The sequence below is a fragment of the Micrococcus sp. NPDC078436 genome (assembly GCF_040702705.1).
GTDB lineage: Bacteria > Actinomycetota > Actinomycetes > Actinomycetales > Micrococcaceae > Micrococcus.
In genome coordinates this window covers 1-113261 of the sequence record NZ_JBFBLX010000006.1, presented here as the reverse complement: position 1 = coordinate 113261, position 113261 = coordinate 1, and the positions used below count along the sequence as shown (strand labels likewise).

Sequence of the window (113261 nt, the reverse complement as noted above, 5' to 3'; positions counted from 1 at the left end):
CAGCCGCCCTCCACCAGCAGCCCCAGATAGGAGTTGTGGAAGAACATGGTCACGTTGTCCAGATCGACGACGGCGGTGGAGAGCCCCTGGCCGAAGAACGAGGTGTCGGCCACCTTCTCCGCGGACGCCTGCTGGATCTCGGCCCGGAACCAGTCCGTGCCGGTGCGGTCTCCGAAGATGCCGAGGTCGGCCAGGTTCTCCTCGGCCCAGCTGACGAACCAGCCCATGACGACCGCGAGTGCGATACGGAGGACCCGCCCCAGGTAGGGGCTCACGAGGATCCACACGACGGCGCAGAGCAGACCGGCCATCGAGGTCCGCGAGCCGGTGAGGAACGTCAGGGCGGAGCCGGCGCCCAGCACGAGGAGCTTGGGGCCCATGCGCTGCATGGTGGCCACGAGCAGCACGGGCAGGAGCGCGTAGAAGAGGCCGGAGACGTTCTTGTCCCCCAGGAACCCGGTGAGGTAGCCGCCGTAGGTGTCCGGGGCCAGGCCCGCGTAGAAGAGGGGCACGTTGATCAGTGCACCGGCCGTCATCCCGTAGAGGACGCCCTTGATGTCGATCCGCTCGCTGGCGATGGCGTAGATCAGCAGGATCAGGAGCGTGATCCTCGTGGCGCGACGCGTGGGGTCGAGGTCGTTGTGCACGGTCACCGCGACGAGATACGCCACCAGGGCCAGTGCGACGAGGGCCAGCACGCCGTAGTGGGACAGGTCCCGGCGGGGCTGCCGGAACGAGGCCAGGAGCAGCAGAAGGATGGCGGAGAACTCCGCGAACGGGATCGGCAGGCCGGGAGCGGTGAACGCATCCATCACCAGGCCGATGGCCAGCACGGCCTCGAACAGCCGCGGTGAGGCCGACGTGACCAGCGGGTTCCACGGGGAGCGCGTCCACGCGGCCTGACCGTCCGGGACGAGGCCGAACGAGGCGTGGCGCCTGGCAGTCCGGGCCTCGGGTGGCACCACGGCCCTCACAGCGCGGGCAGCCGTCCGGTCACGGGGCGTGCTCGAGCGCATGGTGCGGAACCTTTCATGGACGCCGGGCGATACTCGGCTCAGCGTAGCGCGGTGGCGTGCCTCGTCCTCGGGCCCGGCAGACCGCACGAGGGGTCTTGGTACCGTGGACCGCGCGTGCCTCGCCCACGACGGCCCGCGCATTCCCGTCCATGACCCCCGAGGTGCTCCGTGACGATCGTCGACTTCTTCCGCCTGCTGCGCGCCAACCTCCTCCTGCTGCTGGCGGCCGCCCTCGTGGGGGGTCTGCTGGGCTGGGGCTACTCCGCGCTGCAGCCCCGGATCTACGCGTCCGAATCTCAGGGGTTCCTCGCCGCGCGGGCTGCAGATCAGAGCCTCATCACCAGCAACCTGCCCGCCGAGAGCCGGGCTCAGGCCTACGTCGCCCTGATCAACAGCGAGGCCGTGCGTGAACGCGTGGCCCAGGACACGGGGCAGGACGGCGACGGTTCGCTCTCCGCGGTGCTCGTCCCCGAGTCCAGCATGATCAAGGTGACCGCCACCTCGACGGATCCCGAGACCGCCGCGCAGCTCGCGAACAGTGCTCTGCAGGCGACGGCGGACGTGGCGGCGGACGTGGACAAGAACAGCCCGTTGGAGGTCGTGCCGCTGTCCGACGCCCGCGTACCCTCTGCCCCCGTGAGCCCTGACACCCGGCGCAACGTCCTCTTGGGCGTCGTGGCCGGACTGGGTGCGGGACTCGCCATCGCCGTGCTCCGTCGTCTCCTGGACGTGAAGGTGCGCAGCCGCGCCGACGTGAAGGAGATCACCGGCGCCGGCGTGATCGGCGCCGTTCCAGAGAACGCGTCCCTGACTCGCACGGGCGAGGCGGCCGTGGACCTCGATCCCCGGGCCGGCGAGGCCATCCGGGCGCTGCGCACCAACCTCAAGTTCGTCTCCGTCGACGAGCCGCCCCGCGTCGTCTCGTTCACGAGCGCGGACCCCTCCGAGGGCAAGTCGACCGTCGCCTCGAATCTGGCCCGCGCCCTGGCCCTGGCAGGCGAACGGGTGCTCGTGGTGGACGCCGACCTTCGGCGCCCCCGGCAGCACGAGCTCTTCCAGGTGGCGGGCGACGTGGGCCTGTCCGAGGTGCTGGCCGGTGAGGTGCAGCCGGACGACGCCCTCGCGTCCACCGGAATCCCGAACCTCACACTGCTCCCCGCCGGCCGGACGCCCCCGAACCCGTCGGAGCTGCTGGGCTCGAAGCGCATGCGGGCCCTGTTGAAGCTGGCGTCGGAGGACTTCTTCGTCATCGTCGACTCCCCTCCCCTGCTGCCCGTCACGGACGGCTCCCTCCTGGCCACCGCCGTGGACGGGACGGTGCTCGTGGTGCGTCAGGGTCGGACCCGCAAGGACCACCTCGAGGCGGCTGTGGAAAATCTCGCCGCAGTGGATTCGCGTCTGCTGGGCATCGTCATGAACGGCATCACACGCTCCCAGCGCGGCGGCTCCGCCTATGGGTACGGGTACGAGAGCACGTACCACAAGTCCCACGAGAAGTACCTGCAGGGAACCGGCACGGCCGGCAAGAAGTCCCGTCGGGCCGCACGCGCGGACAGGAAGCGCACGAAGAAGGACTGACGCCAGTCCACGCCACGCAGTGGGGCCCCGCACCTTCCGGTGCGGGGCCCCACTACGCCTGTGCGCGCCGACGAGTGCTGGCGGCCACCTCGTCGATCACGGAACGTGCGCTCCCTCGCCTGGGCAACCCTGACAGGACAACACACGCGGGGACGGGGCGGGGCCCGGTTCAGCTGCTCCCCTGCTGCAGTTCTGCCGTGGCCTCGGCGTCCGGCGTGACCGCCATGCGCCCCTGAGCGCGGGGAACGTAGGGTCCGCTCGGCCCGTTGCGGCGTTCGAAGTTGAGAGTCTTCGGCTGCTGCGGCCCGGTAGGCCCGTCCGGGTCCACGACGATCTCCCGGTATGTCCAGTAATCCAGGGGCAGGCACGTGCGATTCTCAGACATGGAGAAGTCGGCGGCCTTCACATGGAAGGTCTCAAGGTAGAGCCGCCCGTCACTCTTGACGTTGGCCGGATTGATGGTGCCGGTGTACGTCCAGGTGTAGGGGGTGTACACGGCACCGTCGGCCTTGGTCTGCGCGGCACCCAGCACGGGACCTGACCACTGCGCGGAATGCCCCGTGGCCGCCTGCCAGGTGATCGGGTTCTGCGTCGCAGTGTGGGTGCCACGCACCCAGTAGACGAGCTTGGCGTTGCTGTAGACGCCCTGCGACGAGACATCGTAGAGGTAGAGCCCCCAGGGGGCCCCGTCGGGGGTGGCGCCACCGCCAGGGGGCGCCGAATTGACGTCGAGAGAATAGCGGCAACCGCCCAGAGCAGTCGGCGAGTTCAGCACCCAGCCGTTGATGCCGGGATCTTTGCGCAGCGAAACGGCGAAGGACGGTGCCGCCGAGACCATGGCGACGGCGGGGACGGACCAGGCCAGACCGGTGGCGACGGCGCGTCGACTCGGGCCTGACGCGGTGGTGTGGGCGGAGCGAGCGTTCATGACGGGGCCTTTCGGGGGGCGATGTATGCCAGATGTATTTTCTCTGAGCAGACGCGATTTCTGCAAGAGTATCAGCGTGTGCCACCCGTCATTTCTGACAGGTGGTCTCGCAGGCGTTCGCGCTGATCCGGTGCGGTGTAGCCGACGGCGGCCAGGGGCCCGAGGTCAAGGGCGCTGTTGGTCGGCCGCGGGGCCACGCCCTCCTTGCCGGCCATGTACTCGGCGGTGGTGGTGGCGGAGACGCGGGCGGCGTCGTGGCCGGTGTCCTCGAAGACCCACCGGGCGACGTCGTGCCAGGTGACCACGTCACCGCTGTTGGTCATGTGGAACGTGCCCGTGGGCGCGTCCGTGGTGACCAGGTGCAGCAGGGCGTCGGCGAGGTCGTCGGCGAAGGTGAGGCGGCCGTGCTGGTCGGCGACGACGGCCGGGTCGATCCCGCGTTCGGCGAGGGAGGCCATGGTGGCCACGAAGTTCTCCCCCTCCCCGATCACCCAGGAGGTGCGGACGATCCAGTGCCGCGGCACGGTGCGCACCGCGGCCTCACCGGCGGCCTTCGACTGGCCGTAGACGCCCAGCGGCGCGGGCGGATGGTCCACCGGGTGCTCCTGCCCCACGGGGAGGGTGCCGTCGAACACGTAGTCCGTGGAGACGTGCGCCAGGGGGACGCCGGCCTCGGTGCAGCGGCGGGCGAGCTCGGCGACGGCGGTCGCGTTGACGGCCCACGCCTGGGCCCTCCCCTCGGGCGTCTCGGCGGCGTCCACCGCAGTCATGGCGGACGCGTTGACCACGGCGCGCAGGCCGCGGAAGTGCTCCCGCGGCCAGGAGGCGGGGTCCGCCATGTCCCACGTGTCCCGGCCGTGGGCCTCGACCGGGATGCCCGCCGCCTCGGCCCGGGCCACGAGGGCGCGGCCGAGCTGGCCGCCGGCGCCGAGCACGAGGATCGGGGGGGGCGGCATGGGCGTGACGTCCGCGAGCATCGGGTGGGCGCGGTCCTTGTCCGAGAGCTCGGCGTCCTCGAGCGGGATGGGCCAGGCGATGGCCGCCGTCGGGTCCGCGAGGTTGAGGAACGTGTACCGGCCCTGCGCGTCGGCGGACCAGTGGTCATTCACCAGGTAGGTGTAGGCGGTGTCCGGCTCGAGCGTCTGGTAGGAGTTGCCCACCCCGCGCGGCACGAAGACGGCCTTCTCCGGGCCGAGCTCCACGGTGGCGACGGCGCCGAAGGACGGCCCTTCGCGCAGGTCCACCCAGGCGCCGAAGATCCGGCCGTGGGCGACGGCCACGTACTTGTCCCACGGTTCGGCGTGGATGCCGCGGGTGGTGCCGACGGCGTCGTTGAAGGAGATGTTGTTCTGCACCGGGGCGAGCGAGGCGAGGCGAGGGTGCTCGGCGGCGAGGGCGCGGATCTTCTCCCGCTGCCAGTTCTCCTTGAACCAGCCGCGGTTGTCCCCGTGGACGTCGAGGTCGAGGACGAGCAGGCCGGGGATGGCGGTCTCGGTGATGCGCATCAGCGGTTCTCCCTCACTGGCCCTGGGCGCGGTACGTGGCCTCGACGGCGTCCTTGGCCGGGCGCCACCAGGCCTCGTTCTCGCGGTACCAGCGGACCGTGTCCGCCAGACCGGCGCGGATGTCCGTGAACTGCGGCTCCCAACCGAGCTCGGTGCGCAGCGTGGTGTTGTCGATCGCGTAGCGCAGGTCGTGGCCGGGGCGGTCGGCCACGAGGTCGTAGTCGTCTGCGGGGCGGTCGAAGAGCTCGAGGAGGATCTCCACGATCTCCTTGTTGTTCCTCTCGCCGTCCGAGCCGATCAGGTACGTGCGGCCGATCTCGCCACGTTCGAGGATGCGCAGCACGGCCGAGGAGTGGTCCTCCGTGTGGATCCAGTCCCGGACGTTGACGCCCTGGCCGTAGAGGCGGGGGCGGACGCCGCCGATCAGGTTGGTGATCTGGCGCGGGATAAACTTCTCGATGTGCTGGTACGGGCCGTAGTTGTTGGAGCAGTTGCTCAGCGTGGCCTGCACGCCGAAGGAGCGCACCCACGCGCGCACCAGGTGGTCCGAGCCGGCCTTCGAGGCCGAGTAGGGGCTGGAGGGGTTGTACGGGGTGGTCTCGGTGAACTTCGCCGGGTCGTCGAGCTCGAGGTCGCCGTAGACCTCGTCCGTGGACACGTGGTGGAACCGCTTGCCGTGCTTGCGGGCCGCTTCGAGGAGGACGAAGGTTCCGACGATGTTCGTCTGGATGAACGGCGAGGGATCGTTCAGCGAATTGTCGTTGTGGGACTCCGCCGCGTAGTGCACGACGGCGTCCGACTCGGCGACCAGGCGGTCCACCAGGGCCGCGTCGCAGATGTCCCCCACCTCGAGGCGGACGCGGCTCTCCGGGAGGCCGGCGAGGTTCTCCCGGTTGCCGGCGTAGGTCAGCTTGTCCAGGACGACGACGTCGTGCCCGGTCTCGCGGACGACGTGGTGGACGAAGTTCGAGCCGATGAACCCGGCGCCGCCGGTGACGAGGATGCGCATGAGGTCAGGGTATAGGGAGCGCTTCAGCTCACCCACCGTCCTCTGGCCGGGTGAAACGGACACACCGCTGATTCGCAAAAATGCTGTCCTTCGCAGGGGCCACTAATCACGGGGCCAACTGAGCTCTGCACGGATGTCGAGGACAGACCAGGAAGCGGGCCAGATGGGCCCTTCTGAACGGCAGGCCTTCGCCCACTACGGAGGCGCCAGCCCGAGCAGCGGCTGAGTAGGGTGCGACGCATGGGCCTGACACACCCTGTCCGACCTAGGATGGGCGGGACGCCGACCACCTGACCGAGGAGTTGACTCACCCGTGGCTCTCCATGTCGGGCTCTACAGCCCCTGGAGCACCGACGATCCCCGGGCATGGTCCGGTGTCGTGGTGCCCATGGCAGCCGCGCTCCGTGAGCGCTTCGACGTCACCGTGTTCCCTCCGGTCACTCAGCCGGATGCAACCGGCGAACGGCTCCGCACCCGCCTCCGCGGCATGAGGGGGCAACGCAGCCTCCCCACGCACACCATGGCGACCGCTCGGCTTCGCAGCGCAGCTCTGGCGAATCAGATCCGCACCCACACCGGGAAATCCTTGGATGGCCTGGTGGCCATCGCCGCGTCGACCGATGTGCTCTCCCTCCCCCACGATCTGCCCCTCGTCCAGGTCACCGATGCCACCTTCCCCGCCATCTGCGGGTTCTACCCGATCGCGACCGGCCTCGGCCGTCGCAACGAGCAGGAGGGGCTGCGCGTCGAACAGGCCGGGGCCGCCGTGACGGATCACTTCCTGGTCGCTTCTGACTGGGCTGTCCGCAGTCTGATCGGGGACGCAGGCGTCTCACCCAGTCGGGTGACCGTCGCCCCCTTCGGCCCCGCCACCCCCACGTCGAATGCGCCCCGGCCACGGACGCCAGGTTCCCCGTTGCGAGTCCTGGCTGTCATCGCTGATTGGGAGCGCAAGCGTGGAGACGACGTCGTCCTCGCCGTGGAGCAGGCTCGACAGAGCCAGGAGATCAAGCTGACCATCGTCGGCCGCACCCCGGAAGGCCTCCCCCCGTGGGTGGACACGCCAGGCGTGGTGGACCGGTCGGTCCTCGCCGAGCTTTACAGGGATCACGATGTCCTCCTTGACCTCGCCCTGGCCAACGCGGCCGGCGTGGTCATGACCGACGCCCTGGTCTCGGGGCTGCCCGTCATCGCCACGCGCGTAGGGGGTGTGGAGACCATCGTCCAGGACGGATTCACCGGATGGCTCGTCGCCCCGGGCGAGGCCGTCGACCAGACCGCACGTCTACTCGGGGAGCTCTCGGAGGCAACCGTGGCGCGCGCCGCCGAGGCGGCAACCCGAGACGGCCAGGCGCGACTCAACTGGCAGGCATGGGCAAGCGCCGCGGAGCAGGCGGTCCATTCCGCCCTCGAAGCGCGCAGAAGTTCTGTCCCCTCCGCCTCGGCCAAGCGGAAAGCCGTCATGCTCACGCCCGTTCTCCCATCGTGGACCCGCCAGGAGTCAGCGGGCGAGCACCTGGTGCACGCCATTGCCGAGGTGTTAGGCGAGAGTGCCGAGCTGACGATGGTCACGACCGATGGCCCGGCCAACCGTCGCGCTCTCGCCCGCGGAGTCCCCTTCTCCCATCGGATCCTCTCCCCTGCGGCAGACCGCCGCGGCCGCCTAGAACGCCTGCTCGCAGTGTCCCCGTCGCTGAGCCGCGTCGCCCTCTCACGGGTTCGAGACCTGGTGGCAGAGGCCGATGTCATCGACCTGCAGTGGGAGGAGACCGCCATCCTGCTGGGAGCCATTCGCCGCATCAATCCCAACGCGCGCGTCGTCGTGACACTGCACGACGTCCTCTCCCAACGGTTCGGGCGGCAGCGAAAGCTCCAGACGAGCATCCCACGCCGAGCAGCCTGGGCGGTCCGGCGTGCCGCCGCCCTCCAACTCGAGGGTCGGATCGCTCGACACGCCGACGATGTCGTGGTCCTCAGCCAGAAGGACGCCGATCTGCTGCCCCGCCGAGGCACGCACGCACGGGTGCACGTGGTGCCCCCCGCGATCTCCGGCCACGTGCGCACTGAAGCCCCCTCCTCAACGAACCCCCTGCTCCTCTTCGTGGGCTACATGGCCCGTTGGGAGAACGAGGACGCGATGCACTGGTTCGTCACCGAGATCCTCCCCGAAGTGCGCAAAGCGCACCCGAACGCGCGGGTCGCCGTCGCGGGCGGCGGGCTCCGCGATCACGTCGTGGCAGAACTCGAAGCCAACGCCGTCGAGGTTCTGGGCTTCGTAGACGACCTCGAGCCTCTGTATGAAGAAGCCGCCGTGGTGGTGGTCCCCCTCCGCTACGGCGCCGGCGTGAAATTCAAGGTGGTGGAGGCACTCATCCGCGGAGTGCCCACGGTGACGACCACCGTGGGAAACGAGGGCATCCACCCCGCCGACGCCGCGTTCGTGGCCGATGACCCCCGGGCCTTCGCGGCATCCGTCAACCGGGTGCTCCGAGATCCTGACGCCGCCAATGACCATGCTCGCCGGACGGCCCATGCCGTGGCCGAGGAATACGGAGAACAGCGCTTCCGCACCCGCCTCCAGGAGGTCTACGGATGAGCAAAGCTGTCAGTGTGGTCATCCCCTGCCACAACGCCGCCGCCACAGTCAGCCGCCAGATCTCTGCTGTGCTGACCCAGCTGTGGCCGGACGACGAGCTAGTCCTAGTGGACAACCGCTCCACCGACGCCACACGGGCCGTGCTCGACGCCGCGGCGGCCCAGGACGGACGTGTGCGCGTCGTCTCGGCAGAGGAACGGGCCGGGGCGAACCACGCCCGCAACGCGGGCGCCGCCACCGCGCGCCACGACGTGATCCTCTTCTGCGACGCCGACGACGCGGTCCACCCCGGCTGGGTCGACGCGCTGCGCGCGGCCCTGGCCAACGGCGGCGTGGCCGGTGGCGCGGCGACCCCGGTCGACGCGACCGGCCGCCGCCTCGGGCCGGACCTGGGCCTACACGAGATTTTTGGCGGGCCGGCATACCCGCTGGGCGCGTCGATGGGCCTGCATCGCGACGTCCTGCGGGCGGTCGGCGGGTTCGACGAGTCCTTCGCAGGCGGGCACGATGAAACTGACCTGGCCTGGCGTGCCGACACGGCTGGCTGGCCAACCGTGTTCGTGCCCTTAGCCCGCATCGACTACGTCCAACGACCTGACGCGCGCACCGCCGTCCGGCAGCGGCGCTCCTACGCCCGCACTGCGATCCAGTTATGGACGCGTCACCCGGAGACGGTCGACCCCCACGGGGTGAGTCTGCGCGGAGCCGTGCGGAACCTTGCGCGCAACGTCCCCTCGGGGCTGCGCGTGCTCCTCCGGACAGCCACCACAGAGCAGGCCGCGGGCTGGGGCTGGAACGTCGGGCTGCTCGAGGGGCACCTGCGCTACCGCCTGTGGGGGACTCCCCCGCCGCCGGTGATCCCGCGGCTAGAATCCGACGCATGAAGGGCATCATCCTCGCCGGCGGCACCGGGTCCCGACTCCACCCCATCACGTACGGGATCTCGAAGCAGCTCGTACCCGTCTACGACAAGCCGATGATCTACTACCCGCTGTCCACCCTCATCCTGGCGGGGATCAGCGACATCCTGGTGATCACCACCCCGCACGACGCGCAGCAGTTCCAGCGGCTCCTGGGCGACGGCGCACAGTTCGGGATCACCCTGTCCTACGTCCAGCAGCCCTCCCCGGACGGGCTGGCCCAGGCGTTCATCCTCGGGGAGGACCACATCGGCGACGAGCATGTCGCGCTCGTCCTGGGGGACAACATCTTCTACGGCCCCGGCATGGGCCAGCAGCTGCGCCGTCACACCCAGGTCGACGGAGCCACCGTATTCGGCTATTGGGTGGCAGACCCCAGCGCCTATGGCGTGGTGGAGTTCGACGACGCCGGCAAGGCGGTCTCCCTTGAGGAAAAGCCTAAAGAGCCCAAGAGCAACTATGCGGTGCCGGGCCTGTACTTCTACGACAACGACGTCGTCGAGATTGCGAAAAGCCTCAAGCCGTCGGCTCGCGGTGAACTCGAGATCACCGACGTCAATCGCATCTACCTTGAGCGCGGGGCCCTCAACGTGGAGGTCCTCCCCCGGGGCACCGCCTGGCTGGACACCGGCACGTTCCACGACCTGAACGACGCCTCCAATTTCATCCGCACCATCGAGTCCCGCCAGGGCCTCAAGGTCGGCTCCCCCGAGGAGGTCGCCTGGCGCCAGGGCCTGCTCACCGACAACGAGCTGCGCGAGCGCGCCGAGCCTCTCGTGAAGTCGGGCTATGGGCGCTACCTGCTCCATCTTCTCGACGCTGGACGGTGACCGGCGGCGCGCCCCGGCCCCGTGCACAGCGCCAGGCCTGACTCCGAGGAGAGAACATGGACCATGCCGATGACGTCGCAGACGGATCCCTCACGTTCGTGATCCCCGTGCGCGACGCAGCGGGGGTTTCCGACTGGCTCGGTGCGATGGACCTGTTGCGAGTGACCATCGCCTCCTGCCTCGCCCAGGACGCGGGCGGGCACCCCCGTGTGGCGATCGGTGCGAGCCGGGACGATCCGCTACCCGAGATCCCGAGCGGGGTGGTCATTGGGTTTGTGGACCACCGCTGGGCTCCACTGCCGGACGAGCCGCAGGAGTGCATGGCGGCCACCCGGAGGGACAAGGGACTGCGGATGGCCGCGGCGCTGCGGGCCGCACAGCCGCGGGGACACGTCATGGTCGTCGATTGGGACGACCTGGTCTCGCCCCGCCTAGCCGCCTGGGTGTCCGCGCATCCTCGAGCGCACGGGTGGTACGGCGAGTCCGCCTACGTGTTCAACGAAGGCCCGCTCGCCCTGCGTATCCCGGCCGGCGCGCACAGGCTGTTCGGGTCGACGATCATCCAGCGGTGGGATCTGGCCCGGGCCCCGGCGCCGGACGGCGATGTTGACCCGGCCTGGGCTGACCAGGTGTACGGGTCGCACGTCATGTCCGTCGGGCTCCATGCCCAGTGCGGCACCCCGCTGGAGCCGTTGCCTTTCGATGTCGGCGCCTACCGCGTGGGGACCGGCCAGAACGTCTCCGGGTTCGACAGCCCCTTCCGAGTTGTGCGTGCCGCGCTGGGCGTCCCTCGTCGACGCTGGCCCCTCCTGGTACGTCCGCGCCGCCAGGTGCGACGGTTCGGACCCGCCAGATCGGGCGGGCGCGGTTGCCGTTCTTCCGGTCAGGGAAGACGCCGCGTGACCCTGTCGAGGATCAGCCGACGCAGTTCGTGACGAGCCACTCCGACTGGACCGCTGGCAGCGTCCCTGCGTACGGCATCGAGGACGCGCACCAGACCCTCCTGGGCGCGCGCCACGGCGGTCGCGTCGGCCGGGTACGCGGCGCGCCGGACGGAGCGCTCGTCCCTGAGGTCAGCCAGGTCGACACGACGGGCTCGCCACGCCGACACCACGGACTCGTGGTCACGGAACTTGAAGTCGCCCCCGATGAGCGGCGGGTCGGCGGTGGCCCAGGCCGCCGGAATCCCTAACGCGTCCGCGACGATGAGCCCGTGCAGGGACGTCGACACGACCGCGGAGCACCGCCCGATCTCTTCGATGACCCGCCCCGGCCGACGCCGAGCGTCGACGACGACACAGCGCTCCGACCCGATCCGCCGCACCAGCGTCCGGACAAAGGGTTCGTGAAGCTGGGAGACATGGGGCACGATGCCGATCGGTCCGGGCTGGCCGCGCTCCGCGAGGACGCCGGCGAGCAGCCCGGGGTCCCCGACGACAGTCCCTTCGGCTGGCACGCCGAGCATCTCCCGCGTCAGGTGCCCGCGCACCGCGAGGACGGTCGCGTGCGGGAAGGACTTTCCCTCCTCCGGCTCGATCAGGCCGGTCCCCCAGATGAACCCGGTGTAGTCTGATGGCACCCAGTTCAGCAGGGAGCCCACCCCTATGAGCCGCGCCTCGGCCTGAGGCACCGCCACCGGCGCGAGCCCGAACGGCACGAGCACGTGTTCCGTCAGGTCATCACCAAAGTTGTGCTGGCCAGGGAGCCAGAACGCAGGGACGATCTCAAGGGGGCGGTGCGCCGCAGCCCAGACGTACCCAACGGAGCGCGTGAGGTCTCCCCCCAACCGCCGGACCTTCTTCGCGTATCGACTGGCCTTGATCATGTCCTGCAGGCCTCCTTCTGAAGTAGCTACCGGTGTCCGTCCAGACGCGGTAAAAGCCGTGGGTCCTGGCGGACATGTTGCAAGTGCTTCAGCTGCAGCGGGTGAAATACGTCGCTGCCGATCTCAATCCATCGCAACGGGTATCCCGGCGCATCGCCCCAGGTGTCTCCGGGGGCGGCCATCAGTTCGGCGGAGTAGTAGTCGAGGCGCCGTTCAATCTCGCGCAGCCATTCGCGGGCGAAAGGCGTGCCAGGGCGCATGATGAACGCTCCGAAGCCCACCAAGCGGGGGAAGTTCCGGTGAATGTCGCGGCCCAGGCGCGTATGGTCGTCGCCTCCGCAGGACCGGGAGGACACCTCCGGGTAACCGGCGAGCCACACCTGCGGGTCGTCGAATGCATCCCACGCCCCGGACCAGTCCGACGTCGGTCGCTTGACGTCGGAGTACCCACCGCCGTAGTGCCACATGACGTACGCCCGGAGGTAGTCGGACCGGTGCACCGCGGACAGTGCGTCGTAAGCGGGGTGCAGCGGCGCGCCGGGGACGACCCAGTCAGCGAGGTTCTCCGGGGTGATGAGCGTGATGGGAACGCCGGTGCCCGCCTCCATCGCGTCAAGCGCCGCCCGGCGGCCTTTCGACATCGCGTTCTCGCCCGTCCAGAAGCAGAAAACCCGCCGCGGCGGCGCGGCCGTGGGCACGGGGCCCACGCCCGCGGGACGATGCAGGAAATACATCCGTGGGAACTCGCCGTAGACGTCCCGATGGTGCTCGGGGTCGAAGGCGTAGTCGCCGAGCGAGGCCCGTAAGCGCAACAGGGAGTCGACGGCCTGCGTGCGCGCCCGCCGCCCCCGCTTCACGGCGACGAAGCCGAGGTGCTTGGCGCGCCGGGCTGCCTGAAGGGCCCCGCTGAACGGCCTGCTCGACACTAGAACTCCCCTGTTGTTCGCGCGGCCGGCTCCGGGCGCGTCCGTCCCCTCGAGGATAGCGGCCCACGTACGCGTCTCCTCGGGGCCGCCATAGCGGCATCGGGTTGCGCTAACAGCGGCTCCAACAGGCCACGGACCCGCCGGCCGAACTCCACCTCGGAGAACCGCTCGGCGTGCGCCTGCATCGCCGCACGGTCCCAGTCATGGGCCAGCAGACGTTCCACCCCCTCGGCCACCGCATCCACCGTCGGGGCGTCCACGAACACCCCGTTGACGCCTTCCACGATGGTGTCCAGGTAACCGCCGGCCCGCAGCGCCACGGTGGGCACGCCCCACGCGCTCGCCTCGAGCGGCGTGATGCCGAAGTCCTCGTGGCTCGCAGCGATCAGTGCCGTCGCGTGTGCGTAGGCCCAGCGCAGCTGCGCGTCGGTGAGGTCCTGGCCGAACACCACGTCCTTCCCCGCCATCGCCCGCAGCTGTGCCTCCTCCGGGCCCTTGCCGATCACCACGAGCGGCCGCCCCGCGCGGGCCGCGGCCTCGATCGCCACATCCACGTGCTTGTACGGCATGAGGCGCGCGACCGACAGCAGGAAACCGTCCTCCGCCAGCCGCTCGGCTCCGGGGATCGGCTCCTGCGGGCCATCCGTGCTCACGGAGTGCGGCGGGAACACGTGGTCCACACCGTCAAGCCCGTAGACGTCTTCGATCCGCTCCTTCACCACCGTGGAGTTGGCCACATAGCGTGATCGACGCCGGACGGCCGCGCGGTCCCACCTGCGCAGACCCGGGCGAAGCACGCGGGCGATCCGGCCCTTGATGCTGTTCCGGCCTCCCTCGCCCAGGTAGTCCTCCAGCAGGTACACCCAGCGCGCCGGGGTGTGGCAGTAGACGAGCGTGGCGCCGTCGTAGCGGAATCCGTGCGCCCACCCGGACGTCGAGACGACGGCGATCGGCTCCTTCACGTGCATCAGTGAGGACGCCAGCGGCAGAAGCGGCAGGGCCCGCCGCGGGTCCTTCCGCAACACCCCCACCCGGTTGAGGGGTGAGGTGATGATGCGTGCGTCCTTGAACTCCGGGAAGGTCCCCTCGGGGTCGTAGAACGTCGTGTAGATGGGCGCGTCCGGCCACATCCGGTGCAGGGCGAGCACCACCCGTTCCGCCCCGCCCTTCTGGGTGAGGTAGTCGTGGGCGATGGCGATCTGGCCGCGCGTCGTGTCAGTCATGGTGCTCCCCTCAGAACTGCCGGCGGGCACGCCCCGGGCGGGTGCGTCCGGTCTCCGCGGCGGCTTCGACCTGCAACGCGATCAGCTTTCGTGCGATCGGGGCTGGCAACACGGCAGCGGCACGCTCGACGACGGCAGAGCTGTACTGGATCGTGCGCTCCGTGCTCAGAGCAGCCACCGCCCGCACGGCGGCGCCCCACGGCCCGCCCGGGGCGCGGTCCCCGCCGAGTGCGTCCGCCCCGTGCTTGGCGATGAAGATCTGCCGGGCGGACCCGGAATGCAGAGCCCGGCGCGCCTTGGTGTAGGTGGTGACCGCCGCCGCGTGGTGACGGGTCTCCAGCTCCGGCCGGATCTCCACCGGATACCCGGCGGCATGGAGCCGGTAGCCGAAGTCGACGTCCTCCCAGCCATAGCGGCGGTAGTCGGGGTCGTAGCCGCCGAGCTCCGCATGGAGGGTGCGGGGCACGGACACGTTGCCGGCCCAGTGCCGCCACTGCTGCTCTGCCGGAAGGGCGTAGGCATGGCGACGGTGCGCTTCGTCCTGGGCGTCACCGTAGACGCGCTGATAGGCGGAGTCCGGGAGGACATTGGCCGTCAATCCGATCGCTCCGCCGGGCTCCCCCGAGTGCGCGGCCACGTGGTCCCGGATGTAGTGAGGCCCGGGTTCCAGGTCGTCGTCGGCGCGGATGAGGATGCGACCGGACGTCGCGTCGGCACCTGCGTTGAGCGCGGCGACCCGTCCGCGGTTCTCGCCGAAGACGGTCCAGCTCAGGTCCAAGCTCGGGTGTTCCGCGGCCAACTGCGCGAGCACCGCTTCCGACCCGTCCACATCCCCGTCCACGACCACGTGGGCCTCGAACGGCGGGGCGTCCTCCTGCGCAGCGAGGGCGCCGATCAGGCGCGGCAACCTTTGAGCACCGCCCCGGCTGGGGACGATCACGCTGGCCTCGGGGGTCAGGGGCGTCTCGGTCATAAGTCCTCCGCAGGTGTCATAGGAACAGGTCATCCAGGAGCGCGGCGACGGCGGCGCGGCCAGCCTCAGGTGAGAACAGCGACGCCCAGCGGTGCCGCTGGGAGTGGGCCACCGCGCCCAGATCGACCGCACGCACGGCCCGCAGGCAGTCCGCGAGCGCGGCAGCGTCCCGCTGCGGAACAACGAAGGGGTGTTCGTTGCCGACCACCTCGGGAACGGCCCCGGCATCGGAGGCCACCACCGGAACGCCTGCGGCCATCGCCTCGGCCGTCACCAGGCCGAAGACCTCGGCCCACTGCGACGGCACGGCCAGCACGTCCACGGAGGACAGGAACTCGGCGGTGTCCTGCCAGCCGAGCACCTGGACGTCTTCGCCAGCCGCCTTCAGGGCGGTGGCGAGCCGCTCGGCTTCGTCATCCGCCACGAACCGGCTCTCCCCCGCGACGCGGAACACGAAAGCACCCGGGTCGGTCTTCCGCAGCAGCGCGGCGGCCTCCAGCAGGGTGACGATGCCCTTGTCCTCGGACAGTCGGCCGAGGAAGCCCACGGTCAGCGGCTCATCGGCACCGCGGGTCCGCCCTGTCTGCGGCGTCGTCGGACCCGGAACCCAGTTGTGGAGCACGCGGGCCCCGCGGATGCGGTCCGCCGCGAATCGGGAGGGCGCGAGGACCGCGAGTGCGCCGGGACGCGCCAGGGCGGAGAACACGCGCAGAACCGGCTTCTCGGGCACCTGGTGGAGGTGCACGATCCGGCGCGGCCGGCCTGCCAGGGCCGTGGCCGGCAGCAGCCCGTTGCACCAGGCGACGTCGTCGTCGCCGCGGCCACGGTCCCAGGCCCGGAGAGCGCGCATATACCCCAGTCGTCCGGGCCCACCCACGCGGACCACGTCGAAGCCGTCCGCGGCCAGGCGATCGGCGGTCTCAGCCGGGTGGGCGGGGGCCACGACGCCCACGTCCCGCCCCAGCTCGCGCAACGCCGTGGCGAGGTGGTGGAGCATCACCTCGCCGCCGCCCACCTCGCCCTGGTTCGCCAGGATCCAGATGCGTCCGGTCATCCCAGGGCCTTCCCAGGGGATCGAGAACCTCCGGTCCGCGCGTCCACGACGGAGCGGACGCGGGTCAGCCCCCGCTTGGCCGCGCGGCCGAGGTGCTCCTCCCCGTACTTCTGCAGGGCCCAGGCGAGCACGGAGACCACGGCCAAGGCCACGAGCATGGCCATGTTCCGGCCCACATACGGCCAGAGCGCGTGGATGAGGATGTATCCGGGGATGGCGTGGAGGATGTAGAGGGAGTAGCTGATCTTCCCGTACCACTGGATAGGCGGCAGGAGGAGCACAGACGTCCTCTTCCGCAGCATCACCGTGACTGCGAGGAGCACCACCACGAGGACCTCGAGGGCCAAGGGCATCCCCCGCATGACGAACGTGCTGCCCACCGCGGACACCGCGGCCGCCGCGACCCAGCCGCGGTGCCGACCCGTCTGCCGCGCGATGTACAAGGCCATCCCCAGCACGAACAACGGGGCGTACTCGGCCACGGTGGCGTTGTTGAGGAGCTTCACCCACAGGGGGTCCCGCTGAGGGTCCGAGCCCACGTTCGGCGCGGTGAACAACACCACGGCCCACGAGATCACCGACCACGCGAGGCTCCCCCACAGCACCACGCGGTCCGAAAGGCGGCAGCGCGTGAGATACAGGAGGATCAGGATGATCACGTAGAACTGCATCTCCACCGCGAGCGTCCAGTAGACGTCCACCACGTTGTCCACGCCGACCCACCGCTGGACCATCGTCAGGTTGACGAGGGCCTGGCCCCACGTGAAGGGGAAGCCGGGCACCGGATGCAGCAGGAGCAGCACCACGGCGAACACCAGGGAGATCCAGTACGGCGGATAGAGCCGGGCCGCCCGGGAGATGGCGAAGTCGCTCGGCCGGTTGGCCCGACGGGCGGACATGAAGATGACGAACCCGGAGATGATGAAGAACAGCTGCACGCCCGCGGCGCCCCAGGCCGCATCGTGGAACGCGGCGGGATCCTGCGGGTAGTGCGAATTGTGGGCGCCTGTGTAGTGCGAGAACACCACGGCCAGCGCCGCGATCCCCCGAAGACCGTCCAGCTCCCGGAACCGGGGGCCCGGAACACGCTTCTCGGCCGGGGCCACCGACGCCGATCCCGGCTCGTTCGGGCTCGCTGCGGTCATCGGGTACCCACCTTCCCCACCCGGCGCCCGAGCACCTCGAGGGTCGCCTCGGCGGTGGCTCGGGCCATCGTCTCCACATCGCCCACGCGCACCTCGCCCGGACCCTCGGCCGCGGCCCGCACGACGGCGTCGGCGATGGCCGCCGGAGTGGTCTCGTGGACCAGGCGCTCGGGCGGCAGGATCTCCCCGTTGCCGCCCACGTCCGTGGCGACGGCGGGCAGGCCGGCGGCCGCGGCGTCGAGCAGGGTGTAGCTGAGGTTCTCCCAGGCGGAGAGCTGCACCAGCACGTCGTGCTCGGCCATGGTGCCCCACGGCTCCACGAAGCCGGGCAGGTCCACCGCATCCGCGACACCGAGCGCCTCGGCCTGGGCGCGCAGCTGCCCCTCCAGGGGACCCGAGCCGGCCAGCGTCAACCGCGTCCCGGGGTCCCGGTCAAGCAAGGCGGGCAGTGCCGCGATCAGCCGGTCGAGGTTCTTCTCGGGCGCCAGCCGGGACAGGGAGAGGATCCGCAGCCCCTCCCCCGGTGTGCGCCGCTGCCCCGCGGCCGCGGCCCGCACCGCGGGCACATCCACCCCGTTGCGCACCACGGTGAGGGGCGCCCCCGCACCCCACTTGCGCCGGAGCACGTCCGCGGTGGACTGCGCCACCGCGATCACGAGGTCCGTGCCGCGCAGCCGGGCGCGGTGCGCGGCGTTCTTCACCCGGGCCGCGGCGGCGCGGTTGTACAGCTGGTCGTCCGGGGCGATCCCGTGCTCGGTGCTGAGCAGCCCCGGCGCACCGGCCCGCTGCCGGGCCCGTCCCGGGCCGAACGCGGCGAAGGCCGCGAGGTCGGCGTAGGCCAGGTGCGTGTGGATCGCGGCCGGACGCAGGGTGCGCACCGCCGTCCGGAGCGTCCGCACCGAGGCGGCCAGGCCGGCGTCGGGACCGACGTCCCCGGTGAACACCGCCGCACCCTGCTCGCGCAGCCGCTCGGCGAGCGGACCCTCGGGGCACAGCACCGCCAGACGCAGGCCGGGCAGGCCCACGCGCGCGACGTCGAGAACGTGCCGGGCCACGCCGCCGAGGTCGGCGACGGGCACCACCCAGAGCGTCAGCGGGGCCGGGGCGCTCGTCGCCGCAGCGGGGATCACAGCCACTGCTCCAAGCGGTCCAGGGCCGTCCAGAAACCCTCACCGTTGTTGATGTGGCCCTGCCAGATCTCCGGGATGAAGCTCACCCCGGGGGCCAGACGGTCCAGCTGCTCGCACAGCACGGGCCAGTCCACGTCACCCTCCCCGATCTGCGGTCCCTCCCCGTCCACACCGGTGGCATCCACGAGGTGCAGGTGGATGGTGTGCGGGGCCAGCTTCTCCACCATCTCCGAGAAGGGGATCCCCAGGAACGTGGCCGAGAGCTTGGAGTGGGAGATGTCCAGGCACAGGGGCACCCCCGTGGCCTTCACGAACGCCACGGTGTCGTCCGGGTCCATGAAGAGGTTGTGGTACTGCTGACCGCCCATCAGCCACGGGAACGGCGGCAGCGTCTGCGCGGCGATCCGGATGCCGGAGGTGTCCAGGCGCTGCACGGCTTCGGCGATGCGCTCGTACTTCGGCAGCCGCTCCTCCGGGCGGATGTGCCGGTCCAGGGTGAACCCGCCCATGGTGATGACCATGATGGGCTCCTCCTCGTTCGGGAACCAGCGCTTCAGGTCCCGGGTGATGTCGATCGTGCGCTGCACCTCGGCGATCGAGCGCTCCCACACGGCGTCGTCGTCGCTGGCCAGGTCCACGAGGAAGTCACCGGAGAAGATGTCCGGCAGGTGGGTGGTGAAGCCCCCCGGCATGGGCTTGCTGAACACCGAGTCGATGTCGATCTCGAGGTCCTTGTAGGAGAAGTGGAACTCCAGGAAGTCCGGGGTGCAGTCCTTCGTCAGCGCCTCGACGTCGTGATAGCGCACCGGCAGGCCCCAGGGGCGCCGGAACTCGAACTGGCGCCCGGTGGGCACCGTGTCCGTGAGGTCACCGGCGAAGAAGAAGTCGCCCTCGGCCATCTCGCGGTGCAGGGTGCGGCCCAGCAGACGCGGCAGCTCGTTGGGCTGCAGGCCGCGGCCCGGGGACTTCACGGTCACGTCCGCCTCGGTGATCGTGGCGCCCACCGCGATCGGCCGGGCGGCCACGAGGGACTTGGCCAGGTTGATGCGGTTCATCGCCTCGCCCGTGGAGACCACACGCTCGTTCCCGACGCCGATCGACTCCTCGATGTCCCGCGTCTGCCGGACCATCTGCGCGAACTCCTCCGGCAGGAGGGAGACCTTGTGGTCGTTGCCCTCGAGCCCCCGGTCCACGGTGAAGTGCTTCTCGATGATCGCGGCGCCCCGGGCCACCGCGGCCAGCGCCACGTGGAAACCGCGCTCGTGCCCCGAGTAGCCCACCGGCGTCTGCGCGATCTCCGCCAACCGGTCCAGGTAGGCCAGGTTCACGTCCTTGTAGGGGGCGGGGTACGTGGACTGGGCGTGCAGCATCGCAAAGGGGACGCCGAAGGAGCGCACCAGGGCCACCGACTCGCGGATCTCCTCCTCGCGGGACATGCCCGTGGAGAGCACCATCGGGATCCCGCGGGAGGCCGCGTCGCGCAGCAGGCCGTGGTTGGTGAGGTCCGCCGAGGCGATCTTCACCCCGTCCACGGGGTAGTCCGCCAGCACCTGCATCGAGGGGGCGTCCCACGGCGTGCACATCAGGGCGACCCCGGCGTCCCGGACGTGGTCGAACACCGTCACCATGTCCTCCGCCGAGAGGGAGAACTTGGTGAGCTCGTCCAGGGTGCGCTGCGCGCCGAGGTCCTCGCCCGCCGTCGCACCGCCGGCCTTCCGGTAGAGGGCGTCCATGTCCCGCAGCTGGAACTTCACGGCGTCCGCTCCGGCCTCCACGGCCAGGTCCACGAGACGGCGGGCCAGGTCCACTCTGCCCTGGTGGTTGTTGCCGATCTCCGCGATGAGGAACGCCGGGTGGCCCTCCCCGATCCGGTGGGAGCCGATGCGCAGCTCGGCCTCCCGGTTGATCGCGAGGGCGGCGAGGCGGCCGCGCTCGTCCAGCAGCGGCAGGTGCAGGGCGCCCTCGGGCAGGGCCGCGAGCACCTCCTGGGGCGTGGCGCCCAGCAGGCCCGTGGCGGGCGCGCGGTGGGCGGCCTCCACGGCGGCCACCTCGAGCGAGGCCCCGGGGCTGGCCAGGAGCCAGCGGCGGAAGTCGCCGTCGGTCAGCGAGCCCTGGAGGTAGCCGTGGGAGTCCACCACGAAGACGATCCGCTCGCGGTTGTCGGTCATCTTCTGCAGGGCGACGAGGAGCGAGTCCTCGGGGAAGACGAGGTAGGGGGTGAGGTGGCGTTCGATGATCACAGTGCTGCTCCTGCGCTCGGGGGGCCGGCGAGCGGCTCGGTGCTGAGGGGACGGGCGAGCTCGGGGTGCTTCTGCAGCACCTTGTGAACGGCCAGGTACTGGTCCATCTGCTGCTCTGCGAGGGCGAAGTCGAGCTCGGTGTCGATGTCCACGCCCTCGAGGTCGTCCAGCTCCAGCATGCCGATCCGGCCGCCGAGGCGGTTGTGGAGCTCGTCGTACACCCACGGCTTCGTGAGGTAGAGCGAGCCGTTCTCCCGGAAGCGCAGGTCCGTGCGCGTCATGTCCTGACGGCGCTTGCGGTGCGTGACGTCGAAGTCCGGGATGGGGTCCGCCGCCGGGTCCGGTGCATGGCGCCACACGAACGGGGAGACCGGCACGACGCCGACGAGGGAGTCCACGCCGGTGGCGCGGAACTGCGCGACGGCGCGGTCCAGCGTGCCGGGCAGGCGCAGCGGGCTGGTGGCCTGCAGCAGCATCACGGCCTCGGGCTCGACGCCGGCGGTGCGCTCCATGGCCAGGTGGTGCTCGATCACGGGTTCGGTGGGCGTCTCATCCTGCGCGAGCTCCGCAGGGCGCAGGCCGGGCACGTCCGCGCCGTAGCGCGTGGCGACCTCGGCGATCTCCTCGGAGTCCGTGGAGACCACCACGTGCAGGTCCGCCTCCGCCTCGAGCGCGGACTGGATGGTCCACGCCACGAGCGGGTGGCCGCCGAGCAGGCGGACGTTCTTGCCCGGCAGGCCGCGGGAGCCGCCGCGCACGGGGATGACGCACAGGATGCTCATGAGGCGCTCCTCCAGAGGTCGGCCGCGATGGCGGCGGCGGGGTCGGGCGTGGGCGAAGCCAGCGGCGGCGTGGGATCGGGCCGGTGGCCCGGCGTCCAGCGGCGCATGCCGTAGCGCTCCCAGAACCCCTCGAGCCACGCCGGCGGGTCGGGGTGCGTGACCCACGCGGGCCGGCCCGACTGCGCCGCCTCCAGCACGCCCGTGGAGAAGACCGAGACCACGGGGCCCGTGGTCTGCGTGAGCGGGACGTCGGAGCGGTCGACCGTGATGCCCTGCGCCTCCCAGCGGGCGTGCTGCGCACGGGAGAGTCGGTCCTTCTCGGCCGGATGCGGGCGGTACACGGCACCGGTGACGCGGATGTAGTCCTCCGCCGCCCGGGCGAAGTCAGCACGGGGCAGCTCGGCGCCGTGCAGCTGGCCGAGGAAGACGCCGGGGCCCGCGGCGTCGGGGCCGGCGGGCCGGTGCGCCGCGGTCCGCCGGGCGTCCTCCAGGAGGGCGGACCCGACCGCGCGGACGCGCACGTCGGCGCGGCCCTGTGTCCACCACGCGGCGTCCTCGGAGGTGAAGGCGTAGAGCGTGCTCTCGCGAGGCACCGGCGGGGTGGAGACGGCGAGCAGTCCGTGCTGCACCACCGCCACCTCGGCGCCGCGCTCGCGGGCCCAGCGCACGGCTGCGCAGCCAGAGGGCAGGTACTCCCCCGCCACCAGCACGCGGCGCAGCCCTGCGAGGCGGGGCAGCAGCAACGGCCCAGCGGCCGCAGGGATCGGCGTCAGGCGCACGCCCGGGGTCCGTGCCCCCGGCAACGCCGCGATCTGCTCCGCGGTGGCCTCCCCGGGGAGGACCCATCCGACGCCGGCGGCAGCCTCCGGCGGCAGGGCCGCGACGGGCGCGGCCAGCGCGGCGAGCTGCGTGGGGCCGAAGGACTCCAGCGCCACGAGCGAGTGAACCTCCCCCTCGGGGAGCATCAGCATCGGGCTCTCGGCGCCGGCCGCGGTGCCCCGGGCGGCACGGATGGCAGAGCGCGCGGCGTCCGCAGCGCGCCGCGAGGCCGGCCACTGGGCCCGTTGCCACCGCTGCCACCGGGGCAGGTCCTCGGGCCTCCAGAACAGGGGGGCGTCAGCGCCGCCGGCCATCAGGTCCACCAGTCCTGCGCGGCGGCGGCGCGGTGCGCGAAGGTGTGCTCCGCGTGGGAGCGGCGGCGGCCGGCGACGCGGATGCGCTCGCCCCACGCGGGCTCGCGCACCGCGCGGGAGCCCAGCTCCACGAGGTGCTCGGGGCTCTCGAACACGAGGACCTCCGCGCCGGGCTCGTAGAACTCCGCCACGTCCGCCCGGTCCACCAGTTGGAGCCCACCCATGCTGGGCACCTCGAAGGTGCGCATCGCATGGCCGGCCTGCAGGCCGTGGATGTTGATGGCGCCCGCGGCGGCCGCCTGCACGGCGTACGCCTCCTCGAGGGGGATGTCCCGTTCGGCCGGCAGGTCCGGCCGGGCCAGCTCCCACGTGCGCAGACGGTCCACCGGGTGGTGGCTCCACTGCCGGCCGTAGGCGCGCACGGGGACGCCCGCGGCGGCGAGGCGTTCGAGCAGCTCCACACGGTTGGGGTAGCGCGAGCCCACGAACACGAGCTCATCCCTCCGTTCGAGGGACGGCACCTCCAGGTCCGGGTCGAAGCCGTTGGGCAGATAGTGGGCGTCCACGCCGTCGGCCGTGAGCTCGTCCGCCTCGGAGCGGGCATAGCTCAGCACGGGACCCACGGTGCGCAGGAAGTCCAGGGAGTAGTCGTGACGGTGGAGGTCGTCGTAGAGCCACAGCATGCGGGGCACGCCGAGCGCTCGGACTTCGTCCCAGAACTGCTCGCCGAGGGAGTCGCCCTTGATGACGAGCACGCGGTCGGGCCTGGCCTCGCGCAGGGCGGCGACCGCCCGCTGGGTGTCCCACGCGACGCGGGCGGCCGTGCGGTCCATGCCGACCCTCTGCGGCAGCTCCAGGAGGGCCTTGTTGCGCAGCTTCATGGCAGGGGTGACGTACGCGTCGTAGCAGTGCACCGTGACGTCGAAGCCCTGCTGCGCCCACGCGCGGGCGATGGAGCGGTGATAGCCGTGGAAGGCGGGCGAGACGAGGAACAAGCGCTCGGTGCGGCGCCCTGCGGGCACGCCGACGCGGGCGGGAGTAGAGCCCAGGGGCGCGAGGACGGTGTAGGTGCGGGCGGTCATCGGCGGGTCCCCCGCCAGATCAGGCGCAGCTCGTCCTCCGCCACACGGCGCGCGTCCACGTCCGTGCCCCGGGCCTGCCGAAGGGCGTTGACGGCGAGGTTGGCACCCGTGGCCGCGGTGAGCGCGGCCCTGAGCGCGCGCGGCCGGCCGAACTTGCGGGCATAGCGGAACCGCGAGTCCACGAGCCACGCGCGACGCCGCAGCGGATCCGAGGAGCCGTGCAGGCCATGCGTGACGTGGATGGTGGGAATCACGATCGAGGGGATCCCCCGCCGGCGGAGCCGCTGCTGGAGGTCCACCTCCTCGGAGTTCATGAAGTAGGCCTCGTCGAAGCCCCCCACCGCGCGGACCTCGGCCATCGGCAGCAGCAGCACGGCGCCCATCACCCAGTCCACGGGCACGGGCTCGGTGGCCTCAGCCGCGTGCACGTCATGGCCCACGGCCTCGTGCAGCAGGGGCAGGTGGCGGAAGCGGGCGAGCGGAGTGAGCCACTCCACGGTCTGGTGCAGCACCGTGGGGAAGTGGCGCCCGGACCACTGCGGGGTGCCGTCCTCGTTGACCACCTGCGGGCTCACCACGGCCGGCTGGAACGGTGCCGCCGCGGCCACGAGCGCGTCGATCTGCTCACCTGTGATGAGCGCGTCCGAGTTGAGCACGAGGGCGTACTCCGTGCGGACCTCGGCCAGACCGGTGTTCACGTTCGCGCCGAAGCCCCCGTTGGCGGGACGACGCACCACGGTGAGGCGGGCGTCGTCGCTGCCCAGGTAGGGGACGGGCGAGGCGTCATCGGCGACGACGACGCCGGCCAGGCAGGTGGACCGGGCCTCCAGGAGGGAGGCAGCCAGTGCCGCCGTGGGAGCCGGGTCCCCGTAGTGCGGGATCACCACCGTGACGGACGGTTCGGGGACGATCTCAGGCATGGGGTCCTCCGGCAGGCAGACTCAGCGGCGCGAAGGGTGCACGCTGCGGCTCCAGTATAGGCGGCGGGGCGTCGGCGGGCGCCGGCCCCGGGCCCCGCAGGCACTCCGTAGACTGGACTCGCCTCTCGGGCCCGTGCCGGAGGGAGGCGGTCGCTCGCCGTGACCTTCGCCCCGCTGCCGAATGGGAGACCTCGATGCCCACCTCTGATGCCGGGACGCCCCGCTCCCTGCGCCTGACGGCAGGCCTGGACACCCTGACAGTGAGCGGCCTCGACGAGACCGCCAGCGAGACGCTGTGCCGTGACTGGTCCCGGTGCAGCCCCACCCCGATCCCCACCCCGGCCGCCGCCGACCTCGAACGGGCCGAGGGTCAGGACTGGGACGTCTTCCACGAGTCGATCGTGTACGCGGCCACGTCCGCGGCGATCGGCTCCTGCCGCGGCACCCACCTGATGTTCCACGGCGCCTGCCTCGCCGTCCCGGAGACGGGCGCCGCCGTCGTGCTGGCCGCCGCCTCCGGCACGGGGAAGACCACCGCGACACGACGCCTCGGCCCCCACTTCGCCTACCTCACGGACGAGACGGCCATCGTGGATCCCGCAGACCTGGGGGTGACCCCGTACGCCAAGCCGCTCTCCCTGCTGGGGGACGCCGGCGTGCGTCCGAAGCACCAAGTGGGACCGGACGGGCTCGGTCTGGGTCCGACCGTGCCGGGCACGGTGCGGTGCGTGGCCGTGCTGGACCGCGTGCGCGATGCGACGGAGGCCGTGCCCGCCCGGGCGGAGCCCCTCCCCCTGCTGGAGGCGCTGCAGCTGCTGGTGCCGCAGACGTCCTCCCTCTCGCAGCTGCCCCGCGGCCTCGTGACGCTGTGCGGCGTCCTGGACCGCGTGGGCGGCGCCCACCGCCTGGTCTACACCGAGGCGGAGGGACTCCGCCCGGTGCTGGAGGAGCTCCTCGCCGATGCTCCGGTCCGGCTCGACCGGTCATGGGATCCGCTGGAGGACGACGAGCTGGCTCCTTCGAGCGAGCCGACGTCCCCGACCTCCCCGACGGATGCGGGCGAGCCCAGCACGGACCCCCGGCGCATCCGCCGCCGCGGAGCCGACGACGGCATCCTCACCGCCGACCACACCCTCGTGCTGCTGCACGACACCGAGCTCGTGATGCTCGCAGGGCTCGGACCGGCGATCTGGTTCCTCTTGACGGAGCCCCTCACGCCGGAGGAGATCCTCAGCCGGCTGAGCAGCAACGGGCCCGTGCCCCCGGACGCCGCCGACAGAGTGGAGGCAGCGGTGGCCCAGCTCTCCGAGCAAGGACTCCTCCGCGCCGAATGACCCTCTGCCCACAGCGCGCCGCGGGCCGCCACCCCTCGAGGGTGACGGCCCGCCGTCGTGTCCACGGACGGCTCAGTGCCCGCCCCAGTTCGAGGGCGGCCACACCGTGGTGAACACCTTCCCCACGATGTCGTCACGCCGCACGAAGCGGGCGCAGCCGTCGGTCTGCTCCCCCACGGTGCCCCGGCAGGCGATCACGGAGTCGGCGGAGTTCGAGCGGTGGTCGCCCATCACGAGCATGGAGTCCGCGGGGACGGTCACGGGGCCGAAGCACCGCGACGAGACCACGTCGGACTCGCAGTCGAGCCGGCCGGGCACGAACGGCAGGTCCTCGAACACGTACGGCTCGTCCTGGGGCGAGCCGTCCACCACCACCTGGCCGGCCGAGGTGCAGCAGGAGACCGTCTGCCCGGCCTCACCGATGACGCGCTTCACGAGCGCCTGCTCGTGGGAGCGGCCGATGCCCGTGAGATCGCCGAATCCACGCACCACGGCCTCGAGCGGGCCGTCCTCGGGCATCGGCTGGGCCCAGTCCTCGTTGGCGTTGAACACCACCACGTCCTGCTGCTCCGCCATGCCGTCCGGGTAGGCGGTCCGGTTCACCAGCATGCGGTCCCCGATCTCCAGGGTGTTCTCCATCGAGCCCGACGGCACGGAGTAGACCTTCACCCAGAACGCCTGGACCACCGCCACCACGATGATCGCGACGGCCACGTTCAGCAGCACAGCCAGCCATCCGGGCAGGCGGGCGTGCTTCGGCTCAGCGGCGGCCGTGGTACCCGTCATGCTCAGGCGTCGCCGTCGAACAGGCTGGTCACGGAGCCGTCCTCGAACACCTCGCGGATGGCGCGGGCGATCAGCGGGGCGATCGAGAGCACGGTGAGCTTCTCGAAGCGCTTCTCCGGCGGGATCGGCAGGGTGTTGGTCACCACGATCTCACGGGCCCCGGAGTCGCCGAGGCGCTGCGCGGCCGGGTCCGAGAACACGGCGTGCGTGGCGGCGATGATGACGTCCTTCGCGCCGGCGTCCTTGAGGATGCGCACAGCGCCGGCGATCGTGCCGCCCGTGTCGATCATGTCGTCGATCAGCACGCACACGCGTCCCTCGACGTCGCCCACCACGGTCTTGGACTCGGCCTTGTTCGGCGTGGTGAGGTCGCGGCTCTTGTGCACGAACGCGAGCGGCACGCCGCCCAGGCGGTCCGCCCACTGCTCGGCCACGCGCACGCGGCCGGTGTCCGGGGAGACCACGGTGACCTTCTCCCCCTCCACCTGGCCGCGGATGTAGTCCGCGAGCAGCGGGATGGCGAAGAGATGGTCCACCGGGCCGTCGAAGAAGCCCTGGATCTGCGCGGTGTGCAGGTCCACGCTCATGATGCGCGAGGCACCGGCGGTCTTGTAGAGGTCCGCCACCAGGCGGGCCGAGATGGGCTCGCGCCCGCGGCCCTTCTTGTCCTGGCGGGCGTAGGGGTAGAACGGGGAGACCACGTTGATGCGGCGGGCCGAGGCGCGCTTCATGGAGTCCAGCATGATGAGCTGCTCCATGAGGTGGTTGTTCAGCGGCGCCGGGTGGGACTGGATGACGAAGACGTCCTTGCCGCGCACCGACTCGCCCGAGCGGACGTAGATCTCCCCGTTGGCGAAGTCGTACGCGCTCATGGGCAGCAGCTCGGTGCCCAGGGCATCGGCGATCTCCTGCGCGAGCTCGGGGTGTGCCCGCCCCGTGGCCAGCACCAGCCGCTTGTCCTCGCTCCGGCTCAGTTCACTCATGACGTCCCTGCTCTCCGTGGCCGCGGATCCGCGGCCACTGCTCGCTGCTTGTGCCTGCCAGGCGCCCCCCGCGCTGATCCTGCCTCCCATCCTAGGCGTGTGCGCCCAGGCCGAGCGCCCGCTCAGGCGCCCGCGCCGCCGCGCTGATCCGCGTCGGTCCCCGTTCCGGCGGCCTCGGCGGCCTGCGCCGAGGAGGTGCCGGGCCGGCGGGAGGTGACCCAGCCCTCGATGGTCCGCTGGCTCACCGCGTTCAGGGCCAGCGCTCCGGCGGGCACGTCCTCGCGCACCACGGCGCCGGCGCCGGTGTAGGCGCCGTCGCCCACGGTCACCGGTGCGGTGAACACGGTGTTGGAGCCGGTGCGCACGTGGGCGCCGATCACGGTGCGGTGCTTGTTCACGCCGTCGTAGTTGGCGGTGATGTTGCCGCAGCCGATGTTGGTGTACTCGCCGATCTCCGCGTCCCCCGCGTAGCCGAGGTGGGAGAGCTTGGCGCCGCGGCCCACGGTGACCTTCTTGGTCTCGTAGAACGCGCCGATCTTGCCCTCCTCGCCCAGCACCGTGCCCGGGCGCAGGTAGGTGAACGGGCCCACGGAGGCGTCGTCACCGATCACGGCTTCGGTGGCGTCGGTGCGCTTGACGGTGGCACACTCCCCCACGCGGGTGTCGGTGAGCGTGGAGTCCGGGCCGACGACCGCTCCGGTGGCCACCGTGGTGGTGCCGTGGAGCTGCGTGCCGGGCTTGAGGGTGACGTCCGAAGCGAGCGTGACGGTGACGTCCACCCAGGTGGAGGACGGGTCCACGACGGTGACGCCCTCCTTCATCCAGCGGCGCAGCACGCGGTCGTTGAGCTGGCGGCCGAGGTCGGAGAGCTGGCGGCGGTCGTTGGCCCCCTCCACCTCCCACACGTCCTCCGTGCCCACGGAGGCCACGCGGCCGCCCTCCGCGCGAGCCATGCCCAGCACGTCGGTGAGGTACTTCTCGCCCTGCACGTTCTCCGTGGAGAGCAGCGGGAGGGTGCGGCGCAGCAGGGCGGCGTCGAAGGCATAGATGCCGGAGTTGACCTCCGCGATCTCCACGAAGGAGGAGTCGCCGGTGGACGCGGCGTGGGCCAGGGCGTCCTTGTGCTCCATGATGCGCTCCACGAGGCCCTCCGCGTCGCGGACGATGCGCCCGTAGCCGGTGGCGTCCTCGAGGGTGGCGGTGAGCACGGTGACGGCGTTGCCGTCCGCCTCGTGGGTGGCCACGAGGTCCGCGAGGGTCTCCGGGGTGAGCAGCGGGACGTCGCCGTATGTGACCACCACGGTGCCCGCGAGGTCCTCCGGCAGGGCGGCGAGGCCGAGCTCGACGGCACGGCCGGTGCCCGGCACCTCGTCCTGGTCCGCGATCGCCAGGCCGGAGATGCCCAGGTCCTGCGCGACGCCCTCAATGTGCTCGGCCACGCGGTCCCGCTCGTGGCGCACGACGGCCACGAGGTGCTCCGGCTGCAGCGACTGCGCGGCGGCGAGCGCGTGGCCCACGAGCGAGCGGCCGCCGATGGCGTGCATGATCTTCGGCGTGGCCGACTTCATGCGGGTGCCCTGGCCGGCGGCCAGCACGATCACGGCGGAGGGACGGACGGCAGGCTGCGTCATGCGCGGGGCTCCTGATGCTCGGGGAAGCGGGGCGTGCCGCGCTCCCGGTCAGGGTGCGGGCGTTCCGCCCCTAGGATTCGAACCTAGACTGCACGGCTCCAAAGGCCGGCGTGCTGCCATTACACCAGGGCGGAGCGTCACGGCCCACGCCGGGCGCGACGACGGCTCATTCTTCCACAGGCTCAGTAGGCGCCCTCGGCGGCCACCACCGCACGGGCGGTGCGGGCGAGGATCACCATGTCCCCCAGGATGGACCAGTTCTCCACGTAGTACAGGTCCAGGCGCACGGCGTCCTCCCACGAGAGGTCCGAGCGCCCGGAGACCTGCCACAGGCCCGTGATGCCGGGCTGCACCAGGAAGCGGCGGTGCACGTGCTCCTCGTACTGCTCCACCTCGTGCGCCAGGTGCGGCCGGGGACCCACGAGGGACATGTCCCCCTTCACCACGTTCACCAGCTGGGGCAGCTCGTCGATGCTCGTGCGCCGGATGACCTTGCCCACCTTCGTGATGCGCGGATCCTCCTTCATCTTGAACAGCACGTTGCCCTCGCCGGAGTCGGACTCCAGCTGCGCCTTGACCTCCTCCGCGTCCGCCACCATGGAACGGAACTTGAGCATGGTGAACGGGACGCCCCCCAGGCCGATGCGCTCCTGACGGAAGAGGACGGGGCCGCCGTCGGTGGCCTTCACGGCGATGGCGACGGCCAGCAGCAGCGGGGAGATGACGACGAGGCCCAGGCACGCGGCCACCAGGTCGAAGGCCCGCTTGGTGAATGCCTTGCCCGGCGCCAGGCGAGGGGTGGAGAGGTGGATCAGCGGCAGGCCGGCCAGCGGCTGCGTGTGCAGCCGGGGCCCGGCCACGTCCAGCAGGGCCGGGGCCATGATGAGGGAGACCCCGCGCTCCTGCAGCTCCCAGCCCAGCTGCCGGACGTCGCTCGGCACGAAGGGGTGGCCCGAGGTGATCACCACCGCGTCGATCTCCAGGGCCTCCACCTGGGCGACCACCTCGGCCACGCCCTCCACGTCCGTGCGGACGGGAACGGGCAGCCATCCGGCCGCGCGCGGCTTGTAGCCGGGCAGCAGCGCGGCCACGGGCGCGTAGCCGGCACCGGCCTCCGAGTCGAGCGCGTCGAACACGTGCTGGACGGCCCGCGGGCCGCCCACCAGCAGCAGGCGACGGCGGAACGCGCCCGCCTGGCGCCGGCGGGCCACCCAGCCGCGCACCACGAACCTGCCGATCAGCAGGAGCAGGACGCCCAGGGGAAGGGCGAGGGCGATGTAGCCGCGGGCCACCTCGAGTCCCGCGGCGAAGGCCACGATGGCCACCACGCCGAAGAGGTGGAGCGTGGCGCGCAGGACCCGTTTGTACTCCTCCGCGCCGACGCTGAGGATGCGGATGTCCCGGGCGCCCTCCACCCCCAGCGTGAGCACCCACAGGACGCTCAGGACCACGCTGATGATCCCGTAGTTCACGGCGTCCAGGCCGGGGATCGGCTCGAGACCGGCGGCGCCGAAGCGCAGTTCGGCGGAGAGGAACGTGGCCAGCACCACGGCCAGCACGTCCACGAGGAGCACGAGTCGCGGCAGCCCCTGCTCCCACGGAGCCCCGAGGACGCGGCGTCGGACCGTGGCGCCGGCCGACAGCCCCGAGGGGGCCGGCGGCGCTGCGTTGGTGTCAGGCACCTGTCTCGACTCCTCACTCCGTGTTTCGCCGTATGACGCAGGTTCCTGAAGAATCATAGACGGAGCGCTCCCCTCCGCGCAGCGGATCCTGTGCTGCAGTTGTGCAGCACCCGCTCGGCTCAGCCCTCGAGTTCTGCGGCGGACAGCCACTCCTCCTCGAGGACCTCGAGCTGAGCGTCCACGTCGCGCACCTCGGCGGAGACGGAGGACAGCCCGTCGAACTCCTGGGCCTGGCCGAGTTCGGCCATGCGGGCGTCCAGCCGGGCGCGCTTCTCGCGCAGCCGGTCCATCTGCCTCTCGATCCGGGCCATGTCCTTGCGCGCCTGGCGGCGCTCCGCCTCGGAGCCGCCGGAGGCGGCAGCCGACCTCGGGTTTCCCATCCCTGCGCACGTGCCGACGGCGTTGTTCCGCCCCCGCGACGGCGCGCCGGAGCCCGCCGGGGCCGCGGCGCCGTCCTCCATGGCGGCGCGCAGCTCGAGGTACTGCTCCACGCCGCCGGGCAGGCCGCGCACCTTCCCGTCCCCCAGCAGGGCGATCTGGTGGTCGGTGACGCGCTCGAGGAGGTAGCGGTCGTGCGAGACGACGACGAGCGTGCCGGGCCAGCCGTCCAGGACGTCCTCCACGGCGGCCAGGGTGTCCGTGTCCAGGTCGTTGGTGGGCTCGTCCAGCATGAGGACGTTGGGCTCCCCCACGAGCAGGCGCAGCAGCTGCAGACGGCGCCGCTCGCCGCCGGAGAGCTCGTCCACGCGGGTCCACTGACGGGTGGGACCGAACCCGAGCTGCTCCAGCAGCTGCCCCGCGGAGACGTCCTTGCCGCCCACCTGGAATGTGGTTCCCTCGCGTGCCATCACCTCGGCCACGCGCAGGTGGGAGACCTCGTCCAGCTCCTTCACGTCCTGCGTGAGAGTGGCGGTGACCACGGTCTTGCCGCGCTTGATCTTCCCGGAGTCCGGGGCCAGCCTGCCGTCGAGGAGGCGCAGGAGCGTGGACTTGCCCGCGCCGTTGACGCCCACGATCCCGAGGCGCTCGCCGGGGGCGAGGCGCAGGGTGACGTCCTCGAGGATCCGCTTGTCCCCCAGGGTCAGGCTCACGTCCTCGAGGTCCAGCACGTCCTTGCCCAGGCGTGCCGTGGCGGTCTTGGCGAGGGAGACGGAGTCCCGCGGCTCCGGCACGTCCGCGATGATCGCGTTGGCGGCCTCGATGCGGAACTTGGGCTTGGCGGTGCGGGCCGGGGCACCACGGCGCAGCCAGGCCAGCTCCTTCTTCATGAGCTGCTGGCGCTTCTGCTCCACCACGGCGCTCTGGCGGGCGCGCTCCGCGCGCGCGAGCACCCAGGCCGCGTAGCCGCCGTCGAAGGGGTCCACGGTGGCGTCGTGGACCTCCCACGTGCGCGTGCACACGGCGTCGAGGAACCAGCGGTCGTGGGTCACGATCACGAGGCCGCCGTCGGTGGGCCGCCAGCGGGAGTTCAGGTGCTGGGCAAGCCAGGCCACGCCCTCCACGTCGAGGTGGTTGGTGGGCTCGTCGAGGAAGACCACGTCGTCGTCGCCCGCGAGGAGCCGGGCGAGCGCGACGCGGCGGCGCTGACCGCCGGAGAGGCCCTCGACCCTCTGCTCGAGGTCCAGGCCCGTGAGGAGGCCGCCGAGGACGTCCCGGATCGTGGGGTCCGAGGCCCACACGTGGTCGTCCACGTTCCCGACGACAGCGTGGCGCACCGTGTCCTCCGGGTCCAGGCGGTCCTGCTGGTCCAGCACGCCCACGCGCACCCCTCCACGCCGGGTGACGCGCCCCGAGTCCGGCGTCTGCAGGCCGGCGAGGATGCGCAGGAGGGTGGACTTGCCGTCGCCGTTGCGGCCCACCAGGCCGATGCGGTCGCCCTCGTCCACCCCCAGGGAGAGCCCCTCGAGGATGGTGCGGGTGCCGAAGGCGATGCCGATGTTCTCGGCGCCGAGCAGGTGGGCCATGGGGTGGAGGTCCTTCCGGAAGGAGGCGGGGGGAGGCGGGTGCGGGGGGCGAGAGCGGAGGCGCGCGGAGCGTCAGAGCACGTGGGACCCGGGGACGGGGCCGCGCACGGGCAGGGCGTCCACGCCGGTGCGCTCCTGGATGGCCGTGGCCAGGCGCAGGGCGTCCTGCTCCGTGTGCGTCACGAAGAGCAGGGTGGGCCCGGAGCCGGAGACCATGCCGCCCAGGGCCCCCTCGTCCAGGCCCAGGTCGAGCATGTCCGAGAGGTCCGGGAACAGGGCGACCGCCGGGGTCTGGAGGTCGTTGTCCATCGCGGTGGCGAGGGCGAGCGGGTCCGCGGCGGTGAGCGCGCGCAGCACGTCCTGGTTGACCTCCGGTGCCCCGGCGGCATCCGTCAGGACGCCGTCCCGGCGCAGCTCGTCCAGGGTGCGGAACACCACGGGAGTGGAGAGTCCGGCGTCGGCCGGCACGAGCACGAGGTGCACGGGGCGGCGCGCTGCCACGGGGGTGAGGTCCGCTCCGGTGCCCAGCCCGACGGCGGCGCCGCCCATGACGGCGAACGGCACGTCCGCGCCGAGGGGGGCCGCGATCTCGGCGAGCTGGCTGCGGGTCAGGCCCGTCTCCCACAGGGCGGCGCACGCGAGGAGTGCGGCGGCCGCGTCCGCGGAGCCGCCGCCCATGCCTCCGGCCACGGGCACCTGCTTGGCGACCTCGAGGTCCACGCCGTGGGTGTCCGGCTCCAGGCCGAGGGTCTCCCGGAGGTGGACGGCCGCCCGATGGGCGAGGTTGCGCTCGTCCCACGGCACGTCCGCGGTGTCCACGAGGCTCACCTGGCGCTGCGACGGGGCGACCGTGATCCGGGCGTCCGGGCGGACGATGGCCGTGACGGTCTCCCGCAGGCTGACGGCGAGGTACACAGTGGCCACCGGGTGGTAGCCGTCGAGGCCGGGCGGGCCGACCCGCAGGGACAGGTTGACCTTGCCGGGGGCGGTGGCCGTGACGTGGCGGGCGGTGGGGTCCTGGCTCACGGGCGGGCCTCCCCTGCCGCAGGGCGGTGCCGCGCGATGCGCGCGAAGGCGGCGATGTCCAGCTGCTCGCCCCGCGCGCGGGGGTCCACGCCGGCGGCGCGGAGCGCCTCCTCCGCGAGCGCCGGCGTGCCGGCCCAGCTCGCGAGGGCGGCCCGCAGGGTCTTGCGGCGCTGGGAGAACGCGGCGTCCACCGCGGCGAACACGTCCTGGCGGTCGACGTCCGAGACCGGGGGCTCGCGGCGTGTGAAGGCGACGAGGCCGGAGTGGATGCGCGGGGCGGGCCAGAACACCTGCGTGCCGATCACGCCGGCCTTGCGGACGTCCGCGTACCAGGCGGCCTTGGCGGAGGGGACGCCGTAGACCCGGGAGCCGGGCGGGGCGGCGAGGCGGTCCGCGACCTCGTCCTGCACCATCACGAGTCCGTGACGCAGCCCTGGCAGGACCGCGAGCGCGTGCAGCAGCACGGGCACGGCGACGTTGTACGGGAGGTTGGCCACGAGGGCCGTGGGGCCCGTGCCGGCGGCCGCGGGCCGGACCGCGTCCAGCTCGTGCGGGGAGAGGGTCATGGCGTCCGCGTGCAGCACCGCGAGGGCGTCCGCCGCCTCCGGCCGGTAGTCGGCCACCGTGCGGGGCAGCCGCGCGGCGGTCACCGGGTCGATCTCCACCGCGGTGACCGCGGACGCGGCGTCCAGCAGGCCCAGCGTGAGGGAGCCGAGACCGGGCCCGATCTCCAGCACGTGCTCCTCCGGGCCGACTCCGGCCGCCTGCACGATGCGCCGGATGGTGTTGGGATCGATCACGAAGTTCTGGCCCCACTGCTTGGTGGGGCGCAGGTCCAGCTCCGCGGCGATGCGCCGCACGTCCGCTGCGCTGAGGAGCGGGGCCGGCGCGGGTGCCTCGGGGTGCTGGGTCATGCGTGGGAGTCTATCGGCGGAGCGGGACGCGAGAGGGGCGGGCGCCTCCGGCTCACGTGGACAGGTCGCCGAGCTCGACGAGCTCGCGGAACTCCGGGCTGGTCTCCTGGAGTCCCTGGAAGGTCCCCTGGCCGGCGATGCGGCCCTGGTCCATGAGGACGATCTGATCGCAGTGCTTCACGGTGGAGAGCCGGTGGGCCACCACCAGCACGGTGATCCTCCCGCTGAGAGCCTGGATCACGTCCGTCACGCGGCGCTCCGTGAGGTTGTCGAGCGCCGACGTCGCCTCGTCCAGCACGAGGAGCCGCGGGCGCCGGTACAGCGCGCGGGCGATGCCGAGGCGCTGGCGCTGGCCGCCGGAGACGCCGACGGCGCCCTCGCCGATGACGGTGTCCAGGCCGTCGGGCAAGGCGTCCAGCCACTCGCCGAGCTGGGCGTCGCGGAGGACGCGCTCCACCTCGGAGCGGTCCACGGTCTCGGCGGCCTCGGTGTCCAGCAGGACGTTGTGCAGCACGGTGCCGTTGACCACGGTGACGGACTGCGGGACGAACCCCACGTTGTCCCACCAGCCGCGCGGGTTCGCATCGAGCTTCTGCCCGTCCACGTACACGCCGCCGGCCTGCGCGTGGTGGAAGCCGATCAGCAGGTCGATGAGAGTGGTCTTGCCGGCGCCGCTGCCGCCCACGAAGGCGTAGGAGGAGCCGAACGGGATGGTGAGGTCGATGTCCTTCAGGACCGGCTCGTCCTTGCCGGGGTAGGTGAAACTCGCGTCCCGTACCTCCAAGGAGCGCGTGAAGTCGATGTGCTCGTACGCGCGGTCTGCCGAGGCGAGCACGGGCTGGGCGTCCTTGAGTTCCGACACTGTGCGCTCGAAGGCCGGCCAGGACGTCCGGATCTCGTTGCTCGTGGCCATGATGGCCGCCATCGAGGGGAGCACGCGGAAGCCCGCCATGGCGAGGAGCGCGAGGGAGCCGAAGGCCTCCTCGCCTCGCCCGGAGAGGAACGCGAAGGCCACCAGTCCGGCGATGGCGGCCACGAAGGCCACCTCGAGCACGTACCGGGGCATCATCGTGAGGATCATCTTGAGCCGGGTGGCGGCCGCGCCCGCGGTGCGGGCGTTGCGGTACTGGTTCATGAAGGCCGAGTCGTTGCCCCGGATCTTCACGTCCTTGTAGTTCTCCAGGCCCTGCAGCGCGGCGGTGTTCGCGGCCTCGCCCGTGGTCACCAGCGTCCAGCCGAGCCTGCTGGCCGGGCGGCGGATGAACTGCTTGAGCACGAAGGTGATCAGCAGGAAGTAGACCGCCATTCCCAGCGCCGTCAGCGGCATGGACACGCCCAGCACCACCGCAACGGCCACGAGGGTGACCGCCTCGGTCAGCAGGGTGACGGCGCCGTTGATCACCCCGGTGTACGCCATGGTGGATGTACCGGTGACATTGTTCACCAGCGTGCCCACCGTGCGGGTCAGATGCAGGCCGTAGTCGGCGCGCAGGTAGTACCGGAGGAGCTTGGACGAGGTTTCGATCAGGTTCCGGTTGGTGAACCCCATGGTCCACCAGCGGAAGGCCAGGACGAGCACGGCCTTGAGGAGGAACGCCACCACGATGATCCCGGAAAACGCGAGGGCCTGCCTGCCCACCGTGGTCGCGCCCCAGCTCGCCAGCAGGCCCTCGAGGACGGGGACGCCGGTCTTCCCGGAGGTCAGGAGGTTCACGAGCGGGAGGACCGACGCGAGAGCCGCCATCTCCAGGAGCGCGACGACGATGGAGCCCAGGACGACGAACACCAGGCGGATGCGCATGCCCCGGTCCACCAGGTATTGCGTCCCGTCCGGGAGTCGCCTCTTCAGGAATCGGGTCAGCACGCGGTCCATCGTAGGCGGAGTATCTGGATCAGCACTCGCCGTAGACCCGAGTGGTGTTGACCATCACGGCCCGTCCCAGGTCGGCCACGTCCTCGCCCCGCGTTTCCGCCATGCCCCGCAGGGTCAGTGGGATCAGGTAGGGCGCGTTGGGTCGGCCGCGGTGCGGGTGCGGGGTGAGGAAGGGAGCGTCGGTCTCCACCAGCAACAGCTCCGGCGGGGCGAGGCGCAGCGCATCGCGCAGCGCGTCGTTGGCCTTGAACGTGACGGGCCCGGCGAAGCTCATGTGCCACCCGTGCTCGATGCACGTCCGCGCCAGTTCGGGTCCCCCGGAGAAGCAGTGGAACACGACGTGGGGCGGCAGGCCGCCGTCGGCCTCCTCCTCGAGCAGGATCCGGACGACGTCGTCGTGCGCGTCCCGGTCGTGGATCTGCAGCGCCTTGCCGAGGGCGCGCGCCAGGCGGATGTGCCAGCGGAAGGCCTCGTGCTGAGCGGCCTGGCCCGCGTCGTCCTGCGTGCGGAAGTAGTCGAGTCCCGTCTCCCCCACCGCGCGCACCCGGGGGTGCCGGGCCAGCTCTTCGATCACCGCGAGCGCCGCGTCCAGGTCGCCGCGCTCGGCGTGCCGGGCGGCGTCGTTCGGGTGGATGGCCACGGCACCCAGCAGCCGCGGCTCGGCCTCGATCGCCTCCACCGTGAAGCGGGCCGACTCGACGTCGCACCCCACCTGCACCGCACCGACCACACCGACGGCCTCCGCGGCATCCATGGCCTGATGCACGTCCACGCGGACCAGGCCGTCCCGGAAGTCCAGATGCGTGTGGTTGTCCACCACGGCCACCGGCAACGGCTCCGGGGCGGGCGGGTACTCGAGACGGCGCCGGCGTCCCGACTTCTCCTCCCGCGCGTCGCGGCGGGGTCCGGCCCCTGCGTCGTCCGCTGCCACGGAGTCCGAGATCGAGGGCGGCCGATAGGCCACCGGAACGCCGGCCTCGTGATCCGCGTTGTCGGAGGGCGGGGCAGTCGATCGAGTGGCATGCGGGTCGGTCATGCCCACCACTGTAGGTTCACGGCCGTGACGGCACGGCTCAGAGGTCGGACGTCAACGAGCCGACCGGCGCCGGCCGCGGACGCACCGGGGCCCCCGCCGCGGCGCGTTCGCTCCACTTGCGGCGCAGCAGTGAGAAGTCTCCCTCGACGTCGTTCCGATGCTCCGTGAAGAAGCGGTTCCACGGGGTACGGGAGTGGTACGCGGGTGCTCCTGCAGGTACTGCAGGGCCTGATCCCACCCCGTGGCCCGGGTGAAGACGATGTCGTCGTCCGTCACGAGCGTGAACTCCGTGTCCACCGCGGCCAGGGCGGCGTTGCGCCCCACGGCGACTCCCGAGTTGAACGGCAGCCCGATCACGGTCACACCCGGGTCCTCGGTGGCGAACGGACGGCGGGAGTCGTCGGCCACCACGATCCGCCCGGAGAAGATCCGCCGGGTGCTGCGCACGAAGCGGGCCATGACGGCCGGTCGCTCGAACGTCTTGACGCAGACGGTGACGTCGGAGGCGAGGTCGGCGGTGTCCCGGCCCCGGCAGCGCCAGGCGTCGAGGGCAGTCACGGCCGGCACCGCCGCGGCGAGCGCGGCACGGCGGGCGAGGTTCTTCACGGCTTCGACCCTTGGAGGATAGCCCGGCGACCGTGAACGGCACGGCGGCCCGCCGCCCCGTGCATTCCGGGGGCGGCGGGCCGCGTCATCCGCTCGGCGAGAGGTCAGTCGGCGTTGACCGCGCCGTCCTGCGGAGCGGCCGGGGCCGGCGCGTCCGCGTAGGGGTCGGCGATGCCGATGTACTGCACCGTGGTGTACTCCTCGATGCCCTCGGCGCCGCCCTCGCGGCCGAGGCCGGACTGCTTCATGCCGCCGAACGGGGCCGCCGGGTTGGAGATGACGCCCACGTTGTAGCCCATGAGGCCGAACTCGATCTGTTCGGCCACGCGGTACATGCGGGTGTAGTCGCGGGTGAACAGGTAGGAGGCCAGGCCGTACTCGGTGTCGTTGGCCATCTCGATGGCCTCCTGCTCCGTGGAGAAGGTGACGATCGGGGCCACGGGGCCGAAGATCTCCTGCTTCAGGATCGGGTTGCCCTCCTGGACCTTCAGCGCGGTGGGCGCGTAGAAGTAGCCGTCGCCCTCGATCTTCTGCCCGCCGGTGAGCACCTCGGCACCGGCCTCGACGGCCTCGCTGACGAGCGCGTGGATGTCCTCGCGGGCGTCCTCGGAGATGATCGGGCCGAGAGTGGACTCCGGATCGGTGCCGCGCAGGGGCTTGAGGGCCTCCAGCTTGGCGACGAACTTCTGCGTGAACTCCTCGGCGAGGTCCTCGTGCACGAGGAAGCGGTTGGCCGCGGTGCAGGCCTCGCCCATGTTGCGCATCTTGGCTGCGAAGGCGCCCTCGACGGCGGCGTCGACGTCCGCGTCCTCGAAGACGATGAGCGGGGCGTTGCCGCCGAGCTCCATGGAGGTGCGCAGCACGTTGTCCGCGGCGTCCTTCATGAGGCGCACGCCCACCGGGGTGGAGCCGGTGAAGGACACCTTGCGCAGGCGCGGGTCCTGCATGATCGGGCCGGAGATGGCCGAAGCGGAGGAGCCGGAGACCACGTTGAGGACGCCCTTGGGCAGGCCGGCCTCCATCATCACCTGGGCGAAGAGCTGGGTGGTGAGCGGGGTCAGCTTGGCGGCCTTGAGCACCATGGTGCAGCCGGCGGCGACGGCGGGGCCGACCTTGCGCGTGGCCATGGCCAGCGGGAAGTTCCAGGGGGTGATGAGCAGGCACGGGCCGACCGGCTTGTGGTGCACCTGCATCTTCAGGGTGCCCTCCGGCATGGTGAGGGTGCGCCCGTAGTGGCGGACGGCCTCCTCGGAGAACCAGCGGAGGAACCCGTTGCCGTAGACGACCTCACCGCGGGCCTCGGCCAGCGGCTTGCCCATCTCGAGGGTCATGAGCAGCGCGAAGTCCTCGGCGCGCTCGTTGATCATGTCGTAGGCGCGGCGGAGGATGTCCGCGCGCTCGCGGGCCGGGGTGCGGGCCCAGTCGGCCTGCGCGGCGCACGCGGCGTCGAAGGCGGCCATGGCGTCGTCGGAGTTCGCGTCCTGCAGGCTCGCGATGACCTTGCCGGTGGCCGGATCCTTCACGTCGAAGGTCTTGCCGGAGGAGGCGTCACGCCACTCGCCGTCGATCAGCAGGCCGGTGGGGACGGACTCCAGGAGGGTCTTCTCCTGCTCGGGGGTCACGGTCATGGGTGCACCTCTTTCAACTCGGTCGCGGGGGCCGAAAGGCATCCCGCACACGCGCAGGTCAACCGCCTGGTGACCCGTCCTATTCCGACGCGCGCGGCACGCGGCGCCCACCTGGGATCCTAGCCAGCGCGCGCCGCCAACACCGCCTGGTAGAGATCCCGGCTGCGCAGCCCGTGCGCGCTCGCGACGGCGGCCACCGCCTCCTTCAGCCGGGTGCCGGAATCCACCAGCACCCCCACCTCGGCGACGGCGTCCGCCTCGGTGGCGCCACCGGCGCCCTCCGTGGGCGCCGCGGGTCCCACGACGATCACGATCTCCCCGCGAATCCCCTCCCCCGCGGCCCGCTCTCGCGCCCACGCGAGGACCTCCTCGGCGGTGCCGCGGACGACCTCCTCGTGGAGCTTGGTGAGCTCGCGGGCGACGCACACGGGACGCTGCGCGCCGAGCGTCTCGGCGAGCACCGCGAGTGCATCCGTGAGGCGCTGGGGGGACTCGAAGTACACCACCGTGCGCGGGTCGGTGCGGATCTCCTCGAAGCGGCGGCGGCGGTCGCCGTCCTTGCGCGGCAGGAAGCCGTCGAAGGCGAACCGGTCGGTCGGCATGCCGGACAGCGCCAGCGCCGTGGTCACGGCGCTCGGGCCGGGGGCGCACGTGACGTCGAGGCCCTCGGCCACGGCGGCGGCCACGAGCCGGTAGCCGGGGTCGGAGACCGTCGGCATGCCGGCATCCGACACCACGGCCACGGTGGCGCCGGCACGCACCTGCTCCAGCAGCCCCCGGGCGGAGGCCTCCTCGTTGTGCTCGTGGTGGGCCAGGAAGCGGCCCGTGGCGCTCACCCCGAGCGCCTGGCAGAGGTGCCGCGCGGTGCGCGTGTCCTCGGCGGCGATCACGTCCGCCTCGGCGAGCAGCTCCCGCAGCCGCGCGGAGGCGTCCCCGAGATTGCCGATGGGCGTGGCGGCCAAGATGACACGGCCGTGAGTCACGATGGGGCTCCTGAGGGGAGGGGACGGGGACGCGTTCGAGACTACGCGGGGGCCGCTCTCTGCGTCGCCGTCCTTCACGCCTCCTCGGCGGCCCCCGCCCCGCCGCACCGCCCCCGTAGCATGGGCGCGTGCCCGCCTCCGCCCTCGCCTCGCGCCCGTCGTCCGGCCCTGCCGTCCCTCGGGGGGCGCATGCCGCCCGTCGCGCGCCGTTCTCCGCGCCCGCCCTCCGCGAGCGCCTGGGCGTCCCCGACGCGGCGCTGACCCGCTGGCACTGGATCGTGCCGCTGCTGGTCACGGCGCTGGCCGCCGTCGTCCGCTTCACCAACCTGGGCTTCCCGGACCAGCTGATCTTCGACGAGACCTACTACCCCAAGGACGCCTACTCCCTCCTGGAGTCCGGCTACGAGCGCCGCTGGGAGGAGGACGTGAACGACGCCTTCGCCCGCGGCGAGGCCGAGCCGCTCCCCGACCCCGCCTACGTGGTCCACCCGCCGCTGGGCAAGTGGCTGATCGGCCTGGGCATGCTGGCTTTCGGCGCGGACAACGGCGTGGGATGGCGGTTCAGCGCGGCGGTGGCGGGCACGCTCTCCGTGCTGATCACCACGCTGATCGCCCAGCACCTGTTCCGCTCCGTCTCCCTCGGCGCGGTGGCCGGCCTGCTGCTGGCCACGGAGGGCCACCACATCGTGATGTCCCGCATCGGCCTGCTGGACATGTTCCTCTCCTTCTTCGTGATCGCCGCCTTCGCGGCACTCCTGGCGGACCGCGTGCACGGGCGGCGGCAGCTGGCCGCGCGCATCGCCCGCGACGTCGGGCGCGGCCACCCCGACCCCCTCGCCACCGGCCCGTGGCTGGGCTGGCGGCCCTGGCGCCTGCTGGCCGGGCTGCTGCTGGGCGCGGGCTGCGCCGTGAAGCTCTCCGGGCTGGCCTTCATGGCCGTGTTCGGCCTGCTCACGGTGCTGTGGGACATGGAGGCCCGCCGGACCGCAGGCATCCGCCGGTGGATCAGCGCGGCCGTGCGCCGGGACGGATTCCTGGCGTTCGCGGCCGTCGTGGGCGGCGGCGCGCTGACGTACCTGGCCTCGTGGACCGGCTGGTTCGTGACCGACGGCGGCTACCACCGGCACTGGGCGGAGGAGAACCCGGCGCAGGGGCCGTCGGCGCTGGTGCCCGGACCGCTGCGCTCGCTGGTGCACTACCACCTCGAGTCCACGGCGTTCCACGAGAGCCTGACGAGCCCCCACGACTACGGCGCCAGCCCGTACACATGGCCCTTCATGGGGCGCCCCGTCAGCTACTACTACGAGGGCGGCAAGCCCGGGGAGGACGGCTGTCCCGCGAGCGCCGCCGCGGACTGCGCGGCGGCCATCACGGACATCGCCAACCCGTTCGTGTGGTGGACCGGCCTGGCGGCCGTGCTCGTCTGCCTGGCCGTGCTCGTCCGGTACCGCGATTGGCGTGCCGGCGCCCTCCTGGGCGCCTACGTGGCCGGGCAGATCGTGTGGTTCCTGTGGCCCGAGCGCACCATGTTCTTCTTCTACTCGATCGCCTACGAGCCCTTCCTCATCCTGATGATCGTGCTCGTCCTCTCCCTGTTGCTGCGCCCCGGCCATCGGCCCGGCCCGCGCTGGGGCGGGGCGATCGTCGCCGCGTACGTGGCGCTCGCCGTCGCCGTGTCCCTGTTCTTCCTGCCCGTGTGGATCGGCGAGACCATCCCCTACCCGCAGTGGCGCTGGCGTATGTGGTTCAGCAGCTGGATCTGAGCGACCCCGGCCTGACATAGCCTGCCCTGACGTGGGTACATGGAACTGACGGCGACCACCGGTATGGCTACCCTCGGGGGGTGACCACTTCCAGCCCGCTCACCGAGTCCGCCACCGAGCTCGTGGCGATGCCTCCCGCGGAGAGCAACCTCACCGACCTCATCCTCACCTCGTGCTCCGAGGACCCGACGGCGCCCGTCTACGCCCTGCGCAACGGCGCCGGCGGCTGGACGGACGTCCGCTTCGGCGCCTTCCTGGACCGCGTCCGGGCCGTCGCGCGGGGACTGATCGCCCGCGGCGTGGCCCCCGGCGACCGGGTCGCGATCTTCGCCCCCACGAGCTACGAGTGGGCTGTCCTCGACCAGGCGGTGTGGTTCGCCGGCGCGGTCTCCGTGCCGATCTACGAGACCTCCTCCGAGAGCCAGGTCCGCCACATCCTCGCCGACTCCGGGACCCGCGTCCTGGCCCACGCCGATGACACGCTCGGCGACCTCGCCCGCGCCGCGGCGACGTCGGCCGACGTCGAGCTGGACCTGTTCCCCCTGACCGAGGCGGGCCTGGCCGCCCTCGAGGAGGACGGCGCCGCCGTCGCCCCCGAGGACCTCGAGGCCGCCCGCGCGCGCCCGTCCCTCGCCGACCCCGCCTCGATCGTCTACACCTCCGGCACCACGGGCTCGCCCAAGGGCGCGATCATCACCCATGGGAACTTCGCGGCGGCCGCGATCAACGTGCTGCACTTCGCGCGCGACGTCGTCCAGTGGGGGCCGGGCCTCCACTCCCGAACCCTGATGTTCCTGCCGCTCGCGCACGTGCTGGCCCACGCCGTGCAGGTCATCTGCCTCTACGCGCGGATCCAGGTGGCGCACGCCCCCTCCCCCGCCACGCTCATGCAGGACCTGCCCTCCTACCGCCCGACCTGGCTGCTCGCCGTGCCGCGCGTGTTCGAGAAGCTCGAGGCCGGCGTCGCGGCCAATGCCGAGCGCGCCGGGACCGGACGGATCTACGCCGCCGCGAAGCAGACGGCCATCGCGTTCTCCGAGGCCGAGGAGGCTCGCGCGTACGACGGCGGCCCCGGCCCCTCCCGCGCGCTGCGCGCCCGCCACGCCCTCTTCGACCGCCTGGTCTACCGCAAGATCCGTCAGGCGCTGGGCGGCGAGGTCGCCTCCTGCGTCTCGGGCGCCTCCGCCCTATTCCCCGAGCTGGTGCACTTCTTCCGCGGCGTCGGCGTGCCGATCGTGGAGGGCTACGGCCTCACCGAGACGACGGCGCCCGCCACCGTGAACATCCCCGCCGCCATGCGCGTGGGCACCGTGGGCCTCCCCGTGCCCGGCGTGACCGTGCGCATCGCCGAGGACGGGGAGATCCTGCTCTCCGGCCCGGTGGTGTTCGACGGCTACCACGAGCAGCCCGAGGCCAGCGCGGCGGTCATGGAGGACGGGTTCTTCCGCACCGGCGACCTCGGCTCCCTCGACGAGCACGGCTTCCTGCGGATCACCGGCCGCAAGAAGGACATCATCGTCACCGCGGGCGGAAAGAACATGTATCCGGCGCCCATGGAGGAGAAGCTACGCGAGCACCGGCTCGTGGGGCACGTCGTGGTGGTCGGCGACGACCGCCCCTTCGTCGGCGCCCTCCTGACGCTGGACCCGGACGAGCTCAAGCGCTGGAGCATGGACCGCGAGCTCGACCTCACCATGGAGGAGGCCGCGACGCACCCCGCCGTCCTGGCGGCGATCCAGGAGCAGGTGGACGCCGTCAACGCGGGCGTCTCCCGCGCCGAGTCCATCCGCCGCTTCCTCATCCTGGACCACGAGCTGACCGAGGCCTCCGGCCACATGACGCAGTCCCAGAAGCTCAAGCGCTCCCAGGTGATGGCCGACTACGCCGCGGACATCGAGGCGCTCTACCGCCGCTGAGGGAGGGCGCCGCACCCCCGCCGCCGGAATGCCCTGCCTCCGGAATAACCTCCGGCGGCGGCCGGTTGGCGCGGAGGACCATCTCCCCGAGCGATCGGAACCACCGTGCCCTCCCTGTTCGACCCCCTGGACGTCGGCGCCCTGCGCCTGGACAACCGCATCGTCATGGCCCCCCTGACCCGCCAGAGGGCGGGCGAGGACGGCGTCCCCACCGAGCTGCACGCCGAGCACTACGCCCAGCGCGCCACTGCCGGACTGCTCGTCACCGAGGGCGCCTTCCCCTCCTTCCGCAGCCGGGCGTTCCCCGGCCAGACCGGCCTCGCCGACGACGCCCAGACCGAGGGGTGGCGTGCCGTGGCGCAGGCCGTCCACGAGGCCGGCGGACACGTGTTCGTCCAGGTCATGCACGGCGGGCGCATGTGCCATCCGGACCTGCTGCGCGGCGCGGAGCCGGAGGCCCCCAGCGCCATCGCCCCCGGGGTGCCGGTGCGCGGGTTCAGCGGCAAGATGGAGGGGCCGGTGCCCCGCGCCCTGGACACGGACGAGCTGCCCCGCGTGGTGGCCGAATTCGCCGACGCCGCCCGCCGGGCCGTCGAGGCCGGGCTCGACGGCGTGGAGGTCCACGGCGCCAACGGGTACCTGCTCCACGAGTTCCTGGCGCCCTCCAGCAACACCCGCGAGGACGCCTACGGCGGCTCCCCGGAGAACCGGGCGCGCCTCACCGTGGAGGTGGTGCGCGCCGTCGCCCAGGCCATCGGCGCCGAGCGCACCGCCCTGCGCATCTCCCCCGAGCACAACGTGCAGGGCACCCTCGAGGAGGACCGGGCGGACGTCCTGGCCACCTACGAGGCGCTCCTGGCCGGCCTCGCCGACCTGGACCTGGCCTACCTCTCCGTCCTCCACCAGGACGTGGCCGGTGACCTCGCGGCGCACCTGCGCGAGTCCTTCTCCGGGCCCCTGGTGCTCAACAACGGCTTCGGCGCGGTCACGGGCCTGGAGGAGGCCCGCCGGATCGTGGAGGACGGCCTGGCCGACGCGGTGGCCGTGGGCCGCGAGCTGATCGCCAACCCGGACCTGGCGCGCCGCTGGCGCGAGGGGCTGCCCCTCAACGAGCCGGACCCGACGACGTTCTACACGGGCGGGGCGCACGGCTACACGGACTACCCGTTCGTGGACGGGTCCCCGTCCTCCTGAGACCCGCACACCCGCCGGACGCACCGCGCCCCGCCTCCCATCACAGGGGGGCCGGGCGCGTTCGTGCGGGGCCTCAGCGGCCCGTCACCGCAGCTGCGCGTCCTCCTCGCGGGCCCAGCGCAGACGCGTGGACTCGAAGGCACTGCGCTGGTCCGCGGTGCGCTCGCGACGGCGGCGCGTCGGCCAGGTGAAGACGAGCGTGAGCAGGGCGGTCAGCAGGCTGATGAGGCCCACCGCGACGGCGGCGTCGATCCAGAACTGGCTCGGGTACAGGCGGATCAGCGCGTCCTGCACGGAGAACGTCCAGGTGCCGTCCGCGAAGAACAGCGAGTGGAAGCCCGCGAAGAACGAGGACCAGCCGATGACGGCCAGGACGGCCAGCACGATGAGGGCCACGAGGAACCAGGCGGCCGCCGCGAAGAGGGCGCGGCGCACCCCGCCCGGGTTGTTCCGCAGCAGGTGCACGATCAGCAGGATGCACAGCACGGTCAGGGCCACGAGGGCCACAGTGGCCCACAGCATCACGGTCTTCACGTCCGCCATGTGGGCGATCTCCGGCTCCGTGAACAGCGGCGCCCCCTCGTGCGTCAGGCTCGAGAGGTAGCGCGTGCCCGCCAGGTTGCCCAGGTAGTCCAGGCCCGCGGATCCGTAGTGCATGCGGTCGTCCATGGTGAAGCCGAAGCGGTCCGCCGGGAAGCCGGGCCGGTGGTACTCGAGCCACAGGAACGCCGGGCTCGCCACGAGCTTCACGGCGGTCAGCAGCAGCCAGAGCGGCGCCAGGATGGCCAGCAGCGTCTGCGCGACGCGCGGGCCGCCCTTGGGCAGCCGCGCCCGCTCCTCGGGGCTCGGCCCCTCGGCCACGGCGCCCGCCGGGCGGCCGCCCGCCGCCGGCGCGCCCGCAGCGCCCGGCCACGCCTGGGCGGCCGCGGCGGGGGCCACGGCCTCCATGGGCGCGGTGCGGCGCGCCGGCTCCTCGACGTGCAGGGGCGTGGTGCTGGCCACCGGCCGCGAGGCCACGATGTCCTCGGCCGGGGCCGCCGCCGAGGACCCCGCTGCCCCGGATGGGGCGTCGGCGCCGCGCAGGCGGGTCAGCTCGTCCGGGTCCAGGGCGGTGGTGTGCTGGTGGCCTCCGTCCGCGCCCGTGCGCGGCAGCGCCTGGGTGCGGTCGGTCTGCGGCTCATCCTCCGCGAAGGCGCCGTAGTCCAGGCCGGACTCGAACTCTTCGGAGTCGGCACTGCCGGACCCGGAGCGCTCCTCGCGCCCGCGGCCCGCCGGGAATGAACTCATGGGTGTCTCCTTGATCGGTCCTGCGGTGGGCACCCCGGAGGCTCCGCGGCGCGAGGGGGTCAGTAGCGGTAGTGGTCGGACTTGTACGGGCCGGCCACGTCCACGCCGAGGTACTCGGCCTGGGACTTGGTCAGCTCCGAGAGCCCGACGCCGAGGGCGTCCAGGTGCAGGCGCGCCACCTTCTCGTCGAGGATCTTCGGCAGGGTGTAGACCTGCTTCTCGTAGTGCTGACCGGTGAGGGCGCCGGTGCCGGTGGAGCCGCCGAACAGCTCGATCTGCGCCATCACCTGGTTGGTGAAGGACGCGGACATCACGAAGGACGGGTGGCCGGTGGCGTTGCCGAGGTTCAGCAGGCGGCCCTCGGAGAGGACGATGATCGAGCGCTCGGCGTCCGTGCCGGCCTCGAACGTCCACTCGTGGACCTGCGGCTTGATCTCGGTCTTCACCACGCCCGGCACGCGGCCCAGGCCGGCCATGTCGATCTCATTGTCGAAGTGGCCGACGTTGCCCACGATGGCCTTGTCCTTCATGCGCAGCATGTCCTCGGCCATGATGATGTCCTTGCCACCCGTGGTGGTGACGAAGATGTCGCCGAGGCCCACGACGTCGTCGAGGGTGGCCACCTGGTAGCCGTCCATCGCGGCCTGGAGCGCGCAGATCGGGTCGATCTCCGTGACGATCACGCGGGCCCCCTGGCCGCGCAGCGCCTCCGCGGCGCCCTTGCCGACGTCGCCGTAGCCGCACACCACGGCCACCTTGCCGCCGATCAGCACGTCCGTGGCGCGCATGATGCCGTCCGGCAGCGAGTGGCGGATGCCGTACTTGTTGTCGAACTTGGACTTCGTGACCGAGTCGTTCACGTTGATGGCCGGGAAGAGGAGCGTGCCCTCCTGCGCCAGCTGGTAGAGGCGCAGCACGCCCGTGGTGGTCTCCTCGGAGACGCCGCGCAGGGTCTCCGCGGTGCGGGTCCACTGCTGGGGGTCCTCCTCGAGGGAGCGGCGCAGGGTCTCGAGGACGATGCGGTACTCCTCCGGGTCGTCCTCGGTGGCGGAGGGCACGGCGCCGGCGGCCTCGAACTCCACGCCCTTGTGCACGAGCAGGGTGGCGTCGCCGCCGTCGTCCAGGATCATGTTGGGGCCCTTCTCCGGGTCCTCGGCGGCGCCGGGCCACGTGAGGATCTGGGAGGCGGTCCACCAGTATTGCGTCAGGGACTCGTTCTTCCACGCGAACACGGGCACGCCCGCGGGCTCCTCGGGGGTGCCGGAGCCCACCACGACGGCGGCCGCGGCCTCGTCCTGCGTGGAGAAGATGTTGCAGGAGGCCCAGCGGACCTCGGCGCCGAGCGCGGTGAGGGTCTCGATCAGCACGGCGGTCTGCACGGTCATGTGCAGCGAACCGGCGATGCGCGCGCCGGCGAGCGGCTGGGACTCGGCATACTCCTCGCGCAGGGACATCAGGCCCGGCATCTCGTGCTCGGCGAGGCGGATCTGGTGGCGGCCGGCCTCGGCCAGGCCCAGGTCGCGGACCGTGAAGTCGAACGTGGCGCCGGGGACGGTGGCGCGGTTGGCGTAGGCCGGGTCGACGTCGGGGGTGCGGGGCACGGCGGGGCTGGCGGGGGTCTCAGTCATGCGGTCAGCCTACCGACGTGGGCGCCCCCGCGGGCCGGGTGCCCACAGAGTCGTCGGCGGCTCCGTCACCGGTCAGCTCCCCCGGGGGCGGCCAGAAGGTGTCAGGAGTGCACCGGATTCTCGGGCCCCTCGTCGCGGACGAGGCGCAGGCCCGGGCGCGCGGCGGGCGCGGGCGGAGCGGCGGAGGCGGACGGCGCGGGCGGCGCCTCGGCCGGGGGCACGACGCCGGCGGCGCCCTGCGGCGGGACCGGCTCGTAGCGCTCGGGCAGCGCGAGGCGCAGCACCTCCCACCCGCGGGGGGCGGTGGTGCGGCGGGCGTGCTCGCCGCAGAGGTCGTAGGTGTGGGGCTCGGCGCGGCGCGAGAGCGGGCCGATCACCACCGTGGAGTCCGCGTAGTTGTACGTCAGCGTGGCCAGGGCGTCCCCCTGGCATCCGGTCTTGCTGCAGCGTCGCATGGCTCCCACGGCGACCCAGCCTACTCGGCCCCGGGCGCCGGGCCCGCCCCGGGCCTCGTGTCCTACAGTGTCCGCATGACCGCGCCGGACCCCCTCGACCCCCTCGCGCCCGTGCCGGGCGGCGGAACGGGTGACGCGCCGCGCGACGGGACGGGCGCGGGCAGCGGAGCGGACGACGGCTCCCCGGGGGCCGGCAGGCGACGACGGCGCCGTCGCTCCGGCCTGCGCGACCGCCACGCCCGCGGACTCCGACACCCGCGCCCCTTCGGCGCCCGCTCGGAGCGCGGCCGCAGCGAGGCGCTGCTGACGGCCGTCGAGAAGGCGGTGGAGCGCCTGGGCGACCTCGAGGCGCCGGGCCTGGCCCGCGTGACCGTGCGCGTCGAGCGCATCCCGGACCGCCTGGAGGAACGGCTGCGGCTGCTCCACGCGGGCGCGGAGCAGGACGAGGAGTCGCTGTTCGCGCGGGCGGAGCGCGAGGGCCCGGACGGCGTGCTGCTCACCCTGTTCGAGCGTCCCCTCATGGAGTCGGCGGACCCGGGGGACCTGGACGGCGCGGTCTACGGCGTGGCGCTGAGCCGGTGTGCGCAGGCCCTCGGCGTGGACCCTCAGGTGCTGGACCCGAGCTGGGGCCGGGCCTAGCCCGCAGTGCGGGCCGGGTGGCCCTGGGACTCAGCCGCGCTCACGGCGCAGGCGGCGGCGCTCCCGCTCGGAGAGCCCACCCCAGATCCCGAAGCGCTCGTCGTTCGCCATGGCGTAGTCCAGGCACTGGCGGCGCACGTCGCACGCGGCGCACACCTTCTTGGCCTCGCGCGTGGAGCCGCCCTTCTCCGGGAAGAACGCCTCGGGGTCCGTCTGCGCGCACAGCGCGTCCACCTGCCACGCGAGGTCGCCCTCCACGGGCTCCGTCACGACGCCGGGCAGCGCCTCCCACGGGGATCCGACGGCCGGGGCCACAGCGGGCGCGGGCCACTGCGGCACCTGCTGCGGGAAGAGGGCGGTGACGGTGGCACGCGGGGCGTCGTCGACGTCGTGGGCGGCGAGGAAGGCCGAGGCCTGCGCCTCCAGGCCCTCCTCCTGCGCCCAGCCGGCGGCCGGATCCGCGGGGTCCAGGAACCAGTCGCTCGGCACGGCGCGGGCGCGAGCGGCGGCCTGACGCGACTCCCCCGCGAATGCGTCCTCGGCGCGCTGCGTGCTCTCCATGATGACGGCCTCCCGGGGCGTTGCGTGCGTGGTTCAGAGCACACCCTACACGGGGAGTTACACGGGTGTGATTCGCAGCCGCCGAGGCCGATCCGCCCCGCGGGAAGGGTGCCACACTGGCCCCATGGTCTCCCTCTCCACGCCCCGTTCCGGCGGCCCGCTCGTGGCCCGCCTCGCCTCCTCCCCGCGCCCCGCGATCGTGCAGGAGCCCTCCCCGGCCGGCGCCCCCGCGGCGGACGAGCACGGCGCCGTGGACCAGCGCATCGAGCTCTCCGGCGCGGTCACGGTGAACTGGGCGGCGAAGGCGGCCGGCCTGCTGGCGGACGAGGGCATCGCCCCCGGTGACGCCGTGCACGTGGACCTGCCCGAGCACTGGCTCTCCCACGCCCTCGCGCTCGGCGCGCTGTGTGCGGGCGCCGAGCTCTCGGCGGGGGCTCCCGACGACGGCGGCGCCGGCCCGGGTCCCTCCCCCGCGCCCGCCGCGGTGCTCACCGACCGGCCGCAGGACTGGACGGACCCGGCGACGGCGGTGCTCGCCGTCGCGCTGCCGCGCGGGCTCGAGCCCGAGTTCGGCGGGGACGCGGACCTGGAGCCCGGCGTCGTGGACGTGGCGGCGGAGATCCGCGCGCAGCCGGACGCGCTCCCCGGCCCCGTGGACCACGTGACGCCGGGGATGCTGCCGGCGGGGGCCGACGGCGTCGGGGAGAAGGTCGAGGAGAAGGGGGATGCCACGACGGGGGCGGGGCGGGCGCGCCTCAGCCTCGCCGCCGTGCGTCACGCCCTGGAGGCGTGGGACGCGGGTCGGGCGGTCAGCGTTCGGGGGTGACGGCGTCGTCCTGGGGCATGGGCTCGCCCGGGTGCCGGTCGTGGTGGTGGAGCACGGGCAGCTGGCCCGTGAGGAGGGCGATGTCCCCCTCGTAGCCCGGCTCGGCGTCCAGCTCGTCCTTGAACACCCAGAAGCGGTAGGCGAAGTACCGGAACGTCGTGCCGAAGAAGAGGCCGATCACGTTGCCGGCGATGAACAGGCCCGTGGGGTCGGTGACGCCCATGAGGTACTGCGCGATGAACACGCAGCCGGCCTGGATGCCCAGGCCGATCGCGTTCATCACGAGGAACATGACGAGCTCGCGGACCACGTTGGCCTGGCGCTTGTGGCGGAAGGTCCAGTAGCGGTTGGCCACCCAGCTGAAGAGGGTGGCCACCACGCCGGCCCAGATCTTCGCCTTGACGTTGGAGCCCTCCATGGGGCCGGTCATGAGCCACCAGAACACGGCGGAGTCGATCACGAAGGCCAGCGCGCCCACGGTGCCGAACTTGGCGACTTCGCGCCAGAGCATCGAGACGAGCCCCGTGAAGCGCTGCCAGAGATCGTTCATGGGCGGGGGCACCTCGTTCGGATGGGGGAAGGGACGAGAGGGGGGAGCGCAGAGCGGACCCCCCGGACGGCTGGGAACACTGTAGCCCCGGGTGTGGGCGACGACGCGCGGCGGGCGGGGCGCGTGGGCGGGTTCACAGAGATCAGTGACGGACTTCCCAGACCGCCGGACTACCCTGGCGAGGTGACTTTCCCTCGACTCGGAGTGATCGGCGGCGGCCAGTTGGCGCGCATGATGGCGGCCCCGGCCGCGGAGCTGGGCGTGCCCTTCCGCGTCCTCGCGGAGGCGGAGGACTCCTCTGCGGCCCAGGTGGCCCCGCATGAGGTGGGCGACCACACGGACCTGGCCACGCTGCGCGCGTTCGCCTCCACCGTGGACGTCCTCACCTTCGACCACGAGCACGTGCCCACCGAGCACCTGCGCGCGCTGGAGTCCCTCGACGTCGCCGTGCACCCCGGCCCGGACGCGCTCCAGTACGCGCAGGACAAGCTGCTGATGCGCGAGGCGGTCGAGCGGCTGGGCCTGCCCAACCCCGCGTGGGCCGCGGCGGACACGCTCGAGGACGTGGTGGCGTTCGGCGACGAGCACGGCTGGCCCATGATCCTGAAGACCCCCCGCGGCGGCTACGACGGCAAGGGCGTCCTCACGCTGGACGACGCCGACGACGCCCGCGCGTCCGCGGCGGACGGCACGCTGGGCACGTGGCTCGCGGCCGACATCACGCCCCTGCTGGCCGAGGCCCTCGTGCCCTTCGCCCGCGAGCTCTCCGTCCAGGTGGCGCGCACGCCCTCCGGCGAGGTCGCCGCCTACCCCGTGGTGGAGTCCGTGCAGACCGCCGGCGTGTGCGACCTGGTGATCGCCCCCGCGCCGGACCTCGACCCCGCCGTGGCCGCGGCCGCGAGCGCCGCCGCCGCGCGGATCGCCGAGGAGCTCGGCGTGACCGGCATGCTGGCCGTCGAGCTGTTCGAGACCCCCGGCGTGGGCCCGGGCTTCCAGGTGAACGAGCTCGCGATGCGCCCCCACAACTCGGGGCACTGGTCCATGGACGGCGCCGTCACCGGGCAGTTCGAGCAGCACGTGCGCGCCGTGCTCGGCCTGCCGCTGGGCGAGACCGCCCCGCGCGGCACCGTGGTGATGAAGAACATCCTGGGCGGCGCGCGCGAGGACCTCTACGCCGGCTTTGCCGAGGCCATGGCGGCCCACCCCGCGGCCAAGGTCCACACCTACGGCAAGGACGTCTCGCCGGGCCGCAAGGTGGGCCACGTGAACGTGGTCGCCGCGCCCGGTGAGGCCCTCGCCGACGTCGTCGCCGAGGCTGAGTCCGCCGCGGCGATCCTGCGCGACGGCGCGGAGGCGGCGCCGTCGTCGTCCACCCGCCCGACCACCCCCGACGCCACCGCGTCCGACACCCTGGAGGCCCGCCCGTGAGCGCACCCGAGACCCAGGCCGACGCGCCCCTGACCCAGCCGCTGCAGGACGAGGCGCCCGTCGTCGCCGTCGTGATGGGCTCGGACTCCGACTGGCCCGTGATGAGCGCGGCCGCCGAGGCCCTGCGCGAGCTGGGCGTGCCCGTCGAGGTGGGCGTGGTCTCCGCGCACCGCATGCCCCACGAGATGGTCGAGTTCGGGGCGCGCGCCCACGAGCGCGGCATCCGCGTGATCGTGGCCGGCGCCGGCGGCGCCGCGCACCTGCCCGGCATGCTGGCCGCCGTCACCCCGCTGCCCGTGATCGGCGTGCCCGTGAAGCTCAAGAGCCTGGACGGGATGGACTCGCTGCTCTCGATCGTGCAGATGCCCTCCGGCGTGCCCGTGGCCACCGTCTCCGTGGACGGCGCCGCGAACGCCGGCCTGCTGGCCGCCCGCATCCTCGCCGCAGGCGAGGGCGCGGAGGCCGCCCGCCTGCGGGACGCCCTGGTGGCGCACGCCGCCGGCCTCAACGCCCAGGCCCAGGCCAAGGGCTCCCGCCTGCGAGACCGGATGGCCGCCGAGCGCTGATGGGCAGCATCGCCGCCGCCGACCGCCTGGATCCCGTGCGGGACCCCGTCCGCGACCCCCGCGCCGCCACGCCCACCGAGCGCACCCGCCGCGGGGCCATCCTGCTGGCGCTCACCGCCCTCGTGCCCGGCGGCGCGCAGGTGGTGGCGGGCAGCCGCCGGCTCGGCCGCCTCGCGCTGCGCGTGACCATGGCCGTGTGGGCGGTGCTGATCGTGGGGCTCTTGCTGTGGCTGACGGCCCGCGGCGTCCTGCTGAACCTCCTGGCCCAGGACAGCGTGCTGCTGGCGCTCTCCGCACTGCTGGCCGCGCTGGCCGTGGGCTGGGGCGTGCTGTGGGTGGACACCTTCCGCCTGATCCGCGTGAACCTCCTCGCCCCCGGGGCGCGCAACCTCACCGCCGCGTCCACGATCCTCGCCCTGCTCCTCACCACCGGCGGGCTGCTCTACGGCGGCTGGGCCATGAACGCGGGCCGGAGCACGCTCGGCCAGGTGTTCGGGGACGGGCCGGCGGTGGCCCAGGCCGACGGCCGCTACAACATCCTCGTGATGGGCGGCGACGCCGGCGAGGGACGCACCGGGCTGCGGCCCGACTCCATGCACGTGGCCTCCGTGGACGCGCGCACCGGCCGGATGGTGATGCTCTCCCTGCCCCGGAACCTGCAGAACGCGCCCTTCACGCAGGACTCGCCGCTGTGGCAGGCGTACCCGGACGGCTTCTCCTGCGGCGACGACTGCATCCTCAACGCCCTCTACATGGACGTCACCAAGAAGCACGCCGACCTCTACCCGGGGGCCGCCGACCCCGGAGCGGAGGCCATGATGGACGCCGCCGGCGGCATCCTCGGGCTGGAGATCACCGGGTACGCGCTCATGGACATGGGCGGCTTCGCCCAGCTGATCGACGCCATGGGCGGCGTGGACGTGGTCTCCGGCGGGTACGTCACCCACCGCGGACAGCGCCCGGACGGCGAGTGGGGCAACGTGTGGTGGGCCCCGGGTGAGCATCACTTCAACGGCGAAGACGCCCTCGCCTTCGCGCGCTCGCGGCACTGGTCCTCGGACTACGCCCGCATCCGCCGCCAGCAGTGCATGCAGGCCGCCATGCTGCAGCAGTTCACCCCGGCCACCGTGCTCACCCGCTTCGAGGAGATCCTGAAGGCGGGCCAGCAGGTGGTCACCACCAACCTGCCGCAGAGCCAGCTCGGCACGTTCGTGGACCTGGCCGAGCGCTCCCGCGGCCAGGAGATGGAGCGCCTGACCATCGGCCCCCCGGACTTCGGCACCGCCGAGGACCACTTCACCACCTACCCCGACTACGACGAGGTCCACCGCCGCGTGGGCGAGGCGCTCGCCGGGACGGGCTCCTCCTCGGACGCGTCGTCGGAGAACGCGTCGTCGTCGGGCAGGACGGGCGAGGCGGGCAGGACGGGCGAGGCGGGCGTGAGCCCGCTGCCGCTGCTCGCCGTGCTGTCCCAGGCCGCCGCGGAGGAGGACGGCGTGGACAAGGACGACCCGAGGACCTGGCCCGCGGCCCCCACCCGGCCCGACGGCCAGCCCTACACCGCCGAGGACCTCATGCGGGCCGAGGACGCCGGGCAGGAGGACGTGCTGAACCTGGTGTCCTCGACCAACGGACTGTGCGCGCCGGCCTGAGCCGCCTGCCCCGAGGCCCCTCGCCTAAGCTGGAGGGCATGCATGTCCTCGAGCCGATCATCCGTGACTACGCGTGGGGCTCCACCACCCTGCTGGCCGGTCTGCAGGGCCGCGAGCCCACCGGTGAGCCGGAGGCGGAGCTGTGGCTCGGCGCCCACCCCGGCGCCCCGTGCGGCGTTCCGATGGGAGACGGGCGGCGCGTGGGCCTCGACGAGCTCGTGGCCGCGGACCCCGAGGCCATGCTGGGAGCCGCGGCCCCCGGCGGGCGGCTGCCGTACCTCGTGAAGCTGCTCGCGGCGGGGCAGCCGCTCTCCATCCAGGCCCACCCCACGCTCGAGCAGGCCCGCGCCGGGTTCGCCGCCGAGGAGGCCGCGGACGTGCCGCGCGACGCGCCGCACCGCAACTACAAGGACGACAACCACAAGCCCGAGATGCTCGTGGCCCTCACGGAGTTCTCCGCCCTGTGCGGCTTCCGCCCCACCGAGGAGTCCTCCCTGAGCTTCGAGCGGCTCGCCCAGACCCTCACCGAGTACGCGGACGGGCAGACGTCCGTGGCCGCCGTCGGCGCCGCCCGCATGAGCCAGGCGCTCGCCACGGGCGATCTGGAGGGGACGTTCTGCGCGCTGCTCGACGGCGAGTCCGCGTGGTCCGCCCCCGGCGCCGTGGCCCAGGCCGTGGAGGCGCTGCAGGGCGCGGAGCAGCTGATCCTGCAGGATCCGGCGCTGGCCACGGCCGTGGAGCTGGCCCGGCACCACCCCGACGACCCGGGCGTGCTCGTGGCCGTGCTGCTCAACCGCGTGGACCTGGCCCCCGGCCAGGCGGTGCACCTGCCGGCCGGCAACGTGCACGCCTACCTGCACGGGCTGGGCGTGGAGGTCATGGCGGCGTCGGACAACGTGCTGCGCGGGGGGCTGACCGTCAAGCACGTGGACATCCCGGAGCTGCGGCGCGTGGTGGCGTTCGAGGCGCTGCCCGTGCCCTACACCGAGCCCGAGCGCGTGGCGGACTCCGTGGTGGCGTACCGGCCGCCGTTCGAGGAGTTCGAGCTGCTGCAGGCCACCCTCGACGACGACGGCGACCGCGCGCTGACGCTCTCCGGCCCGGGCCTCGCGGTGGTCACCCGGGGGCGGGCCCGGCTCGCCCTCGCCGGGCAGGAGGTCGTGCTCGGTCCGGGCGGGGCCGTGTTCCTGCCGGCCGCGGAGACGGCGGTCGGCCCGCTCGTCGTCGCGAGCGCGGACGGCGCCCCGGCGACCGTCCACGCGGCGGGCCTGCCCCGCCACTGAGCACTTTCGCTAGCGAAAAGACAGGGGGTGGGGGTCAGCGGCTCAACGCTCCTCGAGCCACTTGGCCCACTTCTTGACGTCGTGCTCGGCGTCCACGGTGCGGACGGTGCCGGACTTCGAGCGCATCACGATCGACTGGGTCTGCACGCGGCCGTTCACGAAGCGCACGCCGCGCAGCAGGTCGCCGTCGGTGATGCCGGTGGCGGCGAAGTAGCAGTGGTCCGAGGTGACGAGCTCGTCCGTGGTGAGCACGGCGTCCAGGTCCAGGCCGGCGTCGAGGGCCTTCTGGCGCTCGGCCTCGTCCACGGGGGCCAGGCGGCCCTGGATCACGCCGCCGGTGGCCTTGATGGCGCACGCGGTGACGATGCCCTCCGGGGTGCCGCCGATGCCCATCATCATGTCCACGCCGGTGTCCGGGCGGGCCGCGGCGATCGCGCCGGCCACGTCGCCGTCGAGGATGAACTTCACGCGGGCGCCGGCCGCGCGGATCTCCTTCACGAGGCCCTCGTGGCGCGGGCGGTCCAGCACGCACACGGTCACCTGGGAGACGGGCTTGCCGAGGGCCTTGGCCACGAGGTTCACGTTCTGCTTCACGGGCAGGCGCATGTCCACGAAGTCGGCGGCCTCGGGGCCCACCACGAGCTTGTCCATGTAGAACACGGCGGAGGGGTCGAACATGGTGCCGCGCTCGGCCACGGCGAACACGGAGAGGGCGTTGTTGTAGCCCATCGCGGTGAGGCGGGTGCCGTCGATCGGGTCCACGGCCACGTCCACGGGGGCGCCGGCGCCGTCGCCGACCCTCTCCCCGTTGAACAGCATCGGGGCCTCGTCCTTCTCGCCCTCGCCGATCACCACGGTGCCGTCCATCGCCACGGTGTCCATGAAGGAGCGCATGGCGTCGACGGCGGCACCGTCGGCCTTGTTCTTGTCGCCGTAGCCCACCCACGGGCTCGCGGCGATGGCGGCCGCCTCCGTCACGCGCACCAGCTCCATCGCCAGGTTGCGGTCCGGGACATGGTTCTCGTAGCCGGTCTTCTCCGAGGACGCGTTCGTCATCGTGTCTCCGATCCTTCTCGCGGTGCGCCGTCGCTGCGGACTGGCGTGTGGGCGGCTCTGCCCTCCCCGTCATCCTACGGCGGGAGTGGCAGAATGCCTCGGGTGAGCTCCCCCGCACCCGAGACCGCACCGGCCGCGCCGGCGCCCCGCCCCGTCCTGACCGCCAAGCAGGCGCAGCGGGCCAACCAGCCGTGGATCGGCATGCTGCTCTCGGTGCTCGCCACCCTCGCCCTCGTGCTCGTGGTGGTCGCGCTCAACCCGAACCCCGCGCCGCGCGCTCCCGGGGACCGGGTGGACGTGGCGGAGGCCGCCGCCACGGTCCCTCACGACGACGACGCGCTCCCGGCCCTGGCCCCCGAAGTCCCGGAGCCCTGGTACGCCAACTACGCCCGACTGCAGCCGATGGACGGGCTGCAGACGTGGGACGTCGGCTGGGTGGTGACGGACACCGTGTTCGCCGGGCTGCGGCAGACCGCGGACGCCGACCCCACCTGGCTCGCGCTCCGCGTGGGCACCGCCCCGGCCGAGGAGTCCGTGGACGTGGACGGGATCACGTGGCAGCACATGGAGCCCAAGGAGTCCGCCGAGCAGCACTTCGTGGCCGAGGTGGACGGCAGCACCGTGGTGCTGACCACCACCGGCGGACGCGAGGTCCTGGAAGACCTGGCCCGCGCCGTCGCAAAGGAGATCCGATGACCACCCCCCAGAAGCCCACCGCCGCCGCGGCCCCGATGGCCCGGCGCCCGCACACCCCGGCCGAGGCCTGGCGCCTCCTGCAGGAGGGCAACCGCCGGTTCGTGGAGGGCGACCCCGGCCATCCCAACCAGGACGCCGAGCGCCGCTCCCACCTGACCGCCGGGCAGGAGCCCATCGCGGCGATCTTCGGCTGCTCCGACTCCCGCCTCGCCGCGGAGATCATCTTCGACGTGGGCCTCGGCGACGTGTTCGTCATCCGCACGGCGGGCCAGGTCATCGACGACGCCGTGCTCGGCACGCTCGAGTACGCCGTGGACGTCCTGGACATCCCGCTCGTGGTGGTGCTCGGCCACGACTCGTGCGGCGCGGTGACCGCCGCCGTCGAGGCCTACGAGACCGGGACGATGCCGGCCGGCTTCATCCGCTCGCTCGTGGAGCGCATCACCCCGTCCGTGTTCGCCGCGCAGCGCGCCGGCGTGACGGACGTGGACGGCACGGTCGCGGAGCACGTGGACCAGACCTGCGACCGCCTCGTGGAGAGCTCGCGCTCCCTGTACCGCGCCGTCCGGGACGGGCGCGCCGCCGTCGTCGGCCTGACCTACTCGCTGGCCGAGGGCACCGCGCAGCCCGGCCGCGTGCTCGGCGACCTCGAGGTCTGAGCCCCGGCACTTCCGTTCGGGAGATCGTCGTCTCCCCGTCGCCGTCGTGACGGCGAGACGACGGTTTCCCGAGCGAAAGCGAAAGACGGTGCGCGGTGGGGCCCGAGAACTAGGATGGCGGCATGACCGCACAGAACAGTGAGCCGCAGTTCCGCATCGAGCACGACACCATGGGCGAGGTGAAGGTCCCGGTCGACGCGCTCTACAGCGCCCAGACGCAGCGCGCCGTGGAGAACTTCCCGATCTCCGGCAAGACCCTCGAGCCCGCCCACATCCACGCGCTGGCCCAGATCAAGAAGGCCGCCGCGAAGGCGAACGCCGAGCTCGGGATCATCTCCCAGGAGCGCGCGGACGCGATCGTGGCCGCCGCGGACGAGGTGATCGCCGGCGAGCACGACGACCAGTACCCGATCGACGTGTTCCAGACCGGCTCCGGCACCTCCTCGAACATGAACACCAACGAGGTGCTCGCGAACCTCGCCACGCAGTCGCTCCAGGCGGCCGGCTCCGAGGAGACCGTCCACCCGAACGACCACGTGAACGCCTCGCAGTCCTCCAACGACGTGTTCCCCACCTCCGTGCACGTGGCCGTGACCGGCGCGCTGATCAACGACCTGAAGCCGGCCCTGGACCACCTGGCCGCCTCACTGGAGAAGAAGGCCGAGGCGTTCTCCGGCATCGTGAAGTCCGGCCGCACCCACCTCATGGACGCGACCCCGGTGACCCTGGGCCAGGAGTTCGGCGGCTACGCCGCCCAGGTGCGCTACGGCATCGAGCGCATCGACGCCTCCCTGCCCCGCGTGGCCGAGGTGCCCCTCGGCGGCACCGCCGTCGGCACCGGCATCAACACCCCGAAGGGCTTCTCCGCCCGCGTGATCGAGCTGCTCGCCGAGGAGACCGGCCTGCCGATCACCGAGGCCCGCGACCACTTCGAGGCGCAGGCCAACCGCGACGGCCTGATCGAGGCCTCCGGCCAGCTGCGCAACATCGCCTACTCGATCATGAAGATCAACAACGACCTGCGCTGGATGGGCTCCGGCCCCAACACCGGCCTCGGCGAGATCGCGATCCCGGACCTGCAGCCGGGCTCCTCGATCATGCCGGGCAAGGTCAACCCCGTGATCTGCGAGGCCGCCATCATGGTGTGCGCCCAGGTGATCGGCAACGACACCACGATCGCCCTCTCCTCCACCAACGGCGCGTTCGAGCTGAACGTGGGCATCCCCGTGATGGCCGCCAACCTGCTCGAGTCCATCCGCCTGCTGGCCAACACCGCCCGCGTGATGGCGGACAAGATGATCGACGGCCTCGAGGCCAACGAGGAGCGCTGCACCTTCCTGGCCGGCGCCTCCCCGTCCATCGTCACCCCGCTGAACAAGGTGATCGGCTACGAGGCCGCCGCCGCGATCGCCAAGCACTCGGTGAAGAACAAGATGACCGTGCGCGAGGCCGTGGTGGACCTCGGCTACGTGGAGCGCGGAGAGGTCACCGAGGAGCAGCTCGACAAGGCCCTGGACACCATGTCCATGACGCACCCGGAGTGATCCTCCCGGGCGGCTGAGCGCCGCTGCCCTGACCCACGACGACGAAGGCCATCTCCCAGCGGGAAGTGGCCTTCGCTGTGCGTCGGGGTGTCGGCGACTCTGGAATCTGTGGTGGCCGCGCCGAAGAGTCTCTCAAGGACCCACCGTGACCGACCACGACGACCCGGGCGCCAGTCTGAGCCGCGCCCCCTGGACGTCGTCAGGACTCTCAGCGGACCATCACCAGCACCCCGACGGCCGCCACCACCATCGCCGGCCCGAACGCCAGCGCAGTGGACCGGCTCGCCCGCCGCAGCGCCACCAGCACGAGCGCTGTGAGCCCGCCCAGCAGGATCGCCCCGACGCCGGCCGCCACCACGGCAGCCGGCCCGCCGGCCACGCCCGTGTAGAGGCCCAGGCCCGCGGCGAGCTTCACGTCGCCCATGCCGAGGCCGCCTCCGCTGAGCAGATGCAGCACGAACATCGCCACGGCGTAGCCGAGCCCGCCGAGCACGCCGCCCGCCACGAGGTCCCACCGTCCCGCGAGCGCCGCTCCCCCGGCCATCCCCACGAGCCCGCCCAGCGCGAGCCGCAGGGTCCAGCGATTCGGCAGCCGGTGCTCCCGCAGGTCCGTCCGCACGAGCACCGCGCAGCACAGCGCGAACCACGCGACGGCCAGCACCCACACCGCCGCCGTCGTGATGTGCCCGGCAGCCACCGCCCACGCCCACCAGCCCATGCGGACCACCCCCTCCCCGGCCCAGCGTAGGGCCGTCTCCCTGGCGCGCACCCGCTCATCCACAGGCCGCGGATCCCGATGCGCCGCACTTCTCCCGGCCCACCGTCAGCTCTCTCACATACGGAACACAACGTTGCGTCCGCCGCAAGAGTGGGGCTACAGTTCAGTGATGGTCAGGCCCCAGGGTCGGATCATTCCTGAGACTCCATGGCCCCGATCCCGTTTTTGAGGGGCCATGGTGGCGGGCTTCCTCGGTCCCCAATCCCCCCTCCGCGGGGCCGAGCACCCCCGCCGTTGGGGCCGCTGCCTTGTGCAGCGGCCCCTCTGTCATCTCCGGCGCGGCCTCCCGCTCAGCGCTCCTCCTCGAGCAGCTCGGTCACCAGCGCCGCGATCGGCGAGCGCTCGGACCGGGTGAGGGTGACGTGCCCGAACAGCGGGTGCCCCTTCAGGGTCTCCACCACGGCCGCGATCCCATCGTGCCGGCCCACGCGCAGGTTGTCCCGCTGGCCGACGTCGTGGGTGAGCACCACCTTGGAGTTCCTGCCCATGCGGCTCAGCACGGTCAGCAGCACGTTGCGCTCCAATGACTGCGCCTCGTCCACGATCACCCACGCGTCGTGCAGGGAACGGCCGCGGATGTGGGTGAGCGGCAGGATCTCGAGCATCCCGCGGTCCGTCACCTCATCGATCACGGACGGGGAGACGAGCGCGGAGAGGGTGTCGAACACCGCCTGCGCCCACGGGCCCATCTTCTCGCCCTCTCCGCCGGGCAGGTAGCCGAGCTCCTGGCCGCCCACGGCGTACAGCGGCCGGAACACCACGACCTTGCGGTGCTCCCGGCGCTCCATGACGGCCTCCAGGCCTGCGCACAGCGCGAGGGCCGACTTGCCCGTGCCCGCGCGGCCACCCAGCGAGACGATACCGACGCTGGAGTCCATCAGCAGGTCGATGGCCAGGCGCTGCTCCGCCGAGCGGCCGTGCAGTCCGAACACGTCCTTGTCCCCGCGCACCAGGCGCGCCCGGCCGCCGTCGACCACGCGGGCGAGTGCGGAGCCGCGCGTCGAGGAGAGCACCAGCCCCGTGTTCACCGGGAGGCTCTCGGCGCCCGGCTGCTCCTGCCCCGGGCGCTCCTCCACACCCGTGCCGCGCAGGTCCGCGAGCGGCACGCCCTCGAGGGAGACCACGCCCTCCTCGTACAGCGTGTCGAGCCGCTCCTCGTCCAGCGGCAGGGCCACGGTGCCGCGCCAGCCCGAGTCCCGCACGAGCTCATGGCGGTACTCGTCCGCGGACAGGCCCATGGCCGCAGCCTTCACGCGCATCGGCAGGTCCTTGGACACCACGGTCACCTCCCGCCCCTCGTCCGCGAAGGCCTTCGCGACGGCGAGGATGCGCGAGTCGTTGTCCGTCCCGCGGATGCCGAACGGCAGGACGTCCGTGGAGACGTGGTTCAGCTCAACCCGCAGGGTCCCGCCCTCGGGCGTGAGCGGGACGTCGCGGTCCAGGGCGCCGTGGCGCGTGCGCAGGTCGTCGAGGATGCGCAGCGCAGTGCGCGCGAAGTAGCCCAGGTCCGGATCGGCGCGCTTGGCCTCGAGCTCGGAGATCACCACGAGCGGCAGGATCACCTCGTGCTCGGCGAAGCGCAGCAGCGCCCGCGGATCCGAGAGGAGCACCGAGGTGTCCACCACATAGGAGCGCTCCCCCACGCTCGCCCTGTCCCCCCGCGGGCTCCGGGTGCCCGTCTCCGCGGTCTGCGCCTGCTGCTCCATGCTGCGTGCCTCCTGTGCCGGGGTGAAGGGCGGGCGGCGCCCGCCTGCGGCTCACGCTAGGTCCGCGCGGGGAACGCGGGCGACGCCGAGGGTGAACCCTGGATGAAGAATCCGGGCACCGGCCAGGTCGGCTTCCTAGACTGGGGCCCAGCCCGCCCCGTCCTCCGTCAGGAGCCCCCATGCGCAGCACCCCCGGCCCCCTCGCATCCCCCGAGTCCTCCCGCGGCGCCGGCCTCGCCTCCCGCGCCGACCGCGCCAGTGCCGGCCTGCTGCGCGCCGCCGCCCCCACCGCCGTGCTGATCGTCCTCATGTGGATCGCCCAGCTCGTGCTGATCGTGGGCGGCCGCCTGATCATCCCCGGCGCCGGGCTGATCCCGCGCCACCTGGCGGGCCTGGACGGCGTGCTCTTCTCCCCGATCCTCCATGCCGGCTGGGGCCACCTGATCGGCAACACCACGGCGCTGATCGTCCTCGGCCCGGTGGCCGCGCTCGTCTCCCGCCGCCCGGTCGCGCTCCTGGCCGCCTCGTGGCTCGGCTCGGGCCTGCTCACCTGGCTCATCGGCACGCCGGGGGTGCACATCGGCGCCTCGGGCATCGTCTACGCGCTCATCGCGTTCCTGCTCGTCTACGGCATCGTGGCCCGGCGCGCCCTGGCCGTCGTGGTCTCCGTGGTCGTGGCGGTCACCCACCTGGGCTCCTCGCTCCTCGGCCTGCTGCCCCAGCCGGGCCTGTCCTGGACGGGGCACCTGGCCGGCGCCGTCGTCGGGGTGCTGCTGGCGCTGTGGTGGGGCCGCCGGGACCGCGCCGCCCGCGCCCTGGAGCGGCGTGCCTCCCGCGACGACGCCGCCCTCGCCTCCGCCGCGGAGCAGCGCTGGTTCTGAGGCAGCACCCCCGCCCGCTGGGCGCAGTACTGCCAAGTAGGCCGCCGCTTACTTGGCAGTACTGCGCCCAGCACAGCGGTGCGGTGACCGGCACAGCGGTACTGTGCCCAGCACAGCGGTGCGGAGCCCAGCACCGTGGCCAGTGCGCCGCGCCTCAGGCGCCGAAGCGACGCTGCCGCGAGCCGTAGTCGCGCAGGGCGCGCAGGAAGTCCACGCGGCGGAACGCGGGCCACATGGCCTCGCAGAAGTAGAACTCCGAATACGCGGACTGCCACGTGAGGAAGCCGGAGAGCCGCTGCTCCCCGGACGTGCGGATCACCAGGTCCGGGTCCGGCTGGCCGCGGGTGTAGAGGCGCGAGGAGATCTTGTCCACCGTCAGCTCGGCGGCCACGTCCGCGGCAGAGCGGCCCTCGGCGTCGGCCTCGCGCAGCAGCTCGCGCACCGCGTCCACGATCTCGAGCCGGCCCCCGTAGCCCACCGCCACGTTCACGTGCACCCCGTCGTGCCCCTGCGTGCGCTCCGCGAGGGCGCGCAGCCGCCGGGCCATGCCGGGCGGGAGCAGGTCTACGGCGCCCACGGGCTGCACGCGCACGGGCCGCCGGCCCTCGGTCGGCTCGGCGAGGCGCTCGGCGGTGGCCATGATGATCTCCAGCAGGGGCGCGAGCTCCTCCTCGGGGCGGCTGAGGTTCTCGGTGGAGAGCATGTACAGGGTCACCACGGGCACCCCGACGTCGTCGCACCACCCGATGAAGTCCAGGATCCGTTCCGCACCGGCCTGATGCCCCTCCTGCGTGGTGGCGCCGAACGCGCGGGCCCAGCGGCGGTTGCCGTCCACGAGCACGCCCACGTGGTGCGGGAGGCGCTCCGCGTCCAGGCCGCGGGCCAGTCGCCGCTCGTACAGGCGGTAGAAGACGTCGGGCTGGCGCACGGCGCACCTCGCTTTCACGGCCGGCCGAGGGGCCGGGCGGCAGGTTCCGGAGGTCTCAGGATACGTGCGTCCGCCTCGGAGGTCCCTGGAGGCGGCACCACCGGCAGAGGAGGAAGATGGAGGGCATGGACGACGCGACGCCCCGCACGGACGCCACCACCCGGCCCCGACCCCCGCGCTGGCGGATCGAACGGGTCCGCGACCCCGAGCACCCCCTGTACAAGCCGCGGCTGCGCGGCTGGGTGCACGCGGTGATGGCCCCGCTCGTGCTCGTGGCGGGCATCGTGCTGATCGCCCTGGCGCCGCCGCACCTGCGCGCCGCGTGCGTGGTCTACGTGATCACCGGGCTGCTGCTGTTCGGCGTCTCGGCCACCTACCACCTCATCCAGTGGAACGAGACGGTCTCCCGCGTGCTCAAGCGGCTGGACCACACGAACATCATGCTCGTGATCTCCGGGACGTACACGCCGCTCGCGCTGGCGATGCTGCCGCCGGACACGGCCCGGCTGCTGCTCACGCTCGTGTGGGTGGGCGCGGTGGCCGGCGTCGCGTTCCGCGTCGTGTGGACGGACGCGCCGCGCTGGCTGTACACGCCCGTGTACGTGCTCCTGGGCCTGGCGGCGCTGCTGTTCATCGGCGACTTCTTCGCCGCGAGCGTGCCCGCCGCCGTCCTCGTGTGCGCCGGCGGCGCGGCGTACATCGTGGGGGCCGTGTTCTACGCCCTGAAGGCGCCCACGATCCACCGTGAGTGGTTCGGCTTCCACGAGCTCTTCCACGTGTTCACGGTGGGCGGGTTCGTGTGCCACTTCGTGGCCATCATGATGGTGGTCCTGGCCGCGCGCTGAGCGGCGACGGCGGCTCCCTCGTCCTGGGGGACGACGCGCGGGTCAGGGGCGTCCGGTGTCCGGCGCCTTCGGCTCCGGGGTGGGCTCGGCGAGGTAGCCGGGGTACTTGGCGCGGAGGCGCTCGAGGCGGTCCTCGGCGTCGGCGTCCAGGTGCTCGCCGCCCTCCCGGACCTCCTCCGGGAGGTGCCGCTGGTGCCGGTCCACGAGCATGGCCTCGGCCTGCGGGGAGCGCTGCTGCACGCGGCGCACGGAGCGGACCATGAGCCGCAGCACGATGACGGCCATGGCCACCATGAGGGCGGTGAACAGGAACCCCTCGATACCCGGGGTCACGTCCGCCTCCTCGAGGCCGGGACGCAGGGTGGGCTCGGGCGCGGCCGGCAGGGGCGCCGTGCTCGCGGCCACCGCGGCGGCGGAGAGGACGAGGGACAGGCCAGACAGGGTGATCACGACCGACCACTCTACCGGCCGGCCGGCTCAGCGCAGCCCGGCGAAGACGTCGTCCTCCGGCAGCTGCGTGGGCACGCGGGAGTCCACGAGGCAGTAGTCCTCCCACGGCCACGCGGCCCGCAGCATCTCGTTCGGGGCGGCGAAGAACGGGCCGTCCGGGTCCACCTGGGTGCGGTGCGCGCGCAGGGCGGCGTCCCGGTGCTCGAGGTAGTCGGCCACGGGGACCTGCGTGGTCACGGGGTGGTCCGGCATCACCCACGCGGGCACGTGCTCCGGGTCCGGGACGTCCTCCCCGGCCTCCCGACGGCGCAGCACCTCCCGCATGGCCTCCATCTGTGCGTAGAAGGACATCCGCTGGCCGAAGGGGGACTCGTCCCCGGCCGCCACGAACGCCTCGTGGAGCGTGCGGTACTTCTCCGGGTTGAACGCGCGGTCGTAGTACAGCTTCGAGACCTCCCACGCGGGGCCGGTCTCGGGGTACGCCGCCGGATCGCCGGCGGCGCGGTAGGCCTCGACCGTCACGTGGTGCGCCTGGATGTGGTCCGGGTGCGGGTAGCCGCCCTCCTCGTCGTACGCGATCAGCACGTGCGGCCGGAAGCTCCGCACGAGGGACACCAGCGGGGCGGCGGCGATGCGCAGCGGCGTCACGGCGAAGCAGTTCGACGGCAGGGCCGGCAGCGGGTCGCCCTCGGGCAGGCCGGAGTCGAGGAAGCCCAGCCACTCGTGCCGGATGCCGAGCGCGGCCACGGCCTCGGCCATCTCGTCCCGGCGCACCGCGGCGATGTCCCGGTCCGTGCGCACGGCGTCCTCGTACTGCGGGTTCAGCAGGTCGCCGGCCTCGCCGCCCGTGCAGGTCACCACCATCACCTCGGCGCCGGCCTCCACGTAGGCGGCCATCATGGCCGCGCCCTTCGAGGACTCGTCGTCCGGGTGGGCGTGCACGGCCATGAGGCGCAGACCCTGCGAGGCCGGCACCCGCGCGGCCGGATCGGTGGTGGCGGAGGGCTGCGCGTTCACGGTCGGTGGCTCGCTTTCGACGGGGCAGAGGGGGTGCAGGGGAGCGGCTCAGCGGCGCCGCACGGACCGTGCAGGATAGGCTGGGCGGCGATGTCCTCCGCCACCCCGCACGCCGCTCACGCGCAGGAGCCCACCCTAGCCAACCGCTACGGGACGGACCAGTCGCGCCCGGGCCGCCGCCGCGCCTGGATCGCCCTGGGTGTCGTCGCGTTCCTCTCCGCCGTGGCCCTGGCGATCGTGATCGGCCTGAACGTCTCGGTGGGGCGGATCGAGTCCAAGGAGATCGGCTACGAGATCGTGGACGACTCCCTCGCGCGCGTCACGTTCCAGGTGAGCGTCCCGGAGGACGTCACCGCCGAGTGCGACATCGTGGTGATGGACGCCCAGGCCGCCCCGGTGGGCTTCCGCACCGTGCGGCCCGCATCGCTCCCCGCCGACGAGCGGACGAGGCCCTCCGACTCCACCTGGTCCTACACCGTGGACGTCCGCACGGTCGGCCGGGGCGTGACCGGGGTCGTGGACACGTGCCGCGCCGTCTGACGCGCCCCTGACCAGTCCCTGACGCGCCCCCGGCCAGCCGTCGGACGATCACCGTCCTCCCACCGCGCACCCGTGGACCTTGGTGTGACGCCCGCCGCTGACGTAGACTGGCCCGAGTTTCCCGCCCCGCCGGTCAGGCAGGCGCCTGCGGATCCCTCCCGGATCCCGCGGTCACCTGGACGGCGGGGTTCTTCGCATGTGGGCGCAGGCCGGCCCCGGACCCCCGTCCGCGCCGACCGCGCCCACCCATCCCCATGACGACGAGAAAGGCGGCCAGCATGACGACGAACCAGTCCGACGCCCCGTGGCTGACCCAGGAGGCGTTCGATCGCCTGTCCAAGGAGCTCGAGCACATCTCCGGCCCCGGGCGCCAGGAGATCATCGAGCGCATCGAGGCGGCCCGCGACGAAGGCGACCTCAAGGAGAACGGCGGCTACCACGCCGCCCGCGAGGAGCAGTCCAAGAACGAGGGCCGCATCGCCGAGCTCAAGCACCTCCTCGAGACCGCCCGCGTGGGCGAGGCGGCCGAGAACGACGGCGCCGTGCACCCGGGCACCGTGGTGACCGCCGTCGTCGCCGGCGACGAGATGACGTTCCTCTTCGGCAACCGCGAGATCGCGGCCGACGACGAGTCCCTCGAGGTCTACTCCGAGCGCTCCCCGCTCGGCGAGGCCATCAACGGCGCCACGAAGGGTCACAAGGTCACCTACACCGCGCCGAACGGCAAGGAGATCAAGGTCGAGGTCAAGGACGTCCAGCCGTACAAGGGCTGACCCCTCCCCCGGGCACGCGCGACGGCGGCCGGAGCACCCGAGAGCGGGCGCACCGGCCGCCGTCGTGCGTCCCCCGGCGTTGCTACGCTGTGGCCATGCTCACCGCAGAGAAGACCCACCTGCTCCTCACCCGCGCCGAGGGCCGCTCCGAATCCCCTGCCCACCACGGGATCGCCCTGTCCGCCGCCGCGCTCGCGGACCTGCGCGAGGCCGGCATGGTGCGGGTGGAGGACGCCCCCGTGGCGTCCGCCCGGCTGTGGGTGGTGGCCGGCGGCACGGCGGGCGACCCCGTGCTGGACGGGCTGCTCCCGGGCGTGGACGCGCTCTCCGGCAAGAAGGTGTCCGCGGTGGTCGCCAAGGGCAGGCCGGCGGCGCTCAAGCCCGTGGCGGCGCACCTCGTGGAGACCGGGGAGCTCGAGGAGCACAAGGCCTTCCTCACCACCCGCCGCGTCCCGGTGACCACCTCCGTCAAGGACGGCCTCACGTCCCACCTCACCGCCGTCGTGCTGGACGAGGCCGATCCCACCGCCGAGGACGTCCTGCTCCTCGGAATCCTCCAGCACCTCAACCTCGCCCGCCGCCTGCTGCCCGGCGCGCACGAGCGCTACGACCGCCGCGAGTTCACCCGCCGCATCGAGGCCCTCACCCGCTCCGACCTGCTGGTGCAGGCCGTGCGGGCGGCGGTGGCCGGGCGCGGCGGCGCGATCGCGGCCACCGCGGCCGGGGTCACGTCCGACTGACGCGCCGGGCGGCGCCTCTCAGAGGTGCTGCCGAGGGCTGTAGCCGGCGGACCGCAGCGCCTCGAGCACCGCGAGGGAGTGCTCGTGGCCGCGCGTCTCCATGTCGATCGTGATGTGCACCCCGCCCAGGGAGAGCTGCGGGCCCACGCGCGTGTGGTCCACGCGCACCACGTTGGCCTCCTCCTCCGCGATGATCCGGGAGATCGTCGCGAGCTCGCCCGGCCGGTCCCGCAGCGGGATCCGCACGGTCATGTAGCGGCCCGCGGCCGAGAGGCCGGACTGGATGGACTTCAGCAGCAGCATGGGGTCGATGTTCCCGCCGGAGAGCACCACCGCGGTGGTGCCGAGCTCGAAGCCCAGGTCCGCGACGCGCCCGGAGAGCAGCGCCGCCACCCCCACCGCGCCCGCCGGCTCCACCACGAGCTTGGAGCGCTCCAGCAGGTGCACGAGGGCCGCGGCGATCTCGTCGTCGGTCACGGTGACGACCGCGTCCACGAGCGCGGAGACGATCGCGAACGGCACGGCGCCGGGCCGGCCCACCGCGATCCCGTCCGCGATGGTGGAGGTGTGCTCGAGGGCCTGCGCGCGGCCCTCGGCGAGCGAGGGCGGATAGGCCGCCGCGCCCGCCGCCTGCACCCCCACCACGCGGACCTCGCGCCCGGAGAGGCGGGCCCTCTCCTTCACCGCGACGGCGACGCCGGAGATCAGCCCGCCGCCGCCGATGCCCACGATGACGGTGTCCACCTCGGGCAGGGCATCCAGGATCTCGAGGCCCACGGTCCCCTGGCCGGCCACCACGTCGGCGCTGTCGAACGGGTGGATGAACACCGCGCCCGTCTCGTCGGCGTGCCGCTGGGCCTCCGCGAGCGCCTCGTCCACGGTGGACCCGTGCAGCACGACCTCGGCGCCGTGCTCCCGCGTGGCCTGCAGCTTCGGCAGGGCGACGCCGCGGGGCATCACGATCCGCGCACGGATGCCGAGCCGCGCCGCCGCCGAGGCCACGCCCTGCGCGTGGTTGCCGGCGGAGGCGGCCACCACGCCGCGCGCCCGCTCCTCGGGGGAGAGCGCGGCCATGCGCACGTATGCACCGCGCACCTTGAACGATCCTGCGCGCTGCAGGTTCTCGCATTTGAGGTGCACCGGGGTGCCCGCCTCCCGGCTGAGCGGACGCGCGTGCTGCAGCGGGGTCACCTCGGCGACGTCGGCGAGCACCTCCCGGGCCCGCTCGACGTCGGCCAGGGTCACGGGCAGGGCACGGCCCGGATCGGCCGCGGGGTCCCGCGGCGCGGGGCGCACCCAGCGCACCCCGACGTCGGATCCGGCCACGTGGCCGACGTCCCCTTCTCCCTGTGCGGCGCTCACGCGCGGTCCGTGTGCGTGGCGGCCTCCTCCTGGGAGGCCAGGGCGGGGTCCTGGTGGTCGTCGGGGACGTGCCTGTGCGATCCCGCGGCGTCCACGGACGCTGCCGGGTCGAGGTGTGCGTCGGAACGGGAGGTGAGGGACTCCGGCTCCTCGACGCTGAGCCCTCGGATGAACGAGTTCACGAACGCGAGCAGCGGCACGGAGAAGACGGCGCCCACGAGGCCCATCACGGTGGAGCCGGTGGCCACGGCGAGGAAGACGGCGAGCGGATGCAGCGCGACCGCCTTGCCCATCACGAGCGGCTGGAGGACGTTCGACTCCAGCTGCTGCACGAGGATGACCACGCCGAGCATGAGCAGCGCGTTGACCGGCCCATTGGCCATGAGGGCCAGGAGCACGGCCAGGCCGCCGCTGACCACGGCGCCGACCATGGGGATGAAGGAGGCCAGGAACACGAGCACCGCGAGCGGAATGGGCAGCGGCACCCCGAGGAGCAGCGCGCCCAGGCCGATGCCCACGGCGTCGATGAAGGCCACCAGGATCTGCACGCGCACGTAGGAGCCGAGGGAGCGCCAGCCGGAGCGGCCCGCGCGGTCGACGGTGTGGCGGTGCGCCTTGGGCACGAAGAGCAGCAGGAAGCGCCAGATGCGGTCGCCGTCGTAGAGGAAGAAGATCAGGGTGAACAGGGCGATGAAGACGCCGGTGCCGATGTTGGCCGCGGTGGTGCCGAAGCTCAGCGCGCTGTCCATGACCGCGCCCGAGTGGTCCCGGATCGTCTGCCACATGCTGTCCAGGCTCTCCGAGCTGATCTGCGTGTTCACGCCCATGGTGCCCAGCCAGGCGACGGCGCCGTCCACGGCCTGGCCGAGCCTCTCGCTCAGGTCGGCGAACCCCTGGACGACCTGCTGGCCCGCCAGCGCGGCGAGCCCGACCACCACGAGGATCAGCAGCAGCACGCACAGGAGCGACGCGAGGACCTTGGTGACCCCGCCCTTGAGCAGTGCCTCGTAGACCGGGGCGAGCAGCGTGGCGAGCAGGGCGGCCACGAGCAGCGGGATGATGATCAGGCTGACGAAGCTCGCCAGGTGCCACACGACGGCGAGGCCCACGATGATCGCAACGATGCGCCACGACCACGCCGCGGCCACCGTCAGCCCGTAGGGCACGTCCTTGTTGATCTTGGTCTGCGCGGAGAGCGTGGAGCTCATGCGTCGGTCTCCTCGGGTGCGATGGACGGGATGAGGCCCCACTGGGCGGACCAGCGGGCGCCGGGGGCGAGGCGGTGCAGGCCCTCACCCGAGTTCAGGGCGTCCGCGGGGGCCGTGAGCGGCTCCACGGCGAGGGCGGTCTCCCGGCCCGGGAGCCGGTCGGTCACGAACACGTGGGTCCAGGCGAAGGCCGGATCGGTCCACAGGGTCACGGACCGGCCGTCCGGGGCGCGGAGGGTCTGGCGGTGGCGTCCGTCGTCGTCGGCCCGCAGCTGCGTGAGGCCGACGTCGAGGCCGGCCGTGCCCACGGCGCGTCCGGCGCGGAAGTCGCGGTCCGTGCCCTCCACGGACAGGGTCTCCACGGGGATCAGGTCCTCCCCCGTGCGGATCCAGGCCGCGGCGGGGACGGTGAGCGTGAGGTCCTGGGTCGGCACGTCCCCGACGCGCAGGTAGGGGTGCGCTCCGAACGCGACGGGCGCGGCGGCGGCCGCGTGGTTCTCCAGCTCCATGGTGACCGTGAGGGCGCCGTCGTCGCCGAGCGCGTACGCGACGCGGTGCGTGAGGCGGAAGGGCCAGCCGTGCTGCGGGTGCACCTCCGCGCGCAGGCGCACCTCGTGCGCGGAGACCTGCTCGGGCACGAACTGCGTGTTCCGCAGCAGCCCGTGGATCGCGTGGCCGCGGGCCGGCTCGGTGATGTCCAGCTGCTGCTCGACCCCGCCCAGGCTCCAGCGGCCGGCGGCCACGCGGTTGGGCCACGGGCTCATCTGGATGCCGTTGCCGGCGGGCGGGATCACGTCCTCGCCGTAGGGCTCCGTGAGGTCCACCCCGTGCACGCGGTACGTGCGCAGCGCGCCGGCCAGGCCGACGACGACGGCCTCGGCGCCCACCCGCTCGAGGCGGTACTGGGTGCCGCCGGCCGCGGCCGCGCCGAAGGCGGCCGGAGGCGTCTCAGAGGGGGTCACACGAGCTCCTGAGCAGTGAGAGGACGGGGGCGATCAGGCCCAATCTACGCGTTCAGCACGCAGGCCACCCCGTCCGGTGAGGGACGGGGCGGCCTGCGGGAGCCGGCGGGGGGCGGGAGGCCGCCCGGCGCCGGGTCAGTCGTTGTTGCGGAAGATCGCCAGGAGGCGAAGGATCTCCACGTACAGCCACACGAGCGTGACCGTCAGGCCGAAGGCCACGGTCCAGGAGTACTTCTGCGGAGCTCCGGCCTTCACGCCCTCCGCACCCATCTCGAAGTCCATGGTGAGGGAGTACGCGGCGAGGAGCACGGCCACGGCGCCGATCAGCAGGCCGAGGGGGCCCTCACGCATGCCGAAGCCCTCGAGCACACCGGTCCAGGTCAGGACCATGTTGATCAGGGAGAAGAGGAGGTAGCCGAGCATGGCGGCCATGACGATCTTGGTCATCTTCGGCGTGGGGCGGAACTTGCCCGAGGTGTAGAGCGCGAGCATCACGGCGAACACGGAGAACGTGCCGAGCACGGCCTGCACCACGATGCCCGGGTAGCTGCTCTCGAACACCCGCGAGATGCCGCCGATGAACAGGCCCTCGGCCAGCGCGTAGAGCATGATCAGGGCCGGCGAGGGGTTCTTCTTGAACGAGTTGACCAGGCCGAGGACGAGGCCCACGATCGCGCCGATCGCCATGAGCGCGGGCAGGGCCCAGCCGACCGCCGCGCCCACGATCACGAGGATCAGCATGAGGCCGGTCTTGCCGATGATGTCGTTGTAGGTCATGCGGCCCGTGTGCTCGGCACCGGCGGCGGGGCCGCGGAACGCGTCCTCCATGCTCTGCTGGTGCGCGTGCTGCTGGGCGGCCTGGCCGGCGCCGAACGCCTGGGCCTGGCCGTAGGGCGACTGCGGCTGGCCGTAGGGGGCCTGGGCGCTCTGCGTGCCGCCCTGGTACCACCCCGGCTGCTGCTGGCCGGCATGCATCTGCTGCTGGAAGTTCTGTGAGTTCATCACCGGGTTGGCCACGGCGTGCTCCTTGGGTCATGGTCGGCCCGGTCACGCGGACGCCGGGGGGACGCCGCGCATGCTCCGGAGGATCCGCTCCAGTCTATCGGGATGCTCCACGGACGTCTCCGGGCGACGGCGATCCCCCGCATGCGCCCGTCGGCTGTTCACGGTGGGCGCAGTTCCTGGGCCTGCGCTGGGCGGGCCTGCCGGCGCACCGAGCGCGCGGCACCCCTGGTGCCCCCGGCGGGACTCGAACCCGCAACACACCGATTTTAAGTCGGCCGCCTCTGCCAGTTGGGCCACGGGGGCGGCGGCGGGGCGGGCCCCGCACACCGCGGACGAGCAGCGGCCCCGCCCGATTCCTCGGACGGGGCCGCCGCGGGTCGGCAGGATCAGATCGCGGGCTCGGCCTGGGCCGTGTCCCGCTCGCGCTGCTCGAAGCGGACGGGCTCCAGCTCGACGCCGGCCGCCGCGCGGAAGGCGTTGAACGGGGTGTCCTGGCCGCTCACGGAGGTGGTGTCACGGCCGAAGAGGGTCTCGGCGATCCAGCCCGAGGCGATGCGGAAGCGGCGCTCCAGGGTGGGCATGGCGTAGATGTGGTAGCCGCGGTGGGCGAGCCAGGCCGGCACGCCGTTGATCTTCAGGCCCATCGGGTTGCCGACGCCCTTGAGGAAGCCGAGGCCGGCGACGGCGCCGAGGGACTTGTGCACGTACTCCGCGACCTCGCCCTCGCCGTGGCGGACGGCCATGTAGTTGGCGGCCAGCTGCTTGGCCTGGCGCACGGCGTGCTGGGCGTTCGGCACGCAGAAGCCGCCGGGGCCGGAGCCGGTGAGGTCGGGCACGGCGCACACGTCGCCGCAGCCCCACGCGCCCTCGAGCACGCCGGACTCGCCGTCCTTCACCTGGAGGGTGGGGGTGACCTCGATGCGGCCGCGCTGCTCCACGGGGAAGTCGGTCTGCTTGGCCACGCCGTTGGCGGCCACGCCCGCGGTCCACACGAGGGTGTCCGCCGGGAACTTCTCCTTGACGGCCTTGTCCTCGCTCTTCATGTCGGTCAGCGTCATGACGCGGCCGGTCGCATCGCCCAGCGAGGTGTTCAGGAGGACCTCGATGCCGCGGTCCTGCAGGTGCTTCACCACGTTCTCGGCCTGGTCCTCGGAGACCTCGGGCATGATGCGGCCCATGGCCTCGACGAGGACGATGCGGACCTCGGACTGGGAGAGACGCTCGTTGCGCTCCACGGCGGTGCGGATGACGTTCTCCATCTCCGCCACCGTCTCGATGCCGGCGAAGCCGCCGCCGACCACCACGAAGGTCAGGGCCCGTCGGCGCTCCTCGGCGTCGGTGGACAGGGACGCGGCGTCGAGGCGCTCCAGGATCTGGTTGCGCAGCGCGACGGCCTCCTCCACGGTCTTCAGGCCGATGCCGTTCTCACCCAGGCCCGGGATCGGGAAGACGCGCGTGGTGGCGCCGGCCGTCATGACGACGTCCTGGTAGGGGAGCTCGAACTCGGCGCCGTCCTCGCCGCGCACGGTGGCGACCTTGCGGGCGTGCTCCACCTTCACGACGGTGCCGCGGACGACCTCGGTGTCCTTGAGGTGGGTCTGGTGGTCCACCACGGCGTGGCGGCCCTCGATGTGGCCGCCCACGATCTCGGGCAGGAAGGGCTGGTACTGCATGTAGGGCAGGGGGTCCACCAGGGTGACGACGCCACCCCGGTCCTTCACCTTCGTCTGCAGGGCCTTGGCGATGTGGAAGCCGGCATAGCCGCCGCCGACGATCAGCAGGCGCGGCTGGGGAGAGAGCTCAGGGGTGAGTGACATGGTGCCCATCCTACGCCCAGCCCGGCCGCCGGCTCAGCCCCTCGGGGCCCCCTTCAGGAGCGCAGGGACAGCACGATCCCGTCGAGGATGTCGTGCTCGCTCGCCCACGCCTCCGCCACGCCGGAGACCGCTGCGACGCGCTCGAGCAGCTGGGCCCAGATGAGGGAGCCGGCGCCGATCACGTCCGTTCGTCCCGGATGCAGGAAGCCGCGCTCGGCACGCTGGGACCTCGAGGCCGCCAGCAGGGCCTCGGCGGCCGCGCGGAAGCGCTCCACGGGGAGGTGCGTGCCGTGGATCCGCTCGGCGTCGTACTCCTCGAGGCCGAGGGCCTCCGCGGTCACGGTGGTCACGGTCCCCGCCACGCCGACCACGCGGGCGACGCGCTCGAGCGGCAGGCGGGCGGCGACGTCGTCGAGGATCTCCCCGACGGCGGCCCGCGCCGCCGCCACCTCGTCCGCCGACGGCGGGTCCGAGTGCAGGAAGCGCTCGGTGAAGCGCACGCAGCCCATGTCCGTGCTCACGGCGTCCACCACCGTGCCGTCCGCGGTGCCCACCACGAACTCGGTGGAGCCGCCGCCGAGGTCCACCACGAGGATCAGGTCCTCCGCGCCGAGTCCCGCGACGTCCACGGCGGAGACCGCGCCGGAGAAGGAGAGCCGCGCCTCCTCCTCGCCCGAGACCACCTCGGGCTCCACCCCCAGGCGCTCGGCCACCCCGGCCACGAACCCGGCCCGGTTGGAGACGTCGCGGCTGGCGGAGGTGGCCACGAAGCGCACGCGGCCGGCGTGGTGGCGCTGGACCAGGCGGGCGTACTCGTCCACCGCAGCGAACGTGCGCTCGAGGGCGGCCTCGGCGAACGCGCCGGTCGCGTCCACACCCTCCCCCAGGCGCACCACGCGCATCTCGCGCACGACGTCGGCGAGCGGGGCGGCGGCGCCGTCCGCGCCCTCCGCGGGACGGGAGATGAGCAGGCGGATCGAGTTGGTCCCGCAGTCGACGCCGGCCACGGTGATCCGCTCCAGCTCCGCCACGCGCTCCAGGTGCTTCACGTGGCGGGAGAGGTCGCGGGTGGGCACGGCGGCGTCGGCGTCCCACGCGCCCTCGCACGCGCAGGAGTCCGGGGTCCACCACTCGGCCACGAGCGCGAGCGCCTCGTCGCCCAGGCGGTTCACGCCGGGCCCCGCCGCGAGCGCGTGGCCCACGAGCACGTGCAGGCACTTCACGCGCTCCGGCATGCCGCCGGCCGAGATCCCGTCGATCTCCGGGACCTCGCCCGTGCCGGCGTCGGCGCCCACGCGGGCCCGCTCGGCGAGGTAGGCCTCGTGCGCGGCGCGGTGCGCGGCGGCGAGCTCCGGGTCCGTGGCGAGCCTCTCGTTCATGCGTGCCATCTCCCCGTCCGCCTCGAGGCGCGAGACCGCCGCGGTCAGCACGGGGTGCGTCAGGTAGAAGGTGGTGGGGAATGGGATGCCGTTGGACAGCCGCGGGGCCGTGGTGGCCACGAGCGGGTTGCCGCACACGCAGCGCGCGCCGATCTCCACCACGTCGCGCACGGGGCGGCCGAGCTGCAGCGAGAGCGTGTCGCGGTCCTCGTCGGTGACGGCGCGGGACGCGGCGTCGGAGGCGGCGGGGCGGGAGGTGTCGGTCATGGCGTCCTTCGAGAGTGGATGGCGGGGGCGGGCCGGGCGGCGGACGGTCACTCCGTGGCGGAGCGGACCACCGAGTCCCACAGGCCCTCGGCCCACGGCAGGCGGGCGTTCACGGCGTCGGTGGGAGCGGGCTGATCCTCGTCCTCCGCCGGCGCGGCGCCCTCCTCGGGCAGGCCGGAGACGGTGTAGAGGGTCTCTCCCGGCATCACGAGGTCCAGGCGGTCCCGGGCCTGCTGCGCCACGTAGGCGGGGTCGTCCCACCGGCGGATGCGCTCCTCGTACCGGGCCTGCTCCTCCTTGCGCTCGGCGATGTCCGCTCGCGTGGCGGAGATCTCCAGCTGCTGGTTCAGGAACACGCGCAGGGTGGGGGCCAGCAGCACGGCGGCCACGAGGAGCGCGGCCACCACGAGGAGGGAGCGGCCCGTGATCTGGCGGGCGGGGACCGGCTCGGGCAGCGGAGCACGACGACGGGCGGCCTGGCTGACCGCACCGGCCTGCGCCGCGCGACGCGGTGCCCGCGGCGGTGCCTCGTCCGACGTGGCCGGGACTGATGAGGACGGCGCCGACTCCTCGACGTCCTCCTCTTCCTCCGCGGGCCCGGTGGTCACCACCTGCAGCGTGACCGGCCCGGGGCGGGCCTGCCGGGTGGGCTCGGGGCGGGCCTGCCGGGTGGGCTCGGGGCGGGCCTGCCGGGTGGGCTCGGCGGCCGGGGTCGGATCCGGCGTCGCGCGGGGTGCGGCGGCATCGGGATCCTGCGGCGCGAGCGCGGGGTCCACCCGGGGAACGCGGGGGCGGCGAGGGCTCATGCGCGGCCTCCTTCGGGGATCGCGGGACCGGTGCGGTGCGGTCGCGGGGACGCCTCCAGGGTAGTCGGCCCGCCTGGGAGGAGGGACGGCGACGGCCGCGCCCCGGTGCGGGGCGCGGCCGTCTCGGTGGGCGGAGCGGGTCAGCCCTGGTGGCGCGGGAACGCGGAGCGGCCGGCGTACACGGCGGCGTCGCCCAGGTCCTCCTCGATGCGCAGCAGCTGGTTGTACTTGGCCACGCGGTCCGAGCGGGCCGGGGCGCCGGTCTTGATCTGGCCGGCGTTGGTGGCCACGGCGAGGTCCGCGATGAAGGTGTCCTCGGTCTCGCCCGAGCGGTGCGAGATCATGCAGCGGAACATGTGGCGCTGAGCCAGGGCGATCGCGTCGAAGGTCTCGGTGAGCGAGCCGATCTGGTTGACCTTCACCAGCAGGGCGTTGGCCGAGCGCTCGTCGATGCCGCGCTGCAGGCGCTCCACGTTGGTGACGAAGAGGTCGTCGCCCACGAGCTGCACGCGCTCGCCGAGCTGCTCGGTGAGGTGCTTCCAGCCCTCCCAGTCGTCCTCGTCGAGCGGGTCCTCGATGGAGACGATCGGGTAGTTGTCCACGAGCTCGCCGTAGTAGGCGGCCATGTCCTCCGCGGAGCGCTGCTGGCCCTCGAAGGTGTAGGAGCCGTTCTCGAAGAACTCGGAGGAGGCCACGTCCAGAGCGAGGGCGATGTCCGTGCCGAGGGTGTAGCCGGCGCGGCCCACGGCCTCGCCGATCAGGTCCAGGGCGGCGCGGTTGGACTCCAGCGAGGGGGCGAAGCCGCCCTCGTCGCCCAGGCCGGTGGACAGTCCCTTCTCCTGGAGCACCTTCTTGAGCTCGTGGTAGACCTCGGCGCCCCAGCGCAGGGCCTCCGCGAAGGAGGGCGCACCGATCGGGGCGATCATGAACTCCTGGATGTCCACGTTGGAATCCGCGTGGGCGCCGCCGTTGAGGATGTTCATCATGGGCACGGGCAGCACGTGGGCGTTCGGTCCGCCCAGGTACTTGTAGAGGGGCAGGTCCGCGGACTGCGCGGCGGCCACGGCCACGGCCATGGAGACGCCGAGCACCGCGTTGGCGCCGAGCTTGCCCTTGTTCTCCGTGCCGTCCATGTCCAGCATGAGGCGGTCCACGGCGCGCTGGTCCGCCGCGAACTCGCCCTCGAGCTCCTCCGCGAGCTCGCCCACGGCGGCGACGGCGTCCCGGACGCCCTTGCCGAGGTAGCGGTCCTTGTCCCCGTCGCGGCGCTCGACGGCCTCGAACTCGCCCGTCGAGGCGCCCGAGGGGACGGCGGCGCGGCCGAGGGAGCCGTCGGTGAGCAGCACCTCCACCTCGACGGTGGGGTTGCCGCGGGAGTCGAGGATCTCGCGGGCGTGGATGGCGTCGATCAGGGCCATGGAACGGGTCTCCTTCAATCGAGTCGAAGCGTGCGCATCGGCGGGCACGTCCTCAGCCTACCGGCGTGCCCCGCGCCACGGACCGCGTGACGGGCGCTCGGTCAGCCGGCGTCGGGGGCGGCGCTGAGCGCGTCCCACTCCCCCGCGCGCACGCGGACGGTGAGGGCGCGCAGGGCCCGCTCGGGGTCCAGGCCGGCGGCGCGGGCACGACGCACCAGGGCGAACAGCTCGCGGCCGAGCTCGGCCTCGTCCGCCCAGCCGGCGACGGCGACGTCGGCGCCCGCGTGCTCGGCCGGGGCGAGCGGCGCGTGCCTCCGGAGCGGGTCCTCGGGCTGCCGGGCGGCACGGTCGGCGATCATCGCGGCGGCAGCCAGCGCGGGGAGCCGGTCGGGGATGTCGCCGAAGGAGACGGCGGCGTCGCCGGCACTGCTCGCGCCCGCACCGCTCTCCCCGTCGTCGCGGAGGCTCGAGGCGGCGCGCTCGGCGGCCTTGACCCGCTCCCACGCCAGCTCGACGGCCTCGGGCGTCACGGCGGCCCGCTCCTCGGCCGAACGCAGGCCGCCCTCGGGGGTGAGCACGAGCGGGTTGCGGCGGATCATCTTGGCCGCGAGCGCGTCCGCGGCGTCGTCGAGGCGGAAGCCGGCCGCCGCCGTCGGCGCCCCCGGCGCACGCGAGACCGCCGCGTGCAGGACCACCTGGAAGAGGACGTCGCCCATCTCCCCGGCCAGCGCCGCGTAGGAGCCGTCCGCGCGCCGCGCCGCCGTGTCCGCCCAGGACGCGGCGTCGCGGGACTCGATCTCGGCGACCGCCTCGTACGCCTCCTCCACGAGGTGCTCCGTGAGGTCGGCGTGGGTGAGCGCGGCCGTCCAGGGGCAGTGGTCGCGCAGCGTCTCGACCACCCCGACCAGTCGGTCGACCGACTCACTCATGGGTGGCCCCGCCCGCGCGGATCAGGCGTCCTCGGCGTCGTCGTCCGACGCGAGCTCCTCGAGCGCGGCGTCGGAGGCGCCGCCGGAGATGGCCTCGCCCCAGCCGGCCACGAGGATCTCGGCGAGGTCCTCCCGCTCGTCCACGGGCAGGAAGGCGGCCTCGGCGGCGTTGAGCTGCAGGTCCAGCAGCTGGGCCAGGGAGTACTCGAAGGTCTCGGCCAGCAGGTACAGCTCGTCCGTGAGGGAGACGTCCGAGACCAGGCGGTTGTCCGTGTTCACGGTGACGCGGAAGCCGAGCTGCATGAGCAGGTCGATCGGGTGGCCCACGATGCCCTCGGCGGCGGCGACCGCCCCGGTCTGCAGGTTCGAGGAGGGGCAGACCTCGAGGGCGATCTGGCGGTCGCGCACCCACGCGGCCGTGGGGCCGAGGTCCACGATCCCGGTGTCCTCGGGCAGGCGCTCGCCGTCCTCGTCCACGGCGCCGTACTCCACCGAGATGTCGTCGGCGACCCGCACGCCGTGGCCCAGGCGCAGGGCGCGGCCGTGCACGAGCGCGTCCTGGACGGAGGCCAGCCCGTCGCCCTCGCCGGCGTGCACCGTGACGGGCAGGTGCTGCTCGGCGAGCCAGGTGAAGGTCTCGGCGAAGCGGGAGGGCGGGAAGCCGGCCTCGGCGCCGGCGATGTCGAAGCCCACCACGCCCTTCTCGCGGTGGCGGACGGCGAGCTCGGCGATCTCCTGGGCGCGGTCGGCGTGGCGCATGGCCGTGAGGAGCTGGCCCACGCGGATCAGGTGGCCGGCCTCGTCGGCGGCGTCCACGGCCTCCTCGAGGCCCGCCTGCACGGCCTCGACGGCCTCGTCCAGGCTCAGGCCGGCAGTCAGATGCTGCTCCGGGGCCCAGCGGATCTCCGCGTAGACCACGCCGTCCTCCACGAGGTCCTCCACGAACTCGCGGGCCACGCGGCGCAGCTGCTCGCGGGTCTGCATCACGGACGTGGTCAGGGCGAACACCTCGAGGTACTTCTCGAGGGACTCCCCGTTGGCGTGGGAGGCGATCCACGCGGCGAGGGCGTCCTCGTTCTCGGCCGGGACGTCCGTGCCCGCCTCGCGGGCGAGCTCGAGCACGGTGGCCACGCGCAGGCCGCCGTCGAGGTGGTCGTGCAGGCAGACCTTGGGCAACGCGGCCAGGTCGATCTGCAGGGGCGAGGGGGCGGCGGAGTCCGGGGTCTGCGTGGCGGTGTTCACGGCCTCACTCTACGACAGGGAGCGAGTCAGCCCAGGGCCTCGTGCTCCTGCGGGGTGAGGCCCCCGGCATCCCGCGCGAGGCGGCGGCGCAGCACGGCCTTCACGGCCCGGTCCACCAGGAGTCCCACGGCCCCGGCGACCGCCACGGAGAGCAGGATCTGCAGCACCGCGTTGTGCAGCCAGCCGGCCGTCAGCCGCGCGATCAGGATGGAGTACGCGGACCACGCCATGGTGGAGAACACGTCCAACAGGCCGAACCGCCAGAACGGGTACCGGACCGCCCCCGCGGTGAGGTTCACGGCCACCCGGCCGCCCGGGATGAACCGGGCGGTGAAGAGCATGAGCGCCCCGTGGTCCGTGAGGTGATGACGCGCGACGGCCACGCTCGCCTGGATCCGCGCGGTGCGCATCCAGCGCCAGCGCTCCACCCCGACCGAGCGCCCGATCAGGTAGGCGGCGAGGTCACCGAGGAACGCCCCGAGGAAGCCGGCCGCCCAGAGGGCCCCGAGGGAGAACGGATGGCCGTCGTGCACGATCGAGGCGAGGGCCACGATCACGGACTCGGAGGGGAAGACCGGCACGACGCCGTCCAGCAGGCACAGCGCCGCGGTGAGCGGGAGGACCCACCACTGCGCCGCCGCCTCCCGGATGGTCTCCTCGAGCCAGGCCAGCACGGACGTCTTCAGCCGATCCGATCCAGGATCACCGAGCGCTCCCGCAGCGCGGCAGCCGCCGCCTCGTCCGCCTCGGCCACGGCCCAGCCGCCGGCGAGCGCCGCCTTCGCGCGCTCGAAGCGCTCCGGGGTGTCGGTGTGCAGGGTCATGAGCGTCTGGCCCTTCGCCACGCGGTCGCCCGGGCGGGCGTGCAGCTCGACGCCCGCGCCCGCCTGGACCGGCTGGCCCTGACGCTCGCGGCCCGCGCCGAGGCGCCACGCCGCCAGGCCCACAGCCATCGCGTCGAGCTCGGTGAGCACGCCGTCCGTCTCCGCGGTCACGGCCTCCGTGTGCGCCGCCGTCGGGAGCTGCGCGCGCGGGTCTCCGCCCTGCGCCTCGATCATGCGGGTCCAGACGTCCATCGCGCGGCCGTTGCGGAGGTTCTCCGCGGGGTCCACGCCGGTGACGCCCGCGCCGGCGAGCATCGCGCGGGCGAGCTCCACGGTCAGCTCCACGACGTCGGCGGGGCCGCCGCCGGCGAGCACCTCCACCGACTCACGCACCTCGAGGGCGTTGCCCGCGGTCAGGCCGAGCGGCACGGACATGTCGGTGAGCAGCGCGGTGGTGTTCACCCCGGCGTCGCGGCCGAGGTCCACCATGGTGCGGGCCAGCTCGCGAGCGTCCTCATCGTTCTTCATGAAGGCGCCGGAGCCGCACTTCACGTCGAGCACGAGCGTGCCGGTGCCCTCGGCGATCTTCTTGGACATGATGGAGGAGGCGATCAGCGGGATGGCCTCCACCGTGCCGGTGACGTCGCGCAGGGCATAGAGGCGCTTGTCCGCGGGCGCCAGACCGGCGCCGGCGGCACAGATGACGGCGCCCACCTCGCTCAGCTGCCGCATCATCTCCTGGTTGGAGAGGTCCGCACGCCAGCCGCGGATGGACTCGAGCTTGTCCAGCGTGCCGCCCGTGTGGCCGAGGCCGCGGCCGGAGAGCTGCGGGACGGCCACGCCGTAGGAGGCCACGAGCGGGGCCAGCGGCAGCGTGATCTTGTCCCCCACGCCGCCCGTGGAGTGCTTGTCCGTGGTGGCCAGGGGGCGACCCTCCGGCGTGGTGAGCCCCGCGAAGTCCATGCGCTCGCCCGACGCGATCATGGCGGCGGTCCACTCTGCGATCTCCCGACGCTCCATGCCGTTGAGGAAGATCGCCATGGTGAGGGCGGACATCTGCTCGTCCGCCACGACGTCACGCGTGTAGGCGTCCACCACCCAGTCGATCTGCTCGCGGGTCAGCGCGTGGCCGTCCCGCTTGGCGTGGATGACCTCGATGGCGTCGAACGGCTCGGCCTGCGGCTGCGCGGTCATGGGGCTCTCCTCAAGAGGTGGGGGGCGGTCAGCCACCGACTCTAGCGAGCCCACGTGCCGATCCGCCTCCCGTCAGGGACGGTCCGCCCGCTCCAGGTCCGCGGGACCGAACGCGTCCGGCAACACCTGCTCCATGCTGCGCTCCCCCGCCGCGGTCAGCAGCACCATGCCCGGGGCGCGGAACTCGAAGAGCAGCTGCCGGCAGCGTCCGCAGGGCATGGTCAGCACGCCGTGGCCGTCCACGCACACGAACGCGGCCAGCCGGCCGCCCCCGCTCATGCGCAGGTCCCCCAGCAGCGCGCACTCGGCGCACAGCGTCAGCCCGTAGGACGCGTTCTCGATGTTGCAGCCCGAGACCAGCCGGCCGTCCTCGGTGAGGGCGGCGGCGCCCACCCGGAACCCCGAGTAGGGCACGTAGGCGTGCTCCGTGGCGGCGAGCGCCGCCGCCCGCAGGCGCTCCCAGTCCACCGCGTGCGTCGTCGTCGTTTCCTGCCCGTCCGCCACGGCTACTCCTTCACGTACGGGACGCCGGAGGCGGCCGGTCCCCGTGAACGGCCCACCAGGCCGGCCACGGCGAACACCGTGACCAGGTACGGCAGCATCGCCATGAACTGGCTGGGCACCGGGGTGCCCAGGATCGCCAGGACGTACTGCATGTTGGTGGCGAAGCCGAAGAGCAGCGCCGCGAAGAACGCGCCGATCGGGTTCCAGCGGCCGAAGATCACCGCGGCGAGGGCGATGAAGCCCTGGCCCGCCGTCATCTCCTTCGAGAACGAGGACGAGGCCACCAGGGTGAAGAACGCGCCGCCCATGCCGGCCACCGCGCCGCCGAGCATGACGGCGAGGTAGCGGGTGCGGTTCACGTCGATGCCCACGGTGTCCGCGGCCTTGGGGTGCTCGCCCACGGCGCGCACGCGCAGCCCCCAGCGGGTGCGGAACAGGGCGAACCACAGCACCACGACGATCGCGTACATCCCGTAGCCCAGGATCGTCTGGTTGAAGAGGATCGGGCCCAGGACGGGGATGTCCGCGAGGACGGGGATGCGGATGTTCTCGAAGTGCGGCGGCCGGTTCATCCCGGCGCTGCCGGTGAGCACCGTGGAGAACAGGAAGTTGGTCAGGCCGGCCACGAGCACGTTGAGCACCACGCCGACGATCACCTGGTTCACCAGGTACTTGATGGAGAACACGGCCAGCAGCCAGGAGACCAGCACGCCGGAGACGACGGCGGCGGCCAGGCCCGCCCACACGGACCCGGTGAGCGAGCCCACCACGGCGGCGGTGAACGCGCCGGAGAGCAGCTGGCCCTCGATCGCGATGTTCACCACGCCGGAGCGTTCGGCCAGGATGCCGGCCATCGAACCGAAGATCAGCGGCACGGCGAGCGCGAAGGAGCCCGCCACGAGGCCGGTGAGGAACACGGTGCTGTTGTCCGCCGAGCCGATCACCCAGATCAGGAACGCGGCGACGAAGGCCAGGGCGAACAGCCCCGCGACCCACCCCGGCACACGTCCGGTGCGACGCATGGTCAGCCAGCTCAGGGCCGCCAGCGCGATCAGCAGGCCGGTGAGCAGCCAGCCCCACAGCACGGGGTCTGCGGAGAGGTCCGGCAGGGCGACGGCGTCCCCGGGCGCGGAGATGCGGAAGGTGGCGGTCTCGGACGGCGCGCCCACGGCGAACAGCCCGAGGGAGAGCAGCGCGAACAGGCTCAGGACGATCGGGACGGTCCAGTGGCGGACCACGACCTGCTCCGGCTCGGCCGCCTCGGGGCGGACGGTCGGCGTCTCATGGGCGGTGACGGCGGTGCTCATCGGTCCTGCCCCTCCTTCTCGGATGAACGCTGGGCGGCGGGGGTCGGCGCGGCGGAGGCGCCGGCGGCGGCCTCCTGTACCGACTCGGCGGGGACGGCGGCCTGACCCGAGGCCCCGGTGACGGCGGCGCCGGCGACGGCCGGCTGGGTCACGGGGTCGGCGGTGCGGCGGGCGCGGGCCGCACCCGGGGCGGGCAGGCGGAAGATCGTGCGCACCAGCGGCGGGGCGGCGATCAGCAGCACGATGAACGACTGGACCACGAGCACGATGTCGATCGGCACGCCGGTCTCGGACTGCATGGTCACGCCGCCCGCGCGCAGAGCGCCGAACAGCAGGCCGGCGAAGAGCACGCCCACCGGGTTGGACCGGCCCAGCAGCGCCACGGTGATCGCGTCGAAGCCGAAGGATCCGGCCACGGAGCCGTTCAGGCTGCCCTCGGTGCCGGAGACGTGCGTCATGCCCGCCAGGCCGGCCAGGGCTCCGGAGATCGCCATGGCGGCCACGTAGGAGCCCTTGACGGAGATGCCCGCGGTGCGGGCGGCGTCCGGGTTGGCGCCCACGGCGCGCAGGCGGAAGCCGAGGGTGGAGCGCTGCATGAGCCACCACGCGAAGGCGGTGGCCAGCAGCGCCACCACGAAGCCCCAGTGCAGGCGGAAGCCGTCGCCGAACATCCGCGGGAACATGGCCGTGGCCGGCAGCGACTCCGAGATCGGGTTCGTGCTGCCGGGGGCGCGCAGCACCGGGGTGTTGAGCAGGTAGGCCAGCAGGTTCACGGCCACGTAGTTGAGCATGATCGTGAGGATCACTTCGTGGGCGCCGGTGAGCGCCTTGAGCACGCCCACCACGGTGCCCCACAGGAGGCCGCCGAGCGCGCCCATGATCAGCACCAGGAGCAGGTGCACGCCGAAGGGCAGCTGCAGGTGGACGCCGAACCACGTGGCGAACATGGCGCCGAAGACGAACTGGCCCTGGCCGCCGATGTTGAACAGGCCCGCGCGGAAGGCGATCGCGATGCCCAGGGAGATGATGATCAGCGGCGTGGCCACCGTCAGCGTCTCCGTCAGCGGGTAGAGCATGCCGCGGAGCGTGGAGGCCTCGTAGTTGAAGATCGCGCCGCGGAACAGGGCCGCGAAGGCCTCCGAGAACGCGGTCCAGGCGGCGCCGAGCAGGTCGCCCGGGCGGGCGAGGAAGTAGCCGAGGGCCTCCTGGACGTCCTCGTCCACGGCGATGATCAGCAGGCCGGAGACCAGCAGGGACAGCAGGATCGCCAGGACGGTGACGGTGCCGTTGCCGGAGAGGATCCGGCGCAGGGCGGAGTCGGACTCCGCGGGGGCGGGCCGGCCGGCGCCGGGCGCGGCCGCGGGCTTGAGCGGTGCGGCGGTGCTCACGGGCGCTCTCCTTCCGAGGTGGGGCGGGCGGGGGCGGCGGTAGATGCGCCCGCGGGTGCGGTGGCGACCGGGGCGACGGCGTCGGGGGTCTGGCCGGCCATCATGAGGCCGAGCGTCTCGCGCGAGGTGTCCCCGGGCACGATGCCCACGATCCGGCCGTGGTACATCACGGCGATCCGGTCGGCGAGCTCGAGGACCTCGTCCAGCTCGGTGGAGACGATGAGCACCGGGGTGCCCGAGTCACGCTCGGCGATGATCCGGTCGTGGAGGAACTCGATCGAGCCCACGTCCACGCCGCGCGTCGGCTGGGAGGCGATGAACAGGCGCAGCCCGTCCACGAGCTCGCGGGCCATGACGACCTTCTGCTGGTTGCCGCCCGAGAGCGAGGAGACGGGCAGGTCCACGCCCTGGGTGCGGACGTCGAACCGGGCCACGCGGGTCTCGGCGAACCGGCGCACCGCGGAGGGGCGCATCTGCAGGGCGTTGCCGGCCGGGGCCACGTCGTAGCGGTTCAGGACCATGTTCTCGGCCACGGAGAACGAGCCGACGAGGCCGTCCGTGGAGCGGTCCTCCGGCACGAAGCCGACACCCGAGCGGATGATCCTCCGGGTGGAGCGGCCGATCAGCTCCGCGCCGTCCAGGGTGACGGAGCCGGTGGCCTTGACCAGGCCCATGATGGCCTCGGTGAGCTCCGTCTGGCCGTTGCCCTGCACGCCCGCCACGGCGAGCACCTCGCCCTGGCGGATGCCGAAGGACACGGAGTCCAGCAGCACCTGGCCGGTGGGTGAGACCACGGAGAGGTCCCGCAACCGGAAGGTCTCCTCGCCCAGGGTGGCGGGGGTCTTCTGGCGCTCGAGGACGACGTCGCGGCCCACCATGAGCGCGGCCAGCTCGGAGGCCTCGGCCGTGGGGTCTGCGGTGCCGACCACGCGGCCGCGGCGCAGCACCGTGATGTCGTCCGAGACGGCCTTGACCTCGCGCAGCTTGTGGGAGATGAACACGATCGCCGTGCCGTCCGCGCGCAGCTGGCGGATGATGCCCAGCAGCTCGTCGGTCTCCTGCGGGGTGAGCACCGCGGTGGGCTCGTCGAGGATGAGGATGCGGGCGTCGCGGACCAGGGCCTTGATGATCTCCACGCGCTGCTGCACGCCCACGGGCAGGTCCTCGACCACGGCGTCCGGGTCCACGTCGAACCCGTACTGGGCGGAGATCTCGCGGATGCGGCGGCGCGTGGACTCGAGGTCCAGCACCCCAAGAGCGCGGGTGTGCTCGTCGCCGAGCGCCACGTTCTCCGCCACCGTGAACACGGGCACCAGCATGAAGTGCTGGTGCACCATGCCGATGCCGGCGCGCATGGCCTCGCCGGGCCCTGAGAAGCGGACGGGCTCCCCGTCCAGGAGGATCTCGCCCTCGGTCGGCTCGTAGAGGCCGAACAGGACGTTCATCAGGGTGGACTTGCCTGCGCCGTTCTCACCGAGGAGGGTGTGCACCCGCGCCGACTCCACGGTCAGGTTCACGTCCTCGTTCGCGGCGAAGGTGCCGAAGCGCTTGGTGATCCCGCGCAGTTCGAGCCTCATCGGTGGCCTTCCGTCATTCTGGTCTCACTCGTGCTGGTCAGTGCCCGGGGACGGGCCCCGCACGGCGCGGGGCCGGCCCGGAACGGGTCCGGGCCGGCCCCGCGGCCGGTGCGGCTGCCGGTCAGGACGCCGGGGAGTACTCCGAGCCGACCTTCAGCTCGCCCGAGACGATCTGCTCCTGGAGCGCCTTCAGCTCGTCCTTGAGCTCCTGGGGGACGGACTCCTCGAAGTCGTGGAACGGGGCCAGCTCGACGCCCCCGTTCTCCAGGGTGCCCACGTACGGGTCCGAGGAGAACTCGCCCTTGAGGTCCTGACCGATCACGTCGGTGACGGACTGGCCCATGTTCTTCACCACGGAGGAGAGGATGACCTCGCCGTCCTCGGTGGACTCGTAGCCGTCCGAGTCCACCCAGATCACCTTGACGTCCTTGCCGCCGTCGTTGGCCTCGGTCACGGCGTCCAGGGTGCCCAGGCCCACGGGGCCGGCCACCGGCATGACGATGTCCGCGCCCTCGTTGATGAAGTTGGCCGTGTTGGTCTTGCCGGCGTCCTGGTTGGAGAAGTTGCCGATGAAGGAACCGGTCTTGGCATCGGGGTTCCAGCCGAGGACCTTCACGTCCTCGCCCTTGGCCTCGTTGTAGTGCGCCACGCCGCGGGCGAAGCCGTCCATGAAGATGGTCACGGTGGGCAGCTCCACGCCGCCGTAGGTGGCCACGGTGCCGGTCTCGGTGGTGGCGGCCGCGAGGTAGCCGGCCAGGAAGGCGGCCTGCGCCGTGTCGTAGGTCAGCTTCTGCACGTTGTCCGTGAAGTCGCCGTCGGTCACGTCCACGCCGTAGAAGTGCGCGTCGGGGTTCTGCTCGGCCACGGGCAGGATGGCCTTGCCCAGCATGAAGCCCACACCGAAGACGGCGTCGCAGTCCTGGTTGACCATGGAGGTCAGGTTGGGGCTGAACTGGCTCGCGTCGTTGGACTCGGCCTCGGCGATCTCGATGCCGTACTGGTCCTCGGCAGCCTTGAGGCCCTCGTAGGAGGACTGGTTGAAGGAGCGGTCGTCGAAGCCGCCCTCGTCCGAGACGATGCAGGCCTTGTAGTCCTTGTTGTCCGAGCCGGCGGCGGCCTCGGCGGAGGCACCGGTCGAGCCGGCGGCGGAGGAGGAGGACTCCTCCGGCGGGGCGCCGCAGCCGGCCAGCAGGAGGCTGGAGCCGAGCACGGCGGCGGGGATCAGGAGACGGCGGCGGTCGGACGAGGCGGAGACGATGCCCATGGGGTCCTCTTTCGGAAGGCGCGATGCGATGAGAGCGGACCTCCGGGGAGGCCTGCGACGGCGGCGGCGGACGGGCCGGTGCGGGGCACGGCGAGCGCCCGCGCGCTCGATGCGCGTGAGTTTACCCAATGTTCTCTCAGTGTCCGCACGCCGTGCCCCGGACCCTCGGGCGGGGTCCAGGTCAGAGGGTCTCCCCCCCGGTCAGCGCCTCGAGCGCGGCCGCCGCGAAGACCCGCATGCCCACGCCGATGGCCCGCTCATCCGGGACGTAGTCGCCGCGGTGCAGGTCGTACGTGATGCCGCCCGGGGTGCGGGTGCCCAGGCGCAGCATGGAGCCGGGCACCGTCTGCGTCATCCACGCGAAGTCCTCGCCGCCCATGGACTGTGGGGTGAGCTGGATGGCACGGGGGCCGAGCTCGCGGCGCGCCGCGTGCTCGATCAGGGCCGTCTCCGCCTCCGCGTTGTGCACGGGCGGCACGCCGCGGATGTGCTCGAGGCCCACGTCCACGCCGTAGGGGGCGGCCACCTGCGTGACCACCTCGTCGAGGAGCTCGCCCGCCTCCTCCCACACGTCCGCGTCGAGGCAGCGCATGGTGCCCGCGAGGTAGCCGGTGTTGTCGATCGCGTTCGGCGCGCTGCCGGCGGCGATCTGGCCCCACACCACGGAGACGGCGGAGCGCACGTCGATGCGGCGCGAGAGCACGGCGGGCACGTTGATCGCGATCTGCGAGAGCGCGAACACCATGTCCTCGGTCAGGTGCGGGCGGGAGGTGTGGCCGCCGCGTCCGGTGAGCGTGATGCGGATGGTGTCCGCGGCCGAGGTGATGGCGCCGATGCGCGTGCCGATCGTGCCGACGTCGACGTGAGGGTCGCAGTGGGCCGCGAGGATGCGCGGCACGCCCTCGAGCACGCCCTGGCGGATCACGGAGAGCGAGCCGCCGGGCAGGCGTTCCTCGGCGGGCTGGAAGATGATGCGCACCCGGCCCCGCACCCGCTCGGCGGCGGCGCGCAGCCGCGGGTCGGGCGTGGAGCCGCGCAGGATGCGGGCGAGGGACAGGGCCGTGCCGAGCATGACGGCGGTGTGCACGTCGTGGCCGCACGCGTGGGCCACCCCGTCCTTGACCGAGACGTAGGGCAGCCCCGTCTCCTCCTCCACCGGCAGCGCGTCGATGTCCGCGCGCAGCGCCAGCACGATCGGCCCCTCGCCGACGTCCACGTAGAGGCCCGTCCCCTCGAGGCGCACGGGGTTCAGTCCGTAGTCCGCGAGCGTCTCCACGATCAGGTCCGTGGTGCGGTACTCCTCGAAGGAGAGCTCGGGGTGGCGGTGCAGCTCGCGGCGCACGGCCACCGCCACGTCCTCGAGGTCACGGACGACCGCGGCCACGGACGGCACGGCCGCGGGCGCGCGGGCGTCGCGGAGGACGGAGTCGGAGGTGCTCATGGGGCAGGACCCTACCCGCAGCGCGGGCGGACGTCCCCGCCCGGTGACCGCCGGGGTGCCCGCGCCCCGCGTCAGGGCCCGCCGTCAGAGGACGTCGTCGGCGCCGGTGGCCTTGAGCGACTCCACGGCCTTCTTCACGTCCTGCGCGTGGGCCGTGGTGGTCACCAGGAGGGCGTCCTCGGTGTCCACGATCACGACGTCCTCGATGCCGATGAGCGCGATCACGCGCTTCGTGTCCGTGACCACCACGCCGGACGCGTCGTCCGAGTACACCCGGGGGGTGTCCCCGATGACGGTGATGCCGGAGGCGTCCTTCACCGGGTTCAGGCGGGCGATCGCGGCGAAGTCGCCCACGTCGTCCCACGTGAAGGTGCCGGGGATGACGGCCACGTCACCGGCCGTGGCGGCAGGCTCGGCCACCGCGTAGTCGATCGCGGTCTTCTTGAGCGTGGGCCACACCCGCTGCATGACCTCGTCACGCCGGTCCGTCGCCCACGCGTGGGCGATCTCCATGAGTCCCGCGTGCAGCTCCGGCTCGTTCGCCGCGAGGTGCTCGAGCATGAGGCCGACCGGGGCCACGAACATGCCCGCGTTCCACAGGTAGCGGCCGGACTTCACGTAGCGCTCCGCCACCTTCTGGTCCGGCTTCTCCACGAAGGCCGCGACGTCGTGCGCGTCCGGGGCGCCGGGCACCTTCAGCGCGCGCCCCTGGCGGATGTAGCCGAAGCCGGTGGCGGCGTGCGAGGGGGTGATGCCGATGGTGACGATCCGCCCCGTGGCGGCGGTGGCCACGGCCTGGCGCACGGCGTCCTGGAACACCTCCACGGGGCCGATCACCTGGTCCGCGGCGAAGGAGCCCATGATCGTGTCCGGATCGCGCAGGGAGAGGATGGCCGCGGCAAGCCCGATCGCGGCGGCGGAGTCCTTGGGCGAGGGCTCGAGCACCAGGTCTCCGTCCTGCAGGGCCGGGAGCTGGTGGCACACGGCGTCCTGGTGCGCCTCTCCGGTCACCACCATCATCCCGGCGGCCAGCGGCGCGAGGCGGTCCCACGTGGCGCGGATCAGGGTCTGGCCCGAGCCGGTGAGGTCGTGGAGGAACTTCGGCGCCGCTGCCCGCGAGAGGGGCCACAGGCGGGTGCCCACGCCTCCCGCGGGGATCACGGCGTGGAAGCGGGCCAGGGCGGGGGCCTCGGCGTCCGAGGGCGCGGCGGCGGGGTTTCGGTCGGTGCTCACCGGCTCAGGGTACGAAACCGCCCCAGGGGGCACCAATCGGCCCCGCGGGCGCGGCGGCGCCGGGCGCGCCCGCGGGGTGCTCCGCCGGGGCGGGCTCCGCGGGCCCGACGGGACGCGTCACAGTGGCGGCGCCCGCACGCGCGGCGGGCCCCCGAGGGTCTACCCTGGTCGGAGGAATCCACTCGCACACGTCCCGCGCCCCGGCAGAACCCTGCCCAGGCCAGGGATCGTGCATTCCCCCTGGAGGTATCAACCGTGTCTAGCGCCACTGCGCAGGCCCCGGCTCAGAGCGGCCGCGGAACCCTGTATCGGGGCCACGGCGGCATGTGGTCCTGGGTGGGCCACCGCGTCACCGGCGTCGTCATCTTCTTCTACCTGCTCGTCCACGTCCTGGACACGTCCATGGTCCGGGTCTCCCCCGAGGCCTACGACGTCGTCATCGGCGCATACAAGACCTGGTACTTCGCACTCGGCGAGGCCGGCCTCGTGGCCGCGATCCTCTTCCACGCCCTCAACGGCCTGCGCATCATCGCCGTGGACTTCTGGAAGGGCGGCACGCGCCACCACAAGACCCTGCTGTGGATCGTCCTGGCCGTCTGGGCCGTCCTGGTCCTCGGCTTCTGCATCCGCCACTTCGGCCTGGCTCTGGGAGGTCACTGATCATGAGCACCACCGCTGAGACCCCCCTCGCGGCCCCCCGCTCGGGCAAGCTGGACCCCAAGTACACCCGCTCCAAGGGCGGCAAGGGCAACTTCGAGATGCTCGCGTGGCTCTTCATGCGCGTGTCCGGCGTGATCCTCGTGGTCCTGCTCTTCACGCACCTCTTCACCAACCTCATGGTGGGAGACGGCATCTCCGGGATCGACTTCGGCTTCGTGGCCGGCAAGTGGGCGCACCCGCTGTGGCTGTTCTGGGACCTGGCCCTCCTGTGGCTGGCCATGCTGCACGGCGCCAACGGCATGCGCACCATCATCAACGACTACGCCGAGCGCGACCGCGTCCGCTTCTGGCTGTCGCTGATCCTGTACATCGCCACCGCCGCGATCATCATCCTGGGCACCCTCGTGATCTTCACGTTCGACCCCTGCATGGTGGACGCCTCCGGCGCTCTCATGGAGCGCTCCCCCGCCATCTGCCGCTGATCCCCACCGGATCCGCCTCCCCCGCTCGCGCGGCGTGACCCCCCGGCCACCGCGCCCGCAAGACACCGAGAGAGAGAAACCTGAATGCAGGTACACAAGTACGACGTGGTGATCGTCGGCGCAGGCGGCGCGGGAATGCGTGCCGCGATCGAGTCCGGCCAGCGCGCCCGCACGGCCGTCCTCACCAAGATCTACCCCACCCGCTCCCACACCGGCGCGGCCCAGGGCGGCATGTGCGCGGCCCTCGCCAACGTCGAGGAGGACAACTGGGAGTGGCACACGTTCGACACCGTGAAGGGCGGCGACTACCTGGTGGACCAGGACGCCGCCGAGGTCATGGCCAAGGAGGCCATCGACGCGGTGCTCGACCTGGAGAAGATGGGCCTGCCCTTCAACCGCACCCCCGAGGGCAAGATCGACCAGCGCCGCTTCGGCGGCCACACCCGTGACCACGGCAAGGCGCCCGTGCGCCGCGCGTGCTACGCCGCGGACCGCACCGGCCACATGATCCTCCAGACGCTCTACCAGAACTGCGTCAAGCACAACGTGGAGTTCTACAACGAGTTCTACGTGCTCGACCTGCTCATGGTGGACGAGGACGCGACCCGCGCCGACGGCACCCCGTTCACGCAGAAGCGCGTGGCCGGCGTCGTGGCCTACGAGCTGGCCACCGGCGAGCTGCACACCTTCCAGGCCAAGTCCGTGGTGTTCGCCACCGGCGGCGCCGGCAAGGTGTACAAGACCACCTCCAACGCCCACACCCTCACGGGCGACGGCATGGCCATCGCGTACCGCTCCGGCCTGCCGCTCGAGGACATGGAGTTCGTGCAGTTCCACCCGACCGGCCTGGCCGGCCTGGGCATCCTCCTCTCGGAGGCGGCCCGCGGCGAGGGCGGCATCCTGCGCAACGCGGACGGCGAGCGCTTCATGGAGCGCTACGCCCCCACCATCAAGGACCTCGCGCCGCGCGACATCGTGGCGCGCTCCATGGCCGAGGAGGTCCGCCAGGGCCGCGGCGCCGGTCCGAACAAGGACTACGTGCTGCTCGACCTGACGCACCTGGAGCCCGCTCACATCGACGAGAAGCTCCCGGACATCACCGAGTTCGCCCGCACCTACCTGGGCGTCGAGCCCTACACGGAGCCGGTGCCGGTGTTCCCCACGTGCCACTACTTCATGGGCGGCATGCCCACGAACATCAAGGCCGAGGTGCTGCAGGACAACGACACCGTGGTGCCGGGCCTGTACGCCGCCGGCGAGGTGGCCTGCGTGTCCGTGCACGGCTCCAACCGCCTGGGCACCAACTCGCTGCTGGACATCAACGTCTTCGGCCGCCGTGCCGGCATCTTCGCCGCCGAGTACGCGGCGACCGCCGACTGGGTGGAGCTCCCGGAGAACGGCGAGGCGCCGACCCGCCAGCACATCGAGAGCCTGCGCTCGGCCACGGGCAGCGAGCGCGTCGCGGACATCCGCGCCGAGCTGCAGGAGTCCATGGACGCGGACATGCAGGTGTTCCGCGACGAGGACTCCATCCGCCGCGCCCTGGCCAAGATCGAGGAGCTGCGCGGCCGCTACGAAAACGTGTCGGTGCAGGACAAGGGCCAGCGCTTCAACCTCGACCTGCTCGAGGGCATGGAGCTCGGCTACCTGCTCGACATCGCCGAGGCCATGACCCTCGCGGCCCTGGGCCGCAAGGAGTCCCGCGGCGGCCACTACCGCGAGGACTACCCCGACCGCGACGACGCCAACTTCATGGCGCACACCATGATCTACCGCGACGAGACCGCGGAGATGGAGGGCGTCAAGGGCATCCGTTTCGAGACGAAGCCCGTCGTCGTGACCCGTTACCAGCCGATGGAGCGTAAGTACTGATGAGCCACGCAGCACACGAGACCGAGACCCCCGTGGCCGAGCAGACCGTCGAGGTCGCCGAGCCGACCGAGCAGAAGACCTCGGGCGGCGTCGGCGAGATCGAGTCGTTCGACATCGTCCTGAAGGTCCGCCGCTTCCTGCCGGACACCTCCGAGGAGTCCTACTGGGACGAGTGGCGCCTGACCATGTACGGCACCGACCGCGTGCTGGACGCCCTGCACAAGGTGAAGTGGGACCTGGACGGCACGCTGTCCTTCCGTCGCTCCTGCGCCCACGGCGTGTGCGGCTCCGATGCCATGCGCATCAACGGCCGCAACCGCCTGGCCTGCAAGACCCTGCTGAAGGACCTCGACCTGTCCAAGCCCATCCTGGTGGAGCCCATCAAGGGCCTGCCGGTGGAGAAGGACCTGATCGTGGACATGGAGCCGTTCTTCCAGTCCTACCGCGAGGTCATGCCGTTCCTCGTGGCCAAGGGCCACGAGCCCACCCAGGAGCGCTACCAGTCCCAGGCCGACCGGGCGATCTACGACGACACCACCAAGTGCATCCTGTGCGCCGCGTGCACCTCGTCCTGCCCCGTGTTCTGGACGGACGGCCAGTACTTCGGCCCGGCCGCCATCGTGAACGCGCACCGGTTCATCTTCGACTCGCGCGACGATGCCGGCGACATGCGCCTGGAGATCCTCAACGACAAGGAGGGCGTGTGGCGCTGCCGCACGACCTTCAACTGCACCGACGCGTGCCCGCGCGGCATCCAGGTGACCCAGGCGATCGCCGAGGTCAAGAACGCCATCCTGGCGCGCTCCTTCTGATCGACTGAGGCCCGGGCTCCCGGGCCTCGCGACCACGACGGCGGCCCGTCTCCCCACGCGGGGAGACGGGCCGCCGTTCTGCGTCCACGGGGTCGCGGCTCAGCCGTCGAAGGCGTCGCGGGTGGAGCGCAGATGCGTGATGAACAGCCACGCCGCGCACGCGATGAGCATGGCCACCACCGACGCGAGCACGAGAGGCCCCGCCCCTCCGGCGGCGACCATGCGGCCGCCGTCGACCATCCAGAAGGCCGCGGTGAGCAGGCCGATCCCCACGAGCACCGTGCCGACCCAGCGGGTGGCGCCGATCAGGCGCGCCGCGCCCCACACCAGGAGCGCGGTGACCGCCAGGATCCCCACGACGGCGGCCGGCAGCAGCCCCGGCGGGGTGAGGAAGGAGGCGACGTCGGCGTCCGTCACCGCCACCGCACCCCACGAACGCGCCTCGAGCACCGCGCGGGCGTAGCCCGAGACCGACTGGAGGGCGAGCACGCCCGCCGTGGCGGCGGCGCTGAGCACCCCCGTCACGAGCGTCAGGAATTGAAGGCGACGGATCGGGCGGCGGACCACGCGGTCGTGGACGGCGGCGGCGTCGAGGGACGTCGCGGGCGCCGGGTCGGCGCCCGCGGACGAGGAGTCAGAGGGGTGCGCGTGCATGTCCCCATCCTCCCCCGGATGCGACGACTCCCGCACAGGAGGGGGACTGTTCAAGGATTCCCCCTCCGGTGCGGGAGTCGTTCCGGTCGGCCGGGGTGCGCTGAGCGCCGTGCGTCGCGGCGGAGCCGGATGCGCTCACGGAACGCGCGGGCGAGGGTGGAGGGTCCGCGACGGTCGAGCGCCGAGGTCAGGCGCCGGCGGGGCGGCCCTGCCGGGTGTAGGCGGCCTCCTCGCCACTGAACGCGTTCACCAGCCACAGGATGTTCACGACCAGGAGGCCGAGGCTGGCCAGGGACGCGATCACGCCCGCGAGGCCGGGGAACGTGGTGAAGCTGAGGAGTCCGGCGAGGGCGCCGAGCGTGCCCAGGATCGCGGCGACGATGCCCACGATCCGCGCCCAGTTCTTCACGGCCCGAAGGCCGAAGTACACGAGGGCGTACACGGCGAGGCCGATCAGCAGGGCCACCACGACGCCGCCGATGAACGAGGCCCGGAAGAAGGCCTCGATCCTGTCGACGTCCTCCGGCGGAACGCCGCCCTCGGCCGAGACGGACTCGCGGACCACGCGCATCATGTCGTCGAGTCCGAAGAGCGGGGGGACGTTCGCGAGCAGCCACAGCGCCGCGGACGCGAGGGTGAGCGTCAGCAGGGTGCGGTGCCGGCGGGGCTCGGGGAGGACACCGCCCTGGCCCATCGGTGCGTACGGCTGGGTGCCGTACCGCGTGCCGGGGGCCGTGCCCGGTGCGGCGTCATGGCTGGGCGCGGGGTACTGGCCTGCGGCGGGGTACTGGCCCGGAGTGGAGTACTGGGGCCGGTCGATCGGGTCGGGCTCACCGTAGGGGCTCGGGTTCTGGGGAGGGGTGGTCGTCATGTCGGTTCCTCTCAGGGGATGGTGGACTCAGGCGTGGGCGGGGCCGCTCACTCGTAGCGCAGTGCCTCGATGGGGTCCTTGCGGGCGGCCCGGGCGGCGGGAAGGGTGCCGGCCAGGAACGCGATCGCCAGGATCAGCAGGGCGATCAGCAGCAGGGAGAGCGGCTCGACGGCGTACAGCACCAAGCCGGTGACCCCGCTCAGGGCGCCCTGCGTGAGCAGCGCGTTCGCGGTCAGGCCCACGGCCACGCCCAGCCCGATGCCGATCAGCGACCCCAGCAGGCCGATCATCACGGCCTCCAGGGTGAAGAGCCCGAAGATCCGGCCGCCCGTCATGCCGAGGGCCTTCATGAGGCCGATCTCCCGGGTGCGCTCCTGCACCGCCATGAGGAGGGTGTTGATGATGCCGAAGCTGGCCGCCAGCAGGGCGATCAGGGCGAAGCCGTTGAGCACCCACGTCACCGCGTCGATGATCCCTCGGATCACGCCGAGCTGGTCCTCGAGGGTCTGGGCGGAGTAGCCCTGCTCCGCGAGGGCCGCCTGCACGGCCGCCTCGTTCTCGGGCATGCCCTCCACCGTCACCGTGGCGGAGAAGTAGGTGTCGCGCTGCTCCTCGGGCAGCCCTGCGGTCTGGATCTCGTGCAGGCGGTCCTCGACGGCGCGGGAGGGCACCGGCCCGGCACCCGAGCCCGAGGCGACGGCCTCGGTCACGCCGACCACCTCCGCCTCCATCCCGCTCTGCTCGCCCAGCGGATCCGCGGCCACCAGGGTCACCGTCTGCCCGAGGACGTCCTCAGGCTCCGTGCCGCCCAGCGCCTCGACCCAGTCCGTCGGCACCGTGATCTCGGCCGCGTCCTCGGCGGGCTCGCGCCCGGCGGCCATGGAGAGCGTGCCGATCTCGTACGAGGCTCCCATGAAGGGCACGGCCCACTGGCGGCCGTCCGCGCCCTCGATGAACTCCGGCTCCACGAGGCGGGCGGTCTCCACGGCCGTCACGTGCTCGGCGTCCCGGATCGTCTCGAGGTCCTTCCCCGTGAGCAGGGGCATGCCGAACATCTCCCCGGAGGAGGCCCCCTCGGGGTCGTACTCGGAGGGCGCCCCGCCCATGGAGAACCCGCTGCCCATGTCCGCCTGCTTGGTCACGGTCATCTCGTCCGGGGCGCCGAAGCCCTCCACCATGTTGTCCACGTACTTGTTGATGCCGGCGCCGAGGCCCGTGGTCAGGGTGAGGGTGAACGCGCCGATCACGATCGCGATCACGGTCAGGAAGGTGCGCAGCTTGGAGCGCATCGTGTTGGCGAGCGCGGTGCCCACCAGGTCCGTGGTCCTCATGCGCGCGCCCCCGACTCCTCGTCCACGATCATCCCGTCCTGCATCACGAGCCGACGGTCGCAGCGTGCCGCGAGGTCGTCGTCGTGCGTGACCACCACGAGGGTGATGCCCTGCTCCCGCTGGAGGCCGAAGAGGATGTCCTCCACGGACCGCGAGGTGGCCGAGTCCAGGTTGCCCGTGGGCTCGTCCGCGAAGAGCACCGTGGGGCGGTTGACCAGGGCGCGGGCGATGCACACGCGCTGCTTCTGGCCGCCCGAGAGGTCGGTGGCCCGGTTGCCGGCCTTGTCCGCCATCCCGAGCTGGGCGAGCACGTCCATGCCGCGCTCCCGGCGCTCGCGGCGGGGCACGCCCGCGATCTTGAGCGGCAGCACCACGTTCTCCAGCACGCTCTGGTTCCCGTTGAGGAAGAACTGCTGGAACACGAACCCGAAGGTCGCGTTGCGCAGGCGGGACACCTCGGCAGGGCTCACGCCCGAGACCGGCCGGCCGTCCATCGCGACGACGCCGGAGGTCGGGCGGTCCAGCAGCGCGAGCAGGTGCATCAGGGTGGACTTGCCCGAGCCGGACTTGCCCACGACGGCCACGGACTCCCCCGCGCGCAGCTGGAGGGTGACGCCCTTGAGCGCGTCGAAGCGGGACTCGCCGCGACCGTAGACCTTCACCAGGTTCTCGGTCTCCAGGATCGGCTCGACCCCGCCGAACGGCATCGCATCACCCGGGGGGCGTGCCCCCGCGGTCGTGTGGACGGTGTGGCTCACGTGCTCTCCCTCTGCGCTGAGGCCCGCGTCCCGTGCACGGGGCGGGCGGCGCCCGCCCGTCGCGGGCGCCGGCCCCAGCGTGACACAGGGCCCGGGGCGGGCGCCTCCCCCGCGGGGATGATCCTGCCGCGACGAAGGGAGGAGCGGCCTCAGCCGAGCGGAGGAAGGAAGCCGAGCCGACCGTACACGTCCTGGAGCACCGGGGTGGCCACCTCGCGGGCCTTGGCCGCGCCCACGGCGAGGATCCGGTCCAGCTCGGCGGGGTCGGCGAGCAGCTCGGTGGCGCGCTCCCGGATCGGGCTCAGGCGCTCGACGACGGCGTCCGCCACGTCCACCTTGAGGTGGCCGTACATCTTCCCGACGTAGCGCTCCTCGAGCTGGGCGATCGGGGTGTCCGTGACGGCCGAGAGGATGGTCAGCAGGTTGGAGACGCCGGGCTTGGCGTCGCGGTCGAAGCGGACCTCCGTGCCGTCGTCGGTCACGGCGGACCTGATGCGCTTGGCGATCACCTTCGGCTCGTCGAGGATGTTGATCAGCCCGTTCGGGGACTCCGCGGACTTGGACATCTTCGCGGTCGGGTTCTGCAGGTCGTAGATGCGCGCGCCGGTCTCCGGGTAGAAGCCCGTGGGCACCACGAACGTCTCGCCGTGGTGGTGGTTGAAGCGCTGCGCGAGGACGCGGGTGAGCTCCACGTGCTGGCGCTGGTCGTCGCCCACGGGCACGCCGTGCGGCTGGTAGAGCAGGATGTCCGCGGCCATGAGCATGGGGTAGGCCAGCAGGCCCACGCCGGCGGCGTCGGCGCCCTGCTTGGCGGACTTGTCCTTGAACTGGGTCATCCGCATGGCCTCGCCCATGCCGGTCATGCACGTGAGGACCCACGCGAGCTGCGCGTGCTCGGGGACCTGGGACTGCACGAACAGCGTGGAGCGCTCCGGGTCGATCCCGCCGGCGATGAACTGGGCGGCCGCCACGCGGGTGCGCTGGGCCAGGGCGTCCGGGTCCTGCGGCACCGTGATGGCGTGCAGGTCGGGGATGAAGAAGTAGGCGTCGAAGTCGTCCTGCGTCCTCACCCAGTTCACGAGCGCACCGAGGTAGTTGCCCAGGTGCAGGGAGTCCGCGGAGGGCTGCATGCCGGAGAGCACGCGGTGGCGCGTGGAGGCGCCGGTGAGGTGGGCGGTGGCGGAGACGTCGGTGGCCAGGACGTCCTGCACGGTGTTCTTCTTCTGGGGGGTGTTCACGGCGTGCCTCGATGCTTCGCGTCGGTGGGGGTCAGTACTGGTAGTCGACCACGAGCGGGGCGTGGTCGGAGAAGCGGGTGGCCCAGCTGGGGGCACGGTCCACGACGGCGCCGCTCGCCCTCTCGGCGAGGTCCGGGGTGGCCATGTGGTAGTCGATGCGCCAGCCCGCGTCCGTGTCGAACGCCTTCCCGCGCATGGACCACCACGTGTAGGGGCCGGGCACGTCCCCGGCGAGGGCGCGGTGCACGTCCACCCAGCCGAGCTCGCCGAAGAAGCGGTCGAAGTAGGCGCGCTCCTCGAGGAGGAAGCCGGCCTTCGTCAGGTTGCCCTTCCAGTTCTTGATGTCCCGCTCGGTGTGGCCCACGTTGAGGTCGCCCGTCACGAGGGCCGGGTGGCCGGCGGCGGAGAGCTCGGCCAGGCGGCGGGACATCTCGCCGAGGAAGAGGTACTTGTCGTCCTGCTTGGGGGTGCCGGCCTCGCCCGAGTGCACGTAGGCGGAGACCACGGTCAGGAGCGAGCCGTCCGGCAGGCGCAGGTCCGCCTCGAGCCAGCGGCCGGCGTCGTCGAAGTACCCGCGCTCGTCCCTGATGCCCGCGCGCACGTCCTCGATGGGGAAGCGCGAAGCGATCGCGACGCCGGCGCGGCCCTTCGCGGCGGCCTCGTGGTCCGCGACGTGGACCTCGGTCCACTCGCCGCCCACGATCTCGGGGACGAGCTTCTCCGTGATCGCGCGGGGTGCGCGGACCTCCTGCAGCGTCAGCACGTCCACGCCGCGGCCGGCGAACCACTGGACCATGCCCTTGCGGTGGGAGGCGCGGATGCCGTTGACGTTCACGGTGGCGATGCGCACCGCGCCGTCGGCCTTGGGGGCGCCCGCGTTCGCGTGCACGACGGGCTCGGCCGGCGTCGACTCGCTCATCGCGCGGCCCCGTCGTCCGTCAGCATGTCCCGCGCGTTGGCGGAGGTGATGTGGATGGTCTCGAGGGCGCGGTCCACCATCTCGCGGTCCATGCCGCCCTCCGCGGCGAGCTGCTCCTTCACCACGCGGGCCTGCACCTGGACGATCTTGAAGGAGTGGTCCAGCTTGGTGTCCCGCATCGGGTCGACCACGGGCTCCACGGTCTCGCCCCGCACCATGGGCTTGCCGAGGGCGGCGACGTCGGCGCGCACCGTGTCCACGGTGCGGTCCACCGTGGCCGCCGCCGAGCGCACGCCCGCGCGCAGCTGCAGGAACACGATCACCGCGAAGACCAGCCACCCCGCGGCGATGGCCACCACGAGCCAGCCGATGACGTCGTTCGCGTTGGCCGCGAAGACGATGGCCACCAGGAGCACGATGATCATCACCGTGAAGGCGGTGGAGCCGATGGGCAGTCCCGCGCGGGAGGCGCGGGCGCGACGGCTGGGAGCGGCGGAACCGGTGGGCAGGCTGCTGGACATGGGGATCCTGACGGGAGGCGGACGAGGCTGGCCACCATCATCCCGCACGCGGGCGCCGCGCTCCGAATCGAGCGGCGCACGGGCCCTATCCTTGGGCGGTGACCCCCACCTCCTCTCCCGCGGCCGCGCCCGGCCCCGCAGACGCCCACTTCACCCCGGAGCAGCGGCGCGTGCTCGCGATCCTCCTGATGCCGCTGTTCCTGGCGCTCATGAGCGTGTCCGTGGTGAACGTGGCCCTGCCCGCGATCGAGGCGGGCCTGGGGGCGAGCAGCGCGGACCTCCAGTGGGTGCTCTCGGGCTACACCCTCACGTTCGGCGTCGTCCTCGTGGCGGCCGGACGGGCCGGCGACCTGTGGGGCCGCAAGCCGCTGTTCCTCGCCGGGATCGCGGTGTACGTCCTCGGCTCGCTGCTCGCGGGCCTGGCCTGGAGCCCCGTGGTGCTCAACGGTGCCCGGCTCCTGATGGGCATCGGCGCGGGACTGTTCAACCCGCAGATCATCGGGGTCATCCAGTCCACCTTCTCCGGGCGGGCGCGCGGCACGGCCTACGGGATGTTCGGCACCGTGATCGGCCTGGGCGTGGCGGTGGGGCCGCTCCTGGGCGGGCTGCTCATGGGGCTGCTCGGTCCGGAGGCGGGGTGGCGCGCGTCGTTCCTCGTCAACGCCCCGATCGGGCTGCTCGCCCTGCTCCTGGGCGTGCTGTGGCTGCACCCGCCGACGCGGACCGCCGCCGTCGTCCCGCGCGGGCTGCGCGCCCTGGATCCCGTCGGCGTCGTGCTGCTGGGGGCGGCCACCGTGTCCCTCATGCTCCCGTTCATCCTGCCGGGCACCTGGTGGCTGCTGGCCGTGGCGGCCGCCCTGCTCACCGCGTGGTGGCTGTGGGAGAAGCGGGTGCGGGCCGCCGCCCCGCACACGGGAGTCCACCCCATGGTGGACCCGGCCCTGCTGCGGCGCCCCTCGTTCACGTTCGCCACCCTGCACACCTCCGTCTACATGGGCACCATGCCGGGCGCGTTCGCCGTCATCGCGGTGTTCGTGCAGCAGGGCCTGGGGCACTCCGCCCTCGCGGCGGGCATGATCACCCTGGCCTCCGCCCTCCTGGTGACGGCGTCCTCCACGTGGATCGGCTCGCAGGTGCACCGGTTCGGCCCGTGGTTCGTGTTCACGGGCGCGGCCCTGGGCGTGGCCTCCATGCTCGCCCTCATGCTCGCCTTCGTCCGCGTGGCCGACGGCGCGTGGCCCCTCTGGACGCTCGCCGCGCTGCTCATCCCGCAGGGCGCGTCCCAGGCGCTCATCATGACGAGCGCCCAGGTGCTCATGATGGACGACGTCCTCCCCGAGGAGGCGGGGTCGGCCGGCGGCGTCGCCCAGACCGCGCAGCGCGTGGGCACCTCGATCGGCCTGGCCATGGTCACCGGCGTGTACTTCTCCGCCCTCGCGGGCACGGGCCACGCCCCCACCGCCCACGAGTACGGCGTGGCGGGCGGCAGCGCGCTGGCGGTGGTGGCCGGCAGCTGGGCCCTCGTGCTGGTCTCCGCGGGCGCGGACCTGCTGCGCCGCCGTCGGTCCCGGGCCCGCGCGGCTTGAGCGGCACCACCGACGCGCGGCACCGGGCCGGGCACCCTCAGCGCAGGAACAGCGCGCCCAGCCGCCGCGAGGTGAGCCACACGCCCACGGCGGCCATCGCCACGAAGTAGGCGACGTGCCCGAGCGTGCCCCACGTCATCACACCCACCGCGAGCGCGCGCATCATCTCCACGGCGTGCCACAGCGGGAACACCTGGATGACCCCCTGGATGGCCGGCGGATACACGCTGAGCGGGAAGAACGTGGCGGAGAAGAGGAACATCGGCATGAGGACGATCTGGATCCAGTCCATGTGCTGGAACGTCTTCATGAAGCTGGTGACCGCCATGCCCAGGGAGGCGAAGCCGAGCGCCACCAGCAGCGCGCCCGGGATCATGAGCACGGCCGTCCACGACGTGACCAGGCCGGCGACCGTCATGACGATCAGGAACCCGACCGCGTAGATGAGCCCGCGCAGCAGGGCCATGGCGATCTCGCCGACGGCCACGTCCAGCGGCCCCAGCCGGGTGGCGAGCATGGTCTGGTACGTCTTGGCGTAGCGCAGCTTGAAGAACACGTTCCACGTGGAGTCGTAGATCGCGCCGTTCATCGCGGAGACCGCCAGCAGCGCCGGGGCGATGAACATGCCGTACGGGACGGGCGTGCCGTCGGGCCCCGTGACGTCGCCGACGAGCGTGCCCAGGCCGATGCCCATCGAGGCCAGGTACAGCACCGGCTCGAAGAAGCCGGAGAAGAACACCACCCAGTTGTTGGACTTCAGGGAGAGGAGGGCCCGCTCCATGACGGCCCGCACGTTCCCCGAGTACATGCCGGACAGCGGGCCGCGGCGCACCGTGATGGGCGGCATGGGCGGCACGGCGTCCGCGGCCGACCCCACCGCCGCGGACGACGACGCGCCGGGCCGGGCGGCCGACGCCGCCTCGGCGGGGCTCGGCCTCCCCCCGAGGCGGGAGGCGGTGCGCGTGCGGGGCACGGCGACGGCGTCGCGATCCGGGGCACCCCGCCTCCAGCCGAGCCGGCGCGTGTAGACGCGGACGGCGAGCCACGTGCCGATGCCGGCGAGGGCGAGCAGGACGAGCAGGTGCACGGCCGTGAGCCAGGCGGGCTCGGCCATGCCGTAGGAGAGCACGCGGCCGAGCTGGGCGGCGTGCCACTGCGGGGAGATCCAGCCGATCCACCGCAGCCACACGGGCAGGGCGTCGAGCGGGTAGAACGTGGCCGAGAAGAGGAACAGCGGCATGATCACGAGGCGCTGCAGGGTGGCGAACTGGCCCCTGTCCTCCGTGAGGGACGCCGCGAACGCCATGATCGGCGCGCCCACGGCCAGGCCGCCGAGCGTGGCCGTGAGCACCTGCAGCCAGCCCCACGGGCTCGAGACCACGCCGAAGGCCAGCATGACCGCGAAGAACACGGCCGCCTGGAAGAGGAACCGCAGGCTCACGGCCGCGAGGTGCCCGAGCGCGATCTGCGCCGGGGACAGCGGGGTGGCCTGCGCGGCGTAGTACGTCCTGTGCCACTGGAACCCGCCCATGACGGGGTAGGAGAACTCCACGGAGGCCGTCATCAGGGCGCCCGAGGCCAGCAGCGCGGGGGCGATGAACGCGACGTAGGAGACGCCGCCGAGGACCTCCTGCGGGGCGCCGCCGCCCATGAGCTGGGCGAGCCCGAGGCCCATGGCGAGCAGGTAGAGGAGCGGCTCGCCGAGCGCGCCGACGATCAGGACCGCCCCGTAGCGGCGCATGGTCCGCAACGTGTGCTCGGCGTAGAAGAGCACGCCACGGGCCCGCACGCGCTCGGCGCTCTCGGCCGCGGAGATCGGGGGCCGCAGGGGGCCGGCGGTCGTCGGGGCGGCGGCGGGCGCCGTCGTCGGGGGCGAGTCCGGGGCGGGCGGGGTGGAGGCGGAGGCGGCCACGGCTCAGTCCACCAGGGTGCGGCCGGTGAGGATGAGGAACACGTCCTCGAGGCTCGCGCGGCGGGTGAGGGTGGTGGCGGGGGCGGGCACGGCACCGTCGTCGACGAGTCGCTGGAGCGCGTGCTGGAGGTCGTCCGCGCGCTCGGCGTAGAGGAGGACGCGGTCGGGCAGGACCTCCACGCGGTGCACGACGCCGTCGCCCACATGGGCCTGCAGGGTGCGGGCGGCGGCCTCGTTGCGGTCCGTTCCGAAGCGGGCCTCCAGGACCTCGCGGGAGGCGTGCTCGCGGATGAGCTCCGCGGGCGTGCCGGCGGCCATGATCTCGCCCGCGTCCACCACCACGAGCCGGTCGCACAGCTGCTCTGCCTCGTCCATGTAGTGCGTGGTGAGCAGGAGGGTGGTGCCACGCTCCTTGAGCCGGTAGAGGCGGTCCCACAGGGTGTGGCGGGCCTGGGGGTCCAGGCCCGTGGTGGGCTCGTCCAGGAGGAACAGGGCCGGCTCGTTGACGAGCGCCCGGGCGATCACGAGGCGGCGCTTCATGCCGCCGGAGAGGTCGGTGACCTTGGCGTCGGCCTTCTCGGTGAGCTGGGCGAACTCGAGCAGCTCCTGCGCCTTGGGCTTGAGGTAGGAGTACGGCAGGCCGAAGTAGCGGCCGTAGATGAGGATGTTCTCCCGCGCCGTGAGCTCCTCGTCGAGGTTGTCCTGCTGGGGCACCACGCCCAGGTGCGCACGGACGGCGGGGCCGTCGTCCTCCGGGTCGATGCCCATGATGCTCAGCTCGCCCGCCGTCCGCTGCGACGTGCCGGCGAGCATGCGCATCGTGGTGGACTTGCCCGCGCCGTTGGGCCCGAGCAGGCCGAAGCACTCCCCCGGGCGCACGTCGAGGTCGATGCCCTTGACCGCGTGGAAGTCCCCGTACTGCTTGCGCAGGCCGCGCGCGCGGATGACGGGGGCGGCGGCTCCGGGCGTGAGGGCGGGGCGCCCGGCGGTCTCGGGCGCGTCAGCGGAGGGGGTGGTGTGGCTCACAGGGAGGGATCCTACGCGAGGCCGCCTCCACCACGTTGGCCAGGAGCATGACGCGGGTCATCGGCCCGACGCCGCCCGGGTTCGGCGCCATCCAGGACGCCTTCTCCTTCACGGTCGGGTCGACGTCGCCGAGCACGCGGCTCCTCCCGTCCTCGCCGGTCACGCGGGAGACGCCCACGTCCAGGACGATCACGCCGTCCTTCACCTGCTCGGGCTTCACCATGTGCGCGGAGCCGGCGGCGGCGATCACGACGTCGGCCTGCGCCAGCAGCTCGTCCAGGTTCGTGGTGCCCGTGTGGGCCAGCGTCACGGTGGCGTTGACCTCGCGGCGCGTGAGCACCAGTCCCGCGGGACGGCCGATGGTCACGCCGCGGCCGATCACGAGGACGTGCTTGCCCGCGAGCTCCACGCCGTGGTGCTTCAGCAGCTCGACGCACCCGGCGGGGGTGCACGGCAGCGGCGAGTCCAGCTCCCCGCCCACGGAGGCCACGAGACGCCCGAGGTTCATGGGGTGCAGGCCGTCGGCGTCCTTGTCCGGGTCGATGGCCTCGAGGACCTTCTGCGTGTCCACGTGCTTCGGCAGGGGCAGCTGGACGATGTACCCGGTGCAGGCCGGGTCCTCGTTCAGCTCCCGCACGACCTCGAGGATCTGCTCCTCGGTGGCGTCCGCCGGCAGCTCCTTCTGGATGGACTCGATGCCCACCTCGGCGCAGTCGCGGTGCTTGCCGGCCACGTACTTCTGCGAGCCGGCGTCCTCCCCCACGAGCACCGTGCCGAGCCCCGGGGTGATCCCTCGCTCGGCGAGGGCCTGCACGCGCCCGCGCAGCTCCTGCTTGATGGCGGCCGCCGTCGCCTTGCCGTCCAGCACCTTCGCGGTCATCGCACGCTCCCCTTCGTCGAAATGCACATCGCCGCGGGACAGTCTCTCGCATCCGGAGACCGCCCCGCGGCGCATGTCAGCGGCCCGTGGCCGATGTCACCAGGACTCGAGGCCCTCGTACAGTGGGAAGTCCTCGGTCAGCTTCACCACGCGGGCGCGCAGCGCCTCCACGTCCGGGCTCGGCGTGAGGGCGGCCGCGATGATCTCGGCGACCTCGCGGAACTCGGCCTCGCCGAAGCCGCGGGAGGCCAGGGCCGGGGTGCCGATGCGCAGGCCGGAGGTGGTCATCGGCGGGCGCGGGTCCCACGGCACGGAGTTGCGGTTCACGGTGATGCCGACCTCGTGCAGGATGTCCTCGCCCTGCTTGCCGTCCAGCTGGGACTCGCGCAGGTCCACGAGCACGAGGTGGACGTCCGTGCCGCCGGTGAGCACGGAGATGCCCAGCTCCGCCATGTCCGGGGCGGTGAGTCGCTCGGCGAGGATCTGGGCACCCTGCAGGGTGCGCTCCTGCTTCTCCTTGAAGTCCGCCGAGCCGGCGATCTTGAACGCCACGGCCTTGCCGGCGATCGCGTGCATGAGCGGCCCGCCCTGCTGGCCCGGGAACACGGCGGAGTCGATCTTCTTCTTGAGCTCCTCCTTGGCGAGGATGAAGCCGGAGCGCGGGCCGGCGAGGGTCTTGTGCACCGTCGAGGTGACGACATCGGCATGCGGGACCGGGTTCGGGTGCAGACCGGCGGCCACGAGGCCCGCGAAGTGGGCCATGTCCACCCAGAGCTTGGCGCCGACCTCGTCGGCGATCTCGCGGAACGCCGCGAAGTCCAGCTGACGCGGATAGGCGGACCAGCCGGCGACGATCACCTTCGGCTGCGCGGCCTTCGCGGCCTCGCGCACCGTGTCCATGTCGATCCGGTAGGTGTCCGGCTCCACCTCGTACGCGGCGATCTTGTAGTTCTTGCCGGAGAAGTTGATCTTCATGCCGTGGGTGAGGTGGCCGCCATGGGCGAGGGACAGGCCCATCATGGTGTCCCCGTGGTCCATCAGCGCGGTCATCACGGCCACGTTGGCCTGCGCGCCGGCATGCGGCTGCACGTTGGCGTGCTCGGCGCCGAACAGGTCCTTCGCGCGCTGGATGGCCAGGTTCTCGGCGACGTCCACGAACTCGCAGCCGCCGTAGTAGCGGCGCCCCGGGTAGCCCTCGGCGTACTTGTTGGTCAGCACGGAGCCCTGGGTCTGCAGGATGGCGCGCGGGACGAAGTTCTCCGAGGCGATCATCTCGAGGGTGCCCCGCTGGCGGCCGAGCTCGTCCGCGAGGGCCGCGGCGATCTCCGGATCCACCTCGGAGAGGGGCTGGGTGTTGATGTCGGGCGACTGCGTCACGGGATTTCCCTTCGACTGGGGGCAGCGGGCACCGGAACGGGCCGGTGCCGCCCATCCTAGTGATCCGGCGGACACCGCGCGGCTCCGCCTCCTCCGGACGCGTGCGGGGGCGCGGCGGTGCCGGACGCCCTCGGCCGGACGCGCCCGGACGAGGCGACCCCCGCCACCGTGACCGGTGGCGGGGGTCGCCTCAGGGGTGGGCCGGCACGCCGGCCCCGGGGTCAGCGCTTGCCCCAGCGGCGCTGCTGCGCCTGAGCCAGCTTGTCCTTGAGGGTGGAGGCGGCCTTCTTGGCCAGCGGCACGGCGGAGTCCACGGCCTTCTCCACGATCGGGGCGGCGGTGTGGACCGCCTTCTCGATGAGGGGGGCGGCCTTGTCCTTCAGCGGGGCGGCCTTCTCGGCGAGCGGGGCCGCCTTCTCCTTGAGGGTCTCGGCGGCCCTGCCGAGGATGCCGGACTCGTGCGCGGCCTCGTCCGGGGAGACGGCGACGACCTCGTCGTGGCGGTCCGGGGCGGTGAAGGCCACGCGGCCGGGGACACCGGGGGTGCCGTCCACGACGGGACCGCGCGGAGCGGCCGGGGCCTCCGCGGCGGGGATGGGCGTGGTGGGGTGCGACTCCGCGGTGCCGATCAGGCCGGGGGCCTGGGCGGACGCGCGGGGCGTGGTCGCGGCTGCGGTCGTGGTCGTCGCGGCGGCGGCCGGCGCCACCTGCTCGTCCACGGTCACGCCAGTCCCCCCGGCGACGCCGGCGCTCACGGAGGCCGCGGCGGCACCGGCGGCGGAGATCCCCGCGGCCGAGCCCTGCTTCTCGTCCCGCAGGACCTGCCCGGCCACGGGGGTGACGGGCGTCTGGCTGGAGGACGTCGGCGCGGGGTCGACGGCCGGCGCCAGGACCGGCGGGACCATCGCCTCGGCCGGGGCGTCCTCGGCGTCGTGCTCGGCCGTGACGGCGGGGGCGATGGTCTCGTCCGCAGCGGCGGTCTCAGCAGACTTCACGGCCGGGGCGGGCTTCACCGCGACGGCGGGCTGCGCCGGCTCGGCCTTCACAGCGGGCTCGGCGGGCTTTGCCGGCTCGGCCTTCACAACGGGCTCGGCGGGCTTTGCCGGCTCGGGCAGGTCCACGCCGCCCTGGTTCTCGTCCACCACGACGCCGGTGCCGCCGGCCACGCCCGCCGCGCCGAGGCCGAGGGTGCCCTCGGACGTCGAGGACGCGGAGTCGGTGCGGTCGGTCACGGGCAGCGCGACGGTGGCCGGGGCGGCGGCCGCGGGCTTCGCCACCGCGGAGGTCTCGGCGGCGGGCGCCGCGTCCTCGAGGGCCTCGGCGGCGATCTCGGCGGGAGTCTGCTCCGGCAGCGCCTCGACGGCGGCCGCGAGCGGATCGACGGCCTGCGGGGCGGGGGCGGTCTCGGTGGCCTCGAGCGGGGCCGGCGAGGCGGTGGAGCCGAAGGAGGGCGCGGGCTTCAGGGACGCTGACGGCGCGGGGGCGGACGTCCCAGCGCCCTTCTCGTCGATCGCGGTCGCGTCGAAGGCGCGGAGGGCAGACGCGCCGGCGCCGTCGGCCTTCGAGGCGGTCGCCGTGTCGTCTGCCGGAGCGGCCGCCGCGTCCAGCGAGGAGAGGCGGGTGCGGGACTGCTCGTCCCCGGCGGGGCGCACCGTCGTCGCGGTGGCCTCGGGGCGCGCGGCGGCAGGGCGGACCGGCTCCTCATGGCGGGTCTCCACGACGTCGTCACCGCGCCCGCGGCGGGACATCAGGGTGATCAGGAGGGCGATGGCGATCAGGACGATGATCGCCCCGATGATCCAGTACAGCTGGGCATTCGTCATGAGGGACTCCTCGGTAGCTCGGGGCGGCCGGCCAGCCCGGCGCCACCGTCCGCCCCTCACCGGCGAGGCGGTGTGGCGGACCAGCTCTCAGGGTGTCACACTGACCCGCCCCGGGGCCACGATGCGCGGCCCCGTCATGAAGCAGACGGGCACCGACGCGTGGCTAGCATCGGGGCATGGACCCCGCCCTGCCCTCCCCCGCCGCACCGCTCGAGCCTCCGCCCGGGGAGAACCCGTTCGTCCTCACCGTCGCGTGCCCGGACCGCAAGGGGATCGTGCACGCGGTGTCCGGGGCGCTGCTGGGCGCCAGCGCGGACATCGCGGAGTCGCAGCAGTACGGCTCCCCCGACTCGGGCGACTTCTTCCTGCGGGTGCAGTTCACGACGCCGGAGGCGCGCTCCGCCGTCGAGGCCGCTCTGGCCCCGGTGCGCGCCGAGTTCGGGATGCGCGCCCAGCTGTGGGACGCGGGCCGCCGCATGCGCACGCTCGTGATGTGCTCGAAGGACGGGCACACGCTCAACGACCTGCTGTTCCAGCAGCGCGCGGGCAGCCTGCCGATCGAGGTGCCCGTCGTCGTCTCGAACCATCTCGACCTGCAGCCCCTCGCCGCCTTCTACGGCGTGCCCTTCGTGCACGTGCCGATCTCCACGGACCCGGCGAGCCGCTGCACCAAGGCCGCCGCCGAGGCGCGCCTGCGCGAGCTGATCCGCGAGCACGACATCGACCTCGTGGTCCTCGCCCGCTACATGCAGATCCTCTCGGACGAGCTGTGCCGGGACCTCGAGGGCATGGCCATCAACATCCATCACTCGTTCCTGCCCTCGTTCAAGGGGGCGCGGCCCTACCACCAGGCGCACGAGCGCGGCGTGAAGATCATCGGCGCCACGGCCCACTACGTCACCGCCGACCTCGACGAGGGGCCGATCATCGCCCAGTCCGTCCAGCCCGTGACCCACGCCCAGACCGCGGAGGACTTCGTGGAGCGCGGCCGGGACGTGGAGGGCTCCACGCTCGTCCAGGCCGTGCGCTGGCACGCCGAGCACCGCGTACTGGTGGACGGGAGGCGGACGGTGGTGTTCGCGTGAGGCGGCTCGTCACGCGCCCCTGACGGCGGCCGCCCCGCGTGCGTACGCTCGTGGCATGGCACACATCCTCACCGTCCAGGGCGCCACGCCCCGCATCCACGAGACCGTCTTCCTCGCCCCCACCGCCGCGATCACCGGCGACGTGGAGATGGCCGAGCGCTGCTCCGCGTTCTACGGCGTCTCCGTTCGCGGCGACTCTGCGCCCATCCGCGTCGGCGAGCGCACCAACCTGCAGGACAACGTCGTCCTCCACGCGGACGAGCACGTCCCCTGCACCCTCGGTGCGGGCGTCTCCGTGGGCCACGCCGCCGTGGTGCACGGCGCCACGGTCGGCGACGACTGCCTCATCGGCATGTCCGCCACCGTGATGAACGGCGCCGTGATCGGGGCGGGCACCCTCGTGGCGGCGGGCGCCGTCGTGCTGGAGGGCACGCAGGTGCCGCCGGGCTCCCTCGTGGCCGGCGTCCCCGCCACGGTGCGCCGCCCCCTCACCGACGAGGAGCGCGAGGGACTGAAGGCCAACGCCGCGACGTACCTGGAACTGGCCGCCGCCCACCGCGCCGCGGTCGTGACGGAGGAGATGCCCGGGGAGGAGACCGTCACGCAGTCCTGACCTCCCCCGGAACGCGACGCGGCCCCGACTCGATCGAGTCGGGGCCGGGGGGGGGTGCCGGGGACGGCGAACGGTCGCGGGGCGGCCGCCCCC

Annotated in this window: 100 protein-coding genes, 2 tRNA genes and 1 pseudogene (1 of these 103 running past the window's edge); 30 read left to right on the top strand and 73 right to left on the bottom strand. The window is 72.7% G+C overall.

What is annotated here, in order from left to right:
- Window positions 1-1016, bottom strand: partial view of an O-antigen ligase family protein gene (locus tag AB0302_RS05490; protein ID WP_366370790.1) — the 5' portion only. The gene continues 295 nt to the left of window position 1, outside the view; only the first 1016 of its 1311 coding nucleotides appear in the window; the start codon lies at window positions 1014-1016; its stop codon lies beyond the left edge, outside the window.
- 168 nt (window positions 1017-1184) lie between these two features.
- Here AB0302_RS05490 and AB0302_RS05485 point away from each other — a divergent pair, with 168 nt between their 5' ends.
- Window positions 1185-2594 carry a polysaccharide biosynthesis tyrosine autokinase gene (locus AB0302_RS05485; RefSeq protein WP_366370789.1) on the top strand — a complete coding sequence of 470 codons (1410 nt, stop codon included), beginning with the start codon at window positions 1185-1187 and terminating at the stop codon, window positions 2592-2594.
- Between the two features lie 169 nt (window positions 2595-2763).
- On the opposite strand, the gene AB0302_RS05480 is transcribed toward AB0302_RS05485, so the two are convergent.
- The 3 genes from AB0302_RS05480 to rfbB form a co-directional block, all read right to left on the bottom strand.
- Entirely contained in the window at window positions 2764-3522 is a 759-nt protein-coding gene (locus AB0302_RS05480) for a hypothetical protein (RefSeq protein WP_366370788.1), read from the bottom strand.
- Window positions 3523-3593: 71 nt separating this feature from the next.
- Complete coding sequence (locus tag AB0302_RS05475; RefSeq protein WP_366370787.1) at window positions 3594-5027, bottom strand: sugar nucleotide-binding protein; 1434 nt, start codon at window positions 5025-5027, stop codon at window positions 3594-3596.
- 13 nt (window positions 5028-5040) lie between these two features.
- Window positions 5041-6036, bottom strand: a complete 996-nt coding sequence (gene rfbB / locus AB0302_RS05470; RefSeq protein ID WP_366370786.1) for a dTDP-glucose 4,6-dehydratase — start codon at window positions 6034-6036, stop codon at window positions 5041-5043.
- 313 nt (window positions 6037-6349) lie between these two features.
- Between rfbB and AB0302_RS05465 the strand changes: the two genes are divergently transcribed.
- The 4 genes from AB0302_RS05465 to AB0302_RS05450 are packed head-to-tail and all read left to right on the top strand — an operon-like array spanning window position 6350 to window position 11317.
- A complete protein-coding gene (locus tag AB0302_RS05465; protein ID WP_366370785.1) occupies window positions 6350-8632 on the top strand; it encodes a glycosyltransferase in 2283 nt (760 codons plus the stop codon).
- Window positions 8629-9516, top strand: a complete 888-nt coding sequence (locus tag AB0302_RS05460) for a glycosyltransferase family A protein (protein WP_366370784.1) — start codon at window positions 8629-8631, stop codon at window positions 9514-9516. The genes AB0302_RS05465 and AB0302_RS05460 overlap by 4 nt, the downstream gene beginning before the upstream one ends.
- On the top strand, window positions 9513-10382 hold the full coding sequence (rfbA, locus tag AB0302_RS05455; RefSeq protein ID WP_366370783.1) for a glucose-1-phosphate thymidylyltransferase RfbA: 870 nt from the start codon (window positions 9513-9515) through the stop codon (window positions 10380-10382). The genes AB0302_RS05460 and rfbA overlap by 4 nt, the downstream gene beginning before the upstream one ends.
- Window positions 10383-10438: 56 nt before the next feature.
- Window positions 10439-11317: a hypothetical protein gene (locus AB0302_RS05450; RefSeq protein WP_366370782.1), complete on the top strand. Its 879-nt coding sequence runs from the start codon at window positions 10439-10441 to the stop codon at window positions 11315-11317.
- Here AB0302_RS05450 and AB0302_RS05445 read toward each other — a convergent pair.
- Genes AB0302_RS05445 through AB0302_RS05390 form a run of 12 tightly spaced genes read right to left on the bottom strand, consistent with a single transcriptional unit; the run spans window position 11266 to window position 24815 of the window.
- Entirely contained in the window at window positions 11266-12207 is a 942-nt protein-coding gene (locus tag AB0302_RS05445; protein ID WP_366370781.1) for a polysaccharide pyruvyl transferase family protein, read from the bottom strand. The two genes, AB0302_RS05450 and AB0302_RS05445, sit on opposite strands and share 52 nt — an antisense overlap.
- Window positions 12208-12233: 26 nt before the next feature.
- Window positions 12234-13133: a hypothetical protein gene (locus AB0302_RS05440; RefSeq protein WP_366370780.1), complete on the bottom strand. Its 900-nt coding sequence runs from the start codon at window positions 13131-13133 to the stop codon at window positions 12234-12236.
- Window positions 13133-14356, bottom strand: a complete 1224-nt coding sequence (locus AB0302_RS05435) for a glycosyltransferase (protein ID WP_366370779.1) — start codon at window positions 14354-14356, stop codon at window positions 13133-13135. Before AB0302_RS05435 ends, AB0302_RS05440 begins: the two co-directional genes overlap by 1 nt.
- Window positions 14357-14366: 10 nt before the next feature.
- Complete coding sequence (locus AB0302_RS05430; RefSeq protein ID WP_366370778.1) at window positions 14367-15329, bottom strand: glycosyltransferase family A protein; 963 nt, start codon at window positions 15327-15329, stop codon at window positions 14367-14369.
- A gap of 16 nt (window positions 15330-15345) precedes the next feature.
- A complete protein-coding gene (locus AB0302_RS05425) occupies window positions 15346-16383 on the bottom strand; it encodes a glycosyltransferase family 4 protein (protein ID WP_366370777.1) in 1038 nt (345 codons plus the stop codon).
- Window positions 16380-17528, bottom strand: coding sequence for an acyltransferase (locus AB0302_RS05420; RefSeq protein ID WP_366370776.1), 1149 nt, complete (start codon window positions 17526-17528; stop codon window positions 16380-16382). Before AB0302_RS05420 ends, AB0302_RS05425 begins: the two co-directional genes overlap by 4 nt.
- The gene (locus AB0302_RS05415; RefSeq protein ID WP_366370775.1) at window positions 17525-18664 is read right to left on the bottom strand and encodes a glycosyltransferase; all 1140 of its coding nucleotides are present in this window, start codon (window positions 18662-18664) and stop codon (window positions 17525-17527) included. The genes AB0302_RS05420 and AB0302_RS05415 overlap by 4 nt, the downstream gene beginning before the upstream one ends.
- Entirely contained in the window at window positions 18655-20898 is a 2244-nt protein-coding gene (locus tag AB0302_RS05410; RefSeq protein WP_366370774.1) for an N-acetylneuraminate synthase family protein, read from the bottom strand. Before AB0302_RS05410 ends, AB0302_RS05415 begins: the two co-directional genes overlap by 10 nt.
- A complete protein-coding gene (locus AB0302_RS05405; RefSeq protein WP_366370773.1) occupies window positions 20895-21680 on the bottom strand; it encodes an acylneuraminate cytidylyltransferase family protein in 786 nt (261 codons plus the stop codon). Before AB0302_RS05405 ends, AB0302_RS05410 begins: the two co-directional genes overlap by 4 nt.
- Window positions 21677-22813, bottom strand: a complete 1137-nt coding sequence (locus tag AB0302_RS05400) for an RNA-binding protein (protein WP_366370772.1) — start codon at window positions 22811-22813, stop codon at window positions 21677-21679. The genes AB0302_RS05405 and AB0302_RS05400 overlap by 4 nt, the downstream gene beginning before the upstream one ends.
- Window positions 22813-23895 carry a glycosyltransferase gene (locus AB0302_RS05395; RefSeq protein ID WP_366370771.1) on the bottom strand — a complete coding sequence of 361 codons (1083 nt, stop codon included), beginning with the start codon at window positions 23893-23895 and terminating at the stop codon, window positions 22813-22815. The genes AB0302_RS05400 and AB0302_RS05395 overlap by 1 nt, the downstream gene beginning before the upstream one ends.
- On the bottom strand, window positions 23892-24815 hold the full coding sequence (locus tag AB0302_RS05390; protein WP_366370770.1) for a glycosyltransferase: 924 nt from the start codon (window positions 24813-24815) through the stop codon (window positions 23892-23894). Before AB0302_RS05390 ends, AB0302_RS05395 begins: the two co-directional genes overlap by 4 nt.
- Window positions 24816-25009: 194 nt before the next feature.
- On the opposite strand from AB0302_RS05390, the gene AB0302_RS05385 reads away from it, so the two are divergent.
- The gene (locus AB0302_RS05385) at window positions 25010-26149 is read left to right on the top strand and encodes a PqqD family peptide modification chaperone (RefSeq protein ID WP_366370769.1); all 1140 of its coding nucleotides are present in this window, start codon (window positions 25010-25012) and stop codon (window positions 26147-26149) included.
- 72 nt (window positions 26150-26221) lie between these two features.
- Here the strand turns inward: AB0302_RS05385 and lepB are convergent, their stop codons facing one another.
- The 13 genes from lepB to rsmI all read right to left on the bottom strand — a co-directional run bounded on the left by lepB (window position 26222) and on the right by rsmI (window position 41261).
- A complete protein-coding gene (lepB, locus tag AB0302_RS05380) occupies window positions 26222-26935 on the bottom strand; it encodes a signal peptidase I (RefSeq protein ID WP_366370768.1) in 714 nt (237 codons plus the stop codon).
- Between the two features lie 2 nt (window positions 26936-26937).
- Complete coding sequence (locus AB0302_RS05375; protein ID WP_248115460.1) at window positions 26938-27918, bottom strand: ribose-phosphate diphosphokinase; 981 nt, start codon at window positions 27916-27918, stop codon at window positions 26938-26940.
- 122 nt (window positions 27919-28040) lie between these two features.
- Window positions 28041-29549 carry a bifunctional UDP-N-acetylglucosamine diphosphorylase/glucosamine-1-phosphate N-acetyltransferase GlmU gene (glmU, locus tag AB0302_RS05370; RefSeq protein ID WP_366370767.1) on the bottom strand — a complete coding sequence of 503 codons (1509 nt, stop codon included), beginning with the start codon at window positions 29547-29549 and terminating at the stop codon, window positions 28041-28043.
- A 62-nt stretch (window positions 29550-29611) separates the two neighbouring features.
- A tRNA-Gln gene (locus tag AB0302_RS05365) sits at window positions 29612-29683 on the bottom strand.
- Between the two features lie 48 nt (window positions 29684-29731).
- Window positions 29732-31231, bottom strand: a complete 1500-nt coding sequence (locus AB0302_RS05360; protein WP_366370766.1) for a sugar transferase — start codon at window positions 31229-31231, stop codon at window positions 29732-29734.
- Between the two features lie 119 nt (window positions 31232-31350).
- The gene (locus AB0302_RS05355) at window positions 31351-33195 is read right to left on the bottom strand and encodes an ABC-F family ATP-binding cassette domain-containing protein (RefSeq protein ID WP_366370765.1); all 1845 of its coding nucleotides are present in this window, start codon (window positions 33193-33195) and stop codon (window positions 31351-31353) included.
- A gap of 72 nt (window positions 33196-33267) precedes the next feature.
- A complete protein-coding gene (locus AB0302_RS05350; RefSeq protein ID WP_298714144.1) occupies window positions 33268-34221 on the bottom strand; it encodes a 4-(cytidine 5'-diphospho)-2-C-methyl-D-erythritol kinase in 954 nt (317 codons plus the stop codon).
- Window positions 34218-35135, bottom strand: a complete 918-nt coding sequence (rsmA, locus tag AB0302_RS05345) for a 16S rRNA (adenine(1518)-N(6)/adenine(1519)-N(6))-dimethyltransferase RsmA (protein ID WP_298714140.1) — start codon at window positions 35133-35135, stop codon at window positions 34218-34220. Before rsmA ends, AB0302_RS05350 begins: the two co-directional genes overlap by 4 nt.
- Before the next feature lie 52 nt (window positions 35136-35187).
- Window positions 35188-37008 (bottom strand): ABC transporter ATP-binding protein, encoded by a 1821-nt coding sequence (locus AB0302_RS05340; RefSeq protein WP_366370764.1) that lies wholly within the window; start codon window positions 37006-37008, stop codon window positions 35188-35190.
- 19 nt (window positions 37009-37027) lie between these two features.
- Window positions 37028-38044, bottom strand: coding sequence for a TatD family hydrolase (locus AB0302_RS05335; RefSeq protein ID WP_366370763.1), 1017 nt, complete (start codon window positions 38042-38044; stop codon window positions 37028-37030).
- Between the two features lie 51 nt (window positions 38045-38095).
- Window positions 38096-38650: a glycosyltransferase gene (locus tag AB0302_RS05330; RefSeq protein ID WP_366370762.1), complete on the bottom strand. Its 555-nt coding sequence runs from the start codon at window positions 38648-38650 to the stop codon at window positions 38096-38098.
- Window positions 38651-38754: 104 nt separating this feature from the next.
- Window positions 38755-40278 (bottom strand): NAD-dependent succinate-semialdehyde dehydrogenase, encoded by a 1524-nt coding sequence (locus tag AB0302_RS05325; protein ID WP_366370761.1) that lies wholly within the window; start codon window positions 40276-40278, stop codon window positions 38755-38757.
- Window positions 40279-40397: 119 nt separating this feature from the next.
- The gene (gene rsmI, locus AB0302_RS05320) at window positions 40398-41261 is read right to left on the bottom strand and encodes a 16S rRNA (cytidine(1402)-2'-O)-methyltransferase (protein WP_366370760.1); all 864 of its coding nucleotides are present in this window, start codon (window positions 41259-41261) and stop codon (window positions 40398-40400) included.
- A 128-nt stretch (window positions 41262-41389) separates the two neighbouring features.
- Between rsmI and AB0302_RS05315 the strand changes: the two genes are divergently transcribed.
- The 3 genes from AB0302_RS05315 (at window position 41390) to AB0302_RS05305 (ending at window position 46134) form a co-directional block, all read left to right on the top strand.
- Window positions 41390-43024, top strand: a complete 1635-nt coding sequence (locus AB0302_RS05315; RefSeq protein ID WP_366370759.1) for a phospholipid carrier-dependent glycosyltransferase — start codon at window positions 41390-41392, stop codon at window positions 43022-43024.
- Window positions 43025-43104: 80 nt separating this feature from the next.
- Window positions 43105-44940, top strand: coding sequence for a long-chain fatty acid--CoA ligase (locus AB0302_RS05310; RefSeq protein WP_366370757.1), 1836 nt, complete (start codon window positions 43105-43107; stop codon window positions 44938-44940).
- A 105-nt stretch (window positions 44941-45045) separates the two neighbouring features.
- On the top strand, window positions 45046-46134 hold the full coding sequence (locus AB0302_RS05305; RefSeq protein WP_366370756.1) for an alkene reductase: 1089 nt from the start codon (window positions 45046-45048) through the stop codon (window positions 46132-46134).
- Between the two features lie 84 nt (window positions 46135-46218).
- On the opposite strand, the gene AB0302_RS05300 is transcribed toward AB0302_RS05305, so the two are convergent.
- The 3 genes from AB0302_RS05300 to AB0302_RS05290 form a co-directional block, all read right to left on the bottom strand.
- On the bottom strand, window positions 46219-47421 hold the full coding sequence (locus AB0302_RS05300; protein WP_366370755.1) for a TIGR01906 family membrane protein: 1203 nt from the start codon (window positions 47419-47421) through the stop codon (window positions 46219-46221).
- Window positions 47422-47480: 59 nt separating this feature from the next.
- On the bottom strand, window positions 47481-49049 hold the full coding sequence (ahcY, locus tag AB0302_RS05295; RefSeq protein ID WP_366370754.1) for an adenosylhomocysteinase: 1569 nt from the start codon (window positions 49047-49049) through the stop codon (window positions 47481-47483).
- Between the two features lie 101 nt (window positions 49050-49150).
- The gene (locus AB0302_RS05290) at window positions 49151-49504 is read right to left on the bottom strand and encodes a DUF3499 family protein (RefSeq protein ID WP_366370807.1); all 354 of its coding nucleotides are present in this window, start codon (window positions 49502-49504) and stop codon (window positions 49151-49153) included.
- Between the two features lie 75 nt (window positions 49505-49579).
- Here AB0302_RS05290 and AB0302_RS05285 point away from each other — a divergent pair, with 75 nt between their 5' ends.
- On the top strand, window positions 49580-50143 hold the full coding sequence (locus AB0302_RS05285) for a hypothetical protein (RefSeq protein WP_298714108.1): 564 nt from the start codon (window positions 49580-49582) through the stop codon (window positions 50141-50143).
- A 30-nt stretch (window positions 50144-50173) separates the two neighbouring features.
- On the opposite strand, the gene AB0302_RS05280 is transcribed toward AB0302_RS05285, so the two are convergent.
- Complete coding sequence (locus tag AB0302_RS05280; RefSeq protein WP_366370753.1) at window positions 50174-50704, bottom strand: WhiB family transcriptional regulator; 531 nt, start codon at window positions 50702-50704, stop codon at window positions 50174-50176.
- 124 nt (window positions 50705-50828) lie between these two features.
- Between AB0302_RS05280 and AB0302_RS05275 the strand changes: the two genes are divergently transcribed.
- Window positions 50829-51530, top strand: a complete 702-nt coding sequence (locus tag AB0302_RS05275; RefSeq protein WP_366370752.1) for a TIGR03089 family protein — start codon at window positions 50829-50831, stop codon at window positions 51528-51530.
- On the opposite strand, the gene AB0302_RS05270 is transcribed toward AB0302_RS05275, so the two are convergent.
- Entirely contained in the window at window positions 51514-52080 is a 567-nt protein-coding gene (locus tag AB0302_RS05270; RefSeq protein WP_319075090.1) for a GtrA family protein, read from the bottom strand. The two genes, AB0302_RS05275 and AB0302_RS05270, sit on opposite strands and share 17 nt — an antisense overlap.
- A gap of 183 nt (window positions 52081-52263) precedes the next feature.
- Here AB0302_RS05270 and AB0302_RS05265 point away from each other — a divergent pair, with 183 nt between their 5' ends.
- From AB0302_RS05265 to manA, 4 genes are all read left to right on the top strand, one after another.
- Complete coding sequence (locus AB0302_RS05265) at window positions 52264-53508, top strand: 5-(carboxyamino)imidazole ribonucleotide synthase (protein WP_366370751.1); 1245 nt, start codon at window positions 52264-52266, stop codon at window positions 53506-53508.
- Window positions 53509-53582: 74 nt separating this feature from the next.
- Window positions 53583-54074: a 5-(carboxyamino)imidazole ribonucleotide mutase gene (gene purE / locus AB0302_RS05260; RefSeq protein WP_248115509.1), complete on the top strand. Its 492-nt coding sequence runs from the start codon at window positions 53583-53585 to the stop codon at window positions 54072-54074.
- Window positions 54074-55726, top strand: a complete 1653-nt coding sequence (locus AB0302_RS05255; RefSeq protein WP_366370750.1) for an LCP family protein — start codon at window positions 54074-54076, stop codon at window positions 55724-55726. The genes purE and AB0302_RS05255 overlap by 1 nt, the downstream gene beginning before the upstream one ends.
- Before the next feature lie 38 nt (window positions 55727-55764).
- The gene (gene manA, locus AB0302_RS05250) at window positions 55765-57009 is read left to right on the top strand and encodes a mannose-6-phosphate isomerase, class I (RefSeq protein WP_366370749.1); all 1245 of its coding nucleotides are present in this window, start codon (window positions 55765-55767) and stop codon (window positions 57007-57009) included.
- Between the two features lie 42 nt (window positions 57010-57051).
- Here manA and glpX read toward each other — a convergent pair whose 3' ends face one another.
- On the bottom strand, window positions 57052-58065 hold the full coding sequence (gene glpX, locus AB0302_RS05245; RefSeq protein WP_248115437.1) for a class II fructose-bisphosphatase: 1014 nt from the start codon (window positions 58063-58065) through the stop codon (window positions 57052-57054).
- A gap of 93 nt (window positions 58066-58158) precedes the next feature.
- On the opposite strand from glpX, the gene AB0302_RS05240 reads away from it, so the two are divergent.
- The 3 genes from AB0302_RS05240 to AB0302_RS05230 all read left to right on the top strand — a co-directional run bounded on the left by AB0302_RS05240 (window position 58159) and on the right by AB0302_RS05230 (window position 60964).
- Complete coding sequence (locus AB0302_RS05240) at window positions 58159-58761, top strand: DUF4245 domain-containing protein (protein WP_366370748.1); 603 nt, start codon at window positions 58159-58161, stop codon at window positions 58759-58761.
- A gap of 35 nt (window positions 58762-58796) precedes the next feature.
- Window positions 58797-59420, top strand: coding sequence for a carbonic anhydrase (locus AB0302_RS05235; protein ID WP_248115508.1), 624 nt, complete (start codon window positions 58797-58799; stop codon window positions 59418-59420).
- A gap of 122 nt (window positions 59421-59542) precedes the next feature.
- Window positions 59543-60964, top strand: coding sequence for a class II fumarate hydratase (locus AB0302_RS05230; protein WP_248115435.1), 1422 nt, complete (start codon window positions 59543-59545; stop codon window positions 60962-60964).
- 208 nt (window positions 60965-61172) lie between these two features.
- Here the strand turns inward: AB0302_RS05230 and AB0302_RS05225 are convergent, their stop codons facing one another.
- Together AB0302_RS05225 and AB0302_RS05220 are read right to left on the bottom strand one after the other, a co-directional pair.
- A complete protein-coding gene (locus AB0302_RS05225) occupies window positions 61173-61733 on the bottom strand; it encodes a prepilin peptidase (protein WP_366370747.1) in 561 nt (186 codons plus the stop codon).
- A gap of 299 nt (window positions 61734-62032) precedes the next feature.
- Window positions 62033-63448 (bottom strand): PhoH family protein, encoded by a 1416-nt coding sequence (locus AB0302_RS05220; protein WP_319075101.1) that lies wholly within the window; start codon window positions 63446-63448, stop codon window positions 62033-62035.
- Between the two features lie 179 nt (window positions 63449-63627).
- On the opposite strand from AB0302_RS05220, the gene AB0302_RS05215 reads away from it, so the two are divergent.
- On the top strand, window positions 63628-64329 hold the full coding sequence (locus AB0302_RS05215) for a rhomboid family intramembrane serine protease (RefSeq protein ID WP_366370746.1): 702 nt from the start codon (window positions 63628-63630) through the stop codon (window positions 64327-64329).
- 154 nt (window positions 64330-64483) lie between these two features.
- Here the strand turns inward: AB0302_RS05215 and AB0302_RS05210 are convergent, their stop codons facing one another.
- Window positions 64484-65257, bottom strand: coding sequence for an isoprenyl transferase (locus AB0302_RS05210; RefSeq protein ID WP_319075102.1), 774 nt, complete (start codon window positions 65255-65257; stop codon window positions 64484-64486).
- Window positions 65258-65382: 125 nt separating this feature from the next.
- Here AB0302_RS05210 and AB0302_RS05205 point away from each other — a divergent pair, with 125 nt between their 5' ends.
- The gene (locus AB0302_RS05205; RefSeq protein WP_248115430.1) at window positions 65383-66102 is read left to right on the top strand and encodes a hemolysin III family protein; all 720 of its coding nucleotides are present in this window, start codon (window positions 65383-65385) and stop codon (window positions 66100-66102) included.
- 42 nt (window positions 66103-66144) lie between these two features.
- Here the strand turns inward: AB0302_RS05205 and AB0302_RS05200 are convergent, their stop codons facing one another.
- Window positions 66145-66552, bottom strand: coding sequence for a hypothetical protein (locus tag AB0302_RS05200; protein WP_366370745.1), 408 nt, complete (start codon window positions 66550-66552; stop codon window positions 66145-66147).
- Window positions 66553-66579: 27 nt separating this feature from the next.
- On the bottom strand, window positions 66580-67500 hold the full coding sequence (gene mca, locus AB0302_RS05195) for a mycothiol conjugate amidase Mca (RefSeq protein WP_319075199.1): 921 nt from the start codon (window positions 67498-67500) through the stop codon (window positions 66580-66582).
- A 159-nt stretch (window positions 67501-67659) separates the two neighbouring features.
- Between mca and AB0302_RS05190 the strand changes: the two genes are divergently transcribed.
- The 3 genes from AB0302_RS05190 (at window position 67660) to AB0302_RS05180 (ending at window position 69622) form a co-directional block, all read left to right on the top strand.
- Window positions 67660-68109: a DUF4307 domain-containing protein gene (locus AB0302_RS05190; RefSeq protein ID WP_319075106.1), complete on the top strand. Its 450-nt coding sequence runs from the start codon at window positions 67660-67662 to the stop codon at window positions 68107-68109.
- 278 nt (window positions 68110-68387) lie between these two features.
- The gene (greA, locus tag AB0302_RS05185; protein WP_248115427.1) at window positions 68388-68882 is read left to right on the top strand and encodes a transcription elongation factor GreA; all 495 of its coding nucleotides are present in this window, start codon (window positions 68388-68390) and stop codon (window positions 68880-68882) included.
- Window positions 68883-68977: 95 nt separating this feature from the next.
- Complete coding sequence (locus AB0302_RS05180) at window positions 68978-69622, top strand: GPP34 family phosphoprotein (protein ID WP_366370744.1); 645 nt, start codon at window positions 68978-68980, stop codon at window positions 69620-69622.
- Window positions 69623-69640: 18 nt separating this feature from the next.
- Here AB0302_RS05180 and ilvA read toward each other — a convergent pair whose 3' ends face one another.
- The 20 genes from ilvA to AB0302_RS05080 all read right to left on the bottom strand — a co-directional run bounded on the left by ilvA (window position 69641) and on the right by AB0302_RS05080 (window position 92748).
- Window positions 69641-70918 (bottom strand): threonine ammonia-lyase, encoded by a 1278-nt coding sequence (ilvA, locus tag AB0302_RS05175; protein WP_319075200.1) that lies wholly within the window; start codon window positions 70916-70918, stop codon window positions 69641-69643.
- A 62-nt stretch (window positions 70919-70980) separates the two neighbouring features.
- On the bottom strand, window positions 70981-72192 hold the full coding sequence (locus AB0302_RS05170; RefSeq protein WP_366370743.1) for an AI-2E family transporter: 1212 nt from the start codon (window positions 72190-72192) through the stop codon (window positions 70981-70983).
- Window positions 72189-73154, bottom strand: a complete 966-nt coding sequence (locus tag AB0302_RS05165) for an aldose 1-epimerase family protein (protein ID WP_319075112.1) — start codon at window positions 73152-73154, stop codon at window positions 72189-72191. The genes AB0302_RS05170 and AB0302_RS05165 overlap by 4 nt, the downstream gene beginning before the upstream one ends.
- Window positions 73155-73289: 135 nt before the next feature.
- On the bottom strand, window positions 73290-74171 hold the full coding sequence (locus AB0302_RS05160; protein WP_366370742.1) for a Bax inhibitor-1/YccA family protein: 882 nt from the start codon (window positions 74169-74171) through the stop codon (window positions 73290-73292).
- Window positions 74172-74385: 214 nt separating this feature from the next.
- Window positions 74386-74462: transfer RNA gene (locus AB0302_RS05155), tRNA-Leu, on the bottom strand.
- An 83-nt stretch (window positions 74463-74545) separates the two neighbouring features.
- Entirely contained in the window at window positions 74546-75976 is a 1431-nt protein-coding gene (locus AB0302_RS05150) for an FAD-dependent oxidoreductase (protein WP_298714073.1), read from the bottom strand.
- Window positions 75977-76029: 53 nt separating this feature from the next.
- Window positions 76030-77622, bottom strand: a complete 1593-nt coding sequence (locus tag AB0302_RS05145; RefSeq protein ID WP_366370741.1) for a DUF501 domain-containing protein — start codon at window positions 77620-77622, stop codon at window positions 76030-76032.
- Between the two features lie 47 nt (window positions 77623-77669).
- Entirely contained in the window at window positions 77670-78428 is a 759-nt protein-coding gene (locus tag AB0302_RS05140; RefSeq protein ID WP_366370740.1) for a septum formation initiator family protein, read from the bottom strand.
- Between the two features lie 140 nt (window positions 78429-78568).
- Window positions 78569-79846, bottom strand: coding sequence for a phosphopyruvate hydratase (gene eno / locus AB0302_RS05135; protein WP_248115420.1), 1278 nt, complete (start codon window positions 79844-79846; stop codon window positions 78569-78571).
- A 101-nt stretch (window positions 79847-79947) separates the two neighbouring features.
- On the bottom strand, window positions 79948-80775 hold the full coding sequence (locus AB0302_RS05130; RefSeq protein ID WP_366370739.1) for a MazG nucleotide pyrophosphohydrolase domain-containing protein: 828 nt from the start codon (window positions 80773-80775) through the stop codon (window positions 79948-79950).
- A 21-nt stretch (window positions 80776-80796) separates the two neighbouring features.
- Complete coding sequence (locus AB0302_RS05125) at window positions 80797-82017, bottom strand: adenosine deaminase (RefSeq protein ID WP_366370738.1); 1221 nt, start codon at window positions 82015-82017, stop codon at window positions 80797-80799.
- 26 nt (window positions 82018-82043) lie between these two features.
- The gene (locus tag AB0302_RS05120) at window positions 82044-82691 is read right to left on the bottom strand and encodes a DedA family protein (protein ID WP_366370737.1); all 648 of its coding nucleotides are present in this window, start codon (window positions 82689-82691) and stop codon (window positions 82044-82046) included.
- A gap of 8 nt (window positions 82692-82699) precedes the next feature.
- Window positions 82700-84034: a thymidine phosphorylase gene (locus AB0302_RS05115; RefSeq protein WP_366370736.1), complete on the bottom strand. Its 1335-nt coding sequence runs from the start codon at window positions 84032-84034 to the stop codon at window positions 82700-82702.
- A 72-nt stretch (window positions 84035-84106) separates the two neighbouring features.
- A complete protein-coding gene (locus tag AB0302_RS05110; RefSeq protein ID WP_366370735.1) occupies window positions 84107-84538 on the bottom strand; it encodes a cytidine deaminase in 432 nt (143 codons plus the stop codon).
- Window positions 84539-84540: 2 nt separating this feature from the next.
- Window positions 84541-85845, bottom strand: coding sequence for an ABC transporter permease (locus AB0302_RS05105; protein ID WP_319075127.1), 1305 nt, complete (start codon window positions 85843-85845; stop codon window positions 84541-84543).
- On the bottom strand, window positions 85842-87233 hold the full coding sequence (locus tag AB0302_RS05100; protein ID WP_298985608.1) for an ABC transporter permease: 1392 nt from the start codon (window positions 87231-87233) through the stop codon (window positions 85842-85844). The genes AB0302_RS05105 and AB0302_RS05100 overlap by 4 nt, the downstream gene beginning before the upstream one ends.
- Window positions 87230-88810, bottom strand: coding sequence for an ABC transporter ATP-binding protein (locus tag AB0302_RS05095; RefSeq protein ID WP_319075128.1), 1581 nt, complete (start codon window positions 88808-88810; stop codon window positions 87230-87232). Before AB0302_RS05095 ends, AB0302_RS05100 begins: the two co-directional genes overlap by 4 nt.
- A gap of 121 nt (window positions 88811-88931) precedes the next feature.
- Window positions 88932-90074, bottom strand: a complete 1143-nt coding sequence (locus AB0302_RS05090; RefSeq protein WP_319075129.1) for a BMP family ABC transporter substrate-binding protein — start codon at window positions 90072-90074, stop codon at window positions 88932-88934.
- Between the two features lie 181 nt (window positions 90075-90255).
- Window positions 90256-91515: an amidohydrolase gene (locus AB0302_RS05085; RefSeq protein WP_366370733.1), complete on the bottom strand. Its 1260-nt coding sequence runs from the start codon at window positions 91513-91515 to the stop codon at window positions 90256-90258.
- 84 nt (window positions 91516-91599) lie between these two features.
- Window positions 91600-92748, bottom strand: coding sequence for a mannose-1-phosphate guanylyltransferase (locus tag AB0302_RS05080; RefSeq protein ID WP_298714035.1), 1149 nt, complete (start codon window positions 92746-92748; stop codon window positions 91600-91602).
- A gap of 255 nt (window positions 92749-93003) precedes the next feature.
- On the opposite strand from AB0302_RS05080, the gene sdhC reads away from it, so the two are divergent.
- The 4 genes from sdhC (at window position 93004) to AB0302_RS05060 (ending at window position 96574) form a co-directional block, all read left to right on the top strand.
- Window positions 93004-93408, top strand: coding sequence for a succinate dehydrogenase, cytochrome b556 subunit (sdhC, locus tag AB0302_RS05075; RefSeq protein WP_298714032.1), 405 nt, complete (start codon window positions 93004-93006; stop codon window positions 93406-93408).
- Between the two features lie 2 nt (window positions 93409-93410).
- Entirely contained in the window at window positions 93411-93890 is a 480-nt protein-coding gene (locus tag AB0302_RS05070) for a succinate dehydrogenase hydrophobic membrane anchor subunit (RefSeq protein ID WP_366370732.1), read from the top strand.
- An 84-nt stretch (window positions 93891-93974) separates the two neighbouring features.
- Window positions 93975-95762 carry a succinate dehydrogenase flavoprotein subunit gene (gene sdhA / locus AB0302_RS05065; RefSeq protein ID WP_248115407.1) on the top strand — a complete coding sequence of 596 codons (1788 nt, stop codon included), beginning with the start codon at window positions 93975-93977 and terminating at the stop codon, window positions 95760-95762.
- Window positions 95762-96574 carry a succinate dehydrogenase iron-sulfur subunit gene (locus AB0302_RS05060; RefSeq protein ID WP_248115406.1) on the top strand — a complete coding sequence of 271 codons (813 nt, stop codon included), beginning with the start codon at window positions 95762-95764 and terminating at the stop codon, window positions 96572-96574. Before sdhA ends, AB0302_RS05060 begins: the two co-directional genes overlap by 1 nt.
- A 99-nt stretch (window positions 96575-96673) precedes the next feature.
- Here AB0302_RS05060 and AB0302_RS05055 read toward each other — a convergent pair whose 3' ends face one another.
- The 7 genes from AB0302_RS05055 to AB0302_RS05025 form a co-directional block, all read right to left on the bottom strand.
- Window positions 96674-97228 carry a hypothetical protein gene (locus tag AB0302_RS05055; RefSeq protein ID WP_366370731.1) on the bottom strand — a complete coding sequence of 185 codons (555 nt, stop codon included), beginning with the start codon at window positions 97226-97228 and terminating at the stop codon, window positions 96674-96676.
- 187 nt (window positions 97229-97415) lie between these two features.
- Window positions 97416-98099, bottom strand: coding sequence for a hypothetical protein (locus AB0302_RS05050; protein ID WP_366370730.1), 684 nt, complete (start codon window positions 98097-98099; stop codon window positions 97416-97418).
- A 47-nt stretch (window positions 98100-98146) separates the two neighbouring features.
- Window positions 98147-99430, bottom strand: coding sequence for an ABC transporter permease (locus AB0302_RS05045; protein WP_298985600.1), 1284 nt, complete (start codon window positions 99428-99430; stop codon window positions 98147-98149).
- Window positions 99427-100137 carry an ABC transporter ATP-binding protein gene (locus tag AB0302_RS05040; RefSeq protein WP_248115503.1) on the bottom strand — a complete coding sequence of 237 codons (711 nt, stop codon included), beginning with the start codon at window positions 100135-100137 and terminating at the stop codon, window positions 99427-99429. Before AB0302_RS05040 ends, AB0302_RS05045 begins: the two co-directional genes overlap by 4 nt.
- 200 nt (window positions 100138-100337) lie before the next feature.
- On the bottom strand, window positions 100338-101387 hold the full coding sequence (trpS, locus tag AB0302_RS05035; RefSeq protein WP_366370806.1) for a tryptophan--tRNA ligase: 1050 nt from the start codon (window positions 101385-101387) through the stop codon (window positions 100338-100340).
- A gap of 70 nt (window positions 101388-101457) precedes the next feature.
- On the bottom strand, window positions 101458-102345 hold the full coding sequence (locus AB0302_RS05030; protein ID WP_366370729.1) for an exodeoxyribonuclease III: 888 nt from the start codon (window positions 102343-102345) through the stop codon (window positions 101458-101460).
- Complete coding sequence (locus AB0302_RS05025; RefSeq protein ID WP_248115401.1) at window positions 102342-102866, bottom strand: phage holin family protein; 525 nt, start codon at window positions 102864-102866, stop codon at window positions 102342-102344. Before AB0302_RS05025 ends, AB0302_RS05030 begins: the two co-directional genes overlap by 4 nt.
- Before the next feature lie 98 nt (window positions 102867-102964).
- On the opposite strand from AB0302_RS05025, the gene AB0302_RS05020 reads away from it, so the two are divergent.
- Window positions 102965-104452: an MFS transporter gene (locus AB0302_RS05020; protein ID WP_248115400.1), complete on the top strand. Its 1488-nt coding sequence runs from the start codon at window positions 102965-102967 to the stop codon at window positions 104450-104452.
- Window positions 104453-104489: 37 nt separating this feature from the next.
- Here the strand turns inward: AB0302_RS05020 and AB0302_RS05015 are convergent, their stop codons facing one another.
- From AB0302_RS05015 to AB0302_RS04990, 6 genes and pseudogenes are all read right to left on the bottom strand, one after another.
- Entirely contained in the window at window positions 104490-105299 is an 810-nt protein-coding gene (locus tag AB0302_RS05015; RefSeq protein ID WP_248115501.1) for an ABC transporter permease, read from the bottom strand.
- A gap of 198 nt (window positions 105300-105497) precedes the next feature.
- Window positions 105498-106193 (bottom strand): annotated as a pseudogene (locus AB0302_RS05010) (ABC transporter permease); the annotation flags it as partial.
- 174 nt (window positions 106194-106367) lie between these two features.
- A complete protein-coding gene (locus AB0302_RS05005) occupies window positions 106368-107390 on the bottom strand; it encodes an ABC transporter ATP-binding protein (RefSeq protein WP_366370728.1) in 1023 nt (340 codons plus the stop codon).
- Window positions 107365-108270, bottom strand: a complete 906-nt coding sequence (locus tag AB0302_RS05000) for a bifunctional methylenetetrahydrofolate dehydrogenase/methenyltetrahydrofolate cyclohydrolase (RefSeq protein WP_366370727.1) — start codon at window positions 108268-108270, stop codon at window positions 107365-107367. The genes AB0302_RS05005 and AB0302_RS05000 overlap by 26 nt, the downstream gene beginning before the upstream one ends.
- 96 nt (window positions 108271-108366) lie before the next feature.
- Window positions 108367-109647 (bottom strand): serine hydroxymethyltransferase, encoded by a 1281-nt coding sequence (gene glyA, locus AB0302_RS04995; protein ID WP_298714006.1) that lies wholly within the window; start codon window positions 109645-109647, stop codon window positions 108367-108369.
- Window positions 109648-109868: 221 nt separating this feature from the next.
- Window positions 109869-111470, bottom strand: coding sequence for a hypothetical protein (locus AB0302_RS04990; RefSeq protein WP_366370726.1), 1602 nt, complete (start codon window positions 111468-111470; stop codon window positions 109869-109871).
- 176 nt (window positions 111471-111646) lie between these two features.
- On the opposite strand from AB0302_RS04990, the gene purU reads away from it, so the two are divergent.
- Window positions 111647-112555, top strand: coding sequence for a formyltetrahydrofolate deformylase (gene purU / locus AB0302_RS04985; protein WP_366370725.1), 909 nt, complete (start codon window positions 111647-111649; stop codon window positions 112553-112555).
- Window positions 112556-112610: 55 nt separating this feature from the next.
- The gene (locus AB0302_RS04980; protein WP_248115394.1) at window positions 112611-113168 is read left to right on the top strand and encodes a gamma carbonic anhydrase family protein; all 558 of its coding nucleotides are present in this window, start codon (window positions 112611-112613) and stop codon (window positions 113166-113168) included.
- Window positions 113169-113261: the final 93 nt, after the last annotated feature.

Bases quoted from the DNA above. Each gene is read 5' to 3' on its own strand.
- AB0302_RS05480 (WP_366370788.1), bottom strand. From the start codon at position 3,522: ATGAACGCTCGCTCCGCCCACACCACCGCGTCAGGCCCGAGTCGACGC.
- AB0302_RS05475 (WP_366370787.1), bottom strand. From the start codon at position 5,027: ATGCGCATCACCGAGACCGCCATCCCCGGCCTGCTCGTCCTCGACCTC.
- rfbB (WP_366370786.1), bottom strand. From the start codon at position 6,036: ATGCGCATCCTCGTCACCGGCGGCGCCGGGTTCATCGGCTCGAACTTC.
- AB0302_RS05460 (WP_366370784.1), top strand. From the start codon at position 8,629: ATGAGCAAAGCTGTCAGTGTGGTCATCCCCTGCCACAACGCCGCCGCC.
- rfbA (WP_366370783.1), top strand. From the start codon at position 9,513: ATGAAGGGCATCATCCTCGCCGGCGGCACCGGGTCCCGACTCCACCCC.
- AB0302_RS05450 (WP_366370782.1), top strand. From the start codon at position 10,439: ATGGACCATGCCGATGACGTCGCAGACGGATCCCTCACGTTCGTGATC.
- AB0302_RS05445 (WP_366370781.1), bottom strand. From the start codon at position 12,207: ATGATCAAGGCCAGTCGATACGCGAAGAAGGTCCGGCGGTTGGGGGGA.
- AB0302_RS05435 (WP_366370779.1), bottom strand. From the start codon at position 14,356: ATGACTGACACGACGCGCGGCCAGATCGCCATCGCCCACGACTACCTC.
- AB0302_RS05430 (WP_366370778.1), bottom strand. From the start codon at position 15,329: ATGACCGAGACGCCCCTGACCCCCGAGGCCAGCGTGATCGTCCCCAGC.
- AB0302_RS05425 (WP_366370777.1), bottom strand. From the start codon at position 16,383: ATGACCGGACGCATCTGGATCCTGGCGAACCAGGGCGAGGTGGGCGGC.
- AB0302_RS05420 (WP_366370776.1), bottom strand. From the start codon at position 17,528: ATGACCGCAGCGAGCCCGAACGAGCCGGGATCGGCGTCGGTGGCCCCG.
- AB0302_RS05405 (WP_366370773.1), bottom strand. From the start codon at position 21,680: ATGAGCATCCTGTGCGTCATCCCCGTGCGCGGCGGCTCCCGCGGCCTG.
- AB0302_RS05400 (WP_366370772.1), bottom strand. From the start codon at position 22,813: ATGGCCGGCGGCGCTGACGCCCCCCTGTTCTGGAGGCCCGAGGACCTG.
- AB0302_RS05395 (WP_366370771.1), bottom strand. From the start codon at position 23,895: ATGACCGCCCGCACCTACACCGTCCTCGCGCCCCTGGGCTCTACTCCC.
- AB0302_RS05390 (WP_366370770.1), bottom strand. From the start codon at position 24,815: ATGCCTGAGATCGTCCCCGAACCGTCCGTCACGGTGGTGATCCCGCAC.
- AB0302_RS05385 (WP_366370769.1), top strand. From the start codon at position 25,010: ATGCCCACCTCTGATGCCGGGACGCCCCGCTCCCTGCGCCTGACGGCA.
- lepB (WP_366370768.1), bottom strand. From the start codon at position 26,935: ATGACGGGTACCACGGCCGCCGCTGAGCCGAAGCACGCCCGCCTGCCC.
- AB0302_RS05375 (WP_248115460.1), bottom strand. From the start codon at position 27,918: ATGAGTGAACTGAGCCGGAGCGAGGACAAGCGGCTGGTGCTGGCCACG.
- glmU (WP_366370767.1), bottom strand. From the start codon at position 29,549: ATGACGCAGCCTGCCGTCCGTCCCTCCGCCGTGATCGTGCTGGCCGCC.
- AB0302_RS05355 (WP_366370765.1), bottom strand. From the start codon at position 33,195: ATGGCCCACCTGCTCGGCGCCGAGAACATCGGCATCGCCTTCGGCACC.
- rsmA (WP_298714140.1), bottom strand. From the start codon at position 35,135: ATGACCCAGCACCCCGAGGCACCCGCGCCGGCCCCGCTCCTCAGCGCA.
- AB0302_RS05340 (WP_366370764.1), bottom strand. From the start codon at position 37,008: ATGGACCGCGTGCTGACCCGATTCCTGAAGAGGCGACTCCCGGACGGG.
- AB0302_RS05335 (WP_366370763.1), bottom strand. From the start codon at position 38,044: ATGACCGACCCGCATGCCACTCGATCGACTGCCCCGCCCTCCGACAAC.
- AB0302_RS05325 (WP_366370761.1), bottom strand. From the start codon at position 40,278: ATGACCGTGACCCCCGAGCAGGAGAAGACCCTCCTGGAGTCCGTCCCC.
- AB0302_RS05300 (WP_366370755.1), bottom strand. From the start codon at position 47,421: ATGAGTTCATTCCCGGCGGGCCGCGGGCGCGAGGAGCGCTCCGGGTCC.
- ahcY (WP_366370754.1), bottom strand. From the start codon at position 49,049: ATGACTGAGACCCCCGCCAGCCCCGCCGTGCCCCGCACCCCCGACGTC.
- AB0302_RS05290 (WP_366370807.1), bottom strand. From the start codon at position 49,504: ATGCGACGCTGCAGCAAGACCGGATGCCAGGGGGACGCCCTGGCCACG.
- AB0302_RS05285 (WP_298714108.1), top strand. From the start codon at position 49,580: ATGACCGCGCCGGACCCCCTCGACCCCCTCGCGCCCGTGCCGGGCGGC.
- AB0302_RS05280 (WP_366370753.1), bottom strand. From the start codon at position 50,704: ATGGAGAGCACGCAGCGCGCCGAGGACGCATTCGCGGGGGAGTCGCGT.
- AB0302_RS05275 (WP_366370752.1), top strand. From the start codon at position 50,829: ATGGTCTCCCTCTCCACGCCCCGTTCCGGCGGCCCGCTCGTGGCCCGC.
- AB0302_RS05270 (WP_319075090.1), bottom strand. From the start codon at position 52,080: ATGAACGATCTCTGGCAGCGCTTCACGGGGCTCGTCTCGATGCTCTGG.
- purE (WP_248115509.1), top strand. From the start codon at position 53,583: ATGGGCTCGGACTCCGACTGGCCCGTGATGAGCGCGGCCGCCGAGGCC.
- AB0302_RS05255 (WP_366370750.1), top strand. From the start codon at position 54,074: ATGGGCAGCATCGCCGCCGCCGACCGCCTGGATCCCGTGCGGGACCCC.
- manA (WP_366370749.1), top strand. From the start codon at position 55,765: ATGCATGTCCTCGAGCCGATCATCCGTGACTACGCGTGGGGCTCCACC.
- glpX (WP_248115437.1), bottom strand. From the start codon at position 58,065: ATGACGAACGCGTCCTCGGAGAAGACCGGCTACGAGAACCATGTCCCG.
- AB0302_RS05240 (WP_366370748.1), top strand. From the start codon at position 58,159: ATGCCTCGGGTGAGCTCCCCCGCACCCGAGACCGCACCGGCCGCGCCG.
- AB0302_RS05235 (WP_248115508.1), top strand. From the start codon at position 58,797: ATGGCCCGGCGCCCGCACACCCCGGCCGAGGCCTGGCGCCTCCTGCAG.
- AB0302_RS05230 (WP_248115435.1), top strand. From the start codon at position 59,543: ATGACCGCACAGAACAGTGAGCCGCAGTTCCGCATCGAGCACGACACC.
- AB0302_RS05220 (WP_319075101.1), bottom strand. From the start codon at position 63,448: ATGGAGCAGCAGGCGCAGACCGCGGAGACGGGCACCCGGAGCCCGCGG.
- AB0302_RS05215 (WP_366370746.1), top strand. From the start codon at position 63,628: ATGCGCAGCACCCCCGGCCCCCTCGCATCCCCCGAGTCCTCCCGCGGC.
- AB0302_RS05205 (WP_248115430.1), top strand. From the start codon at position 65,383: ATGGACGACGCGACGCCCCGCACGGACGCCACCACCCGGCCCCGACCC.
- mca (WP_319075199.1), bottom strand. From the start codon at position 67,500: ATGGCCGTGCACGCCCACCCGGACGACGAGTCCTCGAAGGGCGCGGCC.
- AB0302_RS05190 (WP_319075106.1), top strand. From the start codon at position 67,660: ATGTCCTCCGCCACCCCGCACGCCGCTCACGCGCAGGAGCCCACCCTA.
- greA (WP_248115427.1), top strand. From the start codon at position 68,388: ATGACGACGAACCAGTCCGACGCCCCGTGGCTGACCCAGGAGGCGTTC.
- AB0302_RS05180 (WP_366370744.1), top strand. From the start codon at position 68,978: ATGCTCACCGCAGAGAAGACCCACCTGCTCCTCACCCGCGCCGAGGGC.
- AB0302_RS05170 (WP_366370743.1), bottom strand. From the start codon at position 72,192: ATGAGCTCCACGCTCTCCGCGCAGACCAAGATCAACAAGGACGTGCCC.
- AB0302_RS05150 (WP_298714073.1), bottom strand. From the start codon at position 75,976: ATGTCACTCACCCCTGAGCTCTCTCCCCAGCCGCGCCTGCTGATCGTC.
- AB0302_RS05145 (WP_366370741.1), bottom strand. From the start codon at position 77,622: ATGACCGACACCTCCCGCCCCGCCGCCTCCGACGCCGCGTCCCGCGCC.
- AB0302_RS05140 (WP_366370740.1), bottom strand. From the start codon at position 78,428: ATGAGCCCTCGCCGCCCCCGCGTTCCCCGGGTGGACCCCGCGCTCGCG.
- eno (WP_248115420.1), bottom strand. From the start codon at position 79,846: ATGGCCCTGATCGACGCCATCCACGCCCGCGAGATCCTCGACTCCCGC.
- AB0302_RS05130 (WP_366370739.1), bottom strand. From the start codon at position 80,775: ATGAGTGAGTCGGTCGACCGACTGGTCGGGGTGGTCGAGACGCTGCGC.
- AB0302_RS05115 (WP_366370736.1), bottom strand. From the start codon at position 84,034: ATGACCGCGCAGCCGCAGGCCGAGCCGTTCGACGCCATCGAGGTCATC.
- AB0302_RS05105 (WP_319075127.1), bottom strand. From the start codon at position 85,845: ATGAGCACCGCCGTCACCGCCCATGAGACGCCGACCGTCCGCCCCGAG.
- AB0302_RS05095 (WP_319075128.1), bottom strand. From the start codon at position 88,810: ATGAGGCTCGAACTGCGCGGGATCACCAAGCGCTTCGGCACCTTCGCC.
- AB0302_RS05090 (WP_319075129.1), bottom strand. From the start codon at position 90,074: ATGGGCATCGTCTCCGCCTCGTCCGACCGCCGCCGTCTCCTGATCCCC.
- AB0302_RS05085 (WP_366370733.1), bottom strand. From the start codon at position 91,515: ATGAGCACCTCCGACTCCGTCCTCCGCGACGCCCGCGCGCCCGCGGCC.
- AB0302_RS05070 (WP_366370732.1), top strand. From the start codon at position 93,411: ATGAGCACCACCGCTGAGACCCCCCTCGCGGCCCCCCGCTCGGGCAAG.
- sdhA (WP_248115407.1), top strand. From the start codon at position 93,975: ATGCAGGTACACAAGTACGACGTGGTGATCGTCGGCGCAGGCGGCGCG.
- AB0302_RS05060 (WP_248115406.1), top strand. From the start codon at position 95,762: ATGAGCCACGCAGCACACGAGACCGAGACCCCCGTGGCCGAGCAGACC.
- AB0302_RS05055 (WP_366370731.1), bottom strand. From the start codon at position 97,228: ATGCACGCGCACCCCTCTGACTCCTCGTCCGCGGGCGCCGACCCGGCG.
- AB0302_RS05050 (WP_366370730.1), bottom strand. From the start codon at position 98,099: ATGACGACCACCCCTCCCCAGAACCCGAGCCCCTACGGTGAGCCCGAC.
- AB0302_RS05045 (WP_298985600.1), bottom strand. From the start codon at position 99,430: ATGAGGACCACGGACCTGGTGGGCACCGCGCTCGCCAACACGATGCGC.
- AB0302_RS05040 (WP_248115503.1), bottom strand. From the start codon at position 100,137: ATGCCGTTCGGCGGGGTCGAGCCGATCCTGGAGACCGAGAACCTGGTG.
- AB0302_RS05030 (WP_366370729.1), bottom strand. From the start codon at position 102,345: ATGAGCGAGTCGACGCCGGCCGAGCCCGTCGTGCACGCGAACGCGGGC.
- AB0302_RS05025 (WP_248115401.1), bottom strand. From the start codon at position 102,866: ATGTCCAGCAGCCTGCCCACCGGTTCCGCCGCTCCCAGCCGTCGCGCC.
- AB0302_RS05015 (WP_248115501.1), bottom strand. From the start codon at position 105,299: ATGCCGCCCATCACGGTGCGCCGCGGCCCGCTGTCCGGCATGTACTCG.
- AB0302_RS05000 (WP_366370727.1), bottom strand. From the start codon at position 108,270: ATGACCGCGAAGGTGCTGGACGGCAAGGCGACGGCGGCCGCCATCAAG.
- AB0302_RS04990 (WP_366370726.1), bottom strand. From the start codon at position 111,470: ATGACGAATGCCCAGCTGTACTGGATCATCGGGGCGATCATCGTCCTG.
- purU (WP_366370725.1), top strand. From the start codon at position 111,647: ATGGACCCCGCCCTGCCCTCCCCCGCCGCACCGCTCGAGCCTCCGCCC.
- AB0302_RS04980 (WP_248115394.1), top strand. From the start codon at position 112,611: ATGGCACACATCCTCACCGTCCAGGGCGCCACGCCCCGCATCCACGAG.